This is a genomic window from Gottschalkia purinilytica, from assembly GCF_001190785.1.
In the GTDB taxonomy this organism is placed as follows: domain Bacteria; phylum Bacillota; class Clostridia; order Tissierellales; family Gottschalkiaceae; genus Gottschalkia_A; species Gottschalkia_A purinilytica.
Window position 1 is genome coordinate 1 of sequence record NZ_LGSS01000011.1, and the last position, 115,343, is coordinate 115,343.

General features: G+C 27.8%; 110 protein-coding genes, 2 tRNA genes, 3 pseudogenes, 1 riboswitch and 1 other annotated feature (1 of these 117 running past the window's edge). Of the genes and pseudogenes, 99 read left to right on the top strand and 16 right to left on the bottom strand.

Going from position 1 to position 115,343, the window contains the following annotated elements:
• Positions 1-92 precede the first annotated feature (92 nt).
• The 4 genes from CLPU_RS11170 to CLPU_RS11185 all read left to right on the top strand — a co-directional run bounded on the left by CLPU_RS11170 (position 93) and on the right by CLPU_RS11185 (position 2,794).
• A complete protein-coding gene (locus tag CLPU_RS11170; RefSeq protein WP_050355751.1) occupies positions 93-500 on the top strand; it encodes a phage holin family protein in 408 nt (135 codons plus the stop codon).
• Positions 501-513: 13 nt separating this feature from the next.
• Positions 514-1,068: an N-acetylmuramoyl-L-alanine amidase gene (locus CLPU_RS11175; RefSeq protein ID WP_050355752.1), complete on the top strand. Its 555-nt coding sequence runs from the start codon at positions 514-516 to the stop codon at positions 1,066-1,068.
• Between the two features lie 267 nt (positions 1,069-1,335).
• Complete coding sequence (locus CLPU_RS11180; protein ID WP_050355753.1) at positions 1,336-2,376, top strand: hypothetical protein; 1,041 nt, start codon at positions 1,336-1,338, stop codon at positions 2,374-2,376.
• Between the two features lie 238 nt (positions 2,377-2,614).
• Positions 2,615-2,794, top strand: coding sequence for a hypothetical protein (locus CLPU_RS11185; RefSeq protein ID WP_050355754.1), 180 nt, complete (start codon positions 2,615-2,617; stop codon positions 2,792-2,794).
• 73 nt (positions 2,795-2,867) lie between these two features.
• On the opposite strand, the gene CLPU_RS11190 is transcribed toward CLPU_RS11185, so the two are convergent.
• Complete coding sequence (locus CLPU_RS11190) at positions 2,868-3,665, bottom strand: DUF4352 domain-containing protein (protein WP_050355755.1); 798 nt, start codon at positions 3,663-3,665, stop codon at positions 2,868-2,870.
• A gap of 225 nt (positions 3,666-3,890) precedes the next feature.
• Between CLPU_RS11190 and CLPU_RS11195 the strand changes: the two genes are divergently transcribed.
• From CLPU_RS11195 to CLPU_RS17270, 3 genes are all read left to right on the top strand, one after another.
• On the top strand, positions 3,891-4,226 hold the full coding sequence (locus CLPU_RS11195; RefSeq protein ID WP_050355756.1) for a DUF4064 domain-containing protein: 336 nt from the start codon (positions 3,891-3,893) through the stop codon (positions 4,224-4,226).
• A gap of 15 nt (positions 4,227-4,241) precedes the next feature.
• Positions 4,242-4,568, top strand: a complete 327-nt coding sequence (locus CLPU_RS11200) for a helix-turn-helix domain-containing protein (protein ID WP_200898573.1) — start codon at positions 4,242-4,244, stop codon at positions 4,566-4,568.
• A 99-nt stretch (positions 4,569-4,667) separates the two neighbouring features.
• Positions 4,668-4,750, top strand: a tRNA-Arg gene (locus tag CLPU_RS17270).
• Positions 4,751-4,919: 169 nt separating this feature from the next.
• Here CLPU_RS17270 and CLPU_RS17275 read toward each other — a convergent pair.
• On the bottom strand, positions 4,920-5,066 hold the full coding sequence (locus CLPU_RS17275; RefSeq protein ID WP_157857726.1) for a hypothetical protein: 147 nt from the start codon (positions 5,064-5,066) through the stop codon (positions 4,920-4,922).
• 571 nt (positions 5,067-5,637) lie between these two features.
• On the opposite strand from CLPU_RS17275, the gene CLPU_RS11205 reads away from it, so the two are divergent.
• The 4 genes and pseudogenes from CLPU_RS11205 to CLPU_RS17900 all read left to right on the top strand — a co-directional run bounded on the left by CLPU_RS11205 (position 5,638) and on the right by CLPU_RS17900 (position 8,818).
• Positions 5,638-5,841: a BhlA/UviB family holin-like peptide gene (locus tag CLPU_RS11205; protein ID WP_050355757.1), complete on the top strand. Its 204-nt coding sequence runs from the start codon at positions 5,638-5,640 to the stop codon at positions 5,839-5,841.
• Between the two features lie 160 nt (positions 5,842-6,001).
• Entirely contained in the window at positions 6,002-6,847 is an 846-nt protein-coding gene (locus CLPU_RS17280) for a peptidoglycan recognition protein family protein (protein WP_050355758.1), read from the top strand.
• 936 nt (positions 6,848-7,783) lie between these two features.
• Positions 7,784-8,281: pseudogene (locus tag CLPU_RS17895) on the top strand (MrcB family domain-containing protein); the annotation flags it as partial.
• 150 nt (positions 8,282-8,431) lie between these two features.
• Positions 8,432-8,818, top strand: coding sequence for an HNH endonuclease (locus tag CLPU_RS17900; protein WP_235436167.1), 387 nt, complete (start codon positions 8,432-8,434; stop codon positions 8,816-8,818).
• Positions 8,819-9,616: 798 nt separating this feature from the next.
• Here CLPU_RS17900 and CLPU_RS17285 read toward each other — a convergent pair.
• The 3 genes and pseudogenes from CLPU_RS17285 to CLPU_RS11220 all read right to left on the bottom strand — a co-directional run bounded on the left by CLPU_RS17285 (position 9,617) and on the right by CLPU_RS11220 (position 11,505).
• Positions 9,617-9,787 carry an aspartyl-phosphate phosphatase Spo0E family protein gene (locus CLPU_RS17285; RefSeq protein ID WP_157857727.1) on the bottom strand — a complete coding sequence of 57 codons (171 nt, stop codon included), beginning with the start codon at positions 9,785-9,787 and terminating at the stop codon, positions 9,617-9,619.
• Between the two features lie 669 nt (positions 9,788-10,456).
• Positions 10,457-10,788, bottom strand: a pseudogene (locus CLPU_RS18265) (polysaccharide deacetylase family protein).
• 378 nt (positions 10,789-11,166) lie between these two features.
• The gene (locus CLPU_RS11220) at positions 11,167-11,505 is read right to left on the bottom strand and encodes a helix-turn-helix domain-containing protein (protein WP_050355759.1); all 339 of its coding nucleotides are present in this window, start codon (positions 11,503-11,505) and stop codon (positions 11,167-11,169) included.
• 197 nt (positions 11,506-11,702) lie between these two features.
• Between CLPU_RS11220 and CLPU_RS17695 the strand changes: the two genes are divergently transcribed.
• The 7 genes from CLPU_RS17695 to CLPU_RS11255 all read left to right on the top strand — a co-directional run bounded on the left by CLPU_RS17695 (position 11,703) and on the right by CLPU_RS11255 (position 18,474).
• Positions 11,703-11,987 carry an aspartyl-phosphate phosphatase Spo0E family protein gene (locus tag CLPU_RS17695; RefSeq protein ID WP_050355760.1) on the top strand — a complete coding sequence of 95 codons (285 nt, stop codon included), beginning with the start codon at positions 11,703-11,705 and terminating at the stop codon, positions 11,985-11,987.
• Positions 11,988-12,287: 300 nt separating this feature from the next.
• Positions 12,288-14,006, top strand: coding sequence for a potassium channel family protein (locus tag CLPU_RS11230; RefSeq protein WP_050355761.1), 1,719 nt, complete (start codon positions 12,288-12,290; stop codon positions 14,004-14,006).
• A 180-nt stretch (positions 14,007-14,186) separates the two neighbouring features.
• Positions 14,187-14,402: a FeoA family protein gene (locus CLPU_RS11235; protein ID WP_050355762.1), complete on the top strand. Its 216-nt coding sequence runs from the start codon at positions 14,187-14,189 to the stop codon at positions 14,400-14,402.
• Positions 14,402-16,219, top strand: a complete 1,818-nt coding sequence (gene feoB, locus CLPU_RS11240; protein WP_050355763.1) for a ferrous iron transport protein B — start codon at positions 14,402-14,404, stop codon at positions 16,217-16,219. The genes CLPU_RS11235 and feoB overlap by 1 nt, the downstream gene beginning before the upstream one ends.
• Before the next feature lie 17 nt (positions 16,220-16,236).
• Complete coding sequence (locus tag CLPU_RS11245; RefSeq protein WP_050355764.1) at positions 16,237-16,872, top strand: class I SAM-dependent methyltransferase; 636 nt, start codon at positions 16,237-16,239, stop codon at positions 16,870-16,872.
• Complete coding sequence (locus CLPU_RS11250) at positions 16,808-17,806, top strand: lysylphosphatidylglycerol synthase transmembrane domain-containing protein (RefSeq protein ID WP_131701616.1); 999 nt, start codon at positions 16,808-16,810, stop codon at positions 17,804-17,806. Before CLPU_RS11245 ends, CLPU_RS11250 begins: the two co-directional genes overlap by 65 nt.
• A gap of 230 nt (positions 17,807-18,036) precedes the next feature.
• On the top strand, positions 18,037-18,474 hold the full coding sequence (locus CLPU_RS11255) for a hypothetical protein (RefSeq protein ID WP_050355766.1): 438 nt from the start codon (positions 18,037-18,039) through the stop codon (positions 18,472-18,474).
• Positions 18,475-18,530: 56 nt separating this feature from the next.
• On the opposite strand, the gene CLPU_RS11260 is transcribed toward CLPU_RS11255, so the two are convergent.
• Positions 18,531-19,433: a hypothetical protein gene (locus tag CLPU_RS11260; protein WP_050355767.1), complete on the bottom strand. Its 903-nt coding sequence runs from the start codon at positions 19,431-19,433 to the stop codon at positions 18,531-18,533.
• A gap of 251 nt (positions 19,434-19,684) precedes the next feature.
• On the opposite strand from CLPU_RS11260, the gene CLPU_RS11265 reads away from it, so the two are divergent.
• Positions 19,685-21,028, top strand: a complete 1,344-nt coding sequence (locus tag CLPU_RS11265) for an MATE family efflux transporter (protein WP_235436165.1) — start codon at positions 19,685-19,687, stop codon at positions 21,026-21,028.
• A gap of 112 nt (positions 21,029-21,140) precedes the next feature.
• On the top strand, positions 21,141-22,151 hold the full coding sequence (locus CLPU_RS11270) for an endonuclease/exonuclease/phosphatase family protein (RefSeq protein WP_235436166.1): 1,011 nt from the start codon (positions 21,141-21,143) through the stop codon (positions 22,149-22,151).
• A 267-nt stretch (positions 22,152-22,418) separates the two neighbouring features.
• Here CLPU_RS11270 and CLPU_RS11275 read toward each other — a convergent pair whose 3' ends face one another.
• Entirely contained in the window at positions 22,419-22,865 is a 447-nt protein-coding gene (locus CLPU_RS11275) for a GreA/GreB family elongation factor (protein WP_050355769.1), read from the bottom strand.
• A 326-nt stretch (positions 22,866-23,191) separates the two neighbouring features.
• Here CLPU_RS11275 and CLPU_RS11280 point away from each other — a divergent pair, with 326 nt between their 5' ends.
• From CLPU_RS11280 to yihA, 25 genes and pseudogenes are all read left to right on the top strand, one after another.
• Entirely contained in the window at positions 23,192-25,114 is a 1,923-nt protein-coding gene (locus CLPU_RS11280) for an OPT family oligopeptide transporter (protein WP_050355770.1), read from the top strand.
• 538 nt (positions 25,115-25,652) lie between these two features.
• Entirely contained in the window at positions 25,653-28,013 is a 2,361-nt protein-coding gene (locus CLPU_RS11285; RefSeq protein WP_050355771.1) for an ATP-dependent DNA helicase, read from the top strand.
• Positions 28,014-28,200: 187 nt separating this feature from the next.
• Positions 28,201-28,365, top strand: coding sequence for a zinc-ribbon domain-containing protein (locus tag CLPU_RS11290; protein WP_050355772.1), 165 nt, complete (start codon positions 28,201-28,203; stop codon positions 28,363-28,365).
• Positions 28,366-28,526: 161 nt separating this feature from the next.
• Complete coding sequence (locus CLPU_RS11295; protein ID WP_050355773.1) at positions 28,527-29,600, top strand: NAD(P)H-dependent flavin oxidoreductase; 1,074 nt, start codon at positions 28,527-28,529, stop codon at positions 29,598-29,600.
• Between the two features lie 168 nt (positions 29,601-29,768).
• Positions 29,769-30,740, top strand: coding sequence for a tocopherol cyclase family protein (locus tag CLPU_RS11300; protein ID WP_050355774.1), 972 nt, complete (start codon positions 29,769-29,771; stop codon positions 30,738-30,740).
• Positions 30,741-30,828: 88 nt separating this feature from the next.
• Positions 30,829-30,913 (top strand) — tRNA-Leu (locus tag CLPU_RS11305).
• Positions 30,914-31,281: 368 nt separating this feature from the next.
• Positions 31,282-32,568, top strand: coding sequence for a trigger factor (tig, locus tag CLPU_RS11310; RefSeq protein WP_050355775.1), 1,287 nt, complete (start codon positions 31,282-31,284; stop codon positions 32,566-32,568).
• Between the two features lie 41 nt (positions 32,569-32,609).
• On the top strand, positions 32,610-33,194 hold the full coding sequence (gene clpP, locus CLPU_RS11315) for an ATP-dependent Clp endopeptidase proteolytic subunit ClpP (RefSeq protein ID WP_050355776.1): 585 nt from the start codon (positions 32,610-32,612) through the stop codon (positions 33,192-33,194).
• A 21-nt stretch (positions 33,195-33,215) separates the two neighbouring features.
• Positions 33,216-34,493 (top strand): ATP-dependent Clp protease ATP-binding subunit ClpX, encoded by a 1,278-nt coding sequence (clpX, locus tag CLPU_RS11320; RefSeq protein ID WP_050355777.1) that lies wholly within the window; start codon positions 33,216-33,218, stop codon positions 34,491-34,493.
• Positions 34,494-35,431: 938 nt separating this feature from the next.
• On the top strand, positions 35,432-36,433 hold the full coding sequence (locus CLPU_RS11325) for a LacI family DNA-binding transcriptional regulator (RefSeq protein ID WP_050355778.1): 1,002 nt from the start codon (positions 35,432-35,434) through the stop codon (positions 36,431-36,433).
• Between the two features lie 13 nt (positions 36,434-36,446).
• The gene (locus CLPU_RS11330; protein ID WP_200898574.1) at positions 36,447-37,376 is read left to right on the top strand and encodes a nucleoside hydrolase; all 930 of its coding nucleotides are present in this window, start codon (positions 36,447-36,449) and stop codon (positions 37,374-37,376) included.
• Positions 37,377-37,535: 159 nt separating this feature from the next.
• Positions 37,536-38,363, top strand: coding sequence for an ABC transporter permease (locus CLPU_RS11335; protein WP_050355779.1), 828 nt, complete (start codon positions 37,536-37,538; stop codon positions 38,361-38,363).
• Positions 38,364-38,367: 4 nt separating this feature from the next.
• The gene (locus tag CLPU_RS11340) at positions 38,368-39,156 is read left to right on the top strand and encodes an ABC transporter permease (RefSeq protein WP_050355780.1); all 789 of its coding nucleotides are present in this window, start codon (positions 38,368-38,370) and stop codon (positions 39,154-39,156) included.
• 15 nt (positions 39,157-39,171) lie between these two features.
• Positions 39,172-40,230, top strand: coding sequence for an ABC transporter ATP-binding protein (locus tag CLPU_RS11345; protein WP_050355781.1), 1,059 nt, complete (start codon positions 39,172-39,174; stop codon positions 40,228-40,230).
• A 111-nt stretch (positions 40,231-40,341) separates the two neighbouring features.
• Positions 40,342-41,421, top strand: coding sequence for an ABC transporter substrate-binding protein (locus CLPU_RS11350; RefSeq protein ID WP_050355782.1), 1,080 nt, complete (start codon positions 40,342-40,344; stop codon positions 41,419-41,421).
• Between the two features lie 186 nt (positions 41,422-41,607).
• A complete protein-coding gene (locus CLPU_RS11355; RefSeq protein ID WP_050355783.1) occupies positions 41,608-42,687 on the top strand; it encodes an ABC transporter substrate-binding protein in 1,080 nt (359 codons plus the stop codon).
• Positions 42,688-42,910: 223 nt separating this feature from the next.
• The gene (locus CLPU_RS11360) at positions 42,911-43,981 is read left to right on the top strand and encodes an ABC transporter substrate-binding protein (RefSeq protein WP_050355784.1); all 1,071 of its coding nucleotides are present in this window, start codon (positions 42,911-42,913) and stop codon (positions 43,979-43,981) included.
• Between the two features lie 226 nt (positions 43,982-44,207).
• The gene (locus CLPU_RS11365) at positions 44,208-44,504 is read left to right on the top strand and encodes a type 2 periplasmic-binding domain-containing protein (protein WP_050355785.1); all 297 of its coding nucleotides are present in this window, start codon (positions 44,208-44,210) and stop codon (positions 44,502-44,504) included.
• 62 nt (positions 44,505-44,566) lie between these two features.
• A complete protein-coding gene (locus tag CLPU_RS11370; RefSeq protein WP_050355786.1) occupies positions 44,567-44,809 on the top strand; it encodes a type 2 periplasmic-binding domain-containing protein in 243 nt (80 codons plus the stop codon).
• A 23-nt stretch (positions 44,810-44,832) separates the two neighbouring features.
• Positions 44,833-45,114 (top strand): annotated as a pseudogene (locus tag CLPU_RS11375) (hypothetical protein); the annotation flags it as partial.
• Between the two features lie 157 nt (positions 45,115-45,271).
• Positions 45,272-46,324 carry an ABC transporter substrate-binding protein gene (locus tag CLPU_RS11380; RefSeq protein ID WP_050355788.1) on the top strand — a complete coding sequence of 351 codons (1,053 nt, stop codon included), beginning with the start codon at positions 45,272-45,274 and terminating at the stop codon, positions 46,322-46,324.
• Between the two features lie 222 nt (positions 46,325-46,546).
• On the top strand, positions 46,547-47,617 hold the full coding sequence (locus CLPU_RS11385) for an ABC transporter substrate-binding protein (RefSeq protein WP_050355789.1): 1,071 nt from the start codon (positions 46,547-46,549) through the stop codon (positions 47,615-47,617).
• A 54-nt stretch (positions 47,618-47,671) separates the two neighbouring features.
• Complete coding sequence (locus CLPU_RS11390) at positions 47,672-47,926, top strand: adenine deaminase C-terminal domain-containing protein (RefSeq protein ID WP_050355790.1); 255 nt, start codon at positions 47,672-47,674, stop codon at positions 47,924-47,926.
• A 277-nt stretch (positions 47,927-48,203) separates the two neighbouring features.
• Positions 48,204-50,552, top strand: coding sequence for an endopeptidase La (gene lon / locus CLPU_RS11395; RefSeq protein WP_050355791.1), 2,349 nt, complete (start codon positions 48,204-48,206; stop codon positions 50,550-50,552).
• Positions 50,552-51,181, top strand: coding sequence for a ribosome biogenesis GTP-binding protein YihA/YsxC (yihA, locus tag CLPU_RS11400; RefSeq protein WP_050355792.1), 630 nt, complete (start codon positions 50,552-50,554; stop codon positions 51,179-51,181). The genes lon and yihA overlap by 1 nt, the downstream gene beginning before the upstream one ends.
• Before the next feature lie 97 nt (positions 51,182-51,278).
• Here yihA and rd read toward each other — a convergent pair whose 3' ends face one another.
• Positions 51,279-51,440, bottom strand: a complete 162-nt coding sequence (rd, locus tag CLPU_RS11405; RefSeq protein WP_050355793.1) for a rubredoxin — start codon at positions 51,438-51,440, stop codon at positions 51,279-51,281.
• 190 nt (positions 51,441-51,630) lie between these two features.
• Here rd and CLPU_RS11410 point away from each other — a divergent pair, with 190 nt between their 5' ends.
• The 27 genes from CLPU_RS11410 to CLPU_RS11520 all read left to right on the top strand — a co-directional run bounded on the left by CLPU_RS11410 (position 51,631) and on the right by CLPU_RS11520 (position 75,023).
• Positions 51,631-52,017, top strand: a complete 387-nt coding sequence (locus CLPU_RS11410) for an ATP-binding protein (RefSeq protein WP_050355794.1) — start codon at positions 51,631-51,633, stop codon at positions 52,015-52,017.
• Between the two features lie 249 nt (positions 52,018-52,266).
• Positions 52,267-52,392, top strand: a complete 126-nt coding sequence (locus tag CLPU_RS16735) for an IS4/Tn5 family transposase DNA-binding protein (protein ID WP_157857728.1) — start codon at positions 52,267-52,269, stop codon at positions 52,390-52,392.
• Between the two features lie 78 nt (positions 52,393-52,470).
• Positions 52,471-52,674 carry a hypothetical protein gene (locus tag CLPU_RS17290; protein ID WP_050355795.1) on the top strand — a complete coding sequence of 68 codons (204 nt, stop codon included), beginning with the start codon at positions 52,471-52,473 and terminating at the stop codon, positions 52,672-52,674.
• An 83-nt stretch (positions 52,675-52,757) separates the two neighbouring features.
• On the top strand, positions 52,758-53,057 hold the full coding sequence (locus CLPU_RS11420; protein ID WP_050355796.1) for a DUF2089 family protein: 300 nt from the start codon (positions 52,758-52,760) through the stop codon (positions 53,055-53,057).
• A 2-nt stretch (positions 53,058-53,059) separates the two neighbouring features.
• Positions 53,060-53,353 (top strand): hypothetical protein, encoded by a 294-nt coding sequence (locus CLPU_RS11425; protein WP_050355797.1) that lies wholly within the window; start codon positions 53,060-53,062, stop codon positions 53,351-53,353.
• Between the two features lie 134 nt (positions 53,354-53,487).
• Positions 53,488-54,324, top strand: coding sequence for a DUF169 domain-containing protein (locus CLPU_RS11430; RefSeq protein WP_050355798.1), 837 nt, complete (start codon positions 53,488-53,490; stop codon positions 54,322-54,324).
• A gap of 210 nt (positions 54,325-54,534) precedes the next feature.
• Complete coding sequence (locus CLPU_RS11435; protein WP_050355799.1) at positions 54,535-56,373, top strand: YcdB/YcdC domain-containing protein; 1,839 nt, start codon at positions 54,535-54,537, stop codon at positions 56,371-56,373.
• 68 nt (positions 56,374-56,441) lie between these two features.
• Positions 56,442-56,621, top strand: coding sequence for an S-layer homology domain-containing protein (locus CLPU_RS18270; RefSeq protein ID WP_422717878.1), 180 nt, complete (start codon positions 56,442-56,444; stop codon positions 56,619-56,621).
• Between the two features lie 1,449 nt (positions 56,622-58,070).
• Positions 58,071-58,211 (top strand): hypothetical protein, encoded by a 141-nt coding sequence (locus CLPU_RS17295; protein ID WP_157857729.1) that lies wholly within the window; start codon positions 58,071-58,073, stop codon positions 58,209-58,211.
• Positions 58,212-58,213: 2 nt separating this feature from the next.
• A complete protein-coding gene (locus CLPU_RS18275; RefSeq protein ID WP_115840413.1) occupies positions 58,214-58,330 on the top strand; it encodes a Clo7bot family Cys-rich peptide in 117 nt (38 codons plus the stop codon).
• A 284-nt stretch (positions 58,331-58,614) separates the two neighbouring features.
• On the top strand, positions 58,615-59,172 hold the full coding sequence (locus CLPU_RS11440) for a hypothetical protein (protein WP_050355800.1): 558 nt from the start codon (positions 58,615-58,617) through the stop codon (positions 59,170-59,172).
• Positions 59,169-59,642, top strand: a complete 474-nt coding sequence (locus CLPU_RS11445) for a GNAT family N-acetyltransferase (protein WP_050355801.1) — start codon at positions 59,169-59,171, stop codon at positions 59,640-59,642. The genes CLPU_RS11440 and CLPU_RS11445 overlap by 4 nt, the downstream gene beginning before the upstream one ends.
• 1 nt (position 59,643) lies before the next feature.
• The gene (locus CLPU_RS11450; RefSeq protein WP_050355802.1) at positions 59,644-61,281 is read left to right on the top strand and encodes an ABC transporter ATP-binding protein; all 1,638 of its coding nucleotides are present in this window, start codon (positions 59,644-59,646) and stop codon (positions 61,279-61,281) included.
• 228 nt (positions 61,282-61,509) lie between these two features.
• On the top strand, positions 61,510-62,868 hold the full coding sequence (gene ctpM, locus CLPU_RS11455; protein ID WP_050355803.1) for a radical SAM/SPASM domain Clo7bot peptide maturase: 1,359 nt from the start codon (positions 61,510-61,512) through the stop codon (positions 62,866-62,868).
• A 216-nt stretch (positions 62,869-63,084) separates the two neighbouring features.
• A complete protein-coding gene (locus CLPU_RS11460; protein WP_050355804.1) occupies positions 63,085-63,909 on the top strand; it encodes a DUF4097 family beta strand repeat-containing protein in 825 nt (274 codons plus the stop codon).
• A 221-nt stretch (positions 63,910-64,130) separates the two neighbouring features.
• On the top strand, positions 64,131-64,721 hold the full coding sequence (locus CLPU_RS11465) for a histidine phosphatase family protein (protein WP_050355805.1): 591 nt from the start codon (positions 64,131-64,133) through the stop codon (positions 64,719-64,721).
• 53 nt (positions 64,722-64,774) lie between these two features.
• Positions 64,775-64,949: riboswitch (cobalamin riboswitch) on the top strand.
• 315 nt (positions 64,950-65,264) lie between these two features.
• Positions 65,265-66,101, top strand: coding sequence for a cobyric acid synthase (locus tag CLPU_RS11470; protein ID WP_097677566.1), 837 nt, complete (start codon positions 65,265-65,267; stop codon positions 66,099-66,101).
• Between the two features lie 6 nt (positions 66,102-66,107).
• The gene (gene cbiB / locus CLPU_RS11475) at positions 66,108-67,064 is read left to right on the top strand and encodes an adenosylcobinamide-phosphate synthase CbiB (RefSeq protein WP_050355806.1); all 957 of its coding nucleotides are present in this window, start codon (positions 66,108-66,110) and stop codon (positions 67,062-67,064) included.
• A gap of 184 nt (positions 67,065-67,248) precedes the next feature.
• On the top strand, positions 67,249-68,286 hold the full coding sequence (gene cobD, locus CLPU_RS11480; protein ID WP_050355807.1) for a threonine-phosphate decarboxylase CobD: 1,038 nt from the start codon (positions 67,249-67,251) through the stop codon (positions 68,284-68,286).
• 18 nt (positions 68,287-68,304) lie between these two features.
• Positions 68,305-69,087 carry an ABC transporter ATP-binding protein gene (locus tag CLPU_RS11485; protein WP_050355808.1) on the top strand — a complete coding sequence of 261 codons (783 nt, stop codon included), beginning with the start codon at positions 68,305-68,307 and terminating at the stop codon, positions 69,085-69,087.
• Positions 69,088-69,105: 18 nt separating this feature from the next.
• On the top strand, positions 69,106-69,666 hold the full coding sequence (gene cobU / locus CLPU_RS11490; RefSeq protein WP_050355809.1) for a bifunctional adenosylcobinamide kinase/adenosylcobinamide-phosphate guanylyltransferase: 561 nt from the start codon (positions 69,106-69,108) through the stop codon (positions 69,664-69,666).
• An 8-nt stretch (positions 69,667-69,674) separates the two neighbouring features.
• Positions 69,675-70,406 carry an adenosylcobinamide-GDP ribazoletransferase gene (cobS, locus tag CLPU_RS11495; RefSeq protein ID WP_050355810.1) on the top strand — a complete coding sequence of 244 codons (732 nt, stop codon included), beginning with the start codon at positions 69,675-69,677 and terminating at the stop codon, positions 70,404-70,406.
• A gap of 150 nt (positions 70,407-70,556) precedes the next feature.
• Positions 70,557-71,063 carry an ECF transporter S component gene (locus CLPU_RS11500; RefSeq protein ID WP_050355811.1) on the top strand — a complete coding sequence of 169 codons (507 nt, stop codon included), beginning with the start codon at positions 70,557-70,559 and terminating at the stop codon, positions 71,061-71,063.
• Positions 71,064-71,076: 13 nt separating this feature from the next.
• Entirely contained in the window at positions 71,077-71,823 is a 747-nt protein-coding gene (locus tag CLPU_RS11505) for an AIR synthase related protein (RefSeq protein WP_050355812.1), read from the top strand.
• Between the two features lie 375 nt (positions 71,824-72,198).
• On the top strand, positions 72,199-73,344 hold the full coding sequence (locus CLPU_RS11510) for an ABC transporter substrate-binding protein (protein ID WP_050355813.1): 1,146 nt from the start codon (positions 72,199-72,201) through the stop codon (positions 73,342-73,344).
• A gap of 53 nt (positions 73,345-73,397) precedes the next feature.
• Positions 73,398-74,234, top strand: coding sequence for an ABC transporter permease (locus CLPU_RS11515; RefSeq protein WP_050355814.1), 837 nt, complete (start codon positions 73,398-73,400; stop codon positions 74,232-74,234).
• A 12-nt stretch (positions 74,235-74,246) separates the two neighbouring features.
• Complete coding sequence (locus CLPU_RS11520) at positions 74,247-75,023, top strand: ABC transporter ATP-binding protein (RefSeq protein ID WP_050355815.1); 777 nt, start codon at positions 74,247-74,249, stop codon at positions 75,021-75,023.
• A gap of 150 nt (positions 75,024-75,173) precedes the next feature.
• Here the strand turns inward: CLPU_RS11520 and CLPU_RS11525 are convergent, their stop codons facing one another.
• Positions 75,174-75,482, bottom strand: a complete 309-nt coding sequence (locus tag CLPU_RS11525; RefSeq protein WP_050355816.1) for a hypothetical protein — start codon at positions 75,480-75,482, stop codon at positions 75,174-75,176.
• Between the two features lie 207 nt (positions 75,483-75,689).
• On the opposite strand from CLPU_RS11525, the gene CLPU_RS11530 reads away from it, so the two are divergent.
• The 6 genes from CLPU_RS11530 (at position 75,690) to CLPU_RS11555 (ending at position 83,788) form a co-directional block, all read left to right on the top strand.
• A complete protein-coding gene (locus CLPU_RS11530) occupies positions 75,690-77,600 on the top strand; it encodes a YgiQ family radical SAM protein (protein ID WP_050355817.1) in 1,911 nt (636 codons plus the stop codon).
• A gap of 461 nt (positions 77,601-78,061) precedes the next feature.
• Complete coding sequence (gene typA / locus CLPU_RS11535; protein WP_050355818.1) at positions 78,062-79,885, top strand: translational GTPase TypA; 1,824 nt, start codon at positions 78,062-78,064, stop codon at positions 79,883-79,885.
• A gap of 77 nt (positions 79,886-79,962) precedes the next feature.
• On the top strand, positions 79,963-81,051 hold the full coding sequence (locus CLPU_RS11540) for a hypothetical protein (RefSeq protein WP_050355819.1): 1,089 nt from the start codon (positions 79,963-79,965) through the stop codon (positions 81,049-81,051).
• 204 nt (positions 81,052-81,255) lie between these two features.
• Positions 81,256-81,831 carry a ferritin family protein gene (locus CLPU_RS11545; RefSeq protein ID WP_050355820.1) on the top strand — a complete coding sequence of 192 codons (576 nt, stop codon included), beginning with the start codon at positions 81,256-81,258 and terminating at the stop codon, positions 81,829-81,831.
• Between the two features lie 33 nt (positions 81,832-81,864).
• Positions 81,865-82,695 carry an aminotransferase class IV gene (locus tag CLPU_RS11550; protein ID WP_050355821.1) on the top strand — a complete coding sequence of 277 codons (831 nt, stop codon included), beginning with the start codon at positions 81,865-81,867 and terminating at the stop codon, positions 82,693-82,695.
• Between the two features lie 100 nt (positions 82,696-82,795).
• Complete coding sequence (locus CLPU_RS11555; protein WP_050355822.1) at positions 82,796-83,788, top strand: calcium/sodium antiporter; 993 nt, start codon at positions 82,796-82,798, stop codon at positions 83,786-83,788.
• Positions 83,789-83,827: 39 nt separating this feature from the next.
• Here CLPU_RS11555 and CLPU_RS11560 read toward each other — a convergent pair whose 3' ends face one another.
• Positions 83,828-85,600 (bottom strand): M3 family oligoendopeptidase, encoded by a 1,773-nt coding sequence (locus tag CLPU_RS11560; protein WP_050355823.1) that lies wholly within the window; start codon positions 85,598-85,600, stop codon positions 83,828-83,830.
• Positions 85,601-85,931: 331 nt separating this feature from the next.
• Between CLPU_RS11560 and CLPU_RS11565 the strand changes: the two genes are divergently transcribed.
• From CLPU_RS11565 to CLPU_RS11575, 3 genes are read left to right on the top strand one after another with little or no spacing between them, the layout of a single operon-like run.
• Positions 85,932-86,318, top strand: a complete 387-nt coding sequence (locus tag CLPU_RS11565) for a GntR family transcriptional regulator (RefSeq protein ID WP_050355824.1) — start codon at positions 85,932-85,934, stop codon at positions 86,316-86,318.
• Positions 86,303-87,001 (top strand): ABC transporter ATP-binding protein, encoded by a 699-nt coding sequence (locus CLPU_RS11570; RefSeq protein WP_050355825.1) that lies wholly within the window; start codon positions 86,303-86,305, stop codon positions 86,999-87,001. Before CLPU_RS11565 ends, CLPU_RS11570 begins: the two co-directional genes overlap by 16 nt.
• On the top strand, positions 87,001-87,771 hold the full coding sequence (locus CLPU_RS11575; RefSeq protein ID WP_050355826.1) for a hypothetical protein: 771 nt from the start codon (positions 87,001-87,003) through the stop codon (positions 87,769-87,771). The genes CLPU_RS11570 and CLPU_RS11575 overlap by 1 nt, the downstream gene beginning before the upstream one ends.
• Before the next feature lie 124 nt (positions 87,772-87,895).
• Here the strand turns inward: CLPU_RS11575 and CLPU_RS11580 are convergent, their stop codons facing one another.
• From CLPU_RS11580 to modA, 3 genes are read right to left on the bottom strand one after another with little or no spacing between them, the layout of a single operon-like run.
• Positions 87,896-88,933 (bottom strand): ATP-binding cassette domain-containing protein, encoded by a 1,038-nt coding sequence (locus CLPU_RS11580; RefSeq protein ID WP_050355827.1) that lies wholly within the window; start codon positions 88,931-88,933, stop codon positions 87,896-87,898.
• 24 nt (positions 88,934-88,957) lie between these two features.
• On the bottom strand, positions 88,958-89,755 hold the full coding sequence (locus CLPU_RS11585; protein ID WP_050355828.1) for an ABC transporter permease: 798 nt from the start codon (positions 89,753-89,755) through the stop codon (positions 88,958-88,960).
• A 15-nt stretch (positions 89,756-89,770) separates the two neighbouring features.
• Positions 89,771-90,616 carry a molybdate ABC transporter substrate-binding protein gene (modA, locus tag CLPU_RS11590; protein ID WP_050355829.1) on the bottom strand — a complete coding sequence of 282 codons (846 nt, stop codon included), beginning with the start codon at positions 90,614-90,616 and terminating at the stop codon, positions 89,771-89,773.
• 198 nt (positions 90,617-90,814) lie between these two features.
• Here modA and glgB point away from each other — a divergent pair, with 198 nt between their 5' ends.
• The 10 genes from glgB to CLPU_RS11635 all read left to right on the top strand — a co-directional run bounded on the left by glgB (position 90,815) and on the right by CLPU_RS11635 (position 104,184).
• Positions 90,815-92,785, top strand: a complete 1,971-nt coding sequence (gene glgB / locus CLPU_RS11595) for a 1,4-alpha-glucan branching protein GlgB (RefSeq protein WP_050355830.1) — start codon at positions 90,815-90,817, stop codon at positions 92,783-92,785.
• Positions 92,786-92,789: 4 nt separating this feature from the next.
• Positions 92,790-93,959 carry a glucose-1-phosphate adenylyltransferase gene (locus tag CLPU_RS11600; RefSeq protein WP_050355831.1) on the top strand — a complete coding sequence of 390 codons (1,170 nt, stop codon included), beginning with the start codon at positions 92,790-92,792 and terminating at the stop codon, positions 93,957-93,959.
• A gap of 21 nt (positions 93,960-93,980) precedes the next feature.
• Positions 93,981-95,099, top strand: coding sequence for a glucose-1-phosphate adenylyltransferase subunit GlgD (gene glgD / locus CLPU_RS11605; RefSeq protein ID WP_050355832.1), 1,119 nt, complete (start codon positions 93,981-93,983; stop codon positions 95,097-95,099).
• 31 nt (positions 95,100-95,130) lie between these two features.
• Positions 95,131-96,585, top strand: a complete 1,455-nt coding sequence (glgA, locus tag CLPU_RS11610; RefSeq protein WP_050355833.1) for a glycogen synthase GlgA — start codon at positions 95,131-95,133, stop codon at positions 96,583-96,585.
• Positions 96,579-99,011, top strand: coding sequence for a glycogen/starch/alpha-glucan phosphorylase (locus tag CLPU_RS11615; RefSeq protein ID WP_050355834.1), 2,433 nt, complete (start codon positions 96,579-96,581; stop codon positions 99,009-99,011). Before glgA ends, CLPU_RS11615 begins: the two co-directional genes overlap by 7 nt.
• A 23-nt stretch (positions 99,012-99,034) precedes the next feature.
• A complete protein-coding gene (locus CLPU_RS11620) occupies positions 99,035-101,002 on the top strand; it encodes a glycoside hydrolase family 13 protein (protein ID WP_050355835.1) in 1,968 nt (655 codons plus the stop codon).
• Between the two features lie 479 nt (positions 101,003-101,481).
• Complete coding sequence (locus CLPU_RS11625) at positions 101,482-102,192, top strand: LytR/AlgR family response regulator transcription factor (protein ID WP_050355836.1); 711 nt, start codon at positions 101,482-101,484, stop codon at positions 102,190-102,192.
• Entirely contained in the window at positions 102,186-103,496 is a 1,311-nt protein-coding gene (locus CLPU_RS11630; RefSeq protein WP_082154197.1) for an ATP-binding protein, read from the top strand. The genes CLPU_RS11625 and CLPU_RS11630 overlap by 7 nt, the downstream gene beginning before the upstream one ends.
• Before the next feature lie 105 nt (positions 103,497-103,601).
• On the top strand, positions 103,602-103,769 hold the full coding sequence (locus CLPU_RS17300; protein WP_157857730.1) for a hypothetical protein: 168 nt from the start codon (positions 103,602-103,604) through the stop codon (positions 103,767-103,769).
• A 184-nt stretch (positions 103,770-103,953) separates the two neighbouring features.
• Complete coding sequence (locus CLPU_RS11635; RefSeq protein WP_050355838.1) at positions 103,954-104,184, top strand: hypothetical protein; 231 nt, start codon at positions 103,954-103,956, stop codon at positions 104,182-104,184.
• A 530-nt stretch (positions 104,185-104,714) separates the two neighbouring features.
• Here the strand turns inward: CLPU_RS11635 and CLPU_RS11640 are convergent.
• The gene (locus tag CLPU_RS11640; RefSeq protein WP_082154198.1) at positions 104,715-105,365 is read right to left on the bottom strand and encodes a pentapeptide repeat-containing protein; all 651 of its coding nucleotides are present in this window, start codon (positions 105,363-105,365) and stop codon (positions 104,715-104,717) included.
• A 395-nt stretch (positions 105,366-105,760) separates the two neighbouring features.
• Between CLPU_RS11640 and CLPU_RS11645 the strand changes: the two genes are divergently transcribed.
• From CLPU_RS11645 to CLPU_RS11655, 3 genes are all read left to right on the top strand, one after another.
• Positions 105,761-106,276, top strand: a complete 516-nt coding sequence (locus tag CLPU_RS11645) for a D-glycero-alpha-D-manno-heptose-1,7-bisphosphate 7-phosphatase (protein ID WP_050355839.1) — start codon at positions 105,761-105,763, stop codon at positions 106,274-106,276.
• 277 nt (positions 106,277-106,553) lie between these two features.
• On the top strand, positions 106,554-107,951 hold the full coding sequence (locus CLPU_RS11650; RefSeq protein WP_050355840.1) for an NAD(P)/FAD-dependent oxidoreductase: 1,398 nt from the start codon (positions 106,554-106,556) through the stop codon (positions 107,949-107,951).
• Positions 107,952-108,137: 186 nt separating this feature from the next.
• A complete protein-coding gene (locus CLPU_RS11655) occupies positions 108,138-108,704 on the top strand; it encodes a ferritin-like domain-containing protein (protein WP_050355841.1) in 567 nt (188 codons plus the stop codon).
• An 83-nt stretch (positions 108,705-108,787) separates the two neighbouring features.
• Here the strand turns inward: CLPU_RS11655 and pepT are convergent, their stop codons facing one another.
• Positions 108,788-110,011: a peptidase T gene (gene pepT / locus CLPU_RS11660; RefSeq protein WP_050355842.1), complete on the bottom strand. Its 1,224-nt coding sequence runs from the start codon at positions 110,009-110,011 to the stop codon at positions 108,788-108,790.
• A 539-nt stretch (positions 110,012-110,550) separates the two neighbouring features.
• Between pepT and CLPU_RS16745 the strand changes: the two genes are divergently transcribed.
• Positions 110,551-110,715 (top strand): aspartyl-phosphate phosphatase Spo0E family protein, encoded by a 165-nt coding sequence (locus CLPU_RS16745; protein ID WP_082154199.1) that lies wholly within the window; start codon positions 110,551-110,553, stop codon positions 110,713-110,715.
• A 35-nt stretch (positions 110,716-110,750) separates the two neighbouring features.
• On the opposite strand, the gene CLPU_RS11665 is transcribed toward CLPU_RS16745, so the two are convergent.
• On the bottom strand, positions 110,751-111,533 hold the full coding sequence (locus CLPU_RS11665) for a ZIP family metal transporter (RefSeq protein ID WP_097677567.1): 783 nt from the start codon (positions 111,531-111,533) through the stop codon (positions 110,751-110,753).
• Positions 111,534-111,818: 285 nt separating this feature from the next.
• Here CLPU_RS11665 and CLPU_RS11670 point away from each other — a divergent pair, with 285 nt between their 5' ends.
• The 4 genes from CLPU_RS11670 (at position 111,819) to CLPU_RS11685 (ending at position 115,161) form a co-directional block, all read left to right on the top strand.
• Complete coding sequence (locus CLPU_RS11670; RefSeq protein ID WP_050355843.1) at positions 111,819-112,952, top strand: S1C family serine protease; 1,134 nt, start codon at positions 111,819-111,821, stop codon at positions 112,950-112,952.
• Positions 112,953-113,026: 74 nt separating this feature from the next.
• Positions 113,027-113,458, top strand: a complete 432-nt coding sequence (locus tag CLPU_RS11675; RefSeq protein WP_050355844.1) for a DUF1893 domain-containing protein — start codon at positions 113,027-113,029, stop codon at positions 113,456-113,458.
• A gap of 155 nt (positions 113,459-113,613) precedes the next feature.
• Positions 113,614-114,138, top strand: a complete 525-nt coding sequence (locus CLPU_RS11680; protein ID WP_050355845.1) for an ECF transporter S component — start codon at positions 113,614-113,616, stop codon at positions 114,136-114,138.
• A gap of 294 nt (positions 114,139-114,432) precedes the next feature.
• Positions 114,433-115,161: a YetF domain-containing protein gene (locus tag CLPU_RS11685; protein WP_050355846.1), complete on the top strand. Its 729-nt coding sequence runs from the start codon at positions 114,433-114,435 to the stop codon at positions 115,159-115,161.
• Between the two features lie 71 nt (positions 115,162-115,232).
• Positions 115,233-115,343, top strand: a binding site (T-box leader); it runs 117 nt beyond the window's last position.

Genomic DNA, 115,343 nt, shown 5'->3' on the forward strand with positions numbered 1-115,343 from the left:
ATGAATATCAAATCGCAGTAGCTGAATATTTAGCAGGACAGAACTAGACCAAAGAGGGTCTTTTTTTATTTCAAAAAATAGTGAGGTGTGAGATGGAAAAAAATATAATCAATACTGTAATAGCGGGAGCAGGAACGTTCTTGACATGGCTATTTGGTACATGGGATTTAGCTTTACAAGTGCTTATAGTCTTTATAGTTCTGGATTATACAACAGGGCTGTTAAGGGCAGGATTTAATAAACAATTAAGTTCTAACATAGGATTCAAAGGTTTAGCCAAGAAAGCAGTTATATTTGCAGTTTTAATAGTTGCAGTTAGTTTAGATAAGCTACTAGAGAGTGATGCATGGATATTCAGAACTCTAGTGGCTTATTTTTATATAGCCAATGAAGGAATAAGCATTATAGAAAATTGTGCTGTACTAGGATTACCAGTTCCAGAAAAACTTAAAGACATACTTTTGCAACTAAAAGAAGGTAATAAAAAAGAGATAAAATAAGGAGTGTGTTAATATGAAATTAGTAGTAATTGACCCGGGGCATGGTGGAACAGATAGCGGAGCCACCGGAAATGGATTAAAAGAAAAAGATGTAGCTTTAACAATAGCTTTAAAAACGGACTGGTATTTAAATCATTATTATAAAGTAAAAACAATAGTTACGAGATATACAGATAAATATGTAAGTTTAGGAGATAGAAGTAAATTATCTAACTCTAACAATGCCGATTTATTCTTTTCTGTACATTGCAACGCCTTTGATGGTAATGCTTACGGTTATGAGGATTATACCTATACTAGTGTTGGTCAAACGACCAAGAATATAAGAGAGACTTTCCATAACAAAGTTACAGAGGTCTTAAATAAATATGGAATCAGAAACAGAGGTATGAAAACAAAAAACTTAGCAGTTTTGAGAGAGACTAGAGCAAGTGCAATATTAGTAGAAACATTATTTATAGATAATGTAGGTGATTCTAACCTATTAAAGAATAGTAATTATATAGAAGATATAAGCAAATGTTATGCTGATGGAATAGCATTAGCTTTAAAACTGGAGAAGAAATAAAATATATTTATTGGACATTAGACTAGGGAATTAATCCCTAGTCTTTTTTTATTTCTTACTATATTTTTTAATTAACAAATCAAGAAGTATTGTAGAGTTTAGAGGAGAAAGATAAATGTTGTAGAAATATGTATTTATACTATGGTTATTCGAGAATGTGACTAATATGAATTTGTATATATGTAAATGCTGTATAGAAGGCTCTTAATTGAGTGAAATTAAGTATAATTCAAGTCGACTAGATCAAAAAGTAAGGTGATGAGAAATTTGAGTATTAAGATTGAGTTGTTTTTAGAATTACCGTATATTATAAAATTAAAAGAAGATAAAGACTATATTTTTTCGTTTAACTTTGATGACTTTGAAATATATAATTTAAAAATTATACATAACAATTATTCGGGTGATGAAATATATAATGAAAAAAATCCGGAAAATTCAAGTAGCCATTTGCAGATTGAAGCAGTCTATAAGCACTGTAATTACAAAAATTATGACATTGAGTTTAAAGAATATACACTTTTTAATAACAAAGATGATTTAGATGGAATTAAAGTTAAAGAAGAATACATAGTAAAATTACCAAAAACAGAACAAATTAAAGTTTTTAATGCTGTTAATATAAGATTAAATCAAATACTTAACTTTTTAAATGAGAAATCAAATATGTTTTGGATTAAACCTATTCCAATTAATCCTATAAGCGAGTGTATAGGAAATGGAATTGAATTTAATTTCTATTCACCAGAATGTGATTTATCATCAAATTTTAAAGAAACCATACGATATAATGATCATTATATGACAGATATTAAATTCAAGAAAGTGACTGAAGTAAATGACGAATTTTTCAATAGTTTTAATGTTACCAATGAAATAAATAAAAAATATGTGATATATCTTAATAAGGCGAGAATTGCATTATTTGAAGCAGATTATGAGGATTTCATTATATATTGTAGTATAAGCGTTGAGGCTTTTATTAGGCAATATATATGTGAATTAGCACCTGAAGATGATATTATCTATAATAGACTCTCTAATTTAAATTATGATTATTTAGATCAATATTATAATATATTATTAAAATATTTAAAAGGAAAGAGTCTAAAAGAACTAGAACCAAAATCCTATACATTCTTAAAAAGAATGTATTCACTCAGAAATGCAATTATGCATAGAGGTCATATAGATAATAAAACTCTAGCAAAATCTGGATTAAGTCATTTAGAAAAGATTAATTTTGAGGAGTGCAAAAAGATATTAGATCATGTGGAAAAAAGTTTTATATTAATAAAAGAACTGTAGCGCAGATAAATAATTTATTAAATACTTTTTAAAAACCGACCTCATATTTTGCGTTTTAAGGGCGTTGTTTTTGCTTTTAATATAATAGGTATACTAAGTAATATCAATTCATGGAGTATCAAAGAGCGATTATTCACTCCTTTTTTATTATGTAAAATATGGTAAAATAGATGTAAGAATATTGATATATTAAGAAGCTTTTTTATAGAACAACTAAATATAAAGGAGATTTAATTTAATGAAACAAAATAAGTTATTTCGTTTGATGGAATGGATAGGTTTTATTATGGGGCTATTTACTCTTAGTATAGGTAATCGCTATTTTGATTTTTATGTTAACTTAATGGTTATTTCATTAGGGGGATTGATTACTTTTTCAGGTTATTTTTTAAGGAAAAGGTTAGAAAAGGATGACTAAAGGTAGAGGGCTCATATAATAAGACTATAGTTATATATAAAGCTACTACATTTCTGTAGTAGCTTTATTTGTTTTATTGAACATCAAATACAAATGGTTGAAAATCAAGATCATAGTTTTCAGAACTTCCTTCAAAATATAACTTTAATGGTTGATCTTTGTCTGCTTTTTCAAATAATACTATTCCTTCCTCGGTTATGCCTGGCATTATTTCTGATTCAATTTCCTTATATTTTGCATCGAAGTTGTCTTTTTCTTTAATTTGAGTAGAACCTTGAGTTGCTTTCGCATTAAATGAATAGAAGTTTATTTTATCTTTAGTATTATTTGTTACAGTAACATGAATTCTTGTTTCATTTTCTGCGAATTCTACTTTATTTACTTTTAATACATATCCATGTTGGTTTTGTTCTTGATTAACTTCTTTTGTTTTAACTGCAGGGGCAAAAGCAGTAGCATAGTCAGATTTATCTATATTATTAGCCATTATAACAGGAGCAGTTATTGTTGCACCCATCATATTTTCACCTTCTTGTGCTCCCTTTACAACTCCTTTTATATGTACTATGTCTCCTTCTTTAATATCTAGATCCCCTTCGATTCCTACTAGAGTATTATAATTGTCATTATCATAGGCATAACATTGTATATAAGTCCCATCATCATCTTTTTCAGGTTCAAATAGTATCTTTGCATAGAAATCCACTTCATAATCTTTATATTTATCTGGAGAAGAATACATTTTAGAAAACTCTTGCTGAGTTTTAATTTGTCCCTTTGATTCAATTTTACCTCCAGATTCCTTAGCGTTAGAGCATCCTATAGTGAAAATCAAAAACATAGATATAAGAATTGCAATTATTTTTTTCATAAAGAAACCTCCTTTTATTTTTAGTAAATAAGTCCTAGACATTATATCATTATGTGTATAAAAAGGCTGTCGAAGAAAGGAGAAAATATTTTTTTAAAATTGAATTTATAAGTTTTGTATAGATGTTTAAGAAGAAAAAATAAATGCTTACTTTTTTATTTGTACAACTTTATATAAATATGTTAAATTAGGTATATAGAAAATATTAGCAAGGGAGGTATTATTGTGAAAAAAACAGTATTTACACTGGGACTAATAGGCGGAATAATAGCTATAATGATTTCTCTAGGCATGTTTATTTGGGGTGGAATACAACCTTCTAATTATGAATTTGGAAGACAAATAATGACAAGTGGAGCAATTTCTATTATATTTTCTGTTATGGGATTGGTATCTTCTATATTAGCAGAAAAAAACAACAAGTTATTTGGAATATTGCTAATACTTAGTGCAATTGGTGGATTGTTTACAACGCTATTCTTTTATGTAATACCAGCAATTTTATTTATTATAGCTGGAATATTAGCTCTTATTCCAGAAAAAAATAAGAATACTATATAGGGATATGGTGAGTGTATGGATTTAACTAAAGTTATCAGTGAAGCGGTAGAGAATGCTATCGTTCAAGAATTAGGAAGATTCAATGATAATATGTTGAATATAGCTAAAGCATTTGAAAAAGCTAATTATGAGTTAGAGGTCTATACAGTAAAAGAAGTAGCTTCAATCCTTAAAGTGAATACAAATAAAATATATGAATTAATAGATAAAGGATTACTCAAGGGACTAAAACTCGGAAACATGAAAGTAATAAGAGCAGATTTGATTGATTTTCTAAAGAAGTACAGTGGTATGGATTTAAGTGATCTTGATAATATAAAAGAGTTGAAATCAAATATATAGTTGGGGACAAAATGGGGACAATTTGTTTTTTAGTGTCCCTATTTTGTCTTTATTGATCCAAATGTCAAATCTATAAAATGTGATGTTTGCAATAGTTACACGAAATTAACATAAGTCTCAAAATAAGATTTCGCTGACTTCGAATCAGTTTGTCGGGGGTTCGAATCCCTCAGGGCGTGCCAAGTATAACTTTAAACTTTTGAAAATATCAGAATTAATATTATAAAAATCTAAATAATAAAAATATATGAAACTCGTGCAGTAGTTGTGCAATAGAAAAAACAATCAATAATCGCTAATGATATTATTTAATATTATTAGTAAATAAATGATTTATTTTTTCTGTGTCAACTACTTTTTTTGTTTTCCATAACATGAGTATATATTTATAGTTAAGTTAATATCACCATTACTTAAAAGTGATTTTCTGGTATTACAAGTAAAACATACTATTACTTTTCTAGCACTTTCTAACTTTGATACAATTCTATAAATCATATTACTATCCTTCGTTTCAATTTTTACTTTTTCATAAAAAATATTATTAATTTCAGTATGTTAAGTATAAGATATTAAATCACAATGCTTTATTAAAATGGATGTTTATTTTTTCTCCATTCTTTAGAATTGATTTAGGATAATATCGGTGTAAAACTTTGAATTATACATCTTAATCGAGTAATTCTTTATTTTTAATGAAGTAAAAAAATAAAACAATGATAAGATCATATGCAGTAAAAGTGAAGATATAATTAAAATAAAAAATATATATGATATACTAAATTTAAAGTTAAACAAACTTACATGAAGAGAGATAATGTAATGCAGAAAAAAGCAGTAGTAGTTTCTGTAGTAATAGAAGCTTGATGCGCAGGAAATATGCAAATATTGATATACAAGACATTTTGGAGATTAATTTGACTAATATATTAAAATAAAAAACATATCAGTAATTTCTGCGTGATTGATTACGTAAAAGAGATAAGTGGCTATATAAAAATCTATTAACTAAGATTTAATAAAAGGACCTATATGGTCCTTTTTATATTTCAAAAAAACGAGGTGTAATATGGAACAAGAAATTATAAAAGTAGCTCTAAGTCAAGGATTATGGGCAGTATTATTTGTAGTTATGTTATTTTATGTGTTAAGAGAAAATAGCAAAAGAGAAACGAATTACCAAGATATAATAAAAGAATTATCTGAGAAATTCAACATAGTTGAAGATGTAAAAGAGGATGTTAGAGAAATAAAGAAAAAGATTTTTCATTAGAATAGTAAAAATTATTTGAAAACACTTTATATATATTAGAAGTGTTTTTTATTTTTTGAGAGGGGGTGGTTTCATTGTGAAGTATGGAAAAACAATTATGTGTAAATTAAAACTAAGAAACAAAAAAATATTAGAATAAAATAATCTAGGAGGTAATTATATGAATTATGTAGTAGATCACATTCCAAATTCTAAGTCTAAAAGACCAGGAACGAAATTAAATTCTCAGTATTTAACTATTCATAGTACAGGAAATCCAGATTCTACAGCTAGGAATGAAAGAGGTTGGCTTACTAATCCTTCAAATACTAACTCAGTAAGCTGGCATATAGTAGTTGATGAAAAAGAGGTCATAGAAGCTATACCACTAAACGAAATATCTCATCACGCAGGAAGTTCAGAAGGTAATAACACAAGTATAGGCATTGAAATGTGTGAAAGTGGCAATAGAGAAGCAGTAATTCAAAATACAGTTAAATTAGTTGCTAAGTTATTGAAAGAAAGAGGATGGGGAGTAGATAGACTAAGAAGACATTACGATTGGATAGGTAAGAACTGCCCTAGAATTTTGAATTATAATAACTGGGAAGGTTGGACAAGGTTTAAAAATTTAGTACAAGCAGAGCTAGGAGGTAATAACATGGTCACACTTAGGAAAGGCGATAGTGGAGATTTAGTTTATAAGCTACAAGCAGATTTATTAGCCATAGGATATACAGAAGTAGGAAAACCAGATGGTATCTTTGGCACTAATACTGAAAATGCAGTAAAGAGATTTCAAAGAGATTATGGATTAAGCTCGGATGGAATTGCAGGAAAAAATACTTTAAATAAAATACAGGAGGTTTTAAAGTCTATGAGTGAACATTGGGGAGCAGCAATAAAAAGAGAGCTAGAATCACATGGAGTGGTTATATCTGAGGAAAGATATGATGATAACATCACAAGGGCAGAAAGTATGGTTTTAGCATTACAAGTCATTAAAGCTATAAAAGGGATAAAGTAACATGTTAGATTCTATAATATAAAATTAGCAATAATATTTGTAATAGAGCTAAAAAAAATTTTAGACTAGGGAAATCCCTAGTCTTTTTCTGTTTTTTGAAAATGTAAACCACTCTTACTTTAAGTTTTAAAATGGATTTAATTATATATAAGCATGTCAGATTATGTCGTATGAATGATAAAGTAAAGAGTTATAGATTAGTAGGATGAATATTACAGAATGAATTAAATACAAATATAAAATTTAATCATACACTATAACAGTTGAGGTAAGACGTATCATAAATAAAGAAGTTTTCATTTAAAGAGTAATCCACACTTTTAATATTTAACATTATACAAAACTTACAACCAATAAACCATGAATAATAATATATATATTTTGAACTAGTTTGCTGTATCCTACATATGCTCTTAGATTGATGTTAGATTATTTTAGGATTAATATAACTAAATATATTACATTTTGTTAATAGTTAAAATGAGAAGTACTGTAATATTACTAAAAATGAGTGAATTATTATGAAGCAGTTAAGTTAAACATTGAATGAGTTAAAACCAATGATTTGATTTGATAGCTTTCTTTAGAGAATTTATATATATCTTACTTTATTAACATGTTAATGATATCATTTAGAATCATAGTTTCATGTTACGATACTATATCAAAATTAAATATGATTATAAAATTAAAACTCTAGCTATAATGTCTAGCAATTAATCAAGCATTTAAGTAAATTGTAGTATAATGAAAACTAAGGGCAATATAATAACACATAGTTTTATATTACAACATTCATTGGTAGGATCATTCAGAGAACATCGGTAATACCTATAATTATGCACAATTTAAATTACTTATTGAATAAACATAGGAGGCAGTATGAGAGAATCATTTATTAAAATTTTTAAGTAATTACTTAGATGAAAAAATAAGATATTTAAAGAAAATGAACTAGCGATATCTATTCGTAAAGAAGTTGTTAATAGTATATATGAAAATACGTTAATTGATGAAAAAGAATACAAAGTTTTTGGATCTCCAGGACAAGGACAGTGGGCTGAAATACCATGAATTGCTATATTTGATAGAGAAATAACTGACAGTGCTATGAAGGGTTATTATATAGTATATTTATTCATAAGTGATATGAGTGGCTTATATTTATCGCTAAATCAAGTATATACTTATTTTAAAGAGAATTATAAATCAACAATAGCTAGAGAAAAAATTGAATATGTGGCACTTAAATATAGAAGAATTATAAAATCAAAATTAGAAGGATTTAATTGTATACAGATTGACTTAAAATCAAAAAAGGATTTGGCTCTTGGATATGAAAAAGGACATATTTGTGGAAAGTTCTATGATGCAAATAGTCTACCATCTAAGAAAGAAATGATAAACGATTTAAGGAATTTAATAGGTGTATATAGAGAATTAAAAGGTAATTTAAGCTATGGAACAAGTTATGAACAACTACTAAATGAAATAATACTTATAGAAGATAATACAATAGATAGTGCAGAAGAAGAGTTTCAATTTATTACATATGAGAAAAAACCAAATATATATATAGTTGATATGCCAAAAGATATTTCTGGAAAAGAAAAAAGTAATATATTAAGATGGGATAGAGATCCTCAGGTTGCTGCAAATGCTTTATACTCTGCCCAAAATTTATGTGAAGTAGATAGCTCACATAAGTATTTTATATCAAAGAGAACAAATAAATATTATTCGGAAGCACATCATTTAATTCCAATAAAGTTTCAATTTAAATTTAAATATAGCCTTGATGTAGAATCAAATGTTATTTCTCTTTGTTCAGTATGTCATAAGAAGTTACATTATGGAAGGATTGAAGATATTGAAGATGAATTAAAAGTCTTATATAAGAATAGAAAAGATAGATTAAGTAAGTGTAAAATAGATATTTCATTTGATGAACTTATAGAGTGTTATAAATAGAATTAAATATATTATTAAATTTAATAGTATTAATATATTGAGTTGATGATTTTTACTATTATAGTTTAATGCTCCAACCATATCTAAACCAAGATGACTATGTTATTAAAACTGGAGTTGTGGAAGTTATCGATAAAGTGATATGACTATGGATATAACAATGGTTATAGCGCTTACTCATGATATATTGATTTCTGAATACCATATAAAGTATATTAAAAAGTAAGCAATAAGACGCTTATTACGATGGTAGCTTTATATTTAAGCTATTTAATAATTTTGCTTTATGATTAAGCTTATTACTGATCTTAAATTTTCTTTTATTAGATTAAGCATTATTATAGAAAACTAGACTAGGGTTAATCCCTAGTTTTTATTTTTTAAAACTTAGAAAATTGACCTTTTATTTTAAATTCTAGAGGGACATCTCTTGTTATTTATATGTAAGTAATTTAAATAATAAATAACATTGTATAAGTTAATTAAAACTTGTAATTTTAAAAAATATTTTATACATGAATAAAATAAAGGAACGAATAGTCCTTTGTTTATGTGTAACTTATTATTTAATAAACATAGGATTAAATAAACCAAATTTAAACTATCTTGAAAGGATACCTGGAAGTGAATATTCTACTTTGAACTTTACTTTTATAGCATTTTTTATATCAACTTAGAGGTAATATGAGACATTAAATTGGGAAGGAATTAGAGATATATCTATTTGTCATAAAAAATAATAATGATTGAAGAAAACACAACAAGTTAAATCATATTTGACTATCTAAAAGCTACTATTTACTTCTTAATATCATAGTACTCAAACAGAAGTCTATCAAGTAATTCACTTAACCTTACAACTTCTGGGTTAATAAGATTAAATTGATTTCTTTCTATTAAATCATATAATTTAACTTTAGTTTCTTCAATTTGCCTAATAAGATTTAATAATCTAGCTTTTTTATCCAATTTACATACCTCTTTTCTTAAGAATAAATTTACTGACAATAGTTTTACTACTAATAGTCTTTTTGATTTAACTTGTTGTGTTAGGAAAATTTTATAGTAAGAATAATTAAAAGTATAAATAGATGATATTAATTAAGATGATATAAGGTGAGATAATATGGGACTTATAAGAGAATAGAGGGAATTTTGTTAACTATTGTGTGTAATCTATAAACATACAAGTTTTTGGCTATAAAAAGAGAAATAAAGATTAATAACATAAAAAATAGACCAGTATAAATTACATCTGATCTATTTTTTAAAAATATTTAAGCAAAAATCATGCACTATTTATTTTGAATATTGTTAGATTACTTAATTAGTTCAGATACAGCTAAAAACCTATAGCCTCGTTTTTTAAGCTTTGATAAATAGCTTTTAAAGCTTCGGCTATATGACTTTCTTCATCAACATAATCATGTAATAAAGTAATATTTGCATTTTGGGTTGTAGAAAGAATTGTTTCAGTAACATTTGATACACCCGGGTTATTCCAAGCTTTTGAATCTTGATGAGTTGACTATAAGGCAATTTTGACTTTATTCTCATTTGCAATATCTTCAACTCTTTCATTGTGAAGTCCAAAGGGAGATGAAAACATTTTAGGCTTTGTACCTGTTAAGTCAAAACTTATTTTTGTGTTTTTTCAAATTCATCTTGTATGTTTTCTTTAGATGCTTTATTAATATCTATATGGGAAAAGGTATGATTTCCAATTTCGTGTTCTTCTTTAATATTCTTTTTATAATTTCTGGATATAGCTAAGCATGTTTTCCCAGAACAAAAAAAGTAGCCTTAACATCATGTTGTTTTAATATATCTAATATTTGAGGTGTAATTCTAGGATGAGAACCATCATCAAATGTTAAAGAAAGAGTTTTTTTATTTTTTGAACCGTACTTAATTACTCTTGAAGAATTATTCTTTTGATTAATAGGTTCATGTGTTATGTCTTTAGAAATATTTTTATTTTTTTATAAAAAGACTAATTATTAAAAAAAAGTAAAACAAAAACTATAAGTACTGTAAATATTTTTTATTCACTTTTTATTTCTCATTTCAGTCATAAAAAGAAATTTAACTAAAAGTATGTTGCGTATAACCTTAGTTAAAAGTAAACAATATCATTAAGAAGCTTATTTTAAGACTACGTTAATATAGACTAAAGAGATATGTAATATTAGATAGTAAAAAATAAAAGACTTGCAAACAGTATTTTTACAAGTCTTTCATTTTATATCATATATAGATTTCTTTTACTGTTTTTTGTATAATATTAATATAAAAAAGGAATTAAGAATTAGAAGTGTTTATGTATTTTGAAAATTACTAGCAAATTACTATTCACAAGTATGTGGTAAAAGTAATTTTATTATGTCTTCTATTAAAGATAGCTGTTTTTTAGAGCATCTATTTAGTAATGTAGTAAGATTGTTATCATTATAAGGAGTAGTAATGTCCATAGATGTACCGAAAATTAAATAGTCAGTAGATATATGCAAGCTATTCGATATTTTAATTAGAGTATCTATACTCATTTTTCTTTCCCCTCTTTCTAGTTGACCTATATACAAAGGAGATAATTCAACTATCTCAGCAAATTTTTCTCTTGATAGACCCAGCCTTTCTCTTTCGATTCGCATTCTCTGACCCATTGCGTGATAGTTAACATTATTCATATATGATTCCACCTTACGTTGTCTTATATTTTGATTAGTGTACCAGTGTTAACTTTTACTTTATATATAAAAAAAGAATAATAAAATATGCCATTAGCTAATAAAAAAAATTTGCAATAAGCTTACAAAACATGTAAAATATTGAAGTGGCATAATAAAATATGTTTTAAATAATACGAGGGGAGAATATTTTTATTGTGACAAAGAAAGAGGAAAAGGCTAAAGATGACTATAATACAAATAAATATATTAATAATATAATAGCTGACTATAAATATAAAAAAAGTTTTCATAAGAACATATATAATAAAGAAAAACTAAAAAAGCTAAATAAAACTTTAAATGATATAGAAAAAACAAGACAAAAACTTAATGATTTAATTGTTTCTTGTGATAGTCTTACTGACATTAAAATTATTGAGTTAAGTCAAGAGCTAGACATACTTTTAAATAAATACGAATATTTGAAAAAAGAAAAATAGAGTCCAAAAGTCTAAATTTATTTTGGAAGTAAATGTCTAGTTTCTAGTCATAAATAAGTTAACTTTAAAGGGACATTAATTAGTATACCATAAAATTATGTATGATCTAGACTTAATTTAATATCTAAATTTTATTTAATATTAATATAAAATGACCTCTTTATAACCTTGATGATTTAGAATATATTTTTACATTTTTTAAAATAATAATATATTATATATCAATGGAGGGACAGTAAAATTAAAAATAAAATTGAGGTTGTTTTTAAGTACATATATTCTGATGAAGAATATAAGGATATGTTTTTAAAAAAAGAACAAATAGAAACTTTAGAAGAATATATTTTAAAAAATATAGACTTAGGATACATATGGATTCAATTTGAAGAAGAAAAGTATCATATTAGAAGTGAGGAAGGAATAGAGTACTTTGTATTTGACGATTGTAAAATTATAAGCTTTGATGAATTTTGGAATTCGGAATTAGGGATACTTAAAAAGAAATTACTATTATGTAAAAAAAGTAAAGATTCTCAAGAGTTTTTAAAAAAACATAGAAACTTTACAGGCTTAATTCTAAAAAATAAAAAAATCGATCAAATAATGGTTAATATACTAAAAGAATATAATTTAAATAATATCAAATTTGAGGATTGCAATTTTGAAAACATTATTTTAAGAAACTGTGAATTAAGCAATATGAAAGTTATTAACAGTTCTTTTTTTAATGTTAAAATTGAAAATGTACATTTTCTAGATTGTTATTTTTATAAAAGAAGAGATATTAAAGAATCTACTTTTAATAAGTTAGTATTTGAAAAAAGCATAATTAAAGATATAAATTGGAAACCTGAAATATTTAATAATAATACTTTTATAGAGTGCAAAATATCTAATTTTAAAAGATTTAAAATAGGAAAGAGTGATACTGATTGTATGCTAAGAAATATAGAACTTCACAAATGTGAGGTAGTATGCTCGTCTTTTGATATGCACAAATTCCTATATTCTAAACTTACAGGCAACATCTTTAAAGATAAAACAAGCTTTTATTGTTGTGAATTTGAAAATAACATTATAAAAAATAATGAGTTTATAGATTGTAATTTTGAATCTAGCAGTTTTTTTGGAGATATAGAAAATAATAATTCAAATATGAGAAATATATATACAGATAATTTGTTTAAACATTGTATATTAAACTCCGCTGACTTTTCTAGAGTAATCTTAGGCCGAAATAATTTTACATATAATACATACAACCATGCTTCTGTATTTTCCCTAAAATATTTTAAATATATAAAGAACATATACAAAAATGAAGAGAAAAAACTATATAAGTTCAAAGAAGAATACTGTAAAATACTATTTGATCTTTATAACAATTTATATAAAGAGTTTAAGGAAAATAATATATTAAAAAGTGCATACGACTATTATTATGTAGCGAGAAAAATAGAAATTTTAAAAAAGTACTATGATATAAAGTGTAAGAAATTTGAGCTGAAAGAGCTAAGAAAATTTGATAAAGAAGATTTAAGTGATGAACCTGTTAAAGAGATAGGTATATATAAAAATAGTAAGAAGACATATCTAATTAAAGATATTAGTATGAAAAAAATTGAGTTAAGAAAGATGATTTTATCATATTTATTATGTGGATTTGGAGAAAAGCCGATAAGAGCCTTTATATGGTGTCTTTTAGTAATATTTTTTAGTGCTTTTCTATTTATGTTTCTAGGAATAGAAGGAAAAAGCGAATACATAGACTATATAGGATTAGTAGATCGATATTTTTATAGTGGATATGATCATATTAGAGTAAGCTTTATAGAATGGATAAAAGATTTCGGAGTAAGTTTTTACTTTAGTGTTATAAGTTTTACTACTATTGGATTTGGTGATATTCATCCTTTAAGTGCTGGAAGTAGAATATTAGTTATTATAGAAGCTATTTTATCTATTTCTTTGATTAATTTATTTATAGTTACATTAGTAAGAAAAATGCTAAGAGATTAATTGAATATTTTAATATAGAAAAACGATATGAATATGATTAAGGATTATATTTATATCGTTTAATTTTAACTAAATGAAAATAATTATCACTTACATATTGCTTTTGCTAGAAAAATGTGGTACTTTAATGATAATGAGAATAAATATCATTAAGTATATATTTTATAGGGGGAAGTTATTATGTGCTTATATAATATTGAAAAAAGTAAATTTTGTGTAATAGAAAAAACACCTGAAATTGGACTACTTTCATCCATTGGTGTAAGAGAAGGAGTTAAACTATCAGTAGTTACAAAACAACCATTAGGAGGTCCAATAGTAGTTCAAATTGGAAAGAGAAATATAGCAATTGCAAAAGATATAGCAGAGCAAATAAAGATTCAGGAGGTAATGTAGTGAGCTGCCATGGAACAGAAGAATTATTAGTTAAAACTAAAGAAGATGAATTTAAGATATTGTTAATGGGAAATCCAAATGTAGGTAAGAGTGTAATATTCTCTAAGCTTACAGGTAGAGATGTTATGTCATCTAACTATGTTGGTACTACAGTTTCATTTACACATGGAAAAATATCATTTAAAGATAAAGAGGGAATTTTGATAGATGTTCCAGGAACATATTCACTAGAAGCTACATCTCAAGCTGAAGAAGTTGCAGTAGACTTTTTAAATCAAGGTGCAGATGTTATCATGTGTGTACTAGATGCTACTAACTTAGAAAGAAATTTAAATCTTGCATTACAAATACAAGAATACAATATACCTGTTGTGTTTTCTCTTAACTTTATGGATGTAGCGGAACAACAAGGAATACATATAGATATTAAAAAATTAGAAAAAGAATTAAATGCTCCAGTTATATCTACTGTTGCCGTAAGAAATATAGGACTTAGGGATTTAATTAAAGAATCTATGAAGCTTGCTGAAGAATTCGACAGTAGTTGTGCTCATGAAATGGAAAATAGTATTTGTGATTGTACTGGGAAAATGGCAATAGGAAAAAAATTAAGTCTATCTCAAGATGATAGATGGATAAAAATAGGCAAAATAGCAGACAAAGTTCAACATATAGAGGATAGAGAGCCTACATTTTTGGAAAAGCTAGGAGACATGACTTTAAAGCCATTTCCAGGAATATTTATAGCTATATTAGTATTGATTGCATCACTAGGAATCGTTGTTGGACTAGGTAAGGCATTAAGAGCAGCTATATTTTTACCAATTTTAAATGGATATATTGTTCCGTTTTTAACAAATATTGTTTCTAAAGTTGTCTCGGAAGGTATGATTTTCAACGTATTAGTTGGAGAATATGGACTTTTAGTTAAAGGTATCGAATGGCCATTTGCACTTATATTACCTTATGTATTTTTATTTTATATTGTATTATCATTCTTAGAAGATAGTGGATACTTACCTAGACTTGGAGTCTTAGTTGACGGAATTCTCAGAAGACTTGGAATACATGGAGGAAACATAGTTCCATTTATAATGGGGTATGGTTGTGCTGTACCTGCTATTTTAGGAACTAGAGCATCTACTAGTCATAAGGAAAGAATTATTGTAGCTTCATTAGTTTCTTTAGCTGTACCTTGTGTAGCTCAAACGGGAGCATTCATTTCACTACTTGGAGAACATTCAGTATTATTATTAATACTAGTTTATATGATTTCGTTCTTGACTATAGTAGTTGCAGGAGTTGTATTAAATAAAATTATTCCAGGAAAATCAGATCCCATACTTTTAGAAATTCCTAATTTGCTTAAACCTGACTTTAAATCCATGTTCAGAAAGATATGGATAAGAACAAAAAGCTTTATGATTGAAGCAGAGATACCTATGTTATTAGGGATAGCTTTTGCTGCACTTGTTGCTGAAACAGGTATATTAAATTCGGTAAGTAAATATGTAAGTCCTATAGTAACTGGATGGTTAGGACTTCCTAAAGAAGCCACGTTAGGATTAATACTTGGTGTAATAAGAAGGGAATTAGCAGTACTTCCTTTACTAGAAATGAACTTATCTACATTACAATTATTAGTAGGATCAGTTGTAGCATTATTCTATATACCATGTTTATCAGTAGTAGGAGTTCTTATAAAAGAATTTAAATTAAAAATAGCACTGGCGATATCATTCTCTACAATAATACTAGCGTTCTTATTTGGGGGAATAATCAATCAAGTGTCTAAGCTATTTATGGGATTAATTTAGATAGGAGTGATTTATATATGAAGATCATTCCAGTTTTTACAAAAGGATTAGAAACTATATCTTCTTTATTCCCTTCTCTTATTCGTTTATATAGATTTTACTATGGAAAAATAGTGAAGAATGAAGTAGAGTTAGGAAACATAACAGAAGATGATTGTATATTGTGTATAGGAGGAGGGCCTTTTCCCTCTACAGCACTTGAAATAGCTTATCAAACAGGTGCTAAAGTTTGTGTAGTAGATTGTGATCCTACAGCAGTTAAACGTGCAAAGAAAGTAATATCAAAGTTAAAAATGGACGAAATGATAAAAGTATTACATGCAAATGGTAGAGAAATAGATGTGTCTGATTTTTCGGTAATCCACTTAGCTTTACAAGTATTTCCAAAGGATGAAATACTTTCGAATGTATTAAACAGATGCAAGTGCGGAGCTAGAATATTAGTTAGAAGGCCTAAAGAAAAATTAAAATCATTTTACTCATGCTTACCAGAACATTGTTACTGCAACTCTTGTAAACATATTTGTCAAGAAAAGTCTACAATGGAAGCTACTCTATTATTTATTAAGACAAAAGGAGGGAGCATGAGTGAAGAGATTCCTTCTGTTCATGGTAGGATTGATTTTAACCGTAGCAATTCTCTGGTGGGCTGATTTTGGTAAAATATATAGAAATATACTATCTTTTGATTATGTACTAGTTATAGAAGCTTGTTTACTACAAGTCATAACTATAATACTTCTTAATATACAATGGTATACAATTTCTATTCAAATGGGTGAAAAGATACCTTTTAAAAGAATTCTTAACATAAATATGGCTGGAACTTTTACAGAAAGTATTACTCCTTCAGTCAAAGCAGGAGGAGAACTTGCAAAAATAATTATGCTAAAAAATGAAATTGGACTATCTGGAAGTAAGGCTACAGCTATAGTAGGAGTTCAAAAGGTAGTTAGCTTTATATCATTCTTAGCTCTAAATCTTATATCTATATTTTGGTTTTTGACTACAACTAATATAGACAAACCATATATAACTAGAATTATAATTATAAGTTTCATTGCCCTTATTTTGATATTTGGATTTATAATAATAATTATGGTTTATCCTAATATAATTAATTTTTTATTAAAAATAATATCAATGAAAGATGAGCGTAAACAAAAAGTTTCTGAAAATATATCTAAATTTAGCAATTCATTTAGAAGTGCCATTAAAGATAAAAAGCTTTTGATATCACAATTATTGTTATCATTAGTTATTTGGGAATTCTTTGCTATAAAAGCGTATTTTATTGCAAAAGGACTTAACTTAGATATAGGTTTTATTTCTATATCAGTTATTACATATCTTACTTACATGGTAGGCATGTTACCTCTATTACCTGGAGGAGCTGGAACATTTGAAGGAAGTATGATGTTATTTTTAATTCCTTTAGGAGTATCATCAGACAAGGGAATGTCATTGGCTATAGTATTTAGATTCGTTACATTTTGGTTTGTGTTTATAACTAGTGCTTTATATTTAGGAATTAGATATATATATAATATAATTAAAAAGGTTAAATATACTAAGTATTCTACTTAATGACTCTCTAATAGTGAGAGTCATTTTTTTATTTAAATATAAATTATTTTATTCAGCAGTTTAATCGTTAAAGGTATGAGGAATAATACTTAGAAAAACTTTATATACTGATTATGGATCAATTACTCTAAATGAAGTTAAAGTAATTATCTAATTATGAAGGTTTTTAAAATTATTTGTAGAAAATATAAAGTTACAAACATTTCAACTAAAAGGAGAGGGGATATGTTTTGGCAAAATTATTAGATAAATTAAAGCAAAATGTATTAATTGGAATAGACTCTGTTAGTATCAAATCTTCTACTTTACTAGAAGTAAATAAGCTAAAGAAGTATATAGCCATATTGGAAGAAGAGAAGGAAAATTGTATAGAAAATTTAGGAGATAGTGTTTATAATATGTATTCTAGTAATAAATTAAATACAGATGTAATAATGAATAAATGTGCAGATATCGAAGAAATTGATGAGAAAATCAAAAATAAAAGAAAAGAAATAGAAAATATATTAAAAGAACAAGAAGAAATGTTATCTACTATTCATAATAAAAAACAGGACTATGATTATGATAATATAGATGAAAATATGAAATATACACGAAATGATGATATTGATAAGACACTTCATTTAAATAAAGATGAAGGAAGAGAAAAATATGATAAGAGATAAATTAAAATAAAGCTGGCACCTAATATGCATAGTGCCAGTTTTATTTTAATTATATACTACATATATAAAATATTTATTACTTCTCCATTTTTTAATATTTTAGAATGAGCCCATAACCTAGCATAGTTTAAAGCTTCTTGTAATGTAGAGAAGCTCTTAAGATAGGTATTAAATTGATAAACATCATATTTAGATGATTGCTTATCAAATTCCCAAATGACACTTCCACTTTCAATCACTTTAGAATGCGCCCAAAGTTTAGCATAGCTAATAGCTTCTTCTTTAGAACCAAAAGTTTTGAGATAAGTATTAAATTGATACACGTCATATTTAGAAATATTCTTATCAAATTCCCATATGATATTTTCATTGTTTATTACCTTAGAATGAGCCCATAATTTAGCATAATTGATGGCATCATCTTTGGAATAAAAAGTTTTAAGATAAGTATTAAACTGGTAGACACTATACTTAGGAATATCTTTATCAAATTCCCATATAATGTTTCCATCTTGAACTATCTTAGAATGAGCCCAGAGTTTAGCATAGTTGATAGCTTCGTCTTTAGACTTAAAGGTTTTAAGATAAGTATTAAATTGATATACATTATATTCAGATGATTGTTTGCCAAACTCCCAAATAACACTTCCGTTTTCAATTACTTTAGAATGAGCCCAAAGTTTAGCATAATTAATAGCTTCATTTTTCGAATAAAAAGATTTTAAATATGTACTGAATTGATAAACTTCGTATATAGTATTCTTAGAAGTTAAATAATTTACATTATTACTTCTATCATTTATAATACCATTGGAGATATTATCAGTAGTTACTGTAGAATTTGTTAGTGCATTGCCTACAGTTGTATCTTTTTTTCCTAAAGTTGCATAAGAAATACTAGGAACTATTAGTAAGAATGATAGCATAAGGCAATGTATAGTCTTGATATACTTTTTCATATTTTGCTTCTCCCCTTAAAATAATAATTAGTACGAACAGTGATAAATAACGTTAAAAATTTGAAAGGATATCTAACAGTATGAGTTATTTATTAAGAGTAGATAACACCATACTATGAATATATTAAATAATTAATAAGGTAACAAATATTATGTGTAATAAAAAACTGAATTTATATAGTATAGATTATACCATCTAAAAACAATAAATAAAATAAAGATTGTTGAATACTGTGAAAGAGGTGAGAAATGTGTCTACTATAGAAATGAAGAATATAAGAAGTAGGATATTAAGGTTAGCATTACCTGCCATTATGGAAATGATGTTACAAACCTTAGTTTGGACTGCTGATACTGCTATGGTAGGAAGACTTACTCCAGCAGCTATATCATCTGTAAACTTAGGATCTCAAATAATGTTTACAATAAGTAACATATTTGGAGCATTAGGAATAGGTGCTACTGCCATGGTGTCAAGACACATAGGGGGAGAAAATAAAAAAAGAGCGGAACAAATAGGATCACAGTCTATAGGCATAGGAATAATTATAAGCTTAATTATAGGAGTAACAGGAATAATTACATCTAAAATGATATTTAAAAACATAGTATCAGATAAAGAGGTAATTTCTTTAGGTACTGAATATCTTAAAATAGTGTTTATAGGAATTATATTTTTAATTCCACTTATGATATCTAACGCTGTACTAAGAGGATCTGGAAATGCTGTTGCACCTCTTATATCAGCTTGCTTTGCAAATGTTATTAATATTGTTGGTGACTATGTTCTCATTTTTGGTAAGTTTGGATTTCCTAAAATGGGAGTAAGAGGTGCTGCTATTGCAACTGCTTTTTCTCAAGCTATAGGATTTTTTATAACTTTAAGCTTCTTATTAAGAGGAAAATCAAGTATAAAGTTACATTTAAAGAATATATTTAATTTTAATATAAAGGATATGAAAAGCATAATAAAACTAAGTGCTCCTGCTACATTTGAAATGACAATGAATGAAGGTAGTAGACTAATATCTTCATTTTGGGTTGCTCAATTAGGGACTTTAGCTTTTGCTGGACATTCTTTAGCTTCTTCAGCAGAATCAATTTCATATATGCCTGCCTATGGGTTTGCTATAGCTGCTACTACCATGGTAGGACAGAGTTTAGGAGCAAATAGGACGGATCATGCTGAAATAAGTACGAAACAATCTATTAAATATTCTTGCCTTTTAGTAGGTGTAGTTGGATTAGCATTTTTGTTAGTTCCGTATTCGATAATGAGATTATTTAGTAACAATCTTGAGGCTGTAAAAATAGCGTCAAGGTGTTTAAGGGTAGGAGCTTTAGAACAAATTCCAATAGCTATTGCAATGGTTACATCAGGAGCATTAAAAGGAGCTGGTGATACGAAAGGTCCGTTTAAAATAGCTTTAGCTATAAACCTAGGGTTAAGATTACCTTTAATTTTTATAACTGTATTTGTAATCAAAGGAAGAATAGAATATGTTTGGCTAGCTACAGCTATTCAATATATAGCAGAGGCGATATTTATGACAATTAGATACAGAAGAGGAAAGTGGAAATCAATAAGTATCTAATTTTAAAAAAAGGGGTGAACTTTAAGAAACTAAACTGTTTCTTAAAAAAAATGTAATGATGAAGCTAATAAAAATTACATTAATAAGCATACTATCTTTGGCAGTTCTATCCTTGATAGGATTAATTGTCTACACAATTATAAAAGACTATAGGCCTGATAAAGAAGTATCACTTGACATAGAAAATAATCAGTCTAAAATTCTTAAAAGAGAAGATGTAATATCTGGTATTACTTTTAATATAGGATATGGGGGACTTGATGAAGGTAGAGATTTTTTTATGGATGGAGGAAAAATGTCTCGTTCAGAAAGTAAGGAGAAAACACAGTATAATTTAGAAAAAATGATAGAAACTTTATCAGATAAGAAAGTGGATTTTATTTTCTTACAAGAAATAGATATAGATTCTTCAAGAAGTTTTCATATAAATCAAGTTGATTACTATAGAAATGAAATGAAAGGTTATGGTTCAACTTTTGGAAAAAACTATGATGTACCCTGGGTACCTGTTCCTTTTACAAGACCTATGGGAAAAGCACTTTCCGGAATTATGACTTTTAGTAAATATAAGATAGATAAGGCTATAAGATACTCATTACCAGGTGAATATAATTTTTTAGTACAATTATTTCAACTTGATAGATGCATAGTAGAAAATAGAATACTTGTTGAAGATGGAAAAGAATTAGTTCTTATTAATGTTCATTTATCAGCATATGATAAAGAAGGAGTAATAAGAGAAGAGCAAAGTATGTTTTTAAAAAGTTTTGTAGAAAAAGAATATGAAAAAGGAAACTATGTTGTAGTAGGAGGAGATTGGAACCAGCTTATGCCCAATGTTGATAATAATAAGTTAAATCCTAAAAGATTAAATTATATGCCTGATTGGTTAGTACCACTATCACAAAACTTTAACCCTAAAGGATTTAAGTGGGCAGTGGATATCCAAACACCAACTGTACGGTCAATAGATAAACCATATAAAAAAGGAGAAAATTTTGTAACTGTAATAGACGGATTTTTAGTGTCAAATAATTTAGAAATATTAGAAACTAAAGGAATTGATTTAGATTTTAAATATAGTGATCATAATCCAGTGTATGTTAAGCTAAAACTAAAATAAAATCATTAAGAATAATAAGAAAGAAATATAAAAAGCAAAACTCTAAACATATAGTGTTTCTTAATTTTTGTAATAAACACTCTTAGGGTTTTGCTTTTTATAATTTTAATTTTTTCCTAACACTTTATACAATAAAATATAAGATGATTATAAAGATAAGTAAGATTAATATGAACTGATCTCTAAAATCTAGATAAGTAAGTCTCAAGAAAAGTTAATGGAATAACATATAGCTTTATTCTATATACATATTAATTACGTATATTGCTATCGTACAAATTCAATTGACTTTATTATATATTGTATGCTTCCTACAGGTGTATCTACTGAAACATTTTCTCCTACTTTTTTTAACAAAAGAGCTTTACCTATAGGTGAAAGATAAGAAGCATAGTCAGGGTTTAATGAATTTTCTACAGTCAATGGTGAGACTATATGAAATCTTTCAGAAAAATCAGTTCCAACTTCTTCTACTTCTACTATACTGTTTATCAGCACAAAAGGACAGACATCATCAAGATCTTCAGCTTTACATTTACTCATATAGTCTTCTATCTTAGCTATATAATCATGAATAAGATTTTCAAACTCGAATCTATCAGATGTCATATCATAAAAATATTCTTCTAATATTTTATTTTTTTCTTCTAATACTTGATTTAAATTTTCAGATAGTAAATCATATATTGGTTTTGATATGACCTTACTATTCATTAATAATAACCTCCTTAAAAGATAATTACTTTAAATACACAACAAGCCATTTCGCAAAAAAATGCGAAATGGCAATTTAAATTAGCTTACCATATATGTTAATGAATGTCAATCATGAATGATATTTACATTTAATAACAAAAAGGATATTAAGTACGAATAAATAACTTTTTATGTATTTTCAATTTATTACATGGATTAATGAAATTATGTAACATTATTTTAAACTTTGAATATAAAAAAATAAATATGAAAAAATATATATACAATTATTAATAAGTATTTTTAAATCATATACTTTCAAATTTAAGATATGGAGGAGTAAAATGAGTGAGAAAAAAGGACTTTCACATGAAGCGTATGGTGGAATTGAAGGAAAAGATTACAAGCCTTATATAAGTAATAACCACAATGTACCAGAGTTGACTATGTCATCATTAATAATAGGTGTCATATTTGCTATAGTATTTGGAGCTGCAAATACATATTTAGGGTTAAAGGTCGGATTAACTATTTCAGCATCTATCCCGGGAGCAATATTAGCAACTGGCATTTTAAAAGGTGTTCTAAGAAGAAATAATACAATAGAAGCTAATATGATACAGTCTATAGGAGCTATGGGAGAATCAGTTGCAGGAGCTCTTATTTTTACAATACCTGCGATTGTACTATGGGGAATGGACTTAGATTTAAAAACTATAGCTATAATTGCATTACTTGGTGGATTACTTGGAATATTATTTATAGTACCTGTAAGAAAATTTCTCACAGTAGAGGAACATGGAAAGCTTATATATCCTGAAGGAATGGCTACTTCAGAAATATTAGTTACTGGAAGCACAGGTGGTCAGGGATTTAAGACAGTAATAGAAGGAGCACTTGTTGGCTTTGTATATAAATTTTTGTCTGGAGGACTTAGATTTTGGAAAGAAAGTCCAGAATGGGCAATAAAGCCACTTCAAGGAGCAGTTATAGGTGTAGATGCACTTGCTTCACTTGTTGGAGTTGGATATATAGTAGGAGTAGATATTGCAAAATACATGTTAGCTGGATCAATCGCTGCTTGGTTTGGGTTGATACCACTTATTAAATATATCGGATCTGGACTTACTGCTCCATTATTTTTATCAACTAAGCTTATTTCTCAAATGAGTGCTGCAGAAGTATGGAGCGAATATGTAAGATATATTGGAGCTGGAGCTGTAGCTACAGGAGGATTTATAAGTCTTATAAAGTCAATACCTACTATTATTAGTTCATTTAAAGCGGCTATTGTAGGAGTTCAATCAAGTGATGAAAACGTTAGTAAAACAACAGATGAAGATATACCTTTAAAGTGGATTATTATAGGGGCTTTAACAGTATTTTTAGTTTCATGGATTTTACCTATATTAGATGTAGGAATAATAGGTGGAATTATGGTTGTGTTCTTTTCATTCTTCTTTTCAGTTGTTTCTGCCAGAATGGTAGGAATAATAGGTGTATCTAATAATCCTGTTTCGGGTATGACTATAGCTACATTATTATTTGTATCGGCAGTATTAAGGTTATTAGGACATATTGGCAATGCAGGTATGATGAAAGCTATAATTATAGGGGCAATGGTTTGTGTAGCTATATCTGTTGCTGGAGGAGCAGCTCAAAATATGAAAACGACTTTTATAATAGGAGGAACGCCTAAGCACGTTCAAATAGGTATGTATGCTGGTATAATTGCTACATCACTTTCAGTAGGCGCGATAATTATATTATTAAATAATACTTATGGAATAGGATCTCAAGAACTAGCTGCACCACAAGCAACGCTTATGTCCATGGTAGTTAAAGGTGTTATGACTGGAAATTTACCTTGGATATTAGTTATAATAGGAGTCGCATTTGGTATAATGTGTGAGCTTATAGGTATACCTGTATTACCTTTTGCACTTGGACTATATCTAAGAATACACTTAACATTGGCAATATTTATTGGTGGTATAGTGAGACTACTTATAGATAAGAAATTCAGAAATGATGAAGAGACTCTTAAAAGGCAAACAGAAAGAGGAATACTTTTATCGTCAGGACTCGTTGCAGGAGATGCACTAACGGGAATAATAATAGCAGTTTTTGCAGCACTTGGCATTAATATAGGAATAGGTAGTAGTTTGATACCTAGAATAGCAAATAGTCCTGTTACATCGATAATTTTATTTGGAATATTGTTAATATGGTTATATAGATTTACTAGTAAAACTAGGACTTCATAGATTTCTATGAAGTCCTAGTTTTATATATGAAACTGTTTGTTTATTTTAAAATAAGTTTAAATATAAGTTTCATCTAAGAATTCTTTAATATAATATTTACATCTTAAAGTATATCTTATGATAGTTTCATATATTCAGTTTTAGATGCTCTTATGAATGCTATATTATAATTTATATGAAATATGGAGTATCAACCAACTTCAGGTAATTTATCAGATATTTTAGAAATAATCGACTTCTTGTTTAAAACTGTTAAATAGAAATATAGCTAGTAGTAAATCACTTTAAAAATTTATTATATAAAAGGTAGTACAAGTAAAATGAAATTCTTAACATATTAAATCTACTTATCTAAATTCTATATTATGATAATATTAGTCTATAATACTTACTTAGAAAATAAGCAGCAAGTCTAAATTATAACTTTAATATATACTTATATTAACTATAATAAAAAAATTAAAGTAAAAACTTTAAACTTTCTTTTGTAAGAAACTATGAAAATTAAAATGATAGTAAATAAAAAAGGTTGGTTTATATGCTAAGTGAAAATACTATAAAAATATCTGTTAGAAATTTAGTGGAATTTGTTCTTCGTTCTGGAGATTTGAATGTAAGATTTATGAGTGCAAATAGAGCATTAGAAGGAACTAAAGCTCATCAGAAAGTACAAAAAAATGCTGGTGAAAACTATAAATCTGAAGTTCACTTGTCATACGCATTGGAATATGGAGGATTTGTTTTTATTGTAGAAGGAAGAGCAGACGGCATAGTTCATATAGATGATAAGGTATTGATAGATGAAATAAAGTCGACTACTAGACCTTTAGAAAGTATAGATGAAAATTATAACTCTCTTCATTGGGCACAAGCTAAATGTTACGGATACATATATGGAAGACAAAATAATTTAAAAGAGATATCAATACAGTTAACCTACTTTAATATAGATACAGAGGAAGTAAAATATCTTGAAAAAGAGTTTAAAATAGATGAATTAGAATTGTTTTTTTATGATTTAGTAGATAAATATGTGGTTTGGGCTAATTTAACTAATGAAATATCAAAGAAGAGAGATGAGTCTATAAGGGCTTTAACATTTCCTTTTGAGAGCTATAGAAAAGGACAAAGAGAATTAGCAATTTCAGTTTACAAGACTATATTAGATAAAAAGAAATTATTTGTACAAGCACCTACTGGAATAGGAAAAACCATATCTACTATATTTCCTACTGTGAAAGCCATAGGTGAAGGGATAACATCTAAAATATTCTATTTAACTGCAAAAACTATAGCTAGACAAGTAGCAGAGGAAGCATTTAATGTAATGACGAAAAAAGGGCTATATATAAAAACAATAACTCTTACAGCTAAAGAAAAAATATGTTTTAAAGATGAAACTATCTGTAACCCAGAAAATTGTGAGTATGCTAAGGGACATTTTAATAGAGTAAATGAAGCAGTACTTGATGTTTTAAAAAGTGAGAATATAATAACTAGAGATATCGTAGAAATATATGCTAGAAAATATAAAGTTTGTCCTTTTGAATTTTCTCTAGATTTAAGCTTGTGGACTGATTGTATTATATGTGACTATAACTATGCTTTCGATCCTAGAGCTAGCTTAAAGAGATTTTTCGAAGAAGAATCTGAGGGTTATACTTTTTTAATAGATGAGTGTCATAATCTAGTAGACAGAGCTAGAGATATGTTTTCGGCAGAATTAAATAAGAAGAAATTTTTAGAAATGAGAAATATTTTCAAAAATATTGATTTAAATATATATAAATCTCTTTCAAAAATTAACTCTTTTATGAATCAAACAAGAAAAAAATGTGAAGATAAAGGATATTTTATAGATTCAGAAGAAGAATTAGAGTTATATCCATTACTAAGAATGTTTATAATAAGGGCAGAGGAATGGATCATAAATAATGAACAAGAAGACGGACATAAGGAACTTTTAGAGTTATATTTCGAAGTAATGTCATTTTTAAGAATATCTGAACTATACGATGATAAATTTGTAACCTATGGAGAAAAAGAAGATAGAGATGTTAGAATAAAGTTATTTTGTTTGGATCCTTCTTGCCTATTAGAAGAAACGATGAAAAAAGTAAGAAGTACAATTTTATTTTCGGCAACTCTTACTCCGTTAAAATACTTTAGATATATATTAGGAGGAAATGATGAGGACTATACTATTAAGCTTGCTTCGCCTTTTGCAAAAGATAATTTATGTATAGCTATAGTAAATAATATTTCAACAAGGTATACAGATAGAGATAAAACTTACGATATTATAATAGAATATATAAAACTAATTATATCTCAAAAACTAGGGAACTATTTTGTATTTTTTCCTTCTTATAAGTATATGAAAGAAGTATATATGAGATTTACAGAAAAATATCCAAGTATAAACTGTGTTTATCAAGACTTTAATATGAAAGAAAATGAAAAAGAAGATTTTATAAATATGTTTGAAGAAAATCCTAAAAATGAACTTGTAGCATTTGTAGTATTAGGAGGGATATTTTCAGAAGGAATAGACTTAAAAGGTAATAAACTTATAGGATCAATAATAATAGGGGTAGGATTACCACAAATTTGTCTTGAAAGAAATATTATAAGAGAATATTTTAACTCTAAGAATAACATGGGATATGAATATGCTTATATGTATCCTGGTATGAATAAAGTTCTTCAGGGTGCAGGAAGGGTTATAAGATCAGAAAGAGACAAAGGAATAATTATACTTATCGATGATAGATTTTCACAAAGCAAGTATAGAAGTCTTTTTCCAAATGAATGGACTCATAATGTAACTATAAAAAGTCCATATCATGCTGAACATTTAATAGATAAGTTTTGGAAAGAAAACTCTTGTGAAAAATAAAAAAAATTCTAGGTACAGATAAAATTATCATTGCAATATTCCTACAATAGTGTCATACTAGACAGGAGATAAAATTTTTAAGTCATTTCTACTAAGATTTAAGAAGATTAAAAACATTCCTACTTTTTTGGTAAGCAATGTATATCTATTTTAAATCTTATTTAAATAAAAAAGGAGGAATGTTGAAATGGCAGATAAAACAATAGTTTGTAAAGATTGTAGTAAAGAATTCATATTCACTGAAGGAGAACAAGCTTTCTATAAAGAAAAAGGTTTTGAAAATGAACCTCAAAGATGTCCAGATTGTAGAAAAGCAAGAAAACAACAAAACAATAGAGGATTTAGAAGATAATTTTACTTAAATAAAACCTACAAGACATGTCTTGTAGGTTTTTAGTTTATGTAAGTTATTTACTATTAAAACTATTTCAAGAATATGTTGACTGAACTTAAATTGACATATATACTTTACTTAAAATATTTTTAAAATTCAAAAAGTTAGGAGTAGATGCTATGAAGTTACCTCCTTTAAAGTTGGGAGACTTAGTTGCAAAAGTTCCAATAGTACAAGGAGCTATGGGGATAGGCGTCTCATTATCCAAATTAGCTTCATCTGTAGCTAATGAAGGTGGAATAGGAGTTATATCAGGAGTACAAATTGGATATGAAGAATCTGATTTTGAAACTAATAGTTATGCGGCTAACATAAGGGCCCTTAGAGCTCATATTAGAAAAGCTAGAGAACTAAGCCCAAATGGTATTTTGGGAGTTAATCTTATGGTTGCTATAAAAAACTATAAGGATATGGTTAAGACAGCAATAGAAGAAAAGATAGATTTAATTGTTTCAGGAGCAGGATTACCTATGGATTTACCAGAAATGATAAAAGAAACTAAAACAAAGCTAGCACCTATAGTATCTTCTGGTAAAGCAGCGGCTTTGATATCTAAGATGTGGGATAGAAAATTTGATTATATACCAGATATGGTAATAGTAGAAGGACCAGAAGCCGGAGGACACCTAGGATTTTCCAAAGAGGAAATAAATGGCAAATCAGCTACTAAACTAGAAAAAATAGTAAAGGATGTTATAGTTGCATTAAAACCTTATGAGGAAAAATATAATAAACCTATTCCTGTTATTGCTGCAGGAGGAATATATGATGGATTTGATATAGCTAAGTATATTAAACTAGGCGCTTCAGGAGTACAAATGGCTACTAGATTTGTAGCCACAGAAGAATGTGATGCCCATATAAATTTTAAACAAGCATATGTTAAAGCAAGTGCAAGTGAAGTAGGACTGGTGAAGAGTCCAGTTGGAATGCCAGGAAGAGCTATATATAATAATCTGACACAAAAATTAGAAAAAGGTAATATAGCAGTTAAGAAATGTTATGATTGTTTAAGACCTTGTGATCCTAAAAATACCCCTTATTGTATTTCAAAAGCCTTGATTGATTCTGTCAAAGGAGATGTTGAAGAGGGGTTAGTGTTTGCAGGTAGCAATGCTCATCGTATTGATAAAATAGTCAGTGTAAAAGAACTAATGGCTAGCTTAGTACTTGAAGCTGAAGGAGCTTTATAAAATAATCGATTAATAGATAAGATATTTTATATTTACGCTAGTTATAATATAGATTTAAATGCGATAGAATTTAGCTTCTCCCTTTATGTATACATAAAGGGAGATTTTTATTTGCTTACTTGGTAAATAATATGATTATTAGTATAATCATAAAGTCAAGGAGGAAATATGTTTAAAGAAATAAGAAATCCGGATCTTTATCATGGTGTAAATAGAAAAAAGAATTTTTTTGAAGGATGGTATTTTAAAATAGTAGATAAAAACTGTGATAATGTATTTGCCTTCATACCAGGAATAGCTAAAGGAAATAGCTTAAAATTCAATCATTCTTTTATTCAGGTTTTAGATGGTAAAAAAGTGAAATACAACTATATTAAATTTAATAGTAGTAGTTTTAAATTCAAAAAAGATAAATTTTCTATAGCTATAGAAGATAATAATTTTTCACTTAGTGGTATAAGTCTTAATATTAATAATGAAAAAGATAATATTAGTGGTAATATCAAATTTGAAAATGTTAAGAAGTGGCCAGATTCTATAGTTAATCCTGGAAGCATGGGATTTTATAATTACCTTACTTTTATGGAGTGCTATAGTCATGTCTGTTGTATCGACGGAAATATTATTGGAGGTTTAAACATAAATGGAGATTATATAGACTTTACAGGAGGAAAAGTCTATATAGAAAAAAATTGGGGAAGATCATTTCCTAAATCTTGGATATGGATACAATCTAATTCATTTGATAACAAGAGAGTAGCATTTACATGTTCAATAGGAAGAGTTCCTTTTATATGTACTACTTTTAGTGGATTTTTAGTATCAATTATGGTTGAAGATAAGTTTTATAAATTCACAACTATAAATAGAAGTAAGATGAAAATTATAAAAAAAGATAATGATGTAAATATAGTTTTCACGAAAGGTCGCTTGAATTTAAATGTTATGACTTATAGTAATAAATATGAATTCATACAATGTAAAGGTCCTAAAGATGGTAATATGATACCATTAGTTGATGAAAGTTTAAATGGAAAAATAACTGTGGAATTATTTAATAATAAAATAAATGAAACTATATTTAAAGGTGTAGGTAATTGTGCAGGAATAGAGTATGGAGGAGAAATGCAAATTTTATAAAAAAACTTTAAAAAAGTATTGACATTATATTTGAAAGTGATATAATAGTATTTGTCCTTAAAAAACAATTAAAAAATAAATACTTCATGCGGAAGTGGCGGAACTGGCAGACGCGCTAGACTTAGGATCTAGTGCCATACGGCGTGGGGGTTCAAGTCCTCTCTTCCGCACCATTTAACCAATGGATTATCCATTGGTTTTTTTCATATTCACATATATATGCTGGTTCGTATAATATACTTAATAAGTAACAAATTTAATAGATGAATACATTTATAAATACGGTCATTTCCAACATTGGACATCAAAAAATTTTGTGTTATAATATAATGGTTAATTATGAAAACAACGTTTTAGGTACTTAGAATAAAGGACAGCCTATAAACTCTAAAAATTGCTTTTTTATTTGAATATATCTATCTGTAGCGTCATATTTAACCATTATAAACTAAATGAACGTTAATTATATTTTAAAAGAAGAATAAGTTAAAAGAAGAATAAGCTTGTTGGATAATTTATAAAATCTAAGGAGGAATTTTTAATGAGTTCAAAAATTGAAAAAAAGGAAAAGAATCAAGTTACACTAAAGATCGAAGTAGATGCACAAACTTTTGAAAAAGGAGTACAAAGTGCTTATAACAAAAACAAAGGCAAATTCAATATTCATGGATTTAGAAAGGGAAAAGCTCCAAGAAAAATTATAGAATTAAACTATGGAGAAGGAGTATTTTATGAAGAAGCTATAAATATAATATTCCCTGAAGTATACGAAGCAGCTATAAAAGAACACGGATTAGATCCAGTTGCTAGACCAGATTTAGATGTTGAAGCTATAGAAAAAGGAAAACCGGTAGTATTTGTAGTAGATGTTACAGTTAAACCTGAAGTAAATCTAGGAGACTATAAAGGTATAGAAGTAGAAAAAGTTGAGTATAATGTTACTGATGAAGATGTTAATGAAGAATTAAAAACAATACAAAATAGAAATGCAAGAATAATTGAAGCAGAAGATAGACCTGTTAAAGAGGGAGATATACTTACTATAGATTATTCTGGGTTTGTAGGAGAAGAGCAATTCGAAGGTGGAACAGCTGAAAATCAAACACTAGAAATAGGATCAGGAGCATTTATTCCAGGATTTGAAGAACAATTAGTTGGAAAAAACAAAGATGAGGAAGTAGAAGTAAAAGTAACTTTCCCAGAAGAATATCATGCTGAAAACTTAGCAGGAAAAGAAGCTATATTTAAAGTAACAATACATGAAATAAAAGTAAAAGAATTACCTGAGTTAGATGACGAGTTAGCTAAAGATGTTAGTGAATTTGATACATTAGAAGAACTAAAAAAAGATATAAAAGTAAGATTAGAAGAACAAGCTAAAAATAAAGAAAAAGTAGAAATAGAAAATAAAATTATAGAAAAAGCTTGTGAATTAAGCGAAGTTGAAATTCCAGAAGCTATGATTGAAAGACAAATAGATGTTAATGTAAATGAATTTGGTTATAGACTAAGCTATCAAGGTTTAGATCTATCAAAATATCTTGAATTAACAGGTATGGAATTTAGTGATTTTAGAGCACAATTCAAAGAAGATGCTGAAAAGTTTGTAAAAGGTGATTTAGTAATAGAAGCTATAGGTAAAAAAGAAGGAATTGAAGCTAGTGAAGAAGAACTAAATAATGAGATAGAAAAATTATCTAAGCAATATGGTCAAGATGTAGATAAGTTCACAAAGAACTTAGATGAAAATGATTTAGATTATATAAAAATGGGAATAATTAAAAGAAAGGCAATAGACTTTTTAGTAGATAGTGCTAAATTAGTTTAAAAGTTAGTTGTCTAATAAGCAATTTTCAGGAGGGGATAAATATGGCTTTGGTACCAGTAGTCGTTGAACAAACAAATAGAGGGGAAAGGTCATATGATATTTATTCTAGACTTTTAAAAGATAGAATTATCTTTATAAATGATGAAATAAATGACGTTACTGCTAGTCTAGTAGTAGCACAACTTTTGTTCTTGGAAGCAGAGGATCCAGATAAAGATATACAAATATATATAAATAGTCCAGGAGGATCGATAACTTCCGGATTTGCTATATATGATACTATGCAATATATAAAACCAGATGTTTCAACTATATGCATAGGTATGGCTGCCAGTATGGGAGCTTTCTTACTTGCTGCTGGAACAAAAGGAAAGAGATATGCTCTTCCAAATGCAGAAGTTATGATTCATCAGCCACTTGGGGGAACTAGAGGGCAAGCAGAGGACATAAGAATACACGCAGAAAGAATAATAAAAATGAAACATAAAATAAACAAGATACTAAGTGAAAGGACAGGTCAACCTCTAGAGAAAATAGAGAAAGATACAGACAGAGATAACTACATGTCTGCTGAAGAGGCTAAAGGGTATGGTTTAATTGATGAAGTTATAACATTTAAGAAATAACATTGTAAGCGAGGTGTGACAATGTCAAAATTTGATGACAAGCAGCTTAAATGCTCTTTTTGTGGAAAATCTCAAGAACAAGTGAGAAGACTTGTTGCTGGTCCATCTAATGTTTATATTTGTGATGAGTGTATAGAATTATGTCAAGAAATAATAGAAGAAGAATTTGAAGATGCAATAGATATAGATTTAAAAGATCTTCCAAAACCAGCAGAAATAAAAGAGATATTAGATGAGTATGTAGTACAACAAGATAAAGCTAAAAAAGCTCTAGCTGTTGCAGTTTATAACCATTACAAGAGAATAAACAAGAAATCTTCAAATAATGAAGTTGAGGTACACAAAAGTAACATAGTTATGATAGGACCTACTGGATCTGGAAAAACACTACTTGCACAAACTTTAGCAAAAATATTAAATGTACCTTTTGCTATAGCTGATGCTACTTCTTTAACAGAAGCTGGATATGTTGGAGAAGATGTTGAGAATATTCTCTTAAAACTTATTCAGTCAGCTGACTATGATGTAGAAAGAGCTGAGAAAGGTATAATTTATATAGATGAGATAGATAAAATAGCAAGAAAATCAGAAAATCCTTCTATAACTAGGGATGTTAGTGGAGAAGGGGTTCAACAAGCTTTACTTAAAATTCTTGAAGGAACCGTTGCTAGTGTTCCTCCGCAAGGAGGAAGAAAGCATCCTCACCAAGAATTTATACAAATAGATACTACTAACGTATTATTTATAGTTGGTGGAGCATTTGATGGAATAGACAGTATTATCCAAAGAAGAACTGGCAAAAAGTCTATAGGATTTGGAGCTGAAATTCAAAGTAAAGAAATTAAAGACTTAGGAAAATTACTAGAAGATTTACAACCTGAGGATTTATTGAAATTTGGTTTGATACCAGAATTTGTTGGAAGACTTCCAGTTATGGTTACTCTTAATCAACTTGATAAAAAATCATTGGTTGATATATTAACTAAGCCTAAAAACGCTTTAGTAAAACAATATAAAGAATTATTTGCAATGGATGAAGTTGAACTTGAGATCGATCAAGAAGCTTTAGAAGTAGTTGCAGAAAAGGCTATAGAAAGAAAAACTGGAGCTAGAGGATTAAGAGGAATACTTGAAGAATCAATGTTAGATATTATGTATGATATACCATCTCGTGAAGATATAGAGAAGTGTATCATAACAAAAGAAACTATCTCACAGAAAAAAGAACCAACATTAGTTCTTTCTGAAAAAAGAAAGAAAAAGCAAGTGAAAAAATCAGATAAAGAGACTGCATCATAAAAATAAGACAATACTAAAATTTAAAATTATCCCATGACTATAAAGTTAAAAGAGACTTATAGTCATGGGATTTTATTTTGCTATTAAAATCTTTATTGTTAATTTTACATTATTATTTTCCATAGTAAGAAGTATAATAGTCTAAAAAATAAAGGTAAAATCAATATTTAAAAGTTATTGATTTGACTTTTTTAGATGAATCTGATGAAGAGCTTTTATATCAATATTGAGTCTATTATGTATATATTATGCATGAAGTAGTATTTCTTATGTGATTCATGTATAATATTTGCTATATTTACATCATAAGTACTAATTAACATAAATTATGATATAATTGTAGACATATAGTAAATAAGATAATACATGCCAAATAGGAATTGGAGATAAAAAAGTTATATAATTGTAAATTATAAGGTTAGAATACTAATAACTTTAAAAATTTAATTATCAGTTATAGTTAAATATAAAGATTTATTAACTAAACTTTAATTTATAAAAATATTATTAATATACTAAACATATCAAAATATATCTTTTTCTGACTAAATAGATTTTAAAAGTCAGTTATAGTTATTTTGATACCATTGTTTTATCCTTAACTATTTTATTATTAAGTTTACATTGTTTATATATTAAGACTTAGAGTTGAAAGAAATAAATGATTTAATTGTATTTTAGATTACCATAATTTGCGTTATTTATGTAGTTATAAATTTCTTTAATTTAGTTAAACTATTTATAGTTGTATTTGGCATAGTTCTTATCTCAGTGTTTTTTACTTGTGTGATAGCTTTTATTTAACACTAAGGAAAGATTTATGCCAACTTTTATTTTTTGGCAGTATTATCAATTAAACTTTTGCTTTTCCAGAGCTAAAGTTTATAATAAGGATAAGATAAATCTAAAGAAATTTTATCACATAGTTGAGGTGAGATATGGCTAATATAAAAGACGTTGCGAAACTTGCTAATACGTCTATAACTACAGTATCACGTGTTTTAAATAATAGTGGATATGTTAAGGAAGAAACAAAAGAAAGAATCTTAAAAGTTATAAAAGAATTAAACTATAATCCCAATGCCTTAGCTAGAGGATTAGTAACCGATGTAACAAAAACAATAGGACTATTATTACCAGATATCACTAATCCATATTTTGCAAATATAGCAAAAGCAGTAGAAGATGCAGCTAGTAAGTATGACTATAGCGTATTTTTATGTAGTACCAATGGCGAGATAGACAAAGAAATAAGATATTTAGAGGTTCTTAATCAAAAGAGGGTAGACGGTATAATATATGGAACAGTTATTGATGGTGATGAAGGTATAAAAAAAGTGAAAAGTATGAATATACCAGTAGTGGTTTTAGACAGAGGAATGGATAAATTACAAATAGATACGGTGATGGTGGATAATATAAAAGGAGCTTTTTTAGCAACTAAATATTTGATGGACAATGGGCATAAAAATATAGCTTTTATAGGAGGTCCGAACAATACTAAGACTTCGCTAGATAGGAAAAAAGGATATATAAAATTTCTTAAAAGTAAAAATGTAGAGATTGATAAAAATTTGATAAGCTATGGTGATTTTCAAATAGAAAGTGGATTTAATGCCATGAAACAGCTCATAGATAGAAAAGTAAAAATAGATGCTGTTTTTGTAGCGAATGACCTTATGGCCATAGGTGCAATAAATTATCTATCAAAGAAGGGAATAGATGTTCCAGAAGAAATATCTGTAATAGGATTTGATAATGTAGGTTTGTCATCTCTTACTACTCCAAAGCTAACTACTATAGAGCAACCAATATCTGAAATGAGTAAAATCTCTATAGAATTAATAATGGATCAAATTCTAGAAGAAGAAAATAAATATAGAGAAATTAAGTTGACACCAAAAATAATTGTAAGAGAAAGTGTTAGTAAAAAAATCTAAAGGGGGATATATAATGAGTATGAAAAAAGTTATTATTGATGTAGACACAGGTATAGATGATGCTATGGCTATTATGCTAGCAATTAAAAGCAAAAAACTTGATGTAATGGGTATTACGACTGTAGCAGGGAATACATCAATTGACTATTCTACTAAAAATACATTAAGAGTTTTGAAAACGATAGGAAGAGAAGATATCCAAGTTTATAGAGGATGTAGTCAACCATTAATAAGAGATACTTGTTTCTGTGAAGAAGTACATGGAAATAATGGACTAGCTGGCGCATTGGAGGACTTAGAAGTTGAGTATAAGCATAAACAACATGGAGTAGATTATATTATAGATGAAGTTATGAGAAATAAAGGAGAAATAACTTTAGTTTTATTAGCTCCAATGACTAATGTTGCTATGGCACTTAGAAAAGAACCTGAAATAGCAAAGTATATTAAAGAAATTGTAACAATGGGAGGAGTTACAACTGCACTAGGAAATGAGAGTCTAGTATCTGAATTTAACATATATGCGGATCCTGAAAGTGCGAAAATAGTATTTAATAGTGGAGTACCAATTAAAATGGTAGGACTAGATGTAACAAGAAAAACACTACTTATGGAAGAACAACTTAAATCCATAGAAGGAGATGAGAAAGTAACAAGCCTTGTTAAAGAAATAGGTAAATACTACATAGACATGTATTCAGGTAATAATGAAATAAAGTGTTGTGCTTTACATGACCCATTAGCAGTAGGAGTAGCTATAGATGAAAGTTTAGTTAAAACTAAAAAACTTTTTGTAGATGTTGAAACTAAAAGTGAACACTGCGATGGACAGACAATATGTGATTTTTTTGGAAGATCGGGAAGAGAACCTAATGTAGAAGTTTGCTTGGAAGTAGATAGCAATAGATTTGTATCAATGTTTTTAGATGTTATTCAGAGTTAATATTAGGAAAAAGTACCATAAGAGTAAAGTAAAAGATTATGATATTTATTAAAATGAATAAAAATTGTACAAGCATCATTAGAAAGGTAATTGAAATCATACATAGAGATAATTGATAAAAGTGAAGTAGACATGTAGGTAGAGGGGGATATTTAAAACATGAATAGTAAAAGATTTAATTATCTTTTATTAGTTCCAGGAGTTATATTTTTATTTGTATTTGTTGTTATACCACTAATGTCACTTATGATTGGAACATTCAAAGATACAGATGGATATACAATTAATAAATATGTAAATTTTTTCAAAGATCCTTATTATATTCAAATATATATTAGAACTTTAAGAATATCACTTATAACTACTATAGTATGCGCACTTATAGGATTCCCAACAGCTTATTATATGAGTAACATAGATGGAAGAAAAAAAGGAATATTGATGGCGTTAGTAGTTTTTCCACAACTGACGAATCCAATAGTTCGTTCATTTAGCTTTATAGTTTTATTGGGTAAAAATGGTACAATCAATACTCTACTAATGAAAATAGGTTTGATTAAGCATCCATTATCATTGCTATATAGTGAGTTTGCTATTATAGTAGGGCTGGTATATTTATTTTTACCTCTTATGATATTATCATTGATTGGAGTTATGGAGAATATAGACAAAGATTTGCTAGCGGCATCAGAAAGTTTAGGTGCAACTAGATCAAAAGGATTCCTAAAAATCATATTACCACTTAGTATACCAGGACTTATCATAGGTAGTGTATTAGTATTTATAGGTAGCTTGACAGGATATACTACTCCACAGCTATTAGGAGGATCAAATACACAAGTTTTAGCAACTGTAATATATCAAAATGCTGTAACTGTTTATGACTGGGATACAGCATCTTTAGTATCAGCTATAATGATAGTTACAACGTTAATAATAACATTTGTTATAAATAACATAGCTAAAAAATTGAATCCAAAGGGGTGATATCATGAATCAGGGAACGGGAAAAGTAAGTAAATTTTTTACTATATTAGTATTTATATTTATAGTAATACCTCTGATTATAATAATTGGCACTTCGTTTGCAGGAGAAAGTTATCTTGCATTTCCACCTAAAAGTTTTTCTCTAAAATGGTTTCATAATGTTTTTAAATATGAAATGTTTAGAAACTCATTCAAAGTAAGCTTAGAAATCTCAATTTTATCTACTCTAATAGCAATGTTGATAGGAATACCATCAGCATATATTTTAAGCAGATATGAATTCAGATTTAAAAATGTATTAAATAGCTTTTTCCTATCACCGATTCTAATACCAGGTATTATCTTAGGCTTTGCACTTTTAAGATACCTAATTTTAGTGTTAAAACTACCTATATATATGAGTCTATTAATAGGTCATGTGATAATAGTAATTCCTTATATAATAAGAGTTATATCATCAAGTCTAACTAGCTTTGACTATTCAATAGAAGAAGCATCTATAAGTTTAGGAGCGAGTAAAGTTAGAACATTTTTTACTATAGTGCTCCCAAATATTAAATCGGGGGTTATAGCAGCTTTCATACTAGCTTTTATAAATTCATTTAATGATGTTCCAGTATCATTATTCTTAGTAGGACCAGGTATAAGTACACTACCAATACAAATGCTCAGTTATGTTGAGTTTTATTTTGATCCTACAGTTTCTGCATTATCAACATTGATGATGATAGTAACGGCGATACTTATGTACATAATAGAAAGGACACTGGGATTAAGTCACTTTACCAAATAAGATCGGGGGAATAGCATGTCACTTATAGAATTACAAGACATATCAGTAGCATATGGTAAAAATGTAATATTAAAAGATCTAAATCTAAATGTAGAAAAGGGAGAGTTAGTATCTTTACTAGGTCCTAGTGGATGTGGTAAAACGACTACACTAAGATTAATAGCAGGATTCAATGAAGCTAAAAGTGGAAAATTTCTGTTTAATAAAAAAGACTATACTATGATACCAGTACATAAAAGAAATTTTGGATTCGTATTTCAGAGTTATGCGTTATTTCCTCATTTAACAGTATTAGAAAATATAGCATTTGGACTAAAATTAAGAAAATTAGAAAAATCGCATATAAAAGAAAGAACTCTTAAAATAATAGAAACAGTGGATTTAAAAGATCTTGAAAATAGATATCCAGGGGAATTATCAGGTGGACAAAAACAAAGAGTTGCATTAGCTAGGGCACTAGTTATAAATCCAGACCTTTTGCTTTTAGATGAACCTTTAAGTAATCTGGATGCTAAGTTAAGGGTAAAAATGAGAGTTGAGATTAGAAGAATACAACAAGAATTAGGAATTACAACAGTCTATGTAACTCATGATCAAGAAGAGTGTTTTTCAATATCTGATAAAGTGGCAGTTATGAATAAAGGAGTTATAGAACAACTAGATGATCCAGCTACTATATATAACTATCCTAAGACTCAATTTGTAGCTGATTTTGTAGGCTTTGAAAACTTTTTAGATTTAGATTGGTTAGAAGAGAATAATGAATATATAAAGTTAAAAACAAATACTGGATATATATTTAAAGTTAAGAATCTATCAAGTTATGACTTTAAAGTCAAAAAAGGAGCTATAAGACCAGATGATATTAAAATAATAGATGACGGAAAAAATGAAGAGAACGTAATAAAGGGTATAGTAAGAGTAAGGACATTTTTAGGGAAGCAATTCCAGTATTCAGTTAAAACTGAGCTAGGAGAATTTATAGTAAATGATAATGCTTCTAAAATATATGAAGTTGGAGAAAGCATTAAATTATTTTTATCTCCAGATAAGATAATTTTAATAAAGGAATAGGATATAAAACACATAATTGCTTTATTATATAAAACGATACATATATTTACATAAATGGGCGGTTATGATATTATAATTATCCAATATATAATTAACAGGGGGGATAGCTTTATGAAAAAATCAATAAGAAAGGTAAGCTCAATTATTTTGAGTGTATCAATGCTAACATTGGGATTAGTAGGATGTCAGACTAAAAACAGTGAAACTGTAGGAAAAAATGAAGAGAAAACATTAACTATATCAATGTTTGGGTTTAACGAAGATCTATATAGAAAAAATGTTATAGAACCGTTTGAAAAAAAGCATAATGTAAAAGTCGTTTTTGAGCTTGGAAGTAATGCAGATAGAATTTCTAAACTTAAGATGGGAGCTAGTAAAGCTGATGTTGCTGTTTTTTCAGCTTATCATTCTATGCAAGGTATAGAAGAAGGAGCATTTGAAAAAATAAATCCTAAAAATATACCTAATATAGAGAATCTTTATGATATAGCGAAAGCTCCATTAGGAGAAGATTATGGACCTGCATATGCGGTGGCAAGCTTCGGTATAATGTATGATAAAGATAAGGTTCAAAACCCAATAACATCTTGGGGAGACTTATGGAGACCTGATTTAAAGGATAAAATACTTTTACCAGATATCACAACTACAGGAGGACCATATTTATTAATGATTGCAGCAGAGCAAGCAGGAGTAGATATTAAAAAAGATGAAGATAAGGTTTTTGAAAAGCTAAAAGAATTAAGTAAAAATACATTGAAATTTAGTGATAAGTCTTCAGATTCAATAAATATGATTGCAAGAGGAGAAGTTGAAGCATTAGGAGCATTCAGTTTTGAATCACAAGCTACAAAAGATGCTGCACCTAATTCTAAATGGGTGGATCCAAAAGAAGGTTCATATGCAATAATTAACACTATAAATATAGTAAAAGGAACAAAAAACAAAAAGCTTGCAGAAGAATATATAAACTGGTTGTTAAGTGAGGACATACAAAAAGTTCAAGCTATAGATAAAATAGATTCACCAGTTAATAAAAATGTAAAATTAACTGAAGAACAAGCGGAAGGACTTGTTTATGGAAAAGAGACTATAGAAAAACTAAATGTAGCAGATTGGAAGTATATAAATGATTCTTTAGAAAAATGGATAGAAAGATGGAATAAAGAAGTAATTTCTATAAAGAAATAAATAAAAATACATAATAAAAAACAAGAGCTTGTCTGTGGGGCAAGCTCTTGTTTTTTAAAAAAATAGGACTATTTTGATATAATAAATGGTAATTTGTAATTATTTACACAATTAGTTAATTATGATATTATAAATAATGAAATGATGTAAAAAAAATACAAATATACAAAATTTAAGGGGTATGAAATGAGAAAATTAGGGAAAAAAATAATTTTAATTATTGTAAGCTTCTCAGTACTGATATTGGGGATATCAGGATGTAATAATAAAAATATTGAAACTATAGGAAAAGAAAACAAAGAAACACTAATAATTTCAATATTTAATTTAAATGAAGATCTTCTTAGAGAAAATGCAATTAAGCCATTTGAAAAAAAGCATAATGTAAAAGTAATTCTTGAATTTGGGAATAATATTGAGAGATTTAATAGGTTAAAAAAAGATAATAACAGAGCCGATGTAATATTACTAGCAGACTATTATGCAATGCAGGCAATAGAAGAAGGTTTATTTGAAAAAATGAACCACAAAAATATACCTAACATAGAAAACCTATATGATGTAGCCAAATATCCATTAGGAAAAGATTATGGACCTGCATATACTATAGGAAGTTTTGGTATAATTTATGACTCAGAAGATATAAAGGATCCAATAGAATCATGGGGAGATTTATGGAGACCAGATCTAAAAGGGAAAATGTCATTACCCAACATAACAACTACATCAGGTCCTATGGTGTTATTAATGGCGGCTGAACAAGCAGGGGCAGATATTAAAGAGGATGAAGATAAAGCTTTCGAAAAAATGAAAGAGCTAAGTGAAAATGATTCAAGGTTTGATGATAAATCTTCAGAAATTATAAATGCAATGAATCAGGGAAAAGTTAAAGTTATGGGAGGACATAGCTTTGAGTTTGAAAGCATTAAAGAAGTTATTCCAACAGTAAAATGGGTAGATCCAAAAGAAGGTTCATATGCAATAGTCAATACTATAAATATAGTCAAGGGAACAAAGAAGAAAAAATTAGCAGAAGAGTTTGTAAATTGGTTTTTAAGTGAGGAGGTACAAAAAGCTCAAGCTCTTGATAAAATAGATTCTCCTGCTAACAAGAAAGTAAAGTTAACCCCTGAAGAAGCAGAAGGACTTGTCTATGGAGAAGAAACTATAAAAAATTTAAAAATGGTAGATTGGAAATATATAAATAAATCTTTGGAAAAATGGATTGAAAGATGGAACAAAGAAATAAGCACTGATATGCAATAAATAAGAATACATATTAAATTAACGGATAAGAGATTGTTTTATAAAAAAATCTCTTATTTTTTAGTAGAAATTACTAGACTAGATAAAATAAGAGATTTTTAGATATCGAAATAAGCAAAAAGAAATTTAATGAAACTTAATTTGTATAATATAACAAAAATGTTATAATAGGTAATAAACTGGTATTAAGTTTACATAAAAACATAAAATCAGGGGTGATAAAATGAAAAAAATGAGTAAAAGAGTAAGTTCAATTATTTTAGCTTCTTTAGTATTAACATTGGGAGTATCAGGAGGGCATGCTAAAAGTGATAAAGATGATAAAAAGAAAGAACAGAAAACACTAACTGTATCAACATTTGACGAAGAATTATATAGAAAGGATATATTTAAGCCATTTGAAAAGAAATACAATGTAAAGATTGTATGTGAGTTTGGAAATAATTTTGAGAGACTTAACAAGTTAAAAAGTGGAGATAGTAAATCAGATGTAGCACTTTTTACAGATTACTATGCTATGCAAGGGGTAGAAGAAGGATTATTTGAAAAAGTAAATCGTAAAAATATACCAAATATAAACAATCTATATAGTATGGCTAAAACGCCATTAGGGAAAGATTATGGACCAGCATATGCTGTATCTAGTTTTGGAATGATATATAATGGAGATAAAATTAAAGAACCAATTGTATCATGGGGAGACTTATGGAAGCCAGAATTCAAAAATAGAGTAACAATGCCTCATATAACGACTTCGGCAGGACCAATAATGCTATTTATAGCAGCAGAACAGGCGAATGTGGATATTAAGAAGAACGAAGACAAAGTTTTTGAAAAAATGAAAGAACTAAGTGAAAATGTTATTAAATTTGATAAAGATGCCACTGAAACTATAAATATGTTTACCATGGGGGAAGTCGATATCTTGGGAGGATATAGTTTTGAAAGAGAAACTATAACAGAAAATGTTCCAGCAACGAAATGGGTAGATCCAAAAGAAGGCTCGTATGCAATAATTGATACAGTTAATATAGTTAAAGGAACAAAAAACAAAGAACTAGCAGAAAAATTCATAGACTGGATATTGAGTGAAGAGGTACAAAAGAATCAAGCTCTTAATAAATTAGACTCTCCTACCAATAAGAAAGTTAAGCTAACACCTGAAGAAGCAGAAGGACTTATTTACGGTAAAAAAGCTATAGAAAGCCTAAATACACTAGATTGGAAGTATGTGAATAAATCTTTAGAAAGATGGATAGAGAGATGGAATAAAGAAATAGGTACTACAAAATAGTAAATAAAGAATTGTATATTACTTAATAAGAGACTATTTAACAAAATAGTCTCTTATTTATTTTAGAAAGAATATAAATATAAAAAAGAATTTTCTAGATATTAAAATTAGGAAAACAAAATTTGATGAACTTTATTAAGATTATATAACAAAAATGTTATAATAAGTAATAAAATGGTATTAAATCTATATAGAAATATAAAGTTAGGAGTGATAAAGTGAAAAAATGAGTAAAAGAGTAAGTTCAATTATTTTAGCTTCTTTAGTGTTAACATTGGGAGTATCAGGAGGACATGCTAAAAGTGATAAAGATAATAAAAAGAAAGAACTAAAAACATTAACAGTATCAACATTTGAAGAAGATTTACATAGAAAGAATGTTTTCGAACCATTTGAAAAGAAATATAATGTGAAAGTTGTACTTGAACTTGAAAAGAACTTTGAGAGACTTAATAAATTAAGAAATGGTGATAGCAAAGCAGACGTGGCACTCTTTACAGATTATTATGCTATGAAGGTATAGAGGAAAATCTATTTGAAAAAATAAATCGTAAAAATATACCAAATATAAATAATTTGTATAGTATGTCTAAAGCACCACTGGGTAAAGAATATGGACCGGCATATGCCGTATCTAGTTTTGGGTTAATTTATGATGAAGATAAAGCTTTTGAAAAGTTGAAAGAACTAAGTAACAATGTTATAAAATTTGATAAAGAGCCTGCTGAAACTATAAATATGTATGCCTCGGGAGAGGTTGATATTTTAGGAACATATAGCTTCATAAAAGAAACTATGAAAGATAATGTTCCGACGAAAAATGGGTAGATCCAGAGGAAGGTTCATACGCAGTAATCGATACAATTAATATAGTTAAAGAGACCAAAAATAAAGATCTAGCAGAAAAGTTTGTGAATTGGATATTAAGTGAAGAGGTACAAAAAGCTCAAGCTCTAGATAAGATAGATTCACCAACAAATAAAAAAGTAAAATTAACTAATGAAGAAGCAGAAGGGCTTATTTATAGTAAAAAGGCTATAGAAAGCCTAAATACATTGGATTGGAAGTATGTAAATAAGTCTATGGAAAGATGGATAGAGAGATGGAATAAAGAAATAGGTAATACGAAATAGTAAATAAAATAATTATATAGTAATTTTTATATTATGATAAATAAAACTAGACAATAGTTTTTAATTAAGATGATTTTAAAATTTTGATTAGTAGAGATACACTAATGAAATAATGTATTTTAAATATAAGAATTACATAAATTATAAAGGTGATAAAATGAAAAAGCTGATAAAAAAGATGGGTTTGATTATTTTGTTTCTCATAATATTTACTTTAGGATGTAGCAATAAGATCAAAGAGAATAAAGAAAAAAACGTATTAATAGTATCAGTATTTAGAGAGGATATATATAGAGAAAATATTTTTAAATCATTTGAAAAAAAATACAATGTAAAGATTATATGTGAGTTTGGAAATAATTTTGAGAGACTTAATAAATTAAAAATGAAAGATAGCAGAGTGGATGTAGCACTTTTTACAGATTACTATGCTATGCAAGGGGTAGAAGAAGGATTATTTGAAAAAATAAATCGTAAAAATATACCAAATATAAATAATCTATATAGTATGGCTAAAACACCGCTAGGTAAAGATTATGGACCAGCTTATGCTGTATCTAGTTTCGGAATGATATATAATGGAGATAAAATTAAAGAACCAATTGTATCATGGGGAGACTTATGGAAGCCAGAATTCAAAAATAGAGTAACAATGCCTCATATAACGACTTCAGCAGGACCAATAATGCTATTTATAGCGGCAGATCAAGCGGGAGTAGATATTAAGAAAGATGAAGACAAAGCTTTTGAAAAAATGAAAGAATTAAGTGAGAATGTTATTAAATTTGATAAAGATGCTACTGAAACTATAAATATGTTTGCCATGGGGGAAGTTGATATTTTGGGAGGATATAGTTTTGAAAGAGAGACTATAACAGAAAATGTTTCAGCAACAAAATGGGTAGATCCAAAAGAAGGTTCATATGCAATAATTGATACAGTTAATATAGTTAAAGGAACCAAAAACAAAGAGTTAGCGGAGAAGCTTATAGACTGGATATTAAGTGAAGAGGTACAAAAGAATCAAGCTATTAATAAATTAGACTCTCCCACAAATAAGAAAGTTAAACTAACACCTGAAGAAGCAGAAGGGGTTATTTATGGTAAGGAGGCCATAGAAAGTCTAAATACATTAGATTGGAAGTATGTAAATAAATCTTTAGATAGATGGATAAAGAAATGGGATAAAGAAATAGGTACTAAAAAATAATAAATAAAGAATTATATATTACTGAATAAGAGACTATTTAACAAAATAGTCTCTTATTTATTTTAAAAAAATATAAATATACAAAAAAGAGTTTTTTAGATATTGAAATAAGTAAAATGAAAACTAACCTTAAATTATTTACATAATAAACCAAATATGTTACGATAAGTAATAAAATAATTATAAAAATTACATAAATATACAAATTGAAAGGAGGATAAAATGAAGAAAATAGGGAAAAAAACAAGTTTACTTTTTCTAAGTTTTCTAGTTTTAACAATGGTATTATCAGGATGTAAGATTAAAAGTAGTAAGACTAGTAGTGATAGTAATAAAGAAACACTTGTTGTTTCGATATTTGGATTTAATGAGGATTTATATAGAAGAAATGTTATGGAGCCATTTGAAAAAAAGCATAACGTAAAAATTGTTCTTGAATTAGGGAATAATGTAGATAGACTTAATAAACTAAAAATGAGAAATAGTAAAGTTGATGTAGCAGCTTTTACAGATTATTATGCAATGCAAGCTATAGAAGAAGGGCTATTTGAAAGAATAGATCATGAAAAGATTCCAAATATAAATAATCTTTATGATGTAGCTAAGACACCATTGGGAAAAGATTATGGACCTGCATATACTATAGGGAGTTTTGGTATAATTTATGATTCGGAAGATATAAAGGAACCAATAGAATCATGGGGAGATTTGTGGAGACCAGATCTAAAAGGGAAAATGTCTCTATCAAATATAACAACTACATCAGGTCCTATGATGTTATTAATAGCAGCTGAACAAGCAGGAGTAGATATTAAAAAGGATGAAGATAAAGCTTTTGAAAAAATGAAAGAGCTAAGTGAAAATGTTTTAAGGTTTGATGATAAATCTTCAGAAGCCATAAATGCAATGAGCCAGGGAAAAGTTAAAGTTATGGGAGGACATAGCTTTGAGTTTGAAAGTGTCAAAGAAACTGTCCCAACAGCAAAGTGGGTAGATCCAAAAGAAGGCTCATACGCAATAGTTAATACAATAAATATAGTAAAAGGGACAAAGAACAAAAAATTAGCTGAACAATTTATTAATTGGATAATTAGTGAGGAAGTACAAAAAGTTCAGGCTCTTGATAAAGTAGATTCTCCTACAAATAAGAATGTAAAATTAACTGATAAAGAGGCAGAAGAGCTTATTTATGGTGAAGAAACTATAGAGAAGTTAAAATCTGTGGATTGGACATATGTAAATAGTTCTTTAAAAAGATGGATTGAAAGATGGAATAAAGAGATATCAGATTAAAAATATAACTATAAATAACACCTAGTGTTACATTAGGTGTTATTTATAGTTATATTGAAAAGTTTAAAATTCATCCATAATAAAGAATTTAATTTTGTAAAAAATGAATTATTTGGCTGGAGAAATTCTCTGTATTTCTTAATAACATTATTTGAAAGATATAAAAATACTGGTAATATAAGATATGGATTGATAACTGAAGATATAATAGATAAAGGAGCTATTGTAACGACATATGCACATGATCATCATAATTTACTTGTAATTGGTAAGACTAAAAAGGAAGTTATAAAAATGAAGATAAAATAGTAAATTTATTTTATAAATTTTTTCAAACATTATTTATTTTAGTTGATTATATTGATTTAAAATGTACAATATATATATGACCAAATATTTTCAAGTATTAGACAATTTATTGACTATATATTATTATTTAAAGTAATATCTATATATAAATTGGTATAATCTCAAAATATTATTAACTGTATTATTTTAAAATAAATACAGATTGTACATAATTGAATGATACTTTAAACTAAAACTCTTTAATTCCTATAAGATACCTTCAAAGGAGTTGATACTTATGGATAATAAAGGCTACAAAAGTGAAACTAGAACGATTCCACTTATACCACTTAGAGGACTATCAATATTTCCTTATATGGTACTTCACTTTGATGTAGGAAGAGACAAGTCTATAAATGCATTAGAAGAAGCAATGGTTAATGACTCACTTGTATTCTTAAGCTCTCAGAAAGAAGCAAGTGTAGATATACCTGGACCGAATGATTTTTACCACATAGGAACTATATGCAAAATAAAACAAATGCTAAAGTTACCAGGGGATACTATAAGAGTTTTAGTTGAAGGGATAAATAGAGGAAAGATAAAAGATATCATCCAAGAAGAGCCATATTTTGAGGTTGAAATAGAAGAAATAGTATTTGAAGAAGAAATTAAGAAAGATCAAAAAACAGAAGCTCTTATGAGAATGATCTTAGAATCATTTGAAGAGTATGCGGGTGTTGGAAACAAAATATCTACAGATGTTCTTTTATCAGTTACGGAAATAAAAGAACCTGGAAGATTAGCAGATGTTATAGCTTCATATGTATATTTAAGTCCAGAAAATAAGCAGAAAATACTTGAAGCACTCCACCCTTACGAAAGGTTAGAAATTCTAGAAGTAATACTAAGACAAGAGATAGATATACTAAAACTAGAAGAAAAAATATCCCAGAGAGTAAAGAAGCAAATAAATAAGGTACAAAGAGAATACTATTTGAAAGAACAACTTAAAGCTATACAACACGAGCTGGGAGAAGATGAAGATATATTAGATGAGGTAGAGAAATACAAAGATAAAATAAATGAAATCGATATGCCAGAAGAAGTTAAAGAAAAGGCATTAAAAGAAGCGGACAGATTAATGAAAGTGTCAGCATCATCTGCGGAAGCTGGAGTTATAAGAAGTTACTTAGATTGGATTATAGAGCTTCCATGGGATAATGAAACAGAAGATACTGTAGATATTAAAAATTCTAGGAAGGTTTTAGACGAAGACCACTATGGACTTACAGATGTTAAAGAAAGAATACTAGAATTTTTGGCTATAAGAGAGCTAGCAGGAAGCTTAAAAGGACCTATATTATGTTTAGTAGGGCCACCAGGAGTAGGAAAAACTTCTATAGCGAGATCTATAGGAACTGCTTTAAATAGAAAATTTGTGAGGATGTCACTTGGTGGAGTTAGAGATGAAGCCGAAATTAGAGGACATAGAAGAACTTATGTAGGAGCTATACCAGGAAGAATAATATCTTCTATAAAGAAAGTGGGTTCGAAGAATCCTGTTTTCTTATTTGATGAAATAGATAAGCTAAGTGGTGACTTTAGAGGAGATCCTGCATCTGCTTTACTTGAAGTACTTGACCCTGAACAAAACTCTACATTTACAGATCACTTTTTAGAAGTACCTTTTGATCTATCAAAAGTTATGTTTATAACTACTGCTAATTCAACAAGTACAATACCAGGGCCATTACTAGATAGAATGGAAGTTATAAGAATATCAGGATATACGGAAGAAGAAAAGCTAGAAATAGCAAGTAGATACTTACTTCCAAAGCAGATGAAAGATCATGGATTAAAAGAAAAGAATCTTCAGCTATCTAATAATACTATTAGAGAAATTATAACTAAGTATACAAGAGAAGCTGGAGTAAGAAATCTTGAAAGAGAAATAGCAAACGTATGCAGAAAAACGGCTAAGAAAATAGTAGAAGAAAAAGTTTCTTCAGTTAGAATAAATAGCACTAATTTACAGAAATACTTAGGAATACCTAGGTTCAGTTATGATGTTATAAATGAAGAACATCAAGTGGGTATAGCTAGAGGACTTGCTTGGACTACTGTTGGAGGAGATACATTATCAATAGAAGTCACTCCTATGAAAGGAACAGGAAAGCTTCAGCTTACAGGAAAACTTGGAGATGTTATGAAAGAATCAGCAATGGCAGGTATAAGTTTCATAAGATCACGTGTAGAAGAGTTTAAGATAGAGGATAATTTCTACAAGGATAAAGATATACACATACATGTCCCAGAAGGTGCTATTCCTAAAGATGGACCGTCAGCAGGTATAACTATGGCTACAGCTGTTATATCGGCTCTTAGTAATATACCTGTAAGTAGAAATGTTGCAATGACAGGAGAAATAACATTAAGAGGTAGAGTTCTTCCTGTAGGAGGAATAAAGGAAAAAGTATTGGCAGCTCATAGAGCAGGAATAACAAAAGTATTATTACCTTGGGATAATAAAAAAGATATTGAAGAAATTCCAGATAAAGTTAGAAGAAAAATTGAATTTGTATTTGTAAAGACTATGGATGAGGTACTAGATCATGCATTAGTAAAAGAGGATGGTAGTAACTAATGAAAATTAAGAAGGCAGAGCTTATAATAACAGCGGCATTTCAATCTCAGTATCCACCTGAGGGAAAACTTGAGATTGCATTTGCTGGAAGATCTAATGTCGGAAAATCATCACTTATAAACAGGCTTGTGAACAGAAATGGATTAGCTAGAACAAGTGGTCAGCCTGGAAAAACACAAACCTTAAACTTCTATAATATAAATGACGATTTTAGATTAGTTGATTTACCAGGATATGGTTATGCTAAAGTGTCAATGAAAGAAAGAGAAAAATGGGCAAAGATGATAGAAGTTTATCTTAAGAATAGAAAAAGTCTTATAGAAGTTATACTTCTTGTAGACATACGCCATGAGCCTGGTGAACATGATAAAATGATGTATGAATGGATAAAGTCTTGTGGATTTAATGGAATAGTTATAGCAACAAAAGCAGATAAAATATCTAGAGGAAACTGGGCAAAGCATATATCAGTTATTCAAAAAAAGCTAGGTGTAGAAGATAAAGACTTTATAATACCATTTTCAGCATCTAAAAAATTTAACGTAGATGAAGTATGGGATACTATAGAACAGCTTCTAGAAATAAATAGTCAATATATAGATGAAATGCAAGAAGATACAGAGAAATAAATATGTATATGTAATTAAAAAATGAAATAGAAAATAGAATAGATAAGGAGACTGTATAAATTATACAGTCTCCTTTATGCATTATAAGCTATATTTATTATTCTTCAGGCACAAATACGCTTTTATCTAATCCACACACAGGACATACCCAATCTTCTGGTATATCTTCGAAAGCAGTTCCTGGTTCTACTCCGTTATCTGGATCTCCTTCTGCTGGGTCATATACGTATCCACAAGGTTCGCAAACATATTTTTGCATAAAATCAACTCCTATCATACTTACTTTTTTATTATATTATATATTAATCATATCCATAAATTGATAAATTAATCATTTAAATGTAAAATATCAAATATTTAAAATATAATAAAAATGTTAAGATTAGTAATAATACTAATGGGTAGAATAAAATATAATAAAAAAATTAGCGAGATAGGAAGGGATTGAATTGATATTTGAAACGAATGTAGAAATTAAAAGTGACTTAATGGAGGTAAGAAAAACTTTAAACGATATAATTGATCAAATTAGCAATATCTTAAATGATGAACTTTTAATATTTGATATAAAACTTATATTAAATGAACTAGTTATAAATAGTGTAGTCCATGGTAATAAACTAGATGCTGATAAAAAAGTTAATTTAAAATTAAAAGTAAGTAATGACTGCATAAAGATAGAGGTACTTGATGAAGGTACAGGATTTAGCTATGACAAAGAACAATATGATCCTATGGACTTGAAATGTAGCGGTAGAGGATTAGTATTAGTTGATGGACTTACCGATAAGCTTTCTATAAACAACAATAAGGTGTCTATAGTTAAATACATTTAGATTAAGTTAGATAAAAATGTGAAATTTATAAGATATCATTTAAGAAAATAGAAGGTACTATTTTCTTAAATGATATCTTATTTTATGTTTAAGTGAACTACTTCCACTTATAGAAGCCATACATTATACACATCTTTAGAAATATTTTGGTAATTAAAGATAAGGTAAAACCTTCTTTTGTACATTGATAACTAAATATAATAATATGCATATGATAACAATACTAAATAAATATTTATGAGGTATCATATGAATACTAATAATTGGATACTAAGAGAATTTAATGATGCACCATTTGCAGATGATAGACTTAATAAGAGGTTAATTAAAATTGCAAATTCTTTCTATGAAAGTCCTCAAACTTCAATACCTTAGGCATGTAAAACCTATGCTGAAACGCAAACAACATACATATTCTTTAGTAATGAAAATATTAAAGCGGGGGCAATAATTATGGGTCATAAAGAGCAAGCGATTGAACATATGAAGAAACACGAAACTGTCTTAGCAATACAAGACACTACTACTTTAGATTATAAAAATCATCCTGCAACCAAAGGCTTAGGTGTATGCAGCAATACAGAGCATGATCTTGGTCTATTAAATAATACAATACTTGTTGTAACAGTAGAGGGTGTTCCTCTATGTGTAAATTAAATTAATTTTAGTTTTATTATTGACTTTAATAATATTTAATGTATACTTAATATTATTAAAGATAATATGAAAAGAGGGTTCAAATGGAAATTGATAAAATACCACAATGGATACTTGGTTTAGAACAGGAAGATATAGGATTTCTAAAAAACTTTATATTAAAATCTGGTTCATTAAAAGAAATTGCAAAACTATATGATGTATCTTATCCAACTGTGCGCTTGAGATTGGATAAGCTTATTCAAAAAATTGAACTAAATGATAAGCAAGAGGACGAACCATTCGAAACATTTATTAAAGGCTTGGCGGTTGATTCAAAGATTGATATTGAAGCTGCCAAAATAATCATCCACAAATATCAAGAAAGATTGAAAGGAGAATAATTATGACAAACTTAGCTACTATTATTATTGCATTTGTAATTGCCGCTGTTGTTCTGATCGTACACAATTCATTAAGTAAACATAAAAATTGGCTTTTAGGGGGTATTATACCATTATTATCTATAATATTTTCAGTTGGGGTATTTTATTTCCTAAAGTTAACACCTAGTTCAAAAAATATTTTTCCATTTTTTATATTTGTAACACTACAATTAAGTACATGGGTAGAAGGACGAAGAAAGTATAAAAAAGAACAGGAAGCTGAGTTAAAAAAAATGAAGAGTAAAGATTTGTAAATATATATTTGTATTGCTTATATTTGAGACAAAATTTATAGTATTTTGTTATCTATAGTTGTTATACTTTAGATGTCCTAGAGTTCTTAAGATGAGTTTAGGAGTCAATTAAAATACTTGTTAGGAGGGATACTATGTCACCTTATAAAAGTGATAAAATTTTATATGGAAGTCCTAATAAAACATTTCCAATAGAAGATGTAAAAGAAGCCGTAGAAAATTTAGAAATAATATTAGGACTTAATCGTAAACCGGTTGGAGTAAAGTTAATATTTTCTAAAGAAGAGTATGATAAATTAAAAGAAGAAGAAATAAAAGGTAAGACTTCTTATTGTGTTATGATTGAAAAAGCTACTAGAGAATTTTCATTTAAGTCAAGATATGAAAATCATAACTGTGATGGAGGAACTACGGCATTGGCTTTGGAGCCTAGTACGGAAAGAATAGAATCTGGGGAAGAATACTTTTCATACAATCTATATTCAACAAATGCAACAGCTCATAGAATGAGAAAATCAATAAAAAGTCTTCATCGTTGTGAATTTTCAACTTATGGATTACTTACAAAACCTCTAGATAAATTTGATATAGTACCAGATGTAGTTATAATTATAGCTAATCCTTATCAAGTAATGAGACTAACTCAAGGATATGTATATCATTTAGGTATAAAACCAGAGTTAGACTATGGAGCTATGCAAGCTATATGTTCAGAAAGTACAGTAGTACCTTATTTAACTGGAAGTATGAATATTTCAACTTTATGTCCAAGTACAAGAATGTTAGCAAAATGGAAAGATGAGGAAATGGCTGCAGGTATACCATACGAGAAATTTTTAAGTACAGTTGAAGGGGTAATAGCTACTATAAACACAACTGATATGAAAAAGAAAAAAGAGGACATTATTAGCAAGTTTAAAGAAAAAGGTAAAAATATAGATTTAACTTTAGATAATGATTATGAAGTATAACAAAGTAATACAGAATATATTAAATAGCTTAGTGAACGACTTATATTAGATTAGAAAAATAAGTTGTTTATTAAGCTATTTTTTAATATGAAATATAAATAGGAGCTTGGACATATATTTAATTTGTAACTAAAATAACGTTTACTTAAATAAAAAAAGATTATACAATAAATGTAATTAAAACCAATATAAACATAAAGGGGGATTTTTATGAAAAAAAGAATATCAATAATCATTTCTATGGCAATGCTGTTAACTATCTTATTACCTATAGGTACTTTTGCACAAATGGATCAAAATCTACAAAATGCTATTAAAAAAGCAAAGTCGTTACTTAATATTAGCAATGAGTATGAAAACTTTGAATATGCTATAGAAAAAGTAGGGGACAAAGTATATTATAACTTAAACTGGAGTGACCAAGAATTAGGATATGTAAGTGTTAGTATTGATTCTAATGGAACGATTGACCATTATGGTAAACATGAATATCATGAAGACAGAGTTGGTAAGTTACCGTTAGTTAGCGAAGACAAAGGATTAAAAATATCTAAAGATTTTATAAAAAAGATAAATCCTAAAATAGAAGGAAAGGTGGAGTATAAGGGAAGTATCTCTGACTCATATGATGGGTCAACAAACTATTACTTTACATATGCGAGAACTGAAAACAATATTCCTTACTACGGAAATCAAGTTACAGTATCAGTTGATACTAATACTGGAGAAGTTAGAAGTTATATTCAATACTGGGATGAAAAAATTAAATTTTCTAGTCCAAATAAAATAATATCGAGTGCAGAAGCTGAGAAAGCATTCAAAGAGAATGAAAATATAGAATTATTATATAATTTTTATCGAAATAAGGGAAAATTAAGTCCACGATTAATATATAGTATTAGTGACAGCAAATTAATAGATGCAGAAACAGGAAAACCGTTAAATGACGTAATAGGCGGACAAGGGTCATACAGTAAGAGTGGAGGATTTGATTCTTCTGGAATACTTTATGGACTAGATTCAGAAGTTCTATATTTAAGTCCTGAAGAACAAAAAAATATAGATGAGTTGAAGAATATAATAAGTGATAAGGAAGCTGAAAATGTAGCTAGAAAATTATGCAATATTTCTAATAAGTATGAACTAAAATCTTCTAGATTAAGTTCAAATGAAGCTAAAGATAACTATAATTGGATGTTAGAATTTTATGGCAAAAATCAAAATGATGATTTTATAAGCGTAGCTATAGATGCAAAGACTAAAGAATTAAAAAGACTATCAAAGTACTCATTTGTAGATAATAAAAAAGATGTAGCTTATAGTAAAGAAAAAGCACTTAAAAAAGCAAAAGACTTTATAAGTTCAGTAAGCTCAGAGAAATTTAAACAAACAGAGCTCATAGATTCGGAAGACCCTATTTTGACAATCCAATCAGGAGAAGATAAAAATTACTATTTTACATTTGCAAGAAAATATAATGGAATCAAGGTGTCTAATAATGGATTTACAATAGCTATAAGTGGAGTAACAGGAGATGTGGAGTCATATGGGTATAACTGGTATGAAGAAAAATTACCATCTTCAGATAATGTTACTTCTAAAGAGAAAGCTTTGGATAATATTTTAAGTGAAATAAAACTAGAGCTACAATATGTTACAGATATAAAAGATGATATAGATAAAGAAAAGGTGGCTAAATTAGTATACGGGTTAGAACCTAATAAATTTATAGATGTAGATGCAACTACAGGAGCATTGATAGATTTTGAAGGTAAACCTTATAAAGATAAAAAAGAAACAAAAACATATAAAGATATTAATAATAGCAAGTTTAAAGAAATAATAGAAAAGTTAGCTAAATACGGTGTATATCTTCCAGGAGAAGAGTTTAAGGGTAATGAAGAAGTAACTCAAAAAGATTTTTTATATCTATTAGCTAAGTCTAAAGGATATAGCTATATAGACTATGAAAACACAGATGAATTATATCAACATTTAATAAATGAAAGAATAATAAAGAAAAACGAAAAAAACCGGAGGATAAAGTAACTAGGCAAGAGGCTACTAAATTCATAGTTAGAGCTTTAAGATATGATAAAGGAGCAGATTTAAAAGATATATATAAGCTAGATTTTAAAGATGCAGATAAAATATCGCCGGAATTAAGAGGATATGTAGCTATAGCACAAGGTTTAGGGATAATAAGTGGAAATAACGGAAACTTTAATCCAACAGATAATCTTACAAGAGAGCAAGGAATTATAGTAGTATATAACATGTTAAACTTGCAAGAGTAATTTGAAATGGGAAAAGATTAGATAATAATAATTATCTAATCTTTTTTGTTTTTGCATAAAGAAAACCACTTGCTAGTGAGATAAACTCTATTTATTAGACACAGAAAATAATTATTTGTCATAGAATTTTGTAAGTTTATACAAGCTAACATCGTTTTTTATAAGATATCAGCCAAGTTTTAAAATACTAAAAATTTTTCTATACAAACATTATTAAGTAGATTACCTGATTTCTACATTGATGTATCATATGCTTTACTTAGGTTGAAATACAGTTCAAATGTTTATTGAAAACTAGAGTGCCAGGCTTATTAGTGATTTCTTTCCAGCTTAATTATTTCCATAACAAGATTAATGATTTATTCATTGCTTACTTCATATGTAGTAACAAAAGTATCATATAAGTCTTTTATTTCAGATAAATATAATCTACCTCGATTTGTAATCCATTCTAAAGTTAGTCTAAAACTGGAGTAAGCTCATTCTTCTATTCAAGAAGGTCTAGTGATTTTTTAGAAATTCATTTTCTACTTTATTTATAATATTCTTTTATTCATATGTCTGTATAGAGATCAAGTTTACTTTTACGTCTAGTTTATTACATAACTTATAAGATAAAATGTAAAATTAACTAATAAAAGAAAGGATTTTATATAGTAAAGTATCTGTAAATAATATTGAAAATTAATTGGACATATGATACTATTTAAGTAAATAATTACCAAATATGTAAAAAATAAATAGCTATTAAACTTTTCAATTCAATGATTTTTGTTTATAAATTTAAACTGGTATTGACAGTTCTGCTCCTTATTTTTCTATCTCTTGAGTTTTACTTTATTATGAAATGATTATAATACCGAGAATTTAGAAAAAGGAGTATTTATAGAACTTAGCAAAACTTAAAATTTATAAAGGAGGTTTTTATGAATTACATAATTCAACCAAAGCTAGTATATGTAAAGGGCTTATGCTATACATGTACAAAATGTGGCTTCAAATGTGAAGGAATGTTTCAATGTACTTGTGACATTCTTGTATAGTATAGACAAAGGAGGATGTGTATGCGCTTTATAAAAAAAATACAGTTGAAGAGGGTATTTGGCTATTGTATTGGAAATAATTGTGGAACTCAGTGTTTTAAAGATCGTACGAAAGATTAATATATTAAGGAGGTAAGAATATATGGAATATATTATTAAAGCATTAGATTATACGACAAATGGATATTGTTATGGATGTTTTAAACAAGATCAAAACAAATGTACTAAACAATGTTTTGATAAAGGTTAATAATTATTAAAGGAGGTGAGAATCTATGAAATATATTATTAAAGCATTAGATTATACGACAAATGGATACTGTTATGGATGTTTTAAACAAGATCAAAACAAATGTACTAAGCAGTGTTTTGATAAAGGTTAGTAATTATTAAAGGAGAGATGAAGGTGAAATTCTTAGTAAGAGCAAAAAAAATCAATATAGGTTCATATTGTTATGGTTGTTGGAAAGATTGTGGAGTAGTATGTGGTTTCCACTGTTTACAAGTTTGCTTAGAAAAGAATTCAGATACCAAAGGAGATGAATAAAAATGAAATATATTGTAAATGCTGAAAGCACATATAAAGAAAGTTATTGTTATATTTGTGGTGGTCAATGCCAGAATGTCTGTGGAACTCAATGTTTCAAAGATCGTACTAAGAACTAGAAGAAGGAGCAATTATGAACTTTATTGAAGAATCCCTAGAAAGTCATAAGGGGACTTACTGTTGTAATTGTGAACTTCAAGGTATTAACTACTGCAAAAATCAATGTTTTAATAAGGAGTAGAAATGAGAATAATTATTAAACCAACTTACTTATGTAATCAAGGATTCTGTATTTGTATAGGCGTCTGTGATAAATGTGGCTCTCAATGTATTGGACGAAATAGCAGGTAAATATATAAAGAGGATTTACATTTTGTAAATCCTCTTAAATTAGGAGGAGCTAATGAATATTAAATTTGAGATGCAAAATGATCTGCTAGTTAAGGAGATTTGGACAAGTTGGTTTAAAAATAAAATTGGTCAATTACAATATTATTTTAATGTGTCTGAAAAAATTATTATTACTGATAGAATAAGTCGTGAGGACTATGAACAGATACCTAAATGGGCAGTTGCCTTTACCCATGAACAGACAGTATTTCTTTTAAATCCATATGAATGGATAAAACGTTATAGGATAGACATGATTGTAATTCATGAAATAGTTCATGCTATAACAAACAAGCTTGAGATAAAATTACCTCTTATTTTGTTTGAGGGTATGGCAGTCTACTTTGCTGATCAACTCGACTCCATAGAGCTTTGTGATGAAGATATAGATGGACTATCATCAACTAAAGTTCAGTTAATGGATTATAGTAGTCCTAATTTTTACGATGTAAGTGGCTATTTGTTTCAAAAGTTAGTTAAAAAAATTGGAATAAAGAATGTTATTGAGTACATAAGATCAGGAGACTTTAAAATATTATTTGACTACTGGGATAATGAGGTGAGGTTATGAGAGTTCGTGAAGCTAAAAAAGAAGATTCACGTGAGCTGACAAAGCTGTGGAAGTTGCTTTCAAAAGACCATTTTCAAAAAGAGATGTATTGCGAACAAAATCCAAATTTAGATGATATAGAGGATAATTACATACAAGTGCTTGATAATAAAGATACTTTTATCTATGTTGCAGAGGAAAATAATCAACTATTTGGATTTGCAGAATTAGTTATGAAAGAACCAAGTGATGATTTTTATTCTGAGTGTTACACTTATATACTGCATGCATTTGTCAAAGAAGAGCAACGAAGTTTCCCAACACTCATAAAACTATATAGAGCCTGCGAGAAAAAGACTAAAGAACTAGGGATTAGATATATGATGACAGATATATATGATCACAATCCAAGAGTACAAAAGCTTATTAGATACTTAGGAATGAAGGAATACAGAAGAAGGTTTATTCGTTCCATTGAGGAGTCAATATGATATGATGAAGACACTTAAAAGATTTTTAAAAATAACTAAACCATTTATACACTTACAGATTATTGGATTTTTAATTACAGTATTCTATTCAGTTGCATACTTTGCAGCTCCAATTGCATCACGTTATATGATTGATATCGTTTTACCTAGTAAATCATTTGTACTTCTTAAATCAGGGATTATTATTTTTTTTATAGTATGTATTTTACAACCATTATTTGGTTTTTTTAGAAACATACTTTTTTTATCAATGAGTGAGAAAATATCCAATTATTTAAAATGTGATTTATATCAATCATTGATGAAAACAAATATGGATTTTTTTATTAACAATAAAAAAGGGGCAATTATATCTCGAATTATGAATGATAGTGATAATATTAGTGACTTTATTACGAGTTTTTTTGTAGTAGTATTAAAGAATATTATATTAATAATACTAATTTCATGTGCAATGTTTTATTTATCTCCGTTAATTACCTTAAGTGTATTTTCTATAAGTGTAATAACGCTTGTTTTATTAACATATCTAAGTAAGGGTATACAAAGTATTGCCCGTACTACATTTGAAAAAAAAGATGAACTTAATACAATACTTACTCAATCTCTAGATTCAATGGAAACGATAAAAGCTTACTTGATGGAGTCTCATTTCGTTAATGGGTTTATGGGAATATCATCACAGATTGAAAGGATCAATATTAGGCTTGGAAAAAGAAAGCAGTTTCTAAGTATTGGAGTTGAGGGTTTAATTGTTACTTGTACGATGTTTATTTATGGAGTTGGGTTTTATCAGGTAATGAATCAACAGATAACTCTTGGAAGTGTAGTTTCACTTGGTCTTTATTTTCAAATGATAGTGCCGGCAATTATGGAGCTAGCAAACAATAACTTTAGAATTCAGCAGATTATTCCAAGTCTTGATCGAATTGAAGAATATGAAACTTTACCAGTTGAAGAACAGGGAGATATATGGATTGATGAGTTTTCTACAATACAAGTTGAAGATATGAGGTTTGGTTATGATGATAGTAATATAGTAATAGACAATTTAAATATGACATTAAAAAGAGGAGAGATGGTAGCTATAATCGGAGATAATGGATGTGGCAAAAGTACATTGACTAAACTTTTACTAGGATTACACAGGGCTAAATCAGGAAAGGTGAAATATGAAAATGAATGCGTAGAAGATATATCTTTAAAAAGTATTCGAAATAAAGTATCTTATGTTCCCCAAAATGCTAGCTTATTGACTATGAGTGTAATAGATAACATAAAATGTGGATTAAACAGAATACAAGATAATGAAATAATAGAATTAAGTAAGAAAATGGGCTTTTATGAATCAATTTTAGAACTAGAAAATGGATTTGAAACAGTAATAAATGAATCTACAAACGTTTCTGGTGGTCAAAAACAAAAGATCGCTTTGATTAGAGCGATGGTACGTAATCCAAATGCTATTATTTTAGATGAGCCTACTGCTGCTTTAGATCAAGAAAGTGTACGTGCTCTTTTAAAATACCTGAAGCTAGAATCTAAGGATAAAATTATTGCTATTATTACGCATAACAGGGAAGTCATTGAAATTTGCGATAAAGTTTTTAATCTAAGTTATGCTAGCAGCATAAACTAATTGATTTTTTAGAAGCTATTAGAAATTAGTTTCTATAAAAAACAGTTTGAAAATTCTAATAAAACATTAAAGGAGAAAGATTTTATGAATTATATTGTTGAACCAATTTATCGACTAGGTAAAAAGGAAGTTGAAGAAGGATTATGTTACAAGTGTAAACAGTGTGATTTTCAATGTGTTGGGGAAGTTATTTGCAGATATTAGATTATGAAGAAAGGGGTTATAAAAATGAAAAAATCAAAATATAATAAAATTTGGACTATGGATAACGGTGTAAAAATTGCATTTAATTCGATGAGTTGTGCATTAGCGGAAATTGATGATTCATTTATGGAAATTTATAATAATATTGAGAATATATCAGTATCACAGCTAGATGAAGACAAAAAACAGCTTCTAAATCAAATGGAAGAAGGACATTATATCATTGATGATGAGCTTGATGAATTAAAACAAATCAAATTTAGACACTATAAAGGGAAATATGAAAATAATGGTCTTGGTCTGACTATTGCTCCTACACTAGCTTGTAACTTCAAATGTCCATATTGCTATGAAACCCCAGATCCTAAAATTATGAATGAAAGTGTACAAAATGCTATTATAAATATGGTAGATGAGTCTATGAAACGTTCTGATAGTTTAGACATTACATGGTATGGAGGCGAGCCTCTTTTAGCTAAAGATATTATCTGGTCTTTATCTAAGCGTATGATAGAAGTCTGTAAATCTCATGATGCTAACTATAGTGCTTATATGGTATCTAACGGATACTTATTTAAAGACTTTAAGGATGAGGACTTTGATAAATTGATAGAGTATAAAATTACAGCTATGCAAATTACTTTAGATGGTCCGCCAGAAGTACATAATAAAAGACGTATTCTTCACAATGATGGAGAAACATTTGATATTATTTTGAATAGTATCAAAAGGTTAAAAGCTAAAGGTATAAATGTAAACCTTCGAATAAATATTGATAAAACAAATATTGATACAGTATCAAAGCTTTTAGATATTTTAGTTGAAAATGATTTAAGAGATATGTCGGTTTCTTTTGGACAAGTTACTGCTTACACAGAAGTGTGTAGTTCAATTTCAGGTAATTGTTTGAATACAAAAGAGTATGCAGAATGGAATTTAGAATTTCAAAAAGCACTAATAGACAGAGGATTTTCAGCTACGCGCTATCCTTACTATCCTGGAATTAAGGCAAATTATTGTTGCGCAGATCAAATTAATGCTTTTGTTGTTGATCCAAATGGATTTATGTATAAATGCTGGAATAATGTAGGGATACATGGTGAGGCAGTAGGAAATGTTAAAGAAATATTTGATGAAGATATATCAATTAAATATATGATTAACCATGCTAAATGGCTAACTAATACACCTTTTGAAAAACAGAATTGTAATGGTTGTTTTTTATTACCAATTTGTATGGGAGGATGTCCTCATGTAAGCTTAGAAAAGAATAGTCATGACTGTGAAAAATGGATCTATAATCTAGATAAAATTTTAGAGTATACATATGATATAAAGTCAGAAGAAGTAGTTGAGGAAATAGCTGAGGAAGTATGTTTATAATAGTTAGATTTTAAAAACTATTTAGGAATACTTTGAATATAGAATCTTAGTTAAGAATATACTAAAACTATATAGAGTTGACATATTGAAATATAGATTTAGAGTTGAATAAATATAAAAAATTGATTTTCTATTTAAAATATTTAATGAAGTAATTGATGTACCTTGTTAAAAAATAACTTTGAATTCATTTAAGATGACAAAAGAGGTGTTGTAATGATCAGAAAAGAGATTGCTTCAATATCATTGTTAACTTTTATCTTGATTTTGATAACTGGTTGCTATAATTTTAATTCAACTAAGTTATTAAAAAATTCTGTTGAACAAAAGGAACAAGTGAATAGAGTATATAGGGCGTCTGGTATTAATCAGATTTTTATAGACAATTATGCTGGTGATATAAGTATTGAAAAATCTGACAATATAAATGAAGTTCAGGTTAAAATTAATCGAGTGGTGAGAGGATACGAAGCAGAAGCAGTTAAAGAAGCTAAGGATAAAATTGACTTTGATTCTACAACTAGTGGAGATAAGTTGATTTTAAAAACCAAAAGTCATAAAGTTCTAAATTCAAAGGTTCATTCTTTAAATAATGATTTTCACTTTGTTATTCCATCAACTATTGATAATTTAGAAATTAGAAATAATACAGGTGATGTTCTAGTGACCGGAGATTTTGGTAAAGTTGTTGTGAATAATAACGTCGGTGATGTAAAATTGATAGGAGCTACTAATCTATATGATGCTAAAGTTGACACTGGAGATATTAAACTTGATGGAGTTGTAAAAAAAGGAAATATTTCTAGTAGCGTTGGTGACGTTAGAATGAATTTGAAAAAGGCCTATATGGACGGAAGTATCACATTTAAAACAGATATTTCTGAGATTGTGATTAGTCTACCTAAAGATACAAAAGTCCAGACAAATCAAAAACCTTCAATTAATAAGCAATTTGAAAATATAAAGATATCAGATGAAGGTATGAATTTAAAGTTTAAATGTTCTGATATGACAAATATATATGTAAAAAATTTAGAGTAAATAAAAATATTTTATAATAGTAGATATAAAATAAATGAAATAATATGTAAATACTTAATAAAAAATGCATTGTATTTATTTAAAATAGAATAAATACAATGCATTTTTTATTAAGTAAAAACAAAATGCTACTAATTTCTGATAGAATAAAGTATAAAATAAGTTTTATTACATTACATATATTAAATATGCCAGACTAAAAATTAAGAGGGGGATAAAATTTGAAATTCATATTAGTAAGGCACGGGGAAACAGAAGCTAATGCAAACAAGATTTTTAGTGGTTGGACTGACTTCCCTTTAACGCCTAATGGAATAAAACAAGCTGAGAAGCTGGGAGAAGAATTAAAAAAATATGATATAGATGTAATATATTCTAGTCCATTACCAAGAGCATTAAAAACAGCAGAATATATATCAAAAGCTATAAAAAAAGAAATAATAACTACAGAATGTGTTAAAGAAATAAACTTTGGATTATTTGAGGGTAAAACAGGAGAACAAATTAAAAAAGAACATGAAAGCGATTGGAACTCTTGGAATGAAGACTATGTTAATTTTAGGCTTCCTGAAGGAGAAAATCTTGTAGATGTATTTAATAGAATCAAGGTTTTTATAGATAATCTTAAAGACGGAGAAAAAAACTGTGTTATAGTATCTCATTCTGCAGTTATACAAATTATAATTACATATTTGCTAGACTTAGAGCTAAACAAAATATGGCATTTTCAATGTAGAAATGGTTCTTATGTAGAAATTGATTATGAGAATGATTTTGGATTTATTAAAAAACTAATGCCTATTGACATTTAATGTCATATTCGTTGACAAAAACTTTCAGAAAAAATATAATGAACTTAACTTATAAAATTTAATAATTTTAAGGTATTTATATAAATAAAAGGGAAAGAGGTGAAAGTCCTCTACAGCCCCCGCTACTGTAAGCAGTGATGAAGTCTCTAATTACCACTGGGAAACTGGGAAGGTGAGATAGTAAAGTGATCTGCAAGTCAGGAGACCTGCCTTAAAATAGAGAGTATTACTTCGGAGGGAAGTATGTAAACTTTAGTGTAAAACTATAGAACACATAATCTTCTTATGTGTTTTTTTATTTTATGTACATTTCTTTAATTTTCTTTCCAAATAAAGTAATATTCCCTTATAATTGCATATGATACTAGTTTTATAAAAGGATAATTATAGTTGAGACATATAATATTTATATGTACTTTAAGTCAATCATAAATTTGGCTTAATTAATATTATATCTACGTTGTGTAATTATATATTTATATCTAATAGCTAGGTAACGGTATAGATATTCGAAAGATAAAAGTTAAAGAGGAGGAGTAATTATTGGCTAAGAGTATAATGTTTCAAGGTACTTCATCATGTGTAGGTAAGAGTATACTTACTACTGCACTATGTAGAATATTAAAAAATGAAGGAATAAAGGTGACTCCTTTTAAATCTCAAAATATGACTAGAAATGCTGTTAATATAGGTGGTAATAAAAGGATAGCTGGATCGCAAGTTGTCCAGGCAGAAGCTGCCAAGATAGAGCCTATGTCAGAGATGAATCCAATATTATTAATGCCTAATAGTGACGTAGGATGTGATGTAGTTATAAATGGAGAATTACATAGAGGTATGGTTGCATCAGAATATCAAGAAAAGAAAAAAGAATTTAAAAACTTAGTAAAAGAGTCTTACAATAAGTTAGACTCTATATTTGATGTAATAGTTATAGAAGGAGCTGGAAGTCCTGCTGAAATAAACTTAAGAGAAAATGATTTAGTAAATATGGGATTAGCTGAACTTGTAAATGCATCAGTTATCTTAATAGGGGATATAGACAGAGGAGGAGTATTTGCTTCTTTATATGGAACAGTAATGCTAATGAGTGAGGAAGAAAGAAAAAGAGTAAAAGGATTCATAGTAAATAAGTTTAGGGGAGATATCGAAATACTAAAGCCAGGATTAAAAATGATGGAAGATTTAATAGATAGACCATGTCTTGGTGTTATTCCATATACTAAGTTAAACATAGAAGAAGAAGATAGTCTCGTAGATGGCAAAAGATCAGAAAAGATAGAAGATGATGATTTAAGAGATAAAGAATATGATAGACTAGCAGATGTAGTTAAAAGTAATCTAAACTTAGAAGCTATAAAGAAAATAATGGGGATGTAGACTTAAATGAACGGAATTTCAATGTTGATAATAGCAGTTATATTAGATTTTATATTAGGTGATCCTCAAAATTTTCCTCATCCTATAAGATTTGTAGGTTTTATTATAAGAAAATATGAAAAGCTGATTAGAAGTTTAGGAATGAATTTAAAGCTAGGAGGCTTTATATTAACAGGATTAACTATAATAACAACTACAGCTATAATAACTTTAATACTTTGGATAGGAAAATCCATAAATCCTGTAGTTAAAACTATTTTATCTATATACCTTATATATACTTCTTTAGCATCTAAATGTTTACATAAAGAGACTAAAAAAGTCTATGATAAAGCTGTGGAAGTAGATATAGAAGAAAGTAGAAAAATGCTTTCTTATTTAGTAGGAAGAGATACTAAGAGTCTTAATATGGATGAGATTATAAGAGGAGCCGTAGAAACAGTAGCAGAAAATACTATAGATGGAGTATTAGCTCCTTTGTTTTATATAGGTATAGGAACATATTTTGGAATTCCAGTACATATTGCATACGTATATAAAGCTATAAATACACTTGATTCTATGGTTGGATATACTAATGAAAAATATAAAGACATAGGATTTGCATCAGCAAAGCTTGATGACATGGCTAATTATTTACCAGCTAGACTTGGAAGTATTTTAATGGTAGTTAGTGGAGTATTTTTCAAATATGATGTTCTAAATGGATTTAAAGTTCTATTTAGAGATAGAAGAAATCATAAAAGTCCTAACTGTGGATATCCAGAATCAGCAGTTGCAGGTCTTTTAAATATCCAGCTAGGTGGAACTAATACTTATTTTGGAGAAAAAATATATAAGCCAACTATAGGTGATGAAGTTAATAAGCTAGAGCCTAAGCATATAATTGATACTATAAAAGTAATGTACGGATCAGAAATACTTACGGTAGCCTTAATTATATGTTTATTAAAGTTAATATAATAAATTAATTCTTTTAGTTAGTTAATTTTCTATATTAAGTTAATGAACTTTAAATTTTAAAGTCTTTAAGAAAAAAGTATAGTATAGTACTTTATACTATTGAGATGTAATTATCATAATAGGTGTTAAATTAGTATGTATTTAAAATTTTGATTGATTATTTAAATGAACTGGAGGAAAAGTTTTGAATAAGCATGGGGGATATTTTGGAGATAACGACTATAAAGTTATAGATTTTAGTGTTAATATTAATCCTTTAGGAGTACCAGGAAGTCTAATAGATGAGTTACAAAATAGTTTGAGAGATCTAGTAAGATATCCGGAAATAGATGGAGATACAGGAAAAGAAGTTATTGCATCTAAAATAGGAGTGAAAAAAGATAACATAGTAGTAGGGAATGGAGCTACTGAACTAATTTACTTATTTTCAAAAACATTTTTACCTAAAAAAACTCTTATAGTCCAACCTACTTTTACAGAGTATAGTAGAGCGTTAAAATTAAATGGAAGTGAAGTATATAGCTTTGATACGGATGAAAAACAGAGTTTTGAAATAAACATAGACAAGCTAGTAGCAGCTATCGATAATATAAATCCAAATTTAGTAGTAATGTGTAATCCTAATAATCCTACAGGTGTATTTACTCATAAAGAGGATATAAAACCTGTATTAGATAAAATAAAGGCTGCTGGAGGATATTTATTTGTAGATGAGTCTTTTATAGACTTTACTAATGAAGAGAACTATATATCTTTTGTAAAAGGATATCCCATATTTCTATTAAGATCTATGACTAAAACATATGGAATACCAGGACTTAGACTAGGGTATGGAATAGGAAATAAGGACATAATATCAGAAATGAATAAAAAGAAAGAACCTTGGACTATAAATAGCCTAGCTTTAAAAGCAATACCAATTCTTTTAGAAGATCAAGAATATATACATGAGACTTTTCAATGGTACAATAAAGAAAAAGAATTCTTAAAAAATGAACTTGATAAAATAGATTATATAAAAACATATAAAAGTTATGGAAACTTTTTTCTATGTAGGCTTTTAAATGAAAATGCTGATTCTATTAAAGACTATCTTTTAGACAAAGGGATATATATAAGAACATGTGAAGACTTTTTAGGACTTGATAGTTCATATATAAGATTAGCTATTAGAGAACGGGATGAAAACTCATTGCTAATTAAATACTTAAAAAATAAGTAAACTTAAGAGGAGCAAACTATGAATACAATAATTTCTGTAGCTGATTTAAGTTTTAAGTATAATAATGATGAAATCTTAAAAAATATTAATTTTGAAATAGAAAAAGGTAGCTTTATAAGTATACTTGGTCCTAATGGATCAGGAAAAACAACACTACTTAAGAATATTTGCAATTTATTGGAGCCTTACAATGGAAGTATATTTATAGATAATGAAGATATAAAAGATATAAAATATAAAGAGCTAGCAAAAGAGATGGCAGTAGTTCATCAAAATGATGATTTAGATTTTGACTTTAGCGTATATGATATTGTAGCTATGGGAAGATATCCGTATCTTAAAAGATTTCAAAAAGAAAGTAGTCATGATTTTGATATAATTAAAAAGGCCATGATAGATACAGAAGTTTGGAATCTAAAAGACAAGAATATAAAAGAAATAAGTGGAGGAGAAGCTCAAAGAGTTATGGTAGCAAGAGCGCTCACTCAACAACCTGAAATACTTATACTAGACGAACCTATATCACATTTAGATATAAAACATCAAATAGGAATACTAAGCTTATGTAAAAAGCTAAATAGAGAAAATAATATAACTATATTAATGACTATACATGATATTAACTTAGCCGGAAAATATAGTGATCATATTATACTTATCAATAACGGTAAAATAGAAAGTATAGATACTCCTAAAAATGTACTAACTGAAGAAAATATAGAAAAAGTATATGGTGTAGAGGTAGAAATAATAAATATGGGATCAGATAAAGTTCCATATATAGTGCCATTGGCAATATAGTTATGAAGGAGGGTAGATATGAGTAAGGTTATACTTATAACTGGTGGTGCAAGAAGTGGAAAGAGTACGCTAGGAGAAAATAAAGCTAAAGAACTAGGAAAAAATATAGTCTATATAGCCACGTCTATAGCGTTTGATGATGGAATGAAAGATAGAATAAAAAAACATAAAGAATCTAGACCAAGTCATTGGGCAACTATTGAGAAATATAAAGATTTTAGTAATATAGTAGAAGACGAAGCCTTTTTACAAAGCGATTTGATCTTATTAGATTGTATGACACTCATGATTTCTAATTTACTCTTAGAAAGCAATATAGATTTTGATAACTGTAAAATAGAAGAAATAGATAATATAGAAAAAAAGATATTTGAAGAAGTTAATACATTATTAGAAGTTATTAATAAATATAATAAAAATATTATTATAGTAACAAATGAAGTTGGAATGGGAATAGTACCATCATATAAGCTTGGATCTATATTCAGAGATATAGCAGGAAGAATAAATCAGTATTTAGCTAGTAAAGCAGAAGAAGTTTATATTACTATTTCAGGAATACCTATGAAAATTAAGTGAGGTAAAATATGAGAAGTTTATTACTTATGATTGTCTTTTTAACTAGGATACCAATAAAGTATCCATATGAATATAAAGAAGAAGACTTTGTAAAAGGAATAAAGTTACTTCCAATTGTAGGAATGATAATCGGTTTAGTTATGTATATACCAACTATGTTGGACAAGTATATAGATAAGCCTATAATTATTTTACTAGTGTGGCTTACATATATTTGGATAACGGGAGGATTGCATTTAGACGGACTTACAGATACTTTTGATGGTATATTTAGTAATAGAGATAGAGAAAGAATGCTAGAAATAATGAAAGATAGTCGTATAGGAACCTTTGGCGTCATTGGATTATTATTTGTATTATTTTGCAATATAGTAGTGAGTTATTATTTAGGATATAAGGTTTTTATATTAGTACCTATAATAGGAAGAAGTGCTGCTTTGATATCATGTTCAATAAGTAGATATGCTAGAAATGAAGATGGTATGGGAACTATATTTATAGAAAACTGTGGACTAAAAGAGAGTATATTTGGTTTGATATTCACACTAATAGTATCATATATCGTTTTTGATGTTAAGGTATTGACTATACTACTTATTACATATTTACTTGTAGTTTTGACTACTAAATACATAAAAACAAAGATAGGAGGAATGACAGGAGATACTATAGGGTTTGTCATAGAAGTATCTCAAAGTATATTTATTATAGCCTTTTATCTTTATAGTAAAATAGTTTAGATTATATAGAAATTTAGATCATTTCATATGAGGTTGAAAAGACCTTTAAAGCTTGAGTAAACTTGTTTCATTGGAGATATTGACAAAGAAGCTCTTACTTCCATAAATGGAGGTAGTTCACGTAACAAATTATATTAAGGAGAATGAATTATGAATTCAAAAAATATAGAGGCAAAAAAAACTACTGTTAAATTAGTTTATACTAGCATGCTAATAGCAATTTCATTAGTTGGTTCTTTAATAAAGATACAAGGTAGTATAGCACTTGATTCTATGGCTGGATTTTTTTCAGCGCTATTTTTAGGTCCGGTATATGGCTTATTAACTGCAAGTATAGGACATATATTGACTGCAGTTACAAGTGGATTTCCATTAACACTCCCTATTCATATAATAGTGACGGTACAAATGGGATTATTTGCATATATATTTGGAGTAGCATATAGAAAGTCTAATGGTATTATTGCTTCTATAATTGCTATTATATTAAATGGAGTGGTATCAGTATTAATGTTAGTACCTGTTACCATATGGCTAAAGCTTCCCTTAAATGGATGGCCATTTTTTTACACTATGGTTGGGCCATTATCATTATCTTCAGGTGTAAATGTTATTTTAGCCTATGCTGTCTATAAGATTATAGGGAATAAGTTTTAAATAAGGTGACGAGATGAAAATAACTAGACATAGGGATTTAACTTTAATAGATATAAATAATGATCAATTCTTAGTAATATCATGTGATTCTTCTGGCGGGATAGGAAATAAAGAAAATGATGTAGTTAAAGTTTCACCGGAGATTGTAGGATATTATACAACTCAAGTTGCACTTATGGAAATACTCGCATTCGGAGCAAAACCTATTACAATTGTGGATACTCTATCTGTAGAAATGAGTAATACAGGTGAAAAAATAATAAATGGAATAAAACAAGTATTAGAGCCACTAAATTTTGATATATCTAATTTGGTAACAGGAAGTACAGAAGAAAATATTCCAGTTAGTCAAACTGGAATGGGGATAACTATAATAGGAATTGTGGATAAAAACAAATGGAGAAAGCCTTATACACAGGCTGGATTACTTTCAGTAGTGGTAGGATTACCTAAAGTAGGAGATGAAGTAATAGCTGATAAGAATAAAACTATAATGAGCGTTTCAAAACTCTTAGAATTAAAAGAAAAAGAATATATAAAAGAGATACTTCCAGTTGGATCAAGAGGAATACTGTATGAACTAGAACAAATGGCGAAAACTAACAATATTAATTTCGAGCTAGAAAACGAGACTAATATTGACCTTAAAAAGTCTGGGGGACCATCAACTTGTGTAATTATATCTATAGAGGAAAGTAAATATGAAGAATTTAAGAAGAGTTTTTCTATACCAGTAAATAAGATAGGAAGATTTATATAGTATTAATTTATACATAATAATTAGATAGTTAAACTACTTATATCCTAGAACGATGAATCAAACCCTGTTATTATATAAAATTAAAAATAATAATGGGGTTTTTATATTTGCTATGTGAACTTATAATTAAATACTATTCAAAGGTAAAATATCGAGTAAATAAGAAAACTTTTTATTTTTTTCTTATATTACATTCTATATAAAAGACAATATTTTAGGATTCTTCTTTTATATATTTTAAATATCTATAAGGATCGAATAAGTAATAGATATGTTAAATTGTACATTTTTCCCAATATTATATATAATCTTACTGGAAATTACTATTTTTTATATTTTTATAGAATTATCAACAAAAACAAAGGGGGAAAAGAGATGAAAAAAGTATTATTATCTATTTTCTTGATCTTTACTATGGTATTCTTTTCAGCATGTGGACAAAAAGATCAACAAACTGATAAGGAAAACGATATCCAAGCATCAAAAGAAAATGAAGTACCGACTATTAGTGTTTCATGGGGAAATGAACTTCACACAGGAATTATGCATGTTCCATTAAAAAGAGTAGATGATTTTAAAAAGAAAGGTACATATTTTAACCCTATATCTAATGAACAATTTGAATTAATAAAAGACGATAAGAAATTGGCTCTATTTAATTTTATTCCTACTAAAGGTGGATCTGAGGTTGCATCTTTAATGAGTCAAAAACATTTGGATGCTGCATTTACTTCTAATACTGCAATATTATCAGCAGTAGATCAAGGAACACCTATCAAAATATTGTCACCAATACAAACAGATGGGGTTGCTTTAGTATTTTCCCCAGATAAAAATTTTTATGGATGGGAGGAAGTAAAAAAACATATACAAGGTTCTAATGTACCAGTTAAAATAGGATATCACTCTCCAGTAAGTGGACCTAGAATTGTACTAGAGTCAGTTCTGAAAAATGAAGGATTAAAAGTAACAGAAGATCCTAATAACTCTAAAGCAGATGTGTTACTTGTTGACTTGAAAGGATCTAAAAATCTTTTACCATCACTTTCTAGTAAACAGGTAGATGCATGGGTAGGTCCGTCACATTATCCAGAAGCAGCAGAAGTAGAAAAGTTAGGTAAAATAGTTCTTAACTTAAAAGATTTCCCACCTGCTGGAAAGTGGGAAAACTTCCCTTGTTGCGTATTTGCTGCAAGAGAGGATATATTAGAAAAATACCCAGAAGTATTTGAAGCTATGACAGAGCTAATTACTGAAAATGCAAAATATACTATGGAACATAAAGATGATGTTTCAAAAATAATGGCAGAAATAATAGGAGTACCTGAAGAAGCCATAAAGGCTTCTCAAATCAAATATACTACAGATCCTTCAGAACAATGGCTTTCTGGTATTAAAGTATATGTTGATGCTCTTAGTAATATGGGAAAATTGACAGGAGAGTTAAAAGGGAAAAATTTTGATGAAGTAAAAGATAAAGCATTTGACTTTACTTATACTAATAAAGCAAATAATAAATAGAAAATAAAAACTCTCTGTTATTAATAACAGAGGGTTTTTTATGAGGTGAAGCTATGAAAACTACTATTAAAAATATATTTATATCTTTTATTATTCCTATATTATTTCTTCTAATTTGGAGTAGTGTATCTAAAAATGTTGATAACAAAGTTATACTTCCACCTATAGAAGAAGTTGTTGCAAACTTTAAAAATGCAAATGATAACTTCATAGGTTTAGGATCAATTCCAAGTAATATATTAGTTAGCTTAATGCGTGTATTACTAGGATACTTTGTAGGCGTATTAATAGCATTACCACTAGGTGTATTAATGGGATATAAAGAAAGCGTTAATAAACTTTTCGATAACTTTATAAACATGTTTCGCCCAGTACCACCTTTAGCATGGGTTCCGCTAGTATTAGGATGGTTTGGAGTTTCAAGTATTGCTACTTTTGCAGGAATAAATCAAGGAGAATGGTATGTATATCTTAATAATTTTAAAATATCTATGATTTTTATTATAGCACTTGGGACTTTCTTTCCTGTATTGACAAATGTAGTTTTTGGTGTGAAGAATGTTAGAAAAACTTTAATAGATTCTGCAAAAGTACTTGGAGCCAGTGAAAAAGATATATTTTTAAAAATTCTCCTACCAGCAGCAGCTCCAACAATAATAAATGGACTTAGGACGGGACTAGGAATAGCATGGGCGTGTTTAGTATCTGCTGAAATGTTACCAGGAAGTTTATCTGGAGTAGGGTATCTTATTACACATGCTTATGAATTAGCTAGAACGGATTTAGTTATAACAGGGATAATATGTATAGGATTAATAGGAGCCTTTCTTGATTTTATTTTTAGATTTTTGGAGAAAAAATATTTTTCTTGGGAGAGTCGTACTAGATAGGGGGGGAGTAATTTGGAAAGTTGCATTGTTATAGATGATGTAGAAAAGATATTTACCACACAAGAAGGTTTAGTTGTTAGGGCATTAGATAAAATAAATTTGGAAGTTAAAGAAAATGATTTTATATGTGTAGTTGGTCCATCAGGATGTGGTAAGTCGACATTACTTAGAATTATAGCTGGACTTGAATCTACTAGTAAAGGAAATATTCTATATAGAGGAGTTGAAATGAATAAACCTATTAAAGAAGTAGGTATGGTATTTCAAAACTACTCTCTTCTACCTTGGCGTACGGTATTAGATAACATAGCCTTAGGTCTAGAATTTAGAGGTATTAGTAAAAAAGAAAGAGAAAATAAAGCAAGACATTATTTAAATATCATAGGAATGAATGAATTTGAAAATGCATATCCTTATGAATTATCAGGTGGTATGCAACAAAGAGTAGCTATTGCAAGAGCTTTAGCAAATGACCCTGATATATTACTAATGGACGAACCTTTTGGAGCATTGGATGCATATACTCGTATAATACTACAAAAAGAGTTATTAAAGATATGGGAATCTAATAAAAAGACTATACTATTTGTTACGCATAGTGTAGACGAGGCAGTTTATTTATCTGATAGAATTGTAGTTATGTCTAGTAAGCCAGGAAAGATTAAAGATATAATAGAAATTGACATGTCTAGACCTAGAGATAGAGCAAATCCAGAATATGCAATTATGACTGCAAGACTTTTAGATATGTTGGAAGATGAGAATATGGCAAATAATTTAGGTAAATAAATATAAAATAGAATTTTTATATTATGTATTATAAAGACTTTACCTTAATTTAATATTTATTAAATTATTGATAAAAACTCCTTATTATTAAACTAAAGAGCAAAATAAAAAGGAGTTTTTATCATTTATTTTAATTAGATTTTAAGCTTTTTATTTTTTATTATTTTTCATTTGAGATAAAAATGACATTGCCATTTGGAAGTTCTTTAGAAGTTCATTTTTTACGATTTCTACATTTTTTTCTTCAGTACCTTCTTTAACTGTAACTCTACATATATTTTTACCTATTTCAAGTTGGACGAAGTCATCCTTTAATATAGACTGGCATACTTCTTTAATCATAGCTTTAGTATTTTTATCCTGTAAATAAGATTCGAAATGATTTTGTAAAGAAATTAATATTCTTTTTTCCTCGTCTAGCTCTATATATTTAACAAATTGATTTAAAATACTATTCATAATAATCCCCTTCCTTTAAAGTCATTTATTAAGTAATATATCAATTTAATAAAAACTAAAAAATAGTATACAATACATTATAAACTATTAGGCTAATCTTAGTGATAAGAAAGTTATATAAATTTTTCTTGATGAATGTACAAGGTTATAATAACATATATGTGACTAAAAATAATAACGTTATAACAAATAGTAAGGAATGATAGTATGCTAGATTTTTTACCTATAAATAAAGAAGATATGGAGAAAAGAGGATGGGAACAGCTAGATTTTATAATAATAACAGGAGATGCTTATGTAGATCATCCTTCATTTGGTGTTGCTATTATAAGTAGATATCTAGAAATAAGAGGATATAAAGTTGGTATAATAGCTCAGCCATCATGGAAAAACCTTGATGACTTTAAGAAGTTAGGAAGACCTAAATTGGCCTTCTTAATAACAAGTGGAAATATAGACTCTATGGTAAATCACTATACAGTTGCTAAAAAAAGGAGAAAAGATGATGCTTATTCACCTGGAGGAAAAGGAGGACTTAGACCTGATAGAGCAGCTATAGTATACTCACATAAAGCTAGAGAGGCATATAAAAATGTACCTATAATACTTGGTGGAATAGAAGCTAGTTTAAGAAGATTTGCCCACTATGATTATTGGGATAACAAAGTTAGAAGATCAATATTATTAGATTCAAAGGCAGATTTAATATTATATGGAATGGCTGAAAAACAAATAGTTGAAGTAGCAGAAGCCTTAGAAAGTGGTATTCCTATAGAAGAAATAACTTATGTTAAAGGAACTGTGTACAAAACTAGAGATAAAGAAAGACCATATCAACCTATAGTTCTACCAAGTTATGATGAGTTATTATCATCAAAACAAAAGTATGCTGAAAGTTTTATGATACAATATGAAAATTTAGATTCAATACAAGGAAAATCATTAGTCGAAACATATGGAGATGTATATGTGGTGCAAAATACACCAACAGATCCACTAACACAATCTGAACTTGATAATGTATATTCACTACCATATATGAGAACATATCATCCTATATATGAAAAAGATGGTGGAATACCTGCTATAGAAGAGGTTAAGTTTAGTCTTATAAACAATAGAGGATGTTTTGGAAACTGTAACTTTTGTGCATTAGCCTTTCATCAAGGAAGAGTAGTACAGTCAAGAAGCCACCAGTCTATACTGTCAGAAGCTCAAAAAATCATTTGGGATACAGAGTTTAAAGGATATATTCATGATGTCGGAGGACCTACGGCCAACTTTAGACATAGAGCTTGTGATAAACAAATTAAGCACGGAGTATGTAAGAAAAAGCAATGCTTATTTCCAAAGCCTTGTAAAAACTTGAAAATAGATCATAGTGACTATTCAAATCTGTTAAGGAAGCTCAGAGAACTTCCAAATGTTAAAAAAGTATTTGTACGTTCGGGAATTAGATATGATTATTTAATACATGATAAAAATGATAAATTCTTTAAAGATTTATGTGAACATCATGTAAGCGGACAACTTAAAGTAGCTCCAGAACATATATCACCAAATGTATTAGAAAAAATGGGGAAACCCAATAAAGAAGTATACGAAAAATTTGTACAAAAGTATAAAAAAATAAATGAAGCACTTGGTAAAAATCAATTTTTAGTTCCATATTTAATGTCAAGTCATCCAGGAAGTACGTTGAAAGACGCAATTGAATTAGCAGAATATTTAAGAGACTTAGGATATATGCCAGAACAAGTTCAAGATTTCTATCCTACTCCATCAACATTGTCAACTTGTATGTACTATACTGGATTAGATCCTAGAACTATGAAGAAAGTATATGTACCAAAGACACCACATGAAAAAGCTATGCAGAGAGCTTTAATACAATATAGAAGACCTCAAAACTATGAATTGGTATATGAAGCTTTAAAAAAAGCTGGAAGACTAGATTTGATAGGATATGGTAAGAAGTGTTTGATTAGACCTAGAAATAAAAATAGAAATGTTGATGATAAACATAGTTTTAAGAGAAAAAATAATCATAAACAGAAAGATAGTTCTAATAATAGGAAAAAAACAAAAAAGATGAAGGTAAGAAAGTTTAAGAAATAAAATTATAAGTATTAAAACTATGATTTAAAATATGAAAAGAAAAATCTATAGTAAGTTTACTATGGATTTTTCTTATTTAATAAAAACTAATGGACTTAGAATATAAATCATTTGATTTTTTATATTTGTATATAAGTTCTAAAAGTACATGGAATATATTGACAAACGATATACTGTGAAATAAAGACCATAATGTTATATAATATCAGAGTAATAGAAATAATTACTTGTAGTAGAATAAGTTTATGTATATAATTAACAAGTCAATAAATAAAACTATATTTGTAATAACTTCATCAAATAAAACAAAAACTTATTTGAAAAGTAATATACTTGATTAATACTGAACTAATAATTAAATGTTCTAGTTTTGTTTAAAAAGCTTTTGAATAGGTAAAATAAATATGTTACAATGTTTTTGTCAAAAAACGACATAATCTTGAGAGAAGGTAGGAATAATTTTGAAAAAGATAATGGATAATATAAGGAATATAGCTATAATAGCTCACGTTGATCATGGAAAAACAACACTAGTTGATGAGCTACTAAAGCAAAGTGGTACTTTTAGAGATAATCAATCTGTTGGTGAAAGAGTAATGGACTCTAATGATATAGAAAGAGAAAGAGGTATAACTATACTTTCCAAGAATACGGCTGTATATTATAAAGATACAAAAATAAATATTATAGATACTCCTGGACATGCTGACTTTGGTGGAGAGGTAGAACGTGTTTTAAAAATGGTAAATGGAGTAGTGCTAGTAGTTGATGCATTTGAAGGTCCTATGCCACAAACTAAATTTGTTTTGAAAAAGGCACTAGAGTTAGAATTACCAGTTATAGTATGCATAAATAAAATAGATAGACCGGAAGCAAGACCAAATGATGTTATAGATGAAGTACTAGATCTATTCATAGAATTAGGTGCAACTGAAGATCAATTAGACTGTCCTTTCGTATATGCTTCTGCTAAAAACGGAACGTCTTCATTAGATATGAATAGTCAAGATTCGAATATGAAATCATTATTTGAAACTATAGTAGAATATATTCCAGCTCCTGAAGGTGATGATGAAGAGTCTTTACAAGTCCTTATTTCAACAATAGATTATAATGAATATGTAGGAAGAATAGGAATCGGAAAAGTAGAAAGAGGAACTATAAATCTAAATCAAGAAGCTGTTATAGTGAATGATGAGAGACCAGATGAGAGTAAAAAGGTTAGAATTACTAAGATATATGAATTTGAGGGACTAGATAGAATTGAAGTAAATGAAGCTAAAGTTGGAAGTATCATTGCAGTATCAGGCGTTGAAGGTATACACATAGGGGATACAATATGTGATGTAGAATGTCCGGAACCTTTACCATTTGTAAAAATATCTGAACCTACTATTTCTATGACATTTGCAGTTAATAATAGTCCATTTGCAGGACAAGAAGGAAAATTTGTTACTTCAAGACAACTAAGAGATAGATTATTTAAAGAACTTCAAACGGATGTAGGATTAAGAGTAGAAGAAACAGATGCAACAGATGCCTTCAAAGTATCTGGTAGAGGAGAACTTCACTTATCTATACTAATAGAAAACATGAGAAGAGAAGGGTATGAGTTCCAAGTATCAAAACCAGAAGTTTTATATAAAATTATAGATGGTAAAAAACATGAACCTATGGAAAAAGTTACAATAGATGTTCCAGAAGAATTTATGGGAGCAGTTATAGAAAAGCTAGGTAAAAGAAAAGGTGAACTTATAACTATGGGTGCATCTAATGGAGGATATACTAGATTAGAAATTTTAATTCCAGCTAGAGGACTTATTGGATATAGATCAGAGTTCATGACAGATACTAAAGGGAATGGTATACTAAATTCTATGTTTGAAGGATATGAGCCTTATAAAGGAGAAATAACTAGGAGAGCACAAGGATCATTAGTTGCATTTGAAACTGGTGACGCTGTTGCATATGGTCTTTATGCAGCACAAGAGAGAGGAATACTATTTATAACTCCAGGAACAAAAGTGTATTCTGGAATGATAGTTGGCCAAAATGCTAAGTTAGGAGATATAGAGGTTAATGTATGTAAGAAAAAACAGCTTACAAATACTAGAGCATCTGGATCTGATGATTCATTAAAATTATCTCCACCTAAAACGCTAAGTCTAGAAGAAGCACTAGAGTTCATAGAAGATGATGAGTTAGTAGAAGTAACTCCGGTTAGCTTAAGACTAAGAAAAAGTATACTAGATAAAAGTTTAAGATATAAATCTAAGAAAAAATAAGAGATTGGGATTTCCCAGTCTCTTATTTTTTCAATAAAATAACCTAATTTGGATATACTAAATTTGAGGTGAGAAATTTGAATCAGATTAGGAATAAGATGAAAACTATTGGTGTAATTTTACTTATAATTGTGATATCTACAAGTTTGATATCATGTAAGAAAAAACAAAAAAAGATTTCGAATATAAGTAAAGAAGCCAAAGAATTTGGAAAGTTAAAAGATATATTTAAAAATACAGATAAGATAAGAGAACAAGTGGAAAACATAAAATTAGAATCAGAGAAGCCAATAATAGAAGATATAGAAGAACAAGAGAAAAAAAGTAATGAAAGTAAACAAAAAGGTAAAAAAACAGAAGAGAGTGAAGAAGTAGGACTTGGCAACAGCAAAGGTCAAGGAACTGGTGAAGGAGGAGCTGCAGGTGATGGCGCCGGCGGAGATGGTGCAGGAGGGGGACCTGGCGGTGGAGACGGTAAAGGAGCAGGTGAACAAGGTGGTAAAGAGAAAGAGCCTAAGAAAGGGTTAGAAGATGAAGCAGAAGAGAAAGCTCAAAGGATGAAAGAAAAAGAAATTAATACTATGTGGGAAAAAATCAAAAAGACATTGAAGGATATTCATACGGAATGGAATGACTATGAAGCACGTGTAGCAAATAAAAAATATAAGAAAGAGGATATTGCTAAATTTAAGACTAATTTAAACGAACTTACTGTATATATAGAAAATAAAGATATAATAGAGTCACTTCAAGAAACTAATAAACTCACTTTAAATATAGCAAAGTTTTTTGAAGCTAATAAAGGAAAGCCAGACTCTGATATTATAAAATTAAAATATTATGCTCAACAAGTATATCTAGATGGATTACAAAATGAATGGGATAAAGCTAAGGATAATGTAGATTCATCTTTTGATACCTATAAGAAACTAGAAAAGAAGATAAAAGAAGTTGAAAAAAAGAAAGAAGAAAAAGAAAAAAAAGAAGATAAAAAAAATAAAAAGACGAAAAAAAATAAAGAGATGAAACAGAATATGGAAAAGCTAAAAGTGTCTTTAGACAATCTAAAAAAATCTATAGAAAAGAAAAATCCAGAACTAGTTAAGATAAAAAGAAATATTGTATTTAAAAATGTAGATTCGATTGAAGAAAATGAAGGAAGCTAAATAAGTTAAGGAAATGGAATTATCCATTTTCTTTTTTTATTGTTAAGAAATTGTGGGAAAATAGAGATAATAGGTTACGATATTGATAAGAATTGATATATAGTTTATATAATAAGTATGTAGAACATAAACTTGATTAGCAATATATGTTATAATATCCATATACAAAAAACAGAACTTTCTATAAAATAAGGGGCTGAAGAAATGAGTAAATTTAAATGTTTAATATGTGGAATGACTATAAATTTAGAAAGTTATGGATTAAATAGTAACACATTTATTAAAAGAAATCAGAAAGATAATATTATCAATTGTCCATTCTGTGGAGTTGGTAAAATTTATTTAGGCGATGAAAAAGATATATATGAAGTAGATAATTCAAATTTGGATACAAAGACTTTAAAAGTATTGGATAATGCAATGAAATTCGAAGTATTTAATGGAGAATTTTACGAAGAAGCTAGTAAGTTAGCTAAGGATAAAGCAGTTAGAGAGCTTTTTAAAGATTTGAAGAATATAGAGTTTATGCATGCAAGAATTCATAAAAGATTAGGTGGATTTGAAAATCTTCCAAAACTACATAAACCTGACTATACTAGACATAATACGGATAAACTATTACTTGAGGAAGCACAAAAACGTGAAGAACATGCTATAGCATTTTATAAAAAAAATAGTGAAATAGTTTGTAGTGATATAATAAGAGATATATTTCAAGCATTATCAGATGTTGAAAAACAACATGAGATTATAACAAGTAGTCATCCCATGAAAAGATAAATAAATGTGAAAAATTAGCTAGAGGTGAATCAAATGAAAAACGAATCAGTACTAGATTATTACGTATACAATGAAAAACTTTATAATACAAAAGATGATTATGGATTTAAAAATTGTAAAGGATCGCTCATATATGAAGTAATAAGGGTAATTGATGGTATAGCTCTATTTGAAGAAGATCATTTAGATAGGATCAGAAAATCTGCTATGATATTGGGGCATAGAGTTAATAAAACTAATGAAGAGATATCCAAAGAAATAAAGATATTGATAGATAAAAATAATATTAAAAATCAAAATATAAAGCTAATATGTAGCAGTTTAGAAGAAGAAAATCAGGATTTTTTAGCTTATTTTATAAAAAGTTACTATCCAGAAAAAGAAATATATGAAAAAGGAATACATACTATATTATTTAAATCTGAAAGAGAAAATCCTAATGCTAAGGTTATAAATAATGACTTTAGAACACAAGTAAATGAAGAGATAAAAAAACAAGGTGCATTTGAAGCTTTACTTGTAAATGAAGAAGGTTTTGTAACAGAAGGAAGTAGATCAAACATGTTTTTCATAAAAGATAGAAAGGTTTTTACAGCACCAGCTGGGGATGTTCTTTTAGGCATAACGAGAAGTGAAATATTGAAAGTATGTGAAGAATTAGCAATAGAAGTTGTAGAAGAGAATATACACATAAATGACTTAAAAAATATTGATGGAGCATTTATGTCAGGTACATCTGTAGGAGTACTTCCAATATCAACTATAGATAATATAAGATTAGCTTCTGTAAGTAATGATCTAATACAAAAAATAGGAGAAGGATATTCTGATAAAGTTAGCAAATATATTCAAAGTAAAAAGTAAATTTAAATATCTATTAACTTAAATTAATATAAAGCTGTAATATTAAAGTATAGTAATGTGTATATATAGTACTATTAAGGGCTTACATTTGGAGGGGATTATGCACACTTTTACTATACTTTTTATGTTCTTTGTAGGACTTGTTGTTATAATAAAAGGTGGAGATATGTTTGTAGATGCTTCTGTTTGGTTTGCTAAAAAAACTGGAATCCCTAGCATATTTATAGGTGCAACTCTAGTAAGTTTAGCTACAACTTTACCAGAGTTTTTTGTATCAAACATAGCAGTCATACAAGGACATGCTGAAGTTGCAATAGGCAATGTAATAGGTTCAGCTATATGTAATATAGGTCTTGTATTATCAATAACTTGTATTATTTCTCCTATAGATATAAGAAGAAGGTTTTTTAGTATAAAAGGATTTATAATGTGTTTTTCTATAGTTGTATTATATATATTATCTTATAATAATATAATTGGGAAACTAGAAGGAATTATTCTTGTTGGAATACTAATAATTTATATAATTATAAATATACTTGAATTTAAGACAATTACAGAAGTATCAAAAGAAGATAATCGTATAAAAGGAACACTACCATCAAGTATTACAAAGTTTATATTTGGAGCAATACTTACAATATTCGGAGCTAGATTATTGGTGAATAGTGGTGTACAGATAGCATACATGTTGAATATTCCTGAAGGTATAATAGGACTAACTTTAATAGCTTTGGGAACGTCATTACCAGAACTTGTTACATGCATAGTATCCGTTATCAAAAGACAACAAGATATATCAGTAGGAAACATAATAGGAGCTAATATAATAAACATATGCATGGTGCTTGGTAGTTCATCTCTAGTATCTGAAAGTGGACTTATATTTTCACTTAAAGATATAAACTTGTTGGGTATAAAACTAACCGATATATCTCAAACTCTGTTACTAGATATTCCAGTTTTACTGATATTATCAACATTAGTTGTGATATTTGGATCATTACATAGGAGGATAAATAGAAAACATGGAATATTACTTTTAGCTATATATTCTTTTTATATGATAGCAATATACAAAATAACCTTTTAATAAATAGTAAGGAGAGATATTATCTCTCCTTTTAATGCTTTATTTACTTAAATCTAAAAATTTATTAATATCCATCTCTATTTGTTTTAAAGAGCTTCTCCAGAAATCAAGAGAGTTAATGTCAAATCCCATCATTTTAGCTACGTCTACAATATTATTTTTCCCTGTCTCAGCTAGCAATTTATCATAATCTTTTACAAAATCATTTCCACGCTTTAAATATTCGGAATAGATTCCTTTAGAAAATAGTAATCCAAATGCATAAGGAAAGTTATAAAAACTTCTACTAGCACTATAATAATGAGATTTATTTATCCACATATAAGGATGTAGATAAGAAGAATCTAAACTGTCACCATAAGCTTCTTTTTGTGAATTTATCATTATTTCTTTTAGTTCACTTACAGTTAAAGCAGAATCTTTTCTTCTTTTAAAAACTTCACTTTCAAATAAAAATCTACTATATATATCAACTATAACTTGACCTGCGTTAGATATGGATGACTCTAGAATACTAAGAGCTTCTTTTTCTTTAACTTCTTTTAATGCTGCATTCATAACTATAGTTTCACAAAAAATAGAAGCAGTTTCAGCTATAGGCATAGGATAAGAACTATTTAGTATAGATTCATTAACTAAACAAGAACCATGATATCCGTGTCCCAATTCATGAGCTAAAGTAATCATATTACTAAAACTACCATTGAAATTAGCTAATATTCTACTTTGTTTTATAGCGTGTATATTTGAACAAAAGGCTCCACCTCTCTTACCTTCTCTAGGCTCTGCATCTATCCAATTATTTTCAAATGCATTATCTGCATAGTCTGCAAGTTTATCACTAAAAGTTCTAAAGTTTTTAACTATATAATTTCTTGCTTCGTTGTAAGTAAATTTAATGTTAACATCTCCTATAGGTGCAAAAATATCATAAAAAGGTAACCCATTTTTATGGCCTAATATTTTACTTTTTCTTTTATAGTACTTATGAAAAATAGGTAAACTTTCTTTTATAGCTTGGAACATAGAATCCAAAGTTTCTTTACTCATTCTAGAATTTAAAAGAGTTTCTTCTAAAGGTGAACTATAACCTTTTAGATTACATAAAGTAATAACTTCTCCTTTTATACCATTTAAACATGCACAAGAAGACTCTTCTATTTTTTTATAAGATTCTAACTCTGACTCGTATGCTTTCTTTCTTATATTTGGATTTTTATCATATGCCATGTTTCTTATAATAGGAAGAGGAAGTTGCTTATTCTCTCCATTTATATTTATATCAATTAACAAAGTTGAAGTTATCATATCCTGAAGTTTTGCCCATGCTTTAGAGCCTGTATTGGACATTTTTGAAACTATGTCTTCCTCTTCTTCACTTAGAAGGTATCTTGCATTTCTTGATAATTCTTTAAGATAAAATCTATGTTCTTCTAATAATTTAGAAGAAGATATAATACTTTCTAAGTTACCTATACATCCTAACCATTTTTGAAATGATACTGATGGTTTTGTAAGTTCTGTATATTTTACTTGTAATTTTTCTAAGGTTTTTAAAGCTATTTCATTTCTTGCCTCAACAGTAGTAGTTAGATTAGCAAATGTTATTAATTTAGTAAAAACATTATAAAAATCTATTTGAAGAGTTATGTATTCTTCTATTTTTTTCGCAGCATTATCTTCAGATTCAAGGTTATTCTCAGTCCAAAGCTTTATTTCTTTAAGTTTTTTATCACATAATATCAAATCATTATTAAATTCTTTAGAATCAAAAGAATTATACAAATCATCCAAACTCCATCTCATATTCATTAAAAAAACCTCCCAAAGCATTTTATAAATTACATTATATTATATAGTTTACTAAAATTAAAATATTTATAGTAAGCGTTAAACTATTACTTAATTAATGATAGGTATTTTTAATCTGATATATGAACTAAGTGTTATAAAGATGTTAGGAATAATCATTATAAATAGATAACACAATAAAAACTAAAGCATAATATTGACTTTTGTCACGAATTATTACTAAAAAGTTACAAAGGGTAAAGAAATATAAAATAGTATTGACTGTAATCGTGACATGGTGTACTATTAGATTATAACACTAGAACATTAACTAAGAAGAAGGGAGGATGTTATGAATATATCATTTAATGATAATGTACCAATATATATTCAAATAATTAATGGCATAAAAAAGGATATATGTATTGGTAACTTAAAAGGAGGAGACCGGTTGCCATCTGTAAGAGAGTTATCACAAGAATTAAAGGTAAATCAAAATACTATACAGAGAGCTTATCAAGAATTAGAGAGAGAGGGCTACAGCTTCACTCAAAGAGGAATAGGTACATTCATAATTGAAGATGATGAAATATTAAATAATACTAAGATAGATATGGCTACTAAAGAAGTAGAGTACTTTATAACTGCGATGCTAGAGCTAGGATTTAATAAACAACAAATAATAAATATTGTATCCAAAAAATTAGAAGGAGATGATATATTATGGGATCAAATATAGTTGAGATTAAAGGTTTAAGTAAAAACTATATTAGAAAAAAAGCACTAAAAGATGTTAACCTTAATCTTGAAAAAGGTAAAATATTAGGTTTATTAGGACAGAATGGTAGTGGAAAAACTACTCTTATGAAAATAATGGCTGGTTTACTTAGAAAGTCATCAGGAGAAATTCTTATAGATGGACATAGTCCTGGTATATATACTAAATCAGTAGTTTCATATCTTCCAGATAGAAGTTTTCTATATAAATGGATGAAAGTAAAAGATGCAATAGATTTTTATAAAGACTTTTTTGATGATTTTGATGAAAAGAAAATGGATGAACTTTTAGATTTTATGAAGTTACCTAAAGATGCTAAAGTAACGACTTTTTCAAAAGGTATGACTGAGAAAATGAACTTGTCTTTAGCACTTTCAAGAAAAGCTAAATTATATATATTAGATGAACCTATAGGAGGCGTAGACCCTGCAACTAGAGATAAAATATTAGATGCTATCATTAATAACTATACAGAGGATAGTTCCATGATTATAACTACTCATCTTGTAACAGATATTGAAAGAGTATTTGATGAAGTTGCTTTTATTAAAGAAGGAGAAATAATTTTATCAGGTGATGCAGAAGAGTTAAGACAAAGTAAAGGGAAATCTATAAATGACATATTCAAGGAGGTATCTGAGTAATGAGAGACTTTTTAAAATATGATATAAAAGGTAATTATAAATCATTTTCTTTAATATATATAGCTACAATAATATTTAATATATTGATTCTTACTAGGTTAGGAAAATGGCATCCAGGAGCTGTTATCGCATCTACATTTGGATTAGCTGTAATATCTCTAGCTATTATAACTATATTTAATATAAGTTCATACTATAAAGAGTTGTATTCAGATAGATCATATTTGACATTTACATTGCCTATAAAAGGCAGTAGTGTGTTAGCATCCAAACTAATACTATCTATATTTTTGATAGTTCTATCATATATAATAACTCTTGTATTTGGATATTTATTAGTAAGTAGTGATACAATTAATAATATTATGCCTGGAGTAAAAAATATTGTTACATTAAAAATGCTTATTATGCTTTCAATATTTGCAATAATACAAGAACTTCCTTTTTTAATGCAAGTATTCTTTGCAATAACTATAACTAAAGCATCTATTGCAAGAAATAGAAAAATTGGTAAAGGACTAGCATTTATAATATTCTTTGTTATAAACATAGGAGTTAGTTATTTAAATTCACTAATAGTTAAAGCTTTTCCTAAAACTATAGAGTTTGGAGATGCACTTAAATCATTGATTGGAAAGGGTATGGATTCAAATATAATTTTTAAAGTAGCAGAAATTAATATAGCTTCTACTATATTTGGGATAATAGTATTCGTAGTATTATTTGCAGTATCATCATATTTATTAAATGACAAAATAGAGCTATCATAGTATATTATAAAATCTATAACTAATACAAAAGGCGTATTCTTATTAACAGTTTAAGATACGCCTTTTATATTTTGCTATTGTAAAGTATGATAAAAAGACTTGATAATTAATTTAAATATTAACACTATAGGAAAATATTTAAATTCTCTTTATCAAACTGAATCCAAACTTTGCTATTTATAGTCAAAGATAAATTCTCGGTAGTATGTCTCATACAGATTATAGATATATTAATACCTATGTCTACAATAAGTTTATTACAATGGTTCTTTGGAATAATTTCTTTAACATATCCCATAAAAGTATTTTCTTTACCATATATTTTTTTATTTGAAATTTTTACTTTATCAGAAGGTAAACATATGTGAGTGTTATATCCATCTTCTTTGTGTATAATTTTAATTTGTATATCGTTTTCTAAATATGCTATATTATTTTGAATATAACATGAAAATATATTTTCAGCTCCAATAAATTTTGCTACAAGAAGAGATTTTGGATTATAAAAAATTTCTTCAGGAGTACCTACTTGAAGTAATTGTCCTTCAAACATTATACCTATCCTATCTGCGAGATACATTGCTTCATTAAAATCATGAGTTATGTGTATTGTAGTAGTTTTTAAAGTTTTATGGATACTTTTTAACTCCCTCATGAACGATTCTTTAGTATTTGGATCTAGTGCACTCATAGGCTCATCTAAGAGAAGAATTTTAGGATTGATAGCTATTGCTCTAGCAAACGCTATTCTTTGTTGTTCACCACCACTTAAAGTAGAAATGCTTCTTTCTAGTAAATATTTAATATTGAGAATATCACATATTTCATTTAAAAATCTATCTTTATAACTTTTAGAGAATTTTTTTGAGTTTAATCCAAATAATATATTTTCCTTTACAGATAAATGAGGAAATAACATATAATCTTGATATACAAAACCAATATTTCTATCTTCAGGAGGAATATTATTTGCAATAATATTGTTAATATATAAATATCCACTATCAGGAGAATACATACCTGCTATTGTTTCTAATATTATTGTTTTCCCTGTACCAGTAGGACCTAATATTACAAAGTATTCGCCATCCTTAACTTCTAGAGTGATGTTTTTTAATTCAAAAGTTCCAAATTTCTTATTAACATTTTCTAATTTAAGCATATAAAGTATCCCTTCTTATATAAGTTAATAATATTTAGTTTTTTCAAAGGTTCCAAATATAAATAGAGAAATGAAAGAAATAATAATAAGAATTACAGATGAAGTCAATGCTTTATCTACGTCTCCAGAAGATACATTTAAAAATATTGAGGCAGGCAGTGTTTCTGTTTTAAATCTCGTAGTACCTGCAAGCATAAGTACAGTTCCAAATTCCCCTATAGCTTTTGACCATGTAATAACTATACTTGCAAATAAGCTTCTCTTTGCTAATGGTATGGTAACTTTAAAAAAAGTTTTGAAATTACTATATCCTAAAGTTCTAGATACAAACTCTAGTCTTGGATTTATATCTTCTATTGATGCCCTTAATATTCTTATCATGTAAGGAACATTTAAGAAAAAATGTGCTAATATTATACCCTTAATAGTGAAAATAGGATTTAAGTTTATTTTATCTAAGAAATTACTTATGTATCCAATACTAAAAGTAAGTAATAAAGCTAATCCAGATGCAAGAGGAGGTAATGATATTGGAACCTGTAAGATAGAATTAATAAAATTTTTAAAAGGAAAATTATATCTAGCAAGACCATATGATATAGGTATTGAAAATAATAAGCAAATCAATGTTGAAACAGTAGATGTAAAAAAGCTTAGCTTTATTGAAAATAATATTTCTTCTTCCAATATAAGTTCAAAAAGATTTGGAATTCCTTTATATAAAACTGTAGATATAACTAAAAGAATAAAAATTAGAAACACCATCATAAAAAAATATATTATAAAAGAAAAAAATGAATTTCTATAATTACTTTTTGACATTAAATATACACACCTCTATTTATTTACAGGTTTCAAATGAAACTTTTTAAATATATCTTGTCCTTCTTTAGATGAAACAAAATCAACAAATTTTTTAGCTTCTTTTGAATTTATGGAACTAACTAGAGTAGAAATTGAAACAAGCTTAATTAGATTTTGTTCTTCAGGGATACTAACAACTTCTAACTTGTCTGATTGGAGTATATTATCTTCCCATATAATAGAGGCATCACCTTTATTTTCTGAGAGATGAAGTACTAGCTCATTTACAGTTGGAAAAGTAGCTACTACATTTTTCTTTACATTTTCATATATATTAGACTTATTAAGAAGTTTAGCAGTTAACTTCCCAAGTGGAGAGGATTCATCTTCATATATAACTTTCAGTCCTGGCTTAGTTAAGTCTTTTAATTCTTTAATATTAGCGGGATTCCCTTTAGCAACAGCTATAGCGGGTATGTGCTGTACTAAATCTTTTTTGTAGTCAACTAATTTTTTTGAATTTGCCTTTTCATAATCTTCATTTGTGGCAACTAATAAAGCATCTCCTTTTTTAGATATCTCAGCTTGAGATATGATTTGTCCAGAATGACCAAAAGTATAGTTTATTTTTATATTGTGCTTTTTTTCAAATTCCTTTCCTATTTGCTCCATAGGCTTTTTTAGTCCTCCAGCACAGTAGACTAATAGAGAATTTACTTCTGAAGACTTATCTTTTTCCTTAGGTGAATTAGTTTCTTTTATATTATTTTGAGTATTTATACTACTATCTTTTGAATTACAACCTATCATAAGAACAGAAAGTATAAAAACTAAAATAATTAAACTTAATATACTCTTATAATTTTTGAAGACTTTCATAAAATCACTCCTTTTAAATAACTAAAATTTAATAAGCATCGTTATGCTATGGAAAGTATATCGCATTATAAAATCAATGTCAATATAAGAGATATGTTGTAAAGATATATAAACTTAAAACTTATTTCAATTAGTCATATTACGACGAAGAAGAGTATATATATATTTAAATTGATTACTAAGATTAGAGGAGGAAATATGACTATAAATATACTTGATGATGAATTTGAATATTTATGTGAAATTGAAAACTTTAAAAGCTATAAAGTATTGGGAGCTCATATAAGGAAAGAAAATAAAAAGATCGGAGTAAGATTTTCTGTCTGGGCACCTAATGCTAAATCTGTATCTGTTGTAGGTAACTTTAATGATTGGTGTGGAAAGAAACATAGAATGAAGAAATTAAGCAAGAAAAACATATGGAGTTTATTTATTCCAGGATTGAAAGAAGGAGAACTATATAAGTATGAAATTGAAACTAAAGAAGGAAAGAGATTTTTAAAATCAGATCCTAATGGATTTTATCATGAATTAAGACCGAATAATGCATCTATAGTTTTTGATGTATTTGATTATAATTGGACTGATAGTAAGTATCAGAAAATAAAAGAAAAAAGAGATATATACAGTGAACCAATGATTATATATGAAGTACATCTAGGTTCATGGAGAAGAAAAGAAAATGGAGAATTTTTAACATATGTAGAGTTAGCAGATCAACTTTTAGATTATGTAGTAGATATGGGATATACACATATTGAAATTATGCCACTTATAGAACATCCCTTTGATGGTTCTTGGGGATATCAAGGTGTGGGATACTATTCTATAACAAGCAGATATGGTGATCCAAAAGATTTTATGTATTTTATAGATAAATGTCATAGTTTAGGAATAGGAGTAATACTAGACTGGATACCTGCACATTTTTGTAAAGATGAACATGGTCTTGCAATGTTTGATGGTACACCTGTTTATGAATATGAAAATCCTATAAAAGGAGAAAATCATCAGTGGGGAACATTGAATTTTGATTTAGGAAAGGAAGAAGTTGTTAACTTTTTAATTTCAAATGCAATGTTTTATTTTGATATATTTCATATAGATGGACTACGAATAGATGCCGTTTCTAGTATGTTATATCTTAACTTTGGAAAAGAAGATGGAGCTTGGATTCCTAATAAACATGGAGGAAATGAAAATATAGAAGCTATAAGATTTATGAGAAAGTTAAATGAAGTTGTTTTTAGTAAGTATCCCAATGCATTAATGATAGCTGAGGAGTCTACTGCATGGCCACTAGTTAGTAAGCCTACATATCTAGGAGGGTTAGGATATAACTATAAATGGAATATGGGATGGATGAATGATATGTTAAAGTACATGCAAATGGATTCTGTCTATAGAAAGTGGCATCATGAATTAATTACATTTTCATTTATGTATGCTTTTTCAGAAAACTTTATTTTACCTCTATCTCATGATGAAGTAGTTCATTGTAAGAAATCATTATTAGATAAAATGCATGGAGACTATTGGCAAAAGTTTGCTGGATTAAGACTATTGTACGGATATATGATGTGTCATCCAGGAAAGAAGTTATTATTTATGAGTGGTGAATTTGGACAATTTATCGAATGGAATTACAATAGTGAATTAGATTGGTGTTTATTAGAATATGACATGCATAGAAAATTACAATTATATAATAAAGAACTTAATCATATATATAGAAAAGAAAAAGCATTGTGGGAAATAGATCATAGTTCAGATGGATTTGAATGGATAGATCCACATAATTATAGTCAGAGTATTATCACATTTATGAGAAAAGGTAAAAAGAAAGAAGAATATATAATAGTTGTTTGCAATTTTACTCCTACGGTTTATGAAAATTACAGAATAGGAGTTCCGGATTTAGGAGAATACAAAGAAATATTTAATAGTGATTGGGAAAAATATGGAGGATCAGGCTATAGAAATATTGACACATTAATTTCAAATGAAAAAAAATGGCATAGTCAGCCTTATTCATTAGAAATGAAAGTACCTCCACTAGGATGTGTTTATTTGAAGATGATAAAACCTATAGAAAAAGATAAAAAAGATAAATCTTTGAATGAGATAAATTTAAACACAAATAAAAAGTCATTAAAAACTAGGAGGTAGATATATGGAAAAAAGAAAAAAAGAGTGTGTGGCAATGATATTAGCAGGGGGGCAGGGTAGTAGGTTAGGAACTCTAACTAAAAATCTTGCTAAACCTGCAATTCCTTTTGGTGGTAAATATAGAATAATTGATTTTACACTTAGTAATTGTAGTAATTCAGATATTGACACTGTAGGAGTATTAACTCAATATCAGCCACTTATTTTAAATAGCTATATAGGAATAGGTTCACCTTGGAATTTGGATAGACATAAAGGAGGTGTTACACTTTTACCACCTTATGTAGATGTTAAGGGAGGAGAATGGTATAAGGGAACGGCAAATGCCATATATCAAAATATAAATTATATAGATCAATATAATCCAGAATACGTCTTGATATTATCAGGAGATCATGTTTATAAAATGGATTATTCTTTAATGATAGATTACCATAAAGACAAGAATGCAGATGTAACTATTGGAGTTATAGAAGTTTCTTTTGAAGAAGCAAGTAGATTTGGAATTATGAATACGTATATAGATGGAAGAATATACGAATTTGAAGAAAAGCCAGAAAAACCAGAGAGTAATTTAGCTTCCATGGGGATATACATTTTTAACTGGGAGATTCTTAAAAAATATTTAATAGAAGATGAACTTGATGAAACGTCTGATCATGATTTTGGAAAAAACATAATACCTAAGATGGTAAATAATGGTCAGAGAATGTATGCACATAAATTTAATGGATATTGGAAAGATGTAGGAACTATAGAAAGCTTCTGGGAAGCTAATATGGACTTACTTTCTGAAAATACGGATTTAAATTTATATGATCCTAATTGGAAAATATATACTGAAAATGCTAATTATCCTCCTAACTGTATATTAGAAGAAGCTGTGGTGAAAAACTCTTTAATAAATGAAGGATGCATGGTAAGAGGAAATGTTGAAAATTCTATACTTTTTCAAGGGTCATATATCGGCAAAAATACTATAATAAAAGATTCATTGATACTTCCTAATGTAAGAGTAAGTGACAATGTTGTCATAGAAAAAGCTATAGTTGGAGAAGGCAGTATAATTACTGAAGGAAAAAGAATAGGATCAGGCCTTAACACCTATAATCATTTGAAATGCGAGATATCTAAAACAGGTATTACAATTGTTGGAGAAGGCACACTTATATAAATCGCGTTAAGGGGTGAGAAAATGAATGATGTAATAGGAATAATTAATAACACTAAAGAAGAGAAAGATTTAGATAATATAATAAATGGCAGGTCCTTAGCTACTATTCCATTTGGGGGCAGATATAGACTTATTGATTTTACATTATCTAATATGGTCAATTCTGGAATAAATAATGTAGGAATTTTAGTTAAAAAGAATTATACATCACTTATAGGACATATACGATCTCCAAAAGAATGGGATTTAGATAGAAAGAAAGACGGACTTTTTATACTTCCTCCTGACAATGAAAATGTACAACATGGTACGGTAAAAGGTGATTTAGAAATATTAAACTGTAATATGAACTATTTAATTAAAAGTAGACAGAAATACGTATTAATATCAGGAGCTAATATAATATGCAATATAGATTATGCTGAAGCATTAAAGTATCATAGAGAAAATAAAAACGATATAACTGTTATATATAAAAAGTTTGAGAAAGGATCTCTAGATTGTCCTCATTGTACAGAAATAAAAATTGATGAAAATAAAAGAATACTTGATATGAAGTTAAACTCTAAAAAAACAAGCTTTTTAAACATGTCCATAGATATGTACATAATGAAGAAGGAATTATTAATAGAAATTATCAAGGATTGCATTTCAAAAGAGGAATATGATCTACTCGAAGATGGTATTATAAAAAGACTCAAGGATTTAAATGTTTATGGTTATGAATTTATTGGATATGCAGGTAGTATTAGATCTATAAATCACTATTATAAACATAGTATGGATCTTATTAATCCAGAAATATGGAGAGAACTATTTTTTAAATCAGGAACTATATATACAAAAATAAAAGACTTAGCACCTTCAAAGTACGGTAAAGATTCTAGTGTAAAAAATTCTTTGGTATCTAATGGATGTATAATAGATGGAATTGTTGAAAATAGTGTCATATTTAGAGGGGTTAAGATAGAAAAAGGAGCAGTTATTAAGAATAGTGTTATTATGGAGGATTCATCTATAGAGGAAGGTGCAATATTACAGAATGTAATTATAGATAAAGACTCACTTATAACTAGGGATAAGAAGCTCATTGGAAATGAAGACTATCCTGTTGCTATAGATAAAAGAACTATTATTTAGATGTACTTATTGTTAAAAGGGGGAGCGTAAGATGAAAGTACTATTTGTTGCATCTGAAGGAGTGCCTTTTATAAAATCAGGAGGTCTTGGGGATGTTATAGGAGCTTTACCTAAAGCACTTAGAAAACATGATATAGATGTTAGAGTAATAATTCCATTATACAGAGATATTTCAAAAGATTATAAAGATAACATGTCTTTTTTAAAAAGTATAGTTGTAAAACTTGCATGGAGAAACCAATATTGTGGAATATTTCAAACTGAATATGAAGGAGTTAAATTTTATTTTATAGATAATGAGTATTACTTTAAAAGAGATAGGCTTTATGGATATGGAGATGATGCAGAAAGATATGCTTTTTTTAGCAAATCAGTTTTAGATATTTTACCTGAAATTGATTTTAGACCAGATATAATACATTGTCACGATTGGCATGCAGGATTAGTGAGTGTATTTTTAAAAACACACTATAAATACAGTGAATTTCATAAAAATATTTTAACTTTATTTACTATACACAATTTGCATTATCAAGGGATTTTTTCAAAAGAAATACTAAAAAATATCCTAGATTTAGATGATGAGTATTTGACAATAGATACGCTTGAATATTATGGTGACATCAATTGTATGAAAGGTGGAGTAATATTTTCAGATATATTAAATACAGTAAGTAAAAGTTACGCTGAAGAAATAAAATATCCATACTTTGGGGAAGGATTAGATGGGATTTTAAGAAAAAGATTTAATGATTTAAAAGGCATAGTTAACGGGATAGATTATGATATGTATAATCCTAAAACTGATCCTTACATATATAAAAATTATGACTCTAACAACTTAGACTTTAAAAATCAAAATAAGATAAATCTCCAAAGAGAGTTAGAACTTAATGTAAATGGAAGCAAACCTATTGTGGGAATTGTGTCACGACTTGTAAGTGGAAAAGGAATGGATTTGATAGCTCATATTCTAGAAGAGCTACTTTGTTCGACTGATATTCAAATAGTTGTTTTAGGTACAGGAGAAGCTAAATACGAAGATGTGTTTAAATCAATGTCTTATAGATTTCCAGAAAGAGTTTCAGCTAATATAACATTTCATGATCAACTAGCACATAAGATATACGCAGGATCAGATATTCTTCTTATGCCTTCAAGATTCGAACCATGTGGACTAAGTCAACTTATTGCCTTAAGATATGGGACTATACCTGTTGTTAGAGAAACAGGCGGATTAAAAGATACAGTGTACTCATTTAATGAGAATACTATGGAAGGTAATGGCTTTGCATTTAAGAATTACAATGCTCATGATATGCTTTTTACCTTGAAAAGAGCTATAAGTATATACGAAAAAAAGGATATATGGACTAATTTAGTAAAAAGGGCTATGGGTTGTGATTATAGTTGGAATAACTCTGCTAAGGAGTATATAGAACTATATATGTATTTGATTAATAACAGGGGAGGTTGCTTATGTTAAAGGATAAAGAAAAGTTTAAGGAAATGTTCTTAGATAGGATACAAACTATATATGGTGTAACTATTGAGGAAGCATCTGTAACAGATAAATATATGGCACTATCTAGTTTAATAAGAGATTATATATATAGAAACTGGGTTCATACTCATAGGGAATATGATAAAAAAGCAGAAAGACAAGTTTATTATTTTTCTGTAGAATTTCTAAAAGGAAAACCCTTGGGAAATAATCTATTAAATTTAGGTTTAAAAGATGTATGTAAAGAGGCTTTGGATGACTTAGGAATAGATCTAGAATCTATAGAAAATATAGAAAATGATGTGGGACTAGGAAATGGAGGGTTAGGAAGGTTAGGGGCATGTTTTTTAGAGTCTATGGCCTCTTTAGGAATACCTTGCCATGGATGTACTATTAGATATAAGTATGGTTTATTTAAACAAAAAATAATAGATGGATATCAAGTCGAAGTTCTTGATAATTGGCTTAGAAATGGTAACCCTTGGGAAGTTAGAAAGACTGATAAATCAGTAGAAGTAAAGTTTAAAGGAAAAGTAAGAGTAAATAATAAAAATGGAAAAATGGCATTTATACATGAAGACTACGAATCTATTTTAGCAGTTCCAAATGACATGCCGATAATAGGATATCGTAACAACACTGTAAATACACTAAGAACATTCAGTGCAGAGCCTAAAAGAACAGAACTTGATTTTACACTTTTAAGTAGAGAAGAAGTTCAAAAATATATTGAATATAAACATTCCGTAGAGTCAATTTCAGAGATACTGTATCCAGATGATCATAACTATGAAGGAAAGGTACTTAGACTTAAGCAACAATATTTTTTAGTTTCAGCAGGACTTCAAACTATTATTAGAAGATTTAAGAAAAAAGGAGGGATGATGAAAAACTTCCATGAAAAAGTTGCTATACACATAAATGATACTCACCCTACTTTGGCTATACCAGAGTTAATGAGGATTCTCATAGATGAGGAAGATATAGAATGGGATGAAGCTTGGTATATTACTACAAATGCTATATCTTATACAAATCATACAATATTGCCTGAAGCACTAGAAAAATGGAATGTTGATATGTTTAAAGGTTTACTACCACGTATATATATGATAGTACATGAAATAAACGAAAGGTTTTGCAAAGAATTGTGGAATAGATATCCAGAAGATTGGGATAGGATAAGAAATATGGCAATCATAAATAATAATTATATAAATATGGCACATCTTGCAGTAGTAGGTAGCTATAGTGTTAATGGAGTTGCAAAAGTTCATACAGATATACTTAAAAATCAAGTCATGAAAAATTTCTATGATTTTTCACCATATAAGTTTAATAATAAAACTAATGGAATAACACATAGAACTTGGCTACTTAAGGCTAATCCAAAATTATCTAACTTAATCACAGATGCTATTGGGGATAAGTGGATAAAAGAACCTTCTTCTCTTATAAAACTTACAAGTTATTCACAGGATTCTTCCTTTAAAGAAAACTTATTTAAAGTAAAAAAACATAACAAACAGATATTAGCAGATTTAATCAAGAGAGAATATAACATAAATATAGATTTAGATTCAATTGTTGATGTACAGGTAAAAAGAATACATGAATATAAAAGACAAATTTTAAATGTATTTAATATCTTGAATATGTATTATACGCTTAAAGATAATCCAGATTTAGATATACCATCTAGAACATTTATATTTGGAGGAAAAGCAGCACCGGGATACTATATGGCAAAGGAAATAATAAAGCTTATAAATAGCGTTTCATATGTCATAAACAAAGATAAAATCATAAAAGATAAATTAAAAGTTATATTTTTAGAAAATTATAGAGTATCTTTAGCAGAGAGAGTCTTTCCAGCATCTGATGTTAGTGAACAAATATCCACGGCAAGTAAAGAAGCATCAGGTACAGGAAATATGAAATTTATGATAAATGGCTCTATAACTATGGGAACATTAGATGGTGCTAATATTGAAATAAGAGATGCTGTAGGAGATGATAATTTTTTCAACTTTGGATTAACTGTTGATGAGGTATTAAGTTATTATAGAAATGGTGGATATAACTCTTGGGATGTGTATAATAGCGACTACAGGGTTAAAAGAATACTAGATAGTTTGATAGATGGAACATTATTTGGGGAAAAGGATAAGTTTAGAATGATATATGAGTCTTTATTAAATAATAATGATCAGTACTTTGTTTTAAAAGATTTTGATGATTATGTAAAGACTCAAGTAAAACTTCAAGAAAGATATAAGAATAAATATAAATGGCTTGAAATGTGTACTGAGAATATAGCTAATGCAGGAAAATTTTCAAGTGACAGAACGGTCAAAGAATATGCAAAACATATATGGAAAGTAAAGGAAGTTCAAGTAGAAAAATAGATTAGTGAGGGGAATATACTATAATGAACTGGATTTTTCATGACTCTCATAACTTGTATTATAGAAATCCTTTTGGTGCTTTAGAATGTGATAGTATAGTTACTTTGAGAATTAAAATAACATGTAGCGATAATATAGAAGAAGTAAAAGTTAGACTTTGTAATGAAAATGTAGAAGGTAAAAGCAATGAAGAAGTACATATGAATTTAATTCATGATGAAGATAATATAAAAATATTTGAGATAAAAGTTAAAATGATAAATAAAATACACTTACTATGGTACTATTTTATAGTAAAAATAAATGGAAAGATATATTATTATGGAAACAATATACAAGGACTTGGAGGAGTAGGTCATATATATGATCATACTCCTTTATCGTATCAGATAACGGTCCACAAGAAAAATAATAATACTCCTAATTGGTTTAAACATTCTATTATATATCAAATATTTGTAGATAGGTTTTATAACGGAAATGAAAAAGATATTGTATTAAAACCTAAAAGAGACATGATTATAAGAAGTAATTGGAGTGATACTCCTTCATATATAAAAGATGATAAGGGAAGGGTTATTTACTTTGACTATTTTGGAGGTAATCTTTTAGGTATAATAAAGAAACTTTCATATCTAAAAGAACTTGGAATAAATTTGATTTATTTAAATCCAATATTTGAAGCTGCAAGTAATCATAAGTATGACACTGGTGACTATAAAAAAATAGACTCAATGTTTGGTGATGAAGACATATTTAGAAAGTTATGTGATGAAGCTAAAAAATTAGGAATGAGTATAATATTAGATGGAGTGTTTAGTCATACTGGTAGTGATAGTATATATTTTAATAAAGAAAAAAAATATGATACTATAGGTGCTTATCAATCTAAGGATTCAAAATATTATAGTTGGTATAAATTCAAAGAATATCCTTATAACTATGAATGTTGGTGGGGAGTAGAAACTTTACCAAATGTAAATGAACTAGATGAGTCTTTCCAAGACTTTATAATTAATAGTAAAGATAGTATTTTGAAAAAGTGGATGAGTATAGGAATACATGGATGGAGATTAGATGTAGCAGATGAACTTCCAAAGGAATTTATACAAAATTTTAAAAAAGAAATGAAGAATATAAAGGATGACTCTATTCTTATCGGCGAAGTGTGGGAAGATGCGTCAAATAAGATAAGCTATGGAGAATTAAGAGAATATCTTTTAGGATATGAATTAGATTCTGTAATGAATTATCCATTTAGAAAAATAATTTTAGATTTTATGTTAGGAGAAATAAATGCATTAGATGTTCATAAAAATTTCATGAAGCTATATGAAAGTTACCCACTTCATCACTTTTATTCAATGATGAATCTTATAGGGAGTCATGACGTACCTCGTATACTTACTTTATTAGGAGATAGCCCAGAGGAACATAGCTTATCAGAAAAAGAAAAAAGAGAAATTAGGCTTAGTGATGATAAAAAAAGATTAGCTCTATCTAGATTAAAACTACTAACTATAATTCAAATGACATTTCCTGGAGTGCCATCTATTTACTATGGAGATGAAGTTGGTGTAGAAGGATATTCTGATCCACTGAATAGAAGAACCTATCCATGGGAACATGAAAATAAAGAAATACTTAAGTGGTATAAAAAGCTTGCACATATAAGAAATAAATATTCGATTATGAGAACTGGAAGGTGGATATCAATATATCCAGAAGAGAATGTATATGGATATATAAGAATGATAGAAAATTCAAAAGATGTTTTTGGAGAAGATAGTCAAGATAATTTAGCAGTTATACTTATTAATAGAAGTGAAAATAGTGATATAGATTTAACAATAAATGTGAATGAGTTGGTAGGATGGAATGTTGAAAAACTTCATGATTTAATAGAAGAAGAAACTGTAGACTTAAAAGATGGAACTTTACATTTAAAATTAAACAAGTTGCAAGGAGTTATATTGATGAAGAATGTATAATAAAAAATAGAAAATTAGTTTATAGATATCTTTATATAAATTAGGTTTAAAAAACAATTTATGATTTGAAATAGAAAGCATAAATTTAATGTTACAATAAATATTTATTTAAATATTTATTTAGATATAAATAGGAGCTTTGTAAGTCTACTTTGAGATAAAAAAATAACTATGATGAAAAAGTTTCTTGATAGATATTATGTAGATATATTAATGATTGAAAGGACTTATCTTTAAAATATTGTCAGTTAAATTTTGAAGATACGTCTTATTTTTTTACTAGTTTGTCATTTGGAGAAATTTAACTTATCTGAAAGTAGAATTAGCTATATGAGAGAACAATCTGTGATCTATTGAAAAATTGTAGACTTATCTGTATCATTATTTATGAGACAGATAATGGATATAAAAGCAATAAATGTGTTTGTTATCCTTGATTTTAGTATAGAGGAATTTATCATCTAGGGGGAGGACTTTTTATGCTTAGAGTAGCTGTATGTGAGGATGAGTTAATTCATAGAACTATTTTAGAGGAGTATTTACACACCATTTTTGAAGAGTTCACTAATCAGTATGAAATTTTAGGATTTAGTTCAGGAGAACAATTACTTGAAAATTATCTAGAAGGCTTAGATATTCTTCTATTAGATATTCAGATGAACAAGCTTACAGGTATGGATGTTGCAAGAAAAGTTAGAGAATTTGATAATAAAGTAGAAATAATATTTATAACATCATTAATAGATTATGTTCAAGAAGGCTATGAGGTCAGAGCTTATAGATACCTATTAAAACCAATTAAGTATGAAGATTTAAAAAAGCATATAGTGTCTTGTATAGATAAACTAATTAAAAGCAATGAAAATTTTATGATTATCCAAGGTAAAAGTGAAGTACATAAGGTTTCAATAGATACTATTACATATATAGAAGTAATAAAAAAAGATATGATTATTCATACTACTGAACAAAGTTACAATACAAAGATGAGTCTATACAAAATGGAAAAAGAATTGGCACCATATGATTTTTTTAGATGTCATAAAAGCTACTTAGTTAATATGAAACAAATACAATGCTTAAAACAGAATGTAGCTATAGTCAATGATGAAGAAATACCTGTTAGTAGATATAGAATCAAAAATTTGAAGATTAAGCTGGCATATGTATTAGGTGATATATTATGCTGAGTAGTTTATTTTGGAAAATATTAAATATAGTAACAACAACAATAGAATGGTATGTTTTTAGATTCATATTAGGTAAAGTTAGTAGCTTAAAGGAAGACAAGTTAACTTTAAATATATCCTTTACTATGCTTATTTTAGTGACAACAACGCTTAATTTTATGAATGTATCACCTAATATTAAGTTATCGACAGGAGTGGTTATAGGATTTATATTTTATATATTTAATTATGAAGTTAGTATATTAAAAAGTATAGTTGTTTGTTTGATATATTGGATGTTGCTTTTAAGCTTTGATTCTATAAGTGCTGGTATCGTATTAACAATAAATTCCATATCTAATGTAAATAAGATATTAAATAATAATATATTTAGATTAGAGCTTATTATAATATCTAAGTTACTTTTACTATCTTTAATTCCAATATTCAAGATATTTAGACTACAGGTAGATATTAAAAAAAGAGATTTTATATATGTATGTATTCCTATTATTGCTAATATACTAAGTATTATTGTAATTTTTGGATATGCATTTGAAGAAGGTAGAAATAGTTTTATTGAAAATATAGTAATATTTATTGTGTCATCATTATTATTGTTATCTAATATATCTTTAATAATAGTTATACATAATATTATAAGGGATAGTAAATTGAGACTTGAAAATAGTATGATTAAAGAAAAAATAGATATGCAATATAATTATTATTTAAAATTACAAGATAACCAGATGAGAATTAGAAAACTATATCATGATATGAAAAATCATATGATATGTATAGAGAATATATATGGAAACAGTGATGTTACTAAGAACTATATAGATAGTATTAATTTGGAGATTAATAGCTGTGAACCTGTTTTTGAAACAGGCAATATGATTTTAGATATTATATTAAGTGAAAAGAAATCAATTTGTGATAAAAATAATATAGAATTTTTTGCAGATATTAATTTTTTAAAGTGTAACTTTATAGATATGATAGATGTATGTAGTATATTTTCTAATATATTAGATAATGCAATAGAGGCATGTAATAAGATAGATGATGAAAATATAGGCAAATATATTAGAATTAGAGGAACTATTGTTAAGGAATTTTTTATATTGAAAGTTGAAAATTCTAAAGCTAATAAAATTATCACGAAAAATAATAAAGTTATAACTGATAAAAAAGATTCTTTTTTACATGGAATCGGTATTAATAGTATAAAAAATTCAATTGAAAAATATAATGGTGAAGTAGTAGCTGATTATTCTGAAGATAAATTTATAATGAATATATATATACCCTTGCAATAAAAAGTTGCTAGTTGGGTTCATAAAACTACCAGTTGGGTTGAATTTATTGAAAAAAGAAATATAGGATGTTATTTTGTAAGTATATAGTATTTGAAGAAGATGGAAATGTTTAAATCGTATGCTGACAAACTAATATCCTTTTTAATTTGCAATGGTGAAGCTAGTAATGAAGACTATGGAATCTATCTATATGAATTTGAAACATTGATAGATTTTATAGTAAATACATTAGTTAAATTAATAATAAGATTGATATTTAATAAATTTAGCTAAATATTATTATTCTTAATCTGTTATTATTCTGCAGGACAGTTTTCAGGAGAATATGATGCAAATAACTATAGAAACTGTTTATTAGCATTTATATTTTTTAACAATTTAAGTTATATAATTTTTAATGATATAGTATAGGAATGATATTTAGGCTTTTATAATATAACAAAAGGAGTGTAAAATGATGGATATTAATAGTCTAAGAGAAGAAATGAATGCAATAGAAAAAGAAAAAACTTTATACATAATCTTAGATGACTTTGTATCATTTTATAATTTTAAAAATTACGAAATAAGTATAGCAAGTCAGTCATTAACAATTTTAGATGATAATAAATTTTCAAAAGGATATATTAGGCTTTGTAGGTTTACCAAGTATGAGGTTAAAGAAAATGCAATATTTTTATATTTGTAATAAGCTTAAATAAAAGAATCAGTTGTTTCGCACTTTTTATTTATTTTCTTGCTGTTCTTATCCCATTATCATATGAAATCTTCGTAATAATTATAAAAAACACAATACTTTTCTATATATGTAATTAAACATGAAAATAATAAGTAAACATTAAAGAACAAAGGTGCAAGATATACCGTTGGAAATTATACATAGATGATTTAAAGAGCACCTATCATTATAGATATACAGATGAAACTATTATAATAAAAAAGCATAATAACTAAAAATTTTAGATAAAAAAGATTTTCTGTTAATTTTTAAAATAAAATTATTGACTACTCTAAGACAAGAGAAAGTAATTTCTCTATTTATTAAATAAAAAACAAGAATATGATAAAGATAAACTAAAGAAAAGAGACATGTGAACGTATCGTTGTAAAAAAATCCAAAGATACGTTCCTAATTGTATCAAAACAAACTAATATTTATGAAAAATAAATGTAAGTAATCAAATTATAGCAAGATAATGAAATAATAAATTTATTATATTATCTAATAACAACACCAATTAATTTAGCAAAATACATTGCCTGTGCAGGTGATACAATTACTCCACATAGATCTTCTATTCTTACACCTATTCCTTCTATTTCACAACTCGTTAGATCTAGTCCTTTTAATTTTGTTCCTGACATTTGAGCCTGTTGTAAATTGGAATGAGAGAAATCTACCTTAGAAAGATTAGAAGTTTGAAGATCACAGTTTTGAAGTAAGCAATTCTGAAAACTTACTTGTTTGCAGTCTACGAATCTAAAAAAGCTGTACCTACAATTACAATCTTTAAATACTATGTTTCTCAAAGTTGCATTGCCTAGATTAGTACCCATTAGCTTACAGTTGATCATTTCTACTCTATGTATAATAGATCCTCTAAGATCAACGTTGGATAAATCACAATTTTCAAATCTTGTATCTGTTAGTTCACAATGCTCAAAAGAGACTTCTTCAAAATTGACATTTTTAAAGACTACTTGATTAAAAGACACATGTTTTGCTGTATGGTTTTCGATATTACAGTCACAGATAATTACTGATGAAAAGAAACTCTCATCTTTTATTTCTTGATCAGAAAGAAAAGTCTTTTCCAATTTATCCGGTATTTTAGGAGAGCTGATTTTATATATGTTATTATCATTCATCCTGATGCCACCTCAATATAAATATTTTTAAGAGTTTATATAAATACATAACTTATTATTTTTTTATGCTTTTTATCTCTACTTAATATACTAATTAATTTATAGGAAAAAGCAAATGGGCTTTACTAATTTATTAATGTAAATTAACACAAATAAGAATACAATTTAGTTATAGCAAAAAATAACTCTATTAACTGATCAAATATTAAAAAAATAATACTCAATATTTAATTTAATTCATTATGATAGTTAATTTTTTATATTGAAATTATAGGCTTTGAACTATTAAACTTTTAAGAAAAAAGTATTGGAATAGTATTTTTATAATATATGTTTTTTATTATGAAATAAGGGTCACACTATACAATATCAATCTAGTAAAGGAGATGTATATAGTGAAAAAAGCTATATTTTTAGATAGAGATGGAGTTATAAATGATAATAAAAAACATGTAAACAAGCCAGATGATTTAGTTATTTATAAAGAAGCGAAAAGAGGATTAAAAAAACTTTATGATAGTGGATATAGTCTATTCATAGTTACGAATCAAGGTGGTGTAGAACTAGGCCATATAACAGATAATGATTTAAATAAAATTCATAAGAAACTAATAGAGGATCTAAAAGATTTTTGTAAGATAAAAGAGATTAAATATTGTCCATATTTTAATAAGGATGCAAGTTGTAGAAAGCCTAATCCTGGAATGTTAATAGAACTTAAGGACAAATACAATATAGATATGTCTGAAAGCTGGATGATAGGAGATATGGAAACAGATATACAAGCTGGAAAAGAAGTTAAATGTAAGACTGCAAAAATAGGAAAAGTAAGTGATTTAGCTGATATAAATGGGGACAATTTAGAAGAAGTTGCAGATAAAATTCTTGAATTAGATGCAAATAAGGCTTAGGATATAGATTTTTATCCTAAGTTTTATTTTTATAAAATATAAACAATTTTCTATAATAAAAGAAATAAAGTTCGATAATATATGTACAAAATATTGAAAATATAATAGTAAAATTCGTAAAAAGTATTGACCTATTGATCTAATTTTAGTAATATTAAATCGTAGGTTAAATACGAACATTTTAGGAAAATCATAAAAAAACGTTCTGGTTTTGAATGTTATAGTTTTTATATAGATACTTGAAAGTATATTTAATATAATGCTAGGGGGTAGTGACATGGTAAAGTATGATGTGATAATAATAGGAGCTGGTCCTTCAGGAATCTTTACAGCTTACGAATTAATTAAAAATAATAAAGACTTGAAGGTATTAATGATAGAAAAAGGAAGAAGTATAGAGAAAAGAATTTGTCCTAAAAGAGAACTTTACAAATGCGTTGGTTGCAAACCTTGTTCTATTACAACTGGATTTGCAGGAGCTGGCGCTTACTCCGATGGAAAACTATCACTTTCTCCAGATGTAGGAGGAACTTTACCAGATATTTTAGGATATGAAAAGTCTAAAGAACTTATAAAAGAAGCTGACCAAGTTTATCTAGAATTTGGAGCAGATACAAAAATTCATGGAGTAGATAACCCTGAAAAAATTGCGGAAATTAGAAAAAAGGCTATAGAAAGTAGTTTAAAACTTATAGAGTGTCCTGTACGTCATTTAGGTACAGAAGAAGGATATAGAATCTACTCTGATCTTCAACGTCACCTTATTGATTCAGGAGTAGAGATAATATTTAACACAATGGTAGAAAAGTTAGTTATAGAAGACAACATGATAAAGGGTGTAGTAATTACTAAAGATAAAGAAGAAAAGATATATTATTCTGAAAAAGTTGTTGCTGCAGTGGGTAGAGAAGGTTCTGCTTGGCTAAGAGATATATGTAAGGAAAATAATATAGGTACACAAGTAGGAGCAGTAGATATAGGTGTAAGAGTAGAGGTAAGAGATGAAGTAATGAAAGAGTTAAACGAGGCAATGTATGAGAGTAAATTAATATATTATACACCTACTTTTGATGATAAAGTTAGAGTATTCTGTTCAAATCCATCAGGAGTAGTAGCTACAGAATATTATGATGATAATTTAGCTGTAGTAAATGGACATGCATATAAATCACAAGAGCTAAAGACTAATAATACTAACTTTGCATTACTAGTTTCTAAACAATTTACAGAACCATTCGATTCACCTATTGACTATGGAAAACATATAGCTAAGCTAGGAAACATGCTTTCAGGCGGAAAAATACTTGTTCAAAGATATGGTGATTTTAAAAGAGGTAGAAGAACTACAGAAGAAAGACTTTTCAGAAATAATATAATAGCTACTTTAGAAGATGCTGTTCCAGGAGATTTATCATTAGTTTTACCATATAGAATAATGAAGGACTTAGAAGAAATGATAGAAGCGCTAGATAAAATAGTGCCAGGGATGGCAAGTGAAGAAACACTATTATATGGAGTAGAAGTTAAATTTTATTCAAATAAGGTCGTTGTAGATGATAAATTCGAAACTAATATAAAAGGATTATATGCTATAGGGGACGGGGCTGGTATTACAAGAGGACTACAGCAAGCATCTGCAAATGGTATACAAGTAGCAAGAAACATACTCAGATAATATTTTGTAAATTACAAGTTAAAGATAATATATAAAGTAGGGAATTCATTTTTTATGGATTTCCTATTTTTTATATTGCAGAAATGAGACAAGATTCATATTTGAGTCAAGGTTCATAAATTGTATATATACATATAACTATATTATCTGAAACTTTGTAATTATTAAAATATAGGAGGATATAAAATGTTTTACTCTGAATATGATATGTTTTATAGGATTCCATGTATGCCTTCATACGGGTATATGGGATATGGGAGTAAGGTTACTTATAAGAAATTAGAATATGCACTTTCATTGGTTAAAAAAGCTGTAGAAGGGGAGAAGGAAGACGAACTTTTCTATGATTACTTAATATCTGTAGCTCCGACTAAAGAAGAAAAAGATATGATAAAGTCTATAAGAAATGATGAAAGAAAACACTTTAAAATGTTTAGAAAAATATATAAAGACTTTACAGGGAAAGATATAAAACTATCAGATAAAGTAACATTTAAAAAGCCTAAATCATATATAAAAGGAATAAAAAAAGCTTTATTTGGCGAGTTATCAGCAGTAGAAAAATATAGAGATATAAGAGCGGGACTTTCATATAGATACTATAGAGACATGGTTTTTGAAATAATTACTGATGAGTTTAAACATTCTGGTAAATATAACTATATCTTAAATATAAATTGTTGTAATATGAATATGAACTATAATGATAAAGTTGAAATAGATAGTATTTCTAATGGATGGATATTATATTAAGTAACTATATACTTAATAAACCTTTATTATGAATAATAAAAAGTCACTATTAATAACTAACTATTCAATAGTGACTTTTTGTATTACTTGCTATAGAGTTCTATAATTTTCAATATTACTTCAACAGACTTTTCCATTGACTCTACGGGTATGTATTCATATTTACCATGAAAATTATGACCACCTGTAAACAAATTTGGTGTCGGGAGTCCCATATAAGACAATCTAGAACCATCAGTGCCGCCTCGAATTGGTGTTAATTTAGGCTCTATTCCTAGTTCTATCATAGCTTTTTTTGCAGTTTCTACTATGTGAATAACTGGTTCTATTTTTTCTTTCATATTATAGTATTGATCTTTTAGGTCTAATTTAATTAGATTACTTCTATACTTTAAATTTAAATATTTAACAGCATTAGACAGTATCTTCTTTTTATTTTCAAATTTATTTTTATCATGATCTCTTATTATATATCTGACAGTAGTTTCTTCCACGGATCCATTTATACCTATTAAATGAAAAAAGCCTTCATATCCTTCTGTATATTGAGGTTTTTCATTTTCAGGTAACATAGAGTTTAATTCCATAGCTATTTCCATAGAATTAATCATCTTATTTTTTGAAGAACCAGGATGAACATTTCTGCCAGATATGATAATTTTAGCACTTGCTGCATTAAAATTTTCGTATTCAAGTTCTCCTATAGGACCACCATCTAGAGTATAAGCGAAGTCAGCACCAAATTTTTCGACATCAAATCTGTCAGCACCTCTACCTATTTCTTCATCTGGTGTAAATCCTACTTTTATAGTACCATGCTTTATGCTAGGGTTATTTACGATATATTCTATAGCAGTCATTATCTCAGCTACCCCAGCTTTATCATCAGCTCCTAACAGAGTTGTTCCATCTGTTGTAATTATAGTTTTACCTTTATATTCTTTAAGCTCAGGAAAATCCTTAGGAGATAAAACTATGTTATTCTCTTTGTTTAGAATGATATCTTTACCATCATAATTTTTTACTATTTGAGGATTCACATTAGCACCAGACATGTCAGGACTAGTATCCATATGAGCTATAAATCCTATAGCAGGAACATCCTTATCTATATTAGATGGGATAGTAGCCATTACATATCCATTTTCATCTACAGATGCATCGCTAATCCCCATTTCTTTAAGTTCACTTACTAATATTTTTGCTAAATTAAGTTGCTTCTTTGTACTAGGACATGTTTCAGAGCTTTCATCAGACATAGTGTCAATTTTTACATATCTTAAAAATTTCTCAATTACTTTTTCCATAAAATCTTCCTTTCTATGATTTTTTACCTATGTATAATAATCAGACATTTACTTATATTATACTCTCTTTATACAACATATATAGGATATTAAAAAATTAAATTATTACAATTTATTAAATATTAAATAAGCAATCATTGGTATTTAAGGCTTAATAAATTCTTGGATAAATTTGGAATTCAAGATGGGAAAGAAAAGTTACGATGATAAAGAATATATAGCAAAACTAAAAGTTAATATATCTGATTACGATTATAAAATAAACATTTGAAATATTTACAAAATTTACTACATACAATACAGTATATGTTATAATTAAAATATAAGAACATTTGTTCTAAAAATATACTAAATATACAAAAAATAGGACTAAAGACCTAAAAACAAAAAGATAATACTTTTAATTGAAATTTATGTAAGAAAGTGATACTATATACCGTGGATTGGAACATACTGAATGATAAATTTGTTTAAATATGTCATACGACAATATAAAATAGAAAATTATAAATGTTTTTAAATAAGGAAGGAAACATATTATGAAGAAAGGTGATGTAAAAGAAATGAAAGGGATAATAAGAACTAAACAAGAAGAATTAAACTGTCTTTTATCAGGAGAAAATGTAGATAAAAACGAAGCATTGAAATTAAGTATCGAACTGGACGAATTGATATATAGATATTATTGTTTAATAGGTGAATAAAAGAGCATGTTTGCTAAAATGCAAACATACTTTTTTTATCCTAAAGTTACATCTAAAAACATCATTAATACAAATCCTATCAATATACCATATGTAGCTTGTCTTTCATACCCATTCTTATGCGTTTCAGGTATTATTTCATTACTAATAACAAATAACATGGCACCAGCGGCAAATGATAACGCGAAAGGTAATATAGGTCTTGCAATTTGAACTAGAACTACTCCAATGATCCCACCAATAGGTTCTACTAATCCAGTGGCAAGAGCTATTAAAAAAGCTTGTTTTGTAGAAAATTTTTCTCTTAATAATGCTAATGCTACTGCCAATCCCTCAGGCATATTTTGTAGACCTATACCTATAGCTAAAGTAATACCATTTGCGATATTTCCATCTCCAAATCCTACCCCTACAGCTAAACCTTCAGGGAAATTATGTATAGTTATAGCTATTATAAACAACCATAACTTAGCTAATGATTCGGTATTTTCCCTTTCAGGACTATTCAAAAAGTGTGTATGAGGAGAGTATTTATCAGTAAAGTCTAAAAATAAACCTCCTACTAATATTCCTAAAGCAGCAAAACCTGCTCCTTTAAATCCCCCTCCTCCGTACTCAATTGAAGGGATTACTAATGAAAATGAAGTAGCAGCTAGCATTACTCCAGCAGCAAAACCTAACAATACATCTAACATTTTACTAGATATATTTCTAGTGAAAAATATAGGTAATGCTCCTAATCCTGTAAATAGTCCAGCTATTACACTGGCCAAAATTCCTATAAAAATTATGTTATCAGAGCTGATAATATTAGTCATGTCTCACCTCTCAAAAGTTAATTAAGTTGAAATTACATTCTATCAGAAAAAGTAGAAATGATAAATACTACTATATATATGTATATCTCATTTATATGTTATTAAACATTTAAATAAACATATTTTCAAACATTAAAAACTTTATTATTTTTTATAGTCTATATTCATACCTTAATTAATATAAGTAAATAAAATATGTCTAATATTTTATACAACTATTGTATAAAAGATACATAAAATGTTTATAATCTAGCAAATGTAATGTATGAAAGAGGGAGGAAGACTATGAAAGGTAATAGTAATAGTATGCCTATTAAAAATATATATCAAAAATATCTGGAAAAATATAGAACTAGCAAAGAGTTCAGAATTATAATAATTACATGTGCATCTGTATTCATATTTGGCTTTTTACTTGGATATATCTTTACAGAGGCAGAAAAAACAGAAATGATTGAAGCTATACAAAAAGAGCAAGAAAATATAGGACAAACAAAGAATATACCTAATATTGCAGATGAAGTAATTCCATCAATAGTTTTGGTGAGAAATAGAGTTAAAATTAAAGATGGAGAAAATGTAGAGATGAAAGACAAAGGGATAGGATCTGGAATTATATATAAAGATGATGGATACATAATAACTAATCAGCATGTTGTAAATAAAGCTTCAGAAGTAATAGTTACTCTTAGTGATGGTTCAGAATATAAGGGTGAGATTGTAGGTGAAGATAAAAGAAGTGATTTAGCTGTAATTAAAATTCCAGGGAGTGCTTTTAGAGATGTTAAGATAGGAGACTCCGATAGATTAAAAGTTGGAGAGCGTGTAATAGCTATAGGAAATCCTGTAGGAGAAGTATTTAATAGTACTGTCACAGATGGAATAATAAGTGGACTTAATAGAACTATTATGATGAATAATAGAAGAATGACTCTCATACAAACTAGCGCCGCTATAAATCCAGGTAATAGTGGTGGAGCTTTAGTAAATGAAAAAGGAGAGGTCATAGGAATAAATAGTGCAAAACTTACAGGTGAAGAGATAGAAGGGATGGGATTTGCAATACCTATAAATGATGCATTACCAATTATAGATGAATTAATAGAATACGGATATATAAAAAGACCTTGGTTGGGTCTTGGACTAGGAGAGACAACGGATGAATTAGTTGAGAGATACAAGATACCGAAAGGAATATACATAGGAAAGATAGATGAGATTGGTCCTGGAAGTAAAAGTGGTCTTATAGAAGGTGATATTATATTAGAAATAGATAATAAAAGAGTGGAAAGTTTAAGTGTAATGTCTTCAGTTATTGACAAATACAATCCAGGTGATGAAATAAAAATAAAGGTTTTTAGAAGAGGAAATTATAAATATATAAACTTAGTATTAGAAGAAGCTCCACCTAATAGATAAAAAATAAGAAAATTGAAAAAAACTAAAAATTTTGATACTCTATATTAGAATTCCAAAATTGAGGAGTTGGTATCTTGAAAGATATAGAGTTAGCTAAAGATACTCTTGAAAAAGAAAATTTATCTCTTGTAATTGTAAAAGATGGTAAAATACTATTTAGAAGTGCTGATAAAGGGATAAAGCCAATATATAATGCAGTACTACAATCTGAAAAAAACTTTAAAGGTTCAAGTATTGCAGATAAAGTTACTGGAAAGGCTGCTGCACTATTATGTAAATGTTTAGATATAAAAAGATTATTTACAGAGATTATATCTGAAGGGGCAATAAATGTATTAGAAAACAGTCATATTATCTTCACTTATGATAAAGCTATTCCATATATCAAAAATAGGGATATGACAGATGTTTGTCCTATAGAAAAAATAGCACAATATATAGATGAACCTGAAGTATTAATTAGCAAAATATCAGAATTTCTTGAAAATATAAGAAAAAGTAGCTAGAAAGAAAATAAACCATGAGAACTTTGATATAAAAAGCTTTCATGGTTAATCTTTTTTAGAAAAAATTATAATTGTATATTATTTATATGATAGACAAGCTATAGAACTAAATCTTATAATCTAAAATTAAATATTTAATAAAAAGGTGGAATAATATGAATAATAAATTTACTACAAAAGACTTAGTATTAACAGGAATATTATTAGGATTAGGACTGATTATTCCTATGGTATTTCATTTGTTCGGAGGTACAGGACCAATATTTTTACCTATGCATATATCAGTACTAATAGGAGGTTTTTTACTACCACCATATTTTGCATTAGTTTTAGGAATAGCAACTCCACTATTAAGTAGTGTAGTTACAGGTATGCCACCTATATTTCCAATAGGTATAATAATGATGGCTGAGTTAGGTTCCTATGGATTAATAACCTCACTTATTTCAAAAAAGTTTGAAACTTTAGTTATACCTTCACTAGTAACAGCACAAGTAGTAGGTAGAATAGTTGCAGGAATTACAGTATTTATTTTATCTACATTTTTTGGAGTTAAAATGAATCCTATAATATTTGTAAAGGGATCAATAATTACTGGAATACCAGGAATATTAATACAACTAATATTAATACCAACACTAATATATACTATTAAAATAACTAAGAAAGTAAAAGCATAGGTTATTTAAGCTTACTTTAAAATAAGACTATTAAAATAGGTATATTACATAGCAGGTATTTAATAAGTTCTTTGAAGTATAAGGTTATGGTAATATTACAGTTATATCTTTTCCTTTTTACTTAATACCCATAGTAATATAAATCCTGCTACTATGAAAACTACAGAAAGGATAATCTCATATATTAAAGACATATAAATCACCTCTTTTTTTAATTAATTAATATATTAAGTATAGTATCTGCAAAATATAACAAAATATATATAAGAAAAGATATATAGAGGTGAATTATTAATGAAAGATTTTATTGAAATAGTTATACAAACTTTTTTAGCTTTTTTTGCAATACTATATATAACTAGGCTATTAGGGAGACAGCAAATTTCTCAATTTACATTTTATGAGTATATCAATGGTATAACATTTGGTTCTATAGCAGCTACACTTGCTACAGACTTAGATAATAGAACATGGCAACATTTTGTTGGACTCTTATTATTTGGAGCTCTGACATATTCAGTTTCTAAAGCTACTCTTAAAAGTAGAACCCTAGAAAAAGTTTTGGATGGAGAACCTATTTTAGTAATTCAAGATGGACAGATACTGGAGAAAAATTTGAGCAGAACAAGATATAACATGGATGATCTTCGGCTTTTATTAAGACAATCAAACTGCTTTTCCCCTGAAGATGTAGAGGTAGGAATATTAGAGGTAAATGGACTATTAAGTATAATTAAAAAGGCAGAAAAGAGAAATGTTACTTTAGGAGATTTAAACTTAGACCTTAAACCTGAAACTTTACCTACTGAAATAGTTTTAGATGGACAAATAATATATGAAAATCTTAAGAAAAGAAAGCTAACAGGTGAGCAATTAATGAGAGAATTGAAAAAGCATAACATAAGTAGAATAGATGAAGTTATGTATGCTACAGTAGATAGCAATGGTAAATTTTATATAGATAAGTTTAAAGATAATATAAGACCAGGAAGCGACTTAAGTGAAGATAATAAAGGTATTTAGAAATAAAAATATAACATGAAAACATATCTTGACATAAATTAAAAATATATCTATAATTTAAGTTAAAATATATTAAAGCTATGAGAGGACGAGTAAATTAGAAGTAGTCTAAAGAGAGGGGATGTCGTGGCTGTAAGCACCCTAGATTTACCTAATTGAAAACTACCCTTGAGTTGTATCTG

Bases quoted from the DNA above. Each gene is read 5' to 3' on its own strand.
- CLPU_RS17300 (WP_157857730.1), top strand. From the start codon at position 103,602: ATGTTTAAATCGTATGCTGACAAACTAATATCCTTTTTAATTTGCAAT.
- lon (WP_050355791.1), top strand. From the start codon at position 48,204: ATGGATAATAAAGGCTACAAAAGTGAAACTAGAACGATTCCACTTATA.
- CLPU_RS11280 (WP_050355770.1), top strand. From the start codon at position 23,192: ATGAGTGAGAAAAAAGGACTTTCACATGAAGCGTATGGTGGAATTGAA.
- CLPU_RS16745 (WP_082154199.1), top strand. From the start codon at position 110,551: ATGAAGAAAGGTGATGTAAAAGAAATGAAAGGGATAATAAGAACTAAA.
- clpP (WP_050355776.1), top strand. From the start codon at position 32,610: ATGGCTTTGGTACCAGTAGTCGTTGAACAAACAAATAGAGGGGAAAGG.
- CLPU_RS17290 (WP_050355795.1), top strand. From the start codon at position 52,471: ATGGGTCATAAAGAGCAAGCGATTGAACATATGAAGAAACACGAAACT.
- clpX (WP_050355777.1), top strand. From the start codon at position 33,216: ATGTCAAAATTTGATGACAAGCAGCTTAAATGCTCTTTTTGTGGAAAA.
- CLPU_RS11440 (WP_050355800.1), top strand. From the start codon at position 58,615: ATGAATATTAAATTTGAGATGCAAAATGATCTGCTAGTTAAGGAGATT.
- pepT (WP_050355842.1), bottom strand. From the start codon at position 110,011: ATGGAAAAAGTAATTGAGAAATTTTTAAGATATGTAAAAATTGACACT.
- CLPU_RS11290 (WP_050355772.1), top strand. From the start codon at position 28,201: ATGGCAGATAAAACAATAGTTTGTAAAGATTGTAGTAAAGAATTCATA.
- CLPU_RS11365 (WP_050355785.1), top strand. From the start codon at position 44,208: ATGAGTAAAAGAGTAAGTTCAATTATTTTAGCTTCTTTAGTGTTAACA.
- CLPU_RS11445 (WP_050355801.1), top strand. From the start codon at position 59,169: ATGAGAGTTCGTGAAGCTAAAAAAGAAGATTCACGTGAGCTGACAAAG.
- CLPU_RS11665 (WP_097677567.1), bottom strand. From the start codon at position 111,533: ATGACTAATATTATCAGCTCTGATAACATAATTTTTATAGGAATTTTG.
- CLPU_RS11630 (WP_082154197.1), top strand. From the start codon at position 102,186: ATGCTGAGTAGTTTATTTTGGAAAATATTAAATATAGTAACAACAACA.
- CLPU_RS11670 (WP_050355843.1), top strand. From the start codon at position 111,819: ATGAAAGGTAATAGTAATAGTATGCCTATTAAAAATATATATCAAAAA.
- CLPU_RS17900 (WP_235436167.1), top strand. From the start codon at position 8,432: ATGCCAAAAGATATTTCTGGAAAAGAAAAAAGTAATATATTAAGATGG.
- tig (WP_050355775.1), top strand. From the start codon at position 31,282: ATGAGTTCAAAAATTGAAAAAAAGGAAAAGAATCAAGTTACACTAAAG.
- CLPU_RS11530 (WP_050355817.1), top strand. From the start codon at position 75,690: ATGCTAGATTTTTTACCTATAAATAAAGAAGATATGGAGAAAAGAGGA.
- CLPU_RS11500 (WP_050355811.1), top strand. From the start codon at position 70,557: ATGAATTCAAAAAATATAGAGGCAAAAAAAACTACTGTTAAATTAGTT.
- CLPU_RS11430 (WP_050355798.1), top strand. From the start codon at position 53,488: ATGTCACCTTATAAAAGTGATAAAATTTTATATGGAAGTCCTAATAAA.
- CLPU_RS17280 (WP_050355758.1), top strand. From the start codon at position 6,002: ATGAATTATGTAGTAGATCACATTCCAAATTCTAAGTCTAAAAGACCA.
- CLPU_RS11245 (WP_050355764.1), top strand. From the start codon at position 16,237: ATGAAGATCATTCCAGTTTTTACAAAAGGATTAGAAACTATATCTTCT.
- CLPU_RS11235 (WP_050355762.1), top strand. From the start codon at position 14,187: ATGTGCTTATATAATATTGAAAAAAGTAAATTTTGTGTAATAGAAAAA.
- glgA (WP_050355833.1), top strand. From the start codon at position 95,131: ATGAAAGTACTATTTGTTGCATCTGAAGGAGTGCCTTTTATAAAATCA.
- yihA (WP_050355792.1), top strand. From the start codon at position 50,552: ATGAAAATTAAGAAGGCAGAGCTTATAATAACAGCGGCATTTCAATCT.
- CLPU_RS11295 (WP_050355773.1), top strand. From the start codon at position 28,527: ATGAAGTTACCTCCTTTAAAGTTGGGAGACTTAGTTGCAAAAGTTCCA.
- CLPU_RS11275 (WP_050355769.1), bottom strand. From the start codon at position 22,865: ATGAATAGTAAGGTCATATCAAAACCAATATATGATTTACTATCTGAA.
- CLPU_RS11510 (WP_050355813.1), top strand. From the start codon at position 72,199: ATGAAAAAAGTATTATTATCTATTTTCTTGATCTTTACTATGGTATTC.
- CLPU_RS11650 (WP_050355840.1), top strand. From the start codon at position 106,554: ATGGTAAAGTATGATGTGATAATAATAGGAGCTGGTCCTTCAGGAATC.
- CLPU_RS11635 (WP_050355838.1), top strand. From the start codon at position 103,954: ATGGATATTAATAGTCTAAGAGAAGAAATGAATGCAATAGAAAAAGAA.
- CLPU_RS17275 (WP_157857726.1), bottom strand. From the start codon at position 5,066: ATGATTTATAGAATTGTATCAAAGTTAGAAAGTGCTAGAAAAGTAATA.
- CLPU_RS11565 (WP_050355824.1), top strand. From the start codon at position 85,932: ATGAATATATCATTTAATGATAATGTACCAATATATATTCAAATAATT.
- CLPU_RS11360 (WP_050355784.1), top strand. From the start codon at position 42,911: ATGAAAAAAATGAGTAAAAGAGTAAGTTCAATTATTTTAGCTTCTTTA.
- CLPU_RS11330 (WP_200898574.1), top strand. From the start codon at position 36,447: ATGAGTATGAAAAAAGTTATTATTGATGTAGACACAGGTATAGATGAT.
- CLPU_RS11340 (WP_050355780.1), top strand. From the start codon at position 38,368: ATGAATCAGGGAACGGGAAAAGTAAGTAAATTTTTTACTATATTAGTA.
- CLPU_RS11685 (WP_050355846.1), top strand. From the start codon at position 114,433: ATGAAAGATTTTATTGAAATAGTTATACAAACTTTTTTAGCTTTTTTT.
- CLPU_RS11570 (WP_050355825.1), top strand. From the start codon at position 86,303: ATGGGATCAAATATAGTTGAGATTAAAGGTTTAAGTAAAAACTATATT.
- CLPU_RS11575 (WP_050355826.1), top strand. From the start codon at position 87,001: ATGAGAGACTTTTTAAAATATGATATAAAAGGTAATTATAAATCATTT.
- CLPU_RS11600 (WP_050355831.1), top strand. From the start codon at position 92,790: ATGGAAAAAAGAAAAAAAGAGTGTGTGGCAATGATATTAGCAGGGGGG.
- CLPU_RS11285 (WP_050355771.1), top strand. From the start codon at position 25,653: ATGCTAAGTGAAAATACTATAAAAATATCTGTTAGAAATTTAGTGGAA.
- CLPU_RS11385 (WP_050355789.1), top strand. From the start codon at position 46,547: ATGAAGAAAATAGGGAAAAAAACAAGTTTACTTTTTCTAAGTTTTCTA.
- CLPU_RS11680 (WP_050355845.1), top strand. From the start codon at position 113,614: ATGAATAATAAATTTACTACAAAAGACTTAGTATTAACAGGAATATTA.
- CLPU_RS11185 (WP_050355754.1), top strand. From the start codon at position 2,615: ATGAAACAAAATAAGTTATTTCGTTTGATGGAATGGATAGGTTTTATT.
- CLPU_RS11555 (WP_050355822.1), top strand. From the start codon at position 82,796: ATGCACACTTTTACTATACTTTTTATGTTCTTTGTAGGACTTGTTGTT.
- CLPU_RS16735 (WP_157857728.1), top strand. From the start codon at position 52,267: ATGAATACTAATAATTGGATACTAAGAGAATTTAATGATGCACCATTT.
- CLPU_RS11200 (WP_200898573.1), top strand. From the start codon at position 4,242: ATGGATTTAACTAAAGTTATCAGTGAAGCGGTAGAGAATGCTATCGTT.
- CLPU_RS11370 (WP_050355786.1), top strand. From the start codon at position 44,567: ATGTCTAAAGCACCACTGGGTAAAGAATATGGACCGGCATATGCCGTA.
- CLPU_RS11260 (WP_050355767.1), bottom strand. From the start codon at position 19,433: ATGAAAAAGTATATCAAGACTATACATTGCCTTATGCTATCATTCTTA.
- glgB (WP_050355830.1), top strand. From the start codon at position 90,815: ATGACTATAAATATACTTGATGATGAATTTGAATATTTATGTGAAATT.
- CLPU_RS11435 (WP_050355799.1), top strand. From the start codon at position 54,535: ATGAAAAAAAGAATATCAATAATCATTTCTATGGCAATGCTGTTAACT.
- CLPU_RS11345 (WP_050355781.1), top strand. From the start codon at position 39,172: ATGTCACTTATAGAATTACAAGACATATCAGTAGCATATGGTAAAAAT.
- CLPU_RS11485 (WP_050355808.1), top strand. From the start codon at position 68,305: ATGAATACAATAATTTCTGTAGCTGATTTAAGTTTTAAGTATAATAAT.
- CLPU_RS11580 (WP_050355827.1), bottom strand. From the start codon at position 88,933: ATGCTTAAATTAGAAAATGTTAATAAGAAATTTGGAACTTTTGAATTA.
- CLPU_RS11190 (WP_050355755.1), bottom strand. From the start codon at position 3,665: ATGAAAAAAATAATTGCAATTCTTATATCTATGTTTTTGATTTTCACT.
- CLPU_RS11220 (WP_050355759.1), bottom strand. From the start codon at position 11,505: ATGAATAATGTTAACTATCACGCAATGGGTCAGAGAATGCGAATCGAA.
- CLPU_RS11230 (WP_050355761.1), top strand. From the start codon at position 12,288: ATGTTTTTAAAAAAAGAACAAATAGAAACTTTAGAAGAATATATTTTA.
- CLPU_RS11625 (WP_050355836.1), top strand. From the start codon at position 101,482: ATGCTTAGAGTAGCTGTATGTGAGGATGAGTTAATTCATAGAACTATT.
- CLPU_RS11505 (WP_050355812.1), top strand. From the start codon at position 71,077: ATGAAAATAACTAGACATAGGGATTTAACTTTAATAGATATAAATAAT.
- CLPU_RS11560 (WP_050355823.1), bottom strand. From the start codon at position 85,600: ATGAATATGAGATGGAGTTTGGATGATTTGTATAATTCTTTTGATTCT.
- CLPU_RS18275 (WP_115840413.1), top strand. From the start codon at position 58,214: ATGAAATATATTGTAAATGCTGAAAGCACATATAAAGAAAGTTATTGT.
- cobS (WP_050355810.1), top strand. From the start codon at position 69,675: ATGAGAAGTTTATTACTTATGATTGTCTTTTTAACTAGGATACCAATA.
- cbiB (WP_050355806.1), top strand. From the start codon at position 66,108: ATGAACGGAATTTCAATGTTGATAATAGCAGTTATATTAGATTTTATA.
- CLPU_RS11545 (WP_050355820.1), top strand. From the start codon at position 81,256: ATGAGTAAATTTAAATGTTTAATATGTGGAATGACTATAAATTTAGAA.
- CLPU_RS11550 (WP_050355821.1), top strand. From the start codon at position 81,865: ATGAAAAACGAATCAGTACTAGATTATTACGTATACAATGAAAAACTT.
- rd (WP_050355793.1), bottom strand. From the start codon at position 51,440: ATGCAAAAATATGTTTGCGAACCTTGTGGATACGTATATGACCCAGCA.
- CLPU_RS11380 (WP_050355788.1), top strand. From the start codon at position 45,272: ATGAAAAAGCTGATAAAAAAGATGGGTTTGATTATTTTGTTTCTCATA.
- CLPU_RS11355 (WP_050355783.1), top strand. From the start codon at position 41,608: ATGAGAAAATTAGGGAAAAAAATAATTTTAATTATTGTAAGCTTCTCA.
- CLPU_RS11170 (WP_050355751.1), top strand. From the start codon at position 93: ATGGAAAAAAATATAATCAATACTGTAATAGCGGGAGCAGGAACGTTC.
- CLPU_RS11325 (WP_050355778.1), top strand. From the start codon at position 35,432: ATGGCTAATATAAAAGACGTTGCGAAACTTGCTAATACGTCTATAACT.
- CLPU_RS11205 (WP_050355757.1), top strand. From the start codon at position 5,638: ATGGAACAAGAAATTATAAAAGTAGCTCTAAGTCAAGGATTATGGGCA.
- ctpM (WP_050355803.1), top strand. From the start codon at position 61,510: ATGAAAAAATCAAAATATAATAAAATTTGGACTATGGATAACGGTGTA.
- CLPU_RS11615 (WP_050355834.1), top strand. From the start codon at position 96,579: ATGTTAAAGGATAAAGAAAAGTTTAAGGAAATGTTCTTAGATAGGATA.
- CLPU_RS11460 (WP_050355804.1), top strand. From the start codon at position 63,085: ATGATCAGAAAAGAGATTGCTTCAATATCATTGTTAACTTTTATCTTG.
- CLPU_RS11525 (WP_050355816.1), bottom strand. From the start codon at position 75,482: ATGAATAGTATTTTAAATCAATTTGTTAAATATATAGAGCTAGACGAG.
- CLPU_RS11620 (WP_050355835.1), top strand. From the start codon at position 99,035: ATGAACTGGATTTTTCATGACTCTCATAACTTGTATTATAGAAATCCT.
- CLPU_RS11640 (WP_082154198.1), bottom strand. From the start codon at position 105,365: ATGAATGATAATAACATATATAAAATCAGCTCTCCTAAAATACCGGAT.
- cobU (WP_050355809.1), top strand. From the start codon at position 69,106: ATGAGTAAGGTTATACTTATAACTGGTGGTGCAAGAAGTGGAAAGAGT.
- CLPU_RS11655 (WP_050355841.1), top strand. From the start codon at position 108,138: ATGTTTTACTCTGAATATGATATGTTTTATAGGATTCCATGTATGCCT.
- CLPU_RS11515 (WP_050355814.1), top strand. From the start codon at position 73,398: ATGAAAACTACTATTAAAAATATATTTATATCTTTTATTATTCCTATA.
- CLPU_RS11175 (WP_050355752.1), top strand. From the start codon at position 514: ATGAAATTAGTAGTAATTGACCCGGGGCATGGTGGAACAGATAGCGGA.
- CLPU_RS11450 (WP_050355802.1), top strand. From the start codon at position 59,644: ATGATGAAGACACTTAAAAGATTTTTAAAAATAACTAAACCATTTATA.
- CLPU_RS11335 (WP_050355779.1), top strand. From the start codon at position 37,536: ATGAATAGTAAAAGATTTAATTATCTTTTATTAGTTCCAGGAGTTATA.
- CLPU_RS11585 (WP_050355828.1), bottom strand. From the start codon at position 89,755: ATGTCAAAAAGTAATTATAGAAATTCATTTTTTTCTTTTATAATATAT.
- modA (WP_050355829.1), bottom strand. From the start codon at position 90,616: ATGAAAGTCTTCAAAAATTATAAGAGTATATTAAGTTTAATTATTTTA.
- CLPU_RS11300 (WP_050355774.1), top strand. From the start codon at position 29,769: ATGTTTAAAGAAATAAGAAATCCGGATCTTTATCATGGTGTAAATAGA.
- glgD (WP_050355832.1), top strand. From the start codon at position 93,981: ATGAATGATGTAATAGGAATAATTAATAACACTAAAGAAGAGAAAGAT.
- CLPU_RS11420 (WP_050355796.1), top strand. From the start codon at position 52,758: ATGGAAATTGATAAAATACCACAATGGATACTTGGTTTAGAACAGGAA.
- CLPU_RS11350 (WP_050355782.1), top strand. From the start codon at position 40,342: ATGAAAAAATCAATAAGAAAGGTAAGCTCAATTATTTTGAGTGTATCA.
- CLPU_RS11425 (WP_050355797.1), top strand. From the start codon at position 53,060: ATGACAAACTTAGCTACTATTATTATTGCATTTGTAATTGCCGCTGTT.